The following is a 114,696-nucleotide window of genomic DNA, read 5'->3' as shown; positions in this document are numbered from 1 at the left end:
CCCAGGCGATAAAACTCATCGACTGGTCAACATTATGAAAGTGACCTCTGGCTCCACACCTGAGGTCGCAGACTTTGTGGATCAACTCTACTCCTCTGTCATTGATGCAGGTACTTTTAAGGCCAGCAGTATCCGTGTAGCAGAAGCTGCAAAGGTTATTGAGAACACCCAACGAGACCTTAATATTGCCTTGATTAATGAGCTAGCGATTATCTTTAATCGCTTGGGTATTGATACCGAAGAGGTTCTCAAAGCGGCAGGCACCAAGTGGAATTTCTTACCATTCCGTCCAGGGCTTGTAGGTGGGCACTGTATAGGAGTTGATCCCTATTACCTGACCTATAAAGCTCAATCTGCTGGTTACATACCTGATATTATTCTTGCAGGTCGTCGCATCAATGATGGGATGGGGGCTTTTGTTGCAGACGAGTTGGTTAAGGCGATGCTGAAGCGTCGCATTCATGTTAATGACAGTCGCATTCTCGTTATGGGATTGGCGTTTAAAGAGAACTGCCCAGACCTTCGAAATACTCGAGTGCTCGATATTGTCTCGGTTCTAGAAACCTACGGTGTCACTGTTGATATTCATGATCCTTGGGTCGATGCTGAAGAGGCTAAACAGGAGTATGGTGTCGAGTTGGTGTCACAACCCCATCCAGATCAATATGACGCCATCATCATCGCTGTCGCGCATAATCAGTTCAAAGAGTATGGATTAGATACCCTTAGATCTTGGGGACGTGATACGCATGTTCTTTACGATCTAAAGTACCTCTTTGAGCAGTCAGAAACGGACCTTCGTCTCTAGATGAAAGTCGTTCAAGTCTTACCTGCTCTGAATGGTGGCGGGGTAGAAAAAGGCACTTTGGAAGTTGCTAAGTACCTTGTCGATCACGGGCATGAATCAATCGTAGTTTCGGCTGGTGGCGGCATGGTTCAGCAGTTAGAAGATGAGGGCAGTCGACACATTCAGTGGGATTTAGGTAAAAAGTCTCTACTGACCTTTCGACATATCTGGGCATTTCGAAAATTCTTGAAAGATGAGCAGCCCGACATTCTACATCTTCGATCTCGGATGCCTGCTTGGGTCGCATGGTTTGCGTGGAACGGTCTACCAAAAACGACTAGACCTAAATTAGTGACTACAGTTCACGGACTTTATTCGGTTAGTAAGTATTCACAAATCATGTGTCGAGGAGAGGCGGTAATAGCCGTTTCTGAGACCGTTCGCGATTACATATTAAAGAATTACCCAGAGACACCTGAGAGTAATATTCATCTCATTTATCGCGGTGTTGAGCCCGCAGAGTGGCCTTATGGCTATCAAGCTAGCCCCGAGTGGAAGCAGGCTTTTTTTACTGAGTTTCCACAATTAGAAGGAAAGCGCCTGCTCTGCCTGCCCGGGCGACTAACCCGTTTGAAAGGGCATAATGATTTCTTAGATCTAATCAGCTCTCTTGCCTCAGATTATGAAGATATTCATGCGATCATCGTCGGCGGTGAGGACCCAAAAAGAAAAGAGTACGCCCAAGAGCTTTACCAGAGGGTGAAAGACCTTGGTCTAGAGCAGCGAGTTACCTTCACGGGAGCGAGAAGAGATATTCGCGAAATTTTTTCGATCAGCGAAATTGTCTACTCACTCTCAACGAAACCGGAATCCTTTGGTAGAACCGTCCTAGAAGCTCTCTCCCTGGGTAGGCCGGTATTTGGTTATGATCATGGTGGAGTGGGTGAGATTTTGGCAGCCACCTTTAATGCTGGGCGAGTGACTGTTTCTGAAAGCTCGGATCTCATAACCAAAACACGAACTCAGTTAAAAGATCGAGTTAATGCAGTGAAAGAACAAGCGGGTTTCACTAAACAGGCCATGCTTGAAGCTACTCACGCTCTCTATAAATCCCTCATAGAGTGAAGCAACTGCTTAAATACTTTAGGTCCGCTAAGCTCTTTATCGAACCGACACTTTGCGTTTGTTCCAAGTTTCTCTAACAGATCATTTGAGTAAAGGGCTTCTTCTAAAGCAGTTTGAATCGCGCATATACTACTACCATCTACACACCAGCCAGTTTGACCATCCAAAACGGCTTCAGGTGCTCCTCCAATGTTGCCAGCGATTGACGCTAAACCCGCTTTGGCAGCCTCGATATAACTAATTCCGAAGCCTTCAAGGGATCGACCAAGCTGATAAGAGGGCATAATAAAGAGGCTGGCTTTATTAAGCAGAGACTCTTTTGTTTGATCGTCTACCTTGCCATGAAAAGTCACTTTTTCAGATAGATTTAATTCAGAAATCAGTTCCCTGAGCTCCTGCTCAATTGGCCCTGAGCCGGCAACATTCCAGTGAAATTCTATTCCTTTATAGCTCAGGTTTGCCAAAGCATGTGCAGATTCAATGAGCCCTTTGCGTCGATCCAAGCGGCAGAGCGATAAAAGATTGGCATGCACTTTTTGTGACGGTGTTTCAATTGATTCTGCCAGCATGTATGTCGGATATACTGTAATGACTGGCTTTGTGGTTAATGCTTTTGCAAGGTTAGCCGTCATATTTGAACTGGCTACGACTAGATCGGCTCTATTTAAGAATTTGCTAATTTTTGTTTTTTTGCTGTCGCTATCAAATAGCAACTCTTGCCCATGCGCTAACACAACGAGTTTGCCGTGATTTTTAGGTATTGCTGCAACACTTTTCCAGCTATCACACAGGGTAAAGTCCGGTGAGAAGGCGCTTAAGTTTAAATAACACTTTTTTAACCAGGGCCTAAAAAACCTAGGGACATTGAATGATCTATGCTTAAAAGCGGTTGGGGAGTTATAGGGTTTATCGGCAGCTACCAGGGTTTCATAACCTTCGTCCGAAAAATGATTTGCTAGTGATAACATCACTGCTTCCATCCCCCCCATCCTAGGTGGAAAGGTTTGAGTTACAATTAAAATAGACAATCTATTTGCTCTTTTTGCTATTAGCCTCAAATAGTTTTATTGATCGTAAAAACCTGCTGTAAGCAAAATTAATTGAATATATGTATCCGAATAAGCCATCTCGCCAATACCCTCTAATTACGTAGCATTTAATAAAACTAATGATCGGCTCAAAAACTATTCTAGCATTCGATAAGCGTCTTCCTTTAGAAATCATATCTTTAACCTGATCGTCAGAGTAATCGTTCATCTTCTCAACTCTTTTTCGAAATGATCTAAAAGATTTATGAGCAATACAGTTTTTTAAGCTCATTATTTTAGCGTGCCTAGGCATGATAACACGGTCATGAACGATACTATTCCGATAACGACCAACCATTTTGTTGTACAACCTTACTGGCCTGTAAGGAGTATATGAACTAAGTTTGTCACTACCAATGAATTGGTCCTTTATTGAAATTTTGAAACCATCTGCATTCATTGATGATTTGAATATTTTTCGTATTTCATCACAGAGTTCGGGAGTTACAACTTCATCAGCGTCTATGTTTAGAATCCAATCATTTGTTGCTTGGCATTCTGCAAATCTTTTTTGAGGGCCATAGCCAGGCCATTCACGCTGTATAACCTTGGCTCCCATGTTTTTCGCTATAATTTCCGTTCCATCATCACTATATGAGTCAACTAAAACTACTTCATCAACCCAATCAATTACTGAGCTTAAGGACTCAGAGATTATGTCAGATTCATTTTTGGTAATTATGATGACGCTAATAGGTAGTTTTATTTGATTTTCCATAAGTTATTGATAAAGCTTATTTTTAATTAAGTTTGGTTGGGTCTTAAATCGTCTGTGTACCCACATATACTGTGTAGGTTCATAGCGAATGCCTTTTTCGATCTCTTGGTTTATACGAGTTGCAGAGGCAACGTCATCATCCAATGGGAAGGGCTCTACTGGCGGATGCACTCTTAAGATGTATTGCCCATCAATTGAGCGGTGGTGTGACAGCATGATCACAGGAGATTTGCTCATTTTTGCCAATCTAGCGGTTGCTGGGACTGTGGCTGCAGGCACACCAAAAAAGGGTGCAAAGACAGAGTTGGTCGGGCCGAAATCTTGATCGGGTGCATACCAAACAATCTCATTTCTTTTTAGCGCTTTCAATACTGATCTAAAGTCAGATCGATCGATCATGGAGTCAATTGACCTTAAACGCCCCTTTGTAATGACCTGGTCCATGAGTAAGTTGTTGTGTGGACGGTACATTGTATGTAGTGGAAAAAACAGTGAGAAAAGTAGCCCGCCTAAATCCAAGGTGGAAAAGTGTGCGCCCAATAAGATGACGCCTTTGCCTTTTGACAGAGCCTCTTCTAAGTGCTCTTTACCTTCAATAGTAACTCGGCGACGAAAGTCTTCACGAGGGCTCCACCATGCCATTGCTGTCTCAATAATGCCAATGCCATTTTCAATGAAAACCTGTTTTACCATCTTCTTGAGCTGGGTCTCATCGAGTTCTTGAAAGCATAGCTTGAGATTTATATAGACGACATGCCTTCTCTTAGGTGCTAGATAAAAAAGAGCTAGGCCAAGCCATTTCCCTACACCAAGCTGAGTCTGAAAGGGTAAGGTATTAACGAGACGTAATAGCCCTAGACCTAACCATGTCGGCCAGTAAGCTGGAGAGAAGATTGAGTGGACTGTTTTATTAGGCATAAACTGTTAGTTATTGCTGTATTACGAGTTTAATGCTGCACTGACACTCAATCAACACAGGATGCTGTTTGCTGAGGTATACTTAGCTCAAAATAGGTTCGATTAGAGCATTAAAGGATTTTTGTGAGTCAAACTCAGTCAAGTTGGCATCTTTATCATCGCTTACTAGGGTATGTAAAACCTTATTGGCATGGCTTTCTCTTTAGTTTCATTGGCTATGCGATTTATGGGGCCTCTCAGGCAGCTTCTGCAAAGTGGTTAGAGATGGTCGTTAATTCTGTTGAGTCTGGCAGCTTTGATCAGCGCTATCTACTTGCGGTTATGGTCGTTGCTATTTTTGCTGGCCGAGGTCTGGGGACCTTTGTCGGCTCTTACTGTATTGCCTACATTGCCAGGCAGACGATTCATGGTTTGAGAGTCGACCTGTTCAATACCTTGCAAAAACTGCCCACTGCATTCTACTCTGCGAGCTCCAGTGGCCAGATCTTGGCCAAGATGACCTATAACGTTGAGCAGGTGACCGAAGCTGTGACTGACGCTGTTAAGGTAGGACTTCGAGAAGGCATGACCGTTATTGGCTTGTTTGGCTACATGCTTTACCTAAACTGGAAGCTCACCCTAATTTTTGTCGCCGCTGCTCCTCTAATCGGAGTGGTTGTGATGATTGCTTCAAAGCGTATGAGAAGACAGTCACGCAAAATTCAGGAGTCGGTGGCTGACATCACTGATGCCGCATCTGAAGCCGTTAAAGGTTACCAGGTCGTTAGGGTATTTGGCGGCTCAGAATTTGAAAAACAGAGGTTTTTTCAGGCAAGTGATTTGAATCGACGCCAGTTTATGAAATTGGTGGTTACTCAATCTATTAATACCCCGATCGTTCAAGTGCTTGTTGCGATCGCTTTGGCGGCACTGATGTTCATTGCGATGCATCCAGATGTCATGTCAGGAATGAGTACAGGTGGTTTTGTAGCCTTTCTTACTGCTGCAGGTTTAATTACTAAGCCTCTTCGATTGCTCACCGATGTGAATACTAAGATTCAACGCGGTATTGCCGCCTCAGAGGGTGTCTTTGCGGTAATGGATGAGCCGGTTGAAGTCGACACCGGATCGATTGAGCTTGGTCGAGCGGTTGGTGATCTTAAATTCTCAGATTTAAGCTTTGCTTATCCTGGGACTCAGGATGATGCGCTGAAGCATATTAATTTGGATATTCCTGCAGGAACGACCGTTGCGTTGGTAGGTAAGTCAGGCTCGGGTAAATCGACGCTGGTCAGCCTTTTACCTCGCTTTAATGATGGTTGGCGTGGTGAGTTGTTATTGGATGGCCAAGCGATTGAGTCCTGTACGCTAGAGTCGCTACGTGAACAAATTGCGTTAGTTAACCAGCAAGTTGTGCTTTTTAACGGCACGATCGCTGACAATATTGCATATGGTGCGCTTGCATCATCGAATCCAGAACAGATTAAAGTGGCAGCAGAGGCTGCGCATGTCATGGAGTTTGTTGAGCGACTGCCCAAAGGTCTTGAAACTGAGATTGGCGAGGGTGGCGTGCTTCTCTCAGGTGGTCAGCGTCAGCGTATTGCGATCGCTCGCGCTATTTTGAAAAATGCACCTATCCTGATTCTTGATGAGGCAACCTCTGCACTGGATACAGAGTCGGAACGACACATCCAGGAAGCACTCGATGAGGTCGTTAAGGGGCGTACAACGCTTATCATTGCACATCGCCTCTCCACCATTGAAAAAGCTGATCTGATCGTCGTAATGGATCAGGGTCAAATAGTGGAGCGCGGTACTCATGCAGAGCTACTGGCTTTGGATGGGGCGTATGCTCAACTTCATCGCATGCAATTTAGTGAGCAGCTAGATGGCTAGGCTGCTCTACTCCGCGCTTTATACTCTTCTGCTGCCTCTGTTCGTTTTTCGCCTGTTAGTTCGTAGCTTTAAAGCCACCGCTTATCGACAGCGTTTGATTGAACGTTTTGGTATTCAGCAGAAAACACTAGGCAGACCGATCTGGATTCACGCGGTTTCTGTTGGTGAAACCATTGCGATTAGCCCGCTTGTTGAGAGGCTTTTAGATCAGGGTGAGTCGGTCCTTTTCACAACGACCACACCAACGGGAGCGGCACAGGTAAAACAGCGTTTTGGGGGGCGAGTCGAGCACCGTTACCTGCCATGGGATCTACCGATCTTCTTTACACTGTTTTTCGGAGCTCACTCTCCAAAATTACTGCTCATTGTTGAGACAGAGATTTGGCCGAATCTCTTGACAGCTACATCAAGTCGGAAGATTCCCATCGTTCTGGCAAATGCTCGTCTATCTGAGAAGTCATTCAAGGGATATAAGCGCTTTTCAGGGTTGACCAAGGATACGTTAAATTCAATTTCGCTTTTGCTAGCCCAGCATGAGTCGGATGCAGAAAGGTTTAAGAGCTTGGGTATGCCAGAGGATCGACTGCTGGTTTCTGGTAGTATCAAATTCGATATCGATCTTCCTGAAGATCAGATTCAAATAGGTAAAGCGTGGAAAGCTGCTTTTGCCCGCAAAGTGCTAGTGGCTGCCAGTACCCATCAGGGTGAGGATAAGATTTTGTTGGATGCTTGGCGTGTCATTCCACAAGATCAGCGTCCGGTACTCATTCTCGTACCCCGCCATCCAGAGCGTTTTGACTCTGTTTATCAGTTGGCTAAAGACTATTCCGATCATGTAAGTAAGCGATCACTATCTACGGCCGATAGCAATATAGATATATGGATAGGCGACTCGTTGGGTGAAATGTTCTCTTACTACGCTGCTGCGGATCTAACCTTCGTCGGTGGAAGCTTCTCTGGTACGGGAGGGCACAATCCGCTTGAGCCGGCCGCACTTGGTTTGCCAATTGTCATGGGGCCAAGTGATTATAACTTCCACTCGATTATCTCGACGCTGAAAAGTGAAGGTGCATTGGTGCAGGTGCAAGGCGAACAAGAATTGGCTGAGCAGATTAGGGTTTTGCTCGGCAATGATAACTACGTAATGTCTAAAGCGGGCATCAGGGTGGTAGAAAAAAATAGAGGCGCTATGGAGCGCCTCTATCAACAGGTTCAAAGTTTAATCACTAATTAACCGTAGTAGGACTTAAACCAGGCTATAAACTTCTCTACACCCTCTTCAATCGGTGTGTTGGGCTGGTATCCAGTGTCGCACATCAGAGCGGCTACATCTGCATAGGTATGCTCAACATCGCCAGGTTGTAGAGGCAGTAACTCCTTCTCGGTTGTTTTTCCTAACGCCTTCTCAATGCACTCAATGTAGTAGAGTAGCTCTACAGGCTGGCTATTGCCGATGTTGTAGATGCGCCAAGGCGCTTTTGATGTTGCTGGATCAGGATCTAAGCCAGACCACTCCGGATTGGGTTGAGCTACATTATCCAGTGTGCGCACTACGCCTTGTACGATGTCATCGATGTAGGTGAAGTCGCGGCGGTGCTTACCGTAGTTAAACACCTTCAGTGGTTTGTCTTCCGTAATCGCTTTTGCGAAAAGAATTGGCGACATATCTGGACGACCCCAAGGACCGTAGACAGTAAAGAAGCGCAGGCCAGTAGTCGGTAAGTTGTAGAGTTGACTGTAACTATGAGCCATCGCTTCGTTAGCCTTTTTGGAGGCGGCATACAGCGAAACTGGGTGGTCGACATTATTATTTTCGCTGAACGGAATGGTCTCGTTTGCACCGTATACTGAGCTTGATGATGCGTAAACCAAGTGCTCCACTTGATTGTGGCGACAACCTTCAAGAATATTTAGAAATCCAACAAGGTTGGAATCTGCATAAGCATGCGGGTTCTCAATGGAGTAACGAACACCCGCTTGCGCCGCTAAATGAACAACACGATCAAACTTCTCTTCTGCAAATAAATTAGCCAGTCCATCACGATCTGCGATGTCGAGTTTTATAAAGCGGAAGTTCGATAGGGGTTCCAATTGAGAGAGACGCGCCTCTTTCAAACTCACTTCGTAATAGTCATTAAGATTATCGATACCAATAACCTCATCACCGCGATTGCATAGCCACTGACTGACGTGAAAACCAATAAAACCGGCCGCACCTGTAACAAGTATTTTCATTAATTAGATCTCAGATAGGTCGAGCTGCTCGTCGGTTTGATCGACGAATGCAGCCATTAGATGAGTTCGTAGCAACGAGCCGTCCGAGTCTAAAACCCAAGCCTGTTGAGCTTCATCGTAGTCAAAATGCAGACCTTGTGTGCGGGTTGCTAGCCAAAGCTGCTTTACTGGAGGCTGGCGCGTTAGGATAATTTGGCTTCGGTCAGGGCACTTAATCGTCATCATCGCGCCGTTATTGTCATAGTCCAAATCGGACTCCGCATGGTCTAACAGCTCTTCGAGTGCGTTGAGGGTCTCTTCAACACGCTCTAAATAGATCGCATCACTCATTGTCTAACCTCCTGTAAACATTGATTTCATTATACTGATTTCCGCAGCTTTGTCCGTGCTAAATAGGCCTTTCGTGGTCGCCTACAAGCCTATTATCAGGGTATACTCTGGCTTTAATTTTATTGATCAAAACCCGACACATTAAGGGTTGGTCGTAATTGGAGTGGATTATGCGAATGTTCTTTGCACTGGTGTTCTGTTGTGCACTCGTTGGATGCGGTCAGAAGGGCCCATTGTCGATGCCGGGTGCTGAAACTTCGCAGCAATCAAACTCTTAAGAGAGAAAAAATGGAAAGTTTTGAATACCGCGACGGTCAACTGTTTGCGGAAGACGTCTCTGTTGCAGAGATCGCAAATGCGGTTGGCACGCCCGCTTATGTTTACTCGCGTGATGCCCTTGAGCGAGGCTATTTGGCTTATGCTGACGCGTTAGCAGGGCGCGATGCATTGGTCTGCTTTGCGGTTAAATCTAACTCCAACCTAGCTGTGTTAAATGTATTGGCTAAGTTGGGAGCAGGCTTTGATATTGTCTCTCAGGGTGAATTAGAACGCGTACTTTTGGCAGGTGCGGATCCTTCCAAAGTGGTCTTTTCTGGTGTTGGCAAGCAAGCTGCAGAGATCGCTCGTGCGCTAGAGGTTGGCATCCACTGTTTCAATATCGAGTCTGAATCGGAGCTGGAACGTGTTAATGCGGTCGCTGCTGAGTTAGGCAAGGTGGCCGATGTTTCATTCCGTGTGAATCCAGATGTCGATGCGGGCACGCACCCTTACATCTCAACGGGTCTTAAAGAGAACAAGTTTGGCATTGCTATTGATTCTGCGCTTGAGGTTTATCAGCGAGCGGCTCAGCTTTCAAACGTTAAAGTGGTTGGCGTTGATTGCCACATCGGTTCGCAGTTGACTGAAATCGATCCCTTCCTCGATGCGCTCGATCGCCTATTAGCATTGATCGATCGATTGGCGGAAGCGGGTATCCTGATCGAACACCTCGACCTTGGCGGTGGCTTAGGGGTTTGTTACACCGACGAGACACCACCAGAGCCCAAAGATTACATCGATGCCATCATTGATCGTTTGGGTGATCGTCAGCTTAAGTTAGTGTTTGAGCCGGGCCGTTCGATCTCTGCGAACGCGGGAATTCTACTCACCAAGGTTGAGTTCCTTAAGCGTAATGAAGAGAAGAACTTTGCCATTATCGATGCGGCAATGAACGATCTGATTCGCCCGTCGCTATACAGCGCTTACCAAGAGATTATTCCAGCTCAGCTAGAGTCATCCGCGGAAGAGGCCGTTTGGGATCTTGTCGGCCCGATTTGTGAAACCGGCGACTTCCTTGGCAAAGATCGTAAGTTGGCACTGACTCCAGGTGATCTATTAGCAGTCTGCTCGGCAGGCGCATACGGCTTTGTCATGGCTTCTAACTACAACACCCGTGGCCGTGCCGCTGAGGTGATGGTGGATGATGCGCGCTTCCAAGTGGTTCGTGAGCGTGAGCAGTTTGCTGATCTTGTGCGCGGTGAATCATTGCTGTCAGAGGAAGGCTGATGCTACTGCGATTCACTAAGATGCATGGCTTGGGCAATGACTTTATGGTCATTGACGCCATCTCACAACGCGTCCGTGTCAACGCGGACCTTGTGCGTCAACTTTCGGATCGTAATTTTGGTGTCGGTTTTGATCAGATGTTGTTGGTCGAACCGCCATCCGATCCGGATATGGATTTTCGTTACCGTATCTTTAATGCTGATGGCAGTGAAGTCGAGCACTGTGGCAACGGCGCTCGCTGCTTTGCGCGATTTGTTCGCGATAAAGGGTTGGTGTTGCGAGATACCATTAAGGTGCAAACAGCACGTGGTCGTGCGGTGTTGAACATTGTGGGTCGCGATCTGGTTGAAGTTGATATGGGTGCTCCAGAGTTGGATCCGGTCGAAGTGCCTACCACCTTCACAGAGAAGAGCACGACTTACTCTACCCAACTGGCTTCAGGTCAAACTGTTGAGTTTGGTGCTGTCTCCATGGGTAATCCTCATGCTGTCTTGGTCGTTGATTCCATTGACAGCGCGCCGGTTGAGAGCTGGGGGCCAGAGCTGGAATCTCATGCTGTCTTCCCTAGTCGTGCCAATATCGGATTTATGGAAGTCATCTCCAAAAATGAGGTGAATCTTCGTGTCTATGAGCGCGGTGCAGGTGAAACTCAAGCGTGTGGTACTGGGGCTTGTGCTGCCGTCGTGTCAGGTCGTTTGCGTGGCCTTCTCGATAGCAAAGTTACCGTTCACTTACCTGGTGGTGATCTTGAGATTGAGTGGTTAGGTGAAGGGCACTCCGTCAATATGACTGGTCCCGTATGTTCGGTTTACGAAGGGCAGATCTACTTATGAGCCAACCGCTAGATGAAAACCAAGTCGCAGAGTGGCTTGCACAGAATCCCAGTTTTTTTGAGAACCATACCTGGTTACTTGAAAAGCTGACGGTACCTCATCAGAGAGGTTCGGCGGTCTCCTTGGTTGAACGTCAAACCAGCATGCTGCGAGAAAAAGCCAATACACTCGAAATCCACCTGTCGGATATGATCGAAGCAGCGCGTCATAACGACGGGCAGTTCGGTAAGACCAAGCGGATGGTTCTGTCACTGCTAGAGGCAGACAGCTTTGATGAAGTCAGTATTGCACTTGAAGAGAGCTTGTGTGGCGACTTCAGTGGCGATGAGGTGGAGCTAATCCTCTTCTCGGATACGGAGCTCGACGTTAACTCACTAAGAGTGTTGCCGCGCAGTCAAACGTCAATTGTTCAGCCGTTGATCGACTCATCAAGCCCGGTCTGCGGACAGTTGTCGGATCAGATGACCCGATTCTTATTCCGAAACCCTCAAAAGCCCGTTGGATCTTGCGCTGTGGTACCGCTAGTGAAGGGCGAATCTTTAGGTCTTCTGGTGATTGGCTCATACGACGCCAACTACTTCCAGTCTACGCAAGGAACGCTATTTTTGGCGTATATCGGCGAAGTTCTAAGCAGAATCCTTGCGCGTTTGATGAATATTCGAGGCTAACATGGGTTGCTCGGACAGCGACTTAGAATTTCGCTTTACCGAGCATCTGCGTGTCGAGCGTCAGCTATCCGATAAAACAGTCTTCAACTATCAGCGCGATCTTCAACGCTTTCGAGAGACGCTACAACTGATTGAATTCACCAGTTGGCTCGAGCTCTCTGAGCGCCCTCTGCGTTACGCGGTGGCCGAGCTGCACTCTGAGGGTCTGTCGGGCCGATCGTTGCAACGAATGCTGTCTGCGCTTCGTAGCTTTTATCGATATCTGAATCAGCAATCGATCTGCGAACATAATCCCGCTCTGGCCATTAAAGCGCCGAAAGCCCCTCGCCGTCTTCCACAAACACTGAGTTCTGAGACCTTGAATGAGGTGTTAGACACGCCCCAAGATGATCCCTTAAAGATTCGTGATCTAGCCATGATGGAGCTGCTCTATTCCAGTGGGCTGCGCGTATCGGAACTGGTTGGTATTAATCTAAGCGATATCGATTTAGGTTCAGGCTCCGTCATCGTTGAGGGTAAGGGGCGCAAAATGCGCCAAGTTCCGGTGGGCGGTGCGGCTCTGCAGGCCATTCAGCTTTGGCTCAAGGAGCGCTTGGCATTAGCAGACTACAATGAAGAGGCTCTGTTTGTCGGGAAACTGGGCAAGCGTCTCTCATCCCGCAGCGTCGAGAAACGTTTGAAAGAGCTTGGTGAACAGTCGGGTGTCGCAGGCAATTTATACCCACACCGGCTGCGTCATAGTTTCGCGACTGAAATGCTCGCCGGCTCTGGTGACCTTCGTGCCGTGCAAGAGCTATTAGGTCACGCCGATATCAGTACGACTCAGATATATACGCACCTAGACTTCAAGCAACTTAAATCGATCTATCAAAATTCACACCCAAGGGCTAAACGACGTGAAAAAAATTAAGTGTGTCACCTTTGATCTCGACGATACCTTATGGGCCGTCCACCCGGTTGTGATTAAAGCGAACGATTTGCTATGGGAGTGGCTAGAGCGCGAGGTCCCAGCTTACACAGAGCGATATTCATTGAGTGATCTTGCCGAAGGATCAGCACTGCGTCGCTCTCTATTAGAGCGTTATCCAGAAATTGCACACAGCATGACAGAAACACGTATACGTCTGCTTGAAGAGGGGATGGTCTCAGTGGGGCTTACCCAACAAGAGGCGGAATCCAAAGCGGCCGCAGCTTTTGATTTGTTTTTACATCATCGCCACGCGGTCACGCCCTACGACCAGGTGATCGACATGTTACAGCAACTTAAAGATCAAGGGTTGCTGATTGGTGCACTGAGTAACGGTAATGCTGAGGTGGCTAAAACACCCTTAGCTCAGTGGTTCGACTTTCAATTTAATGCCGACGGGGTGGGTACTGCGAAGCCCCATCCTTTGATGTTTGAAAAGGCTTTGGAATTTGCCTCGGTCAAGGCTGATGAGGTGGTCCATGTGGGTGATCACCCGATTAATGATATTCGGGCGGCAAAAGAGATGGGAATGCATACCATTTGGGTCAACCCCGAAGGTCTGGAGTGGGCCATTGAGGTGGAGGCTGACTGGCACGCTGAGACGATCAGTGAGATACCTAAGATCGTCGCCAACCTCAATCGATAAACATCTCCAACAGATCATTCAGAAACAGCTGCCCCTCTTGGGTTGGAGCAATCCGGGCAGGGTCTTCAATTAGCATTCCACGTTGACGAGCTTTTGATAGCAGAGGTTCTATACGTTCAATCGAACATCCAGTGCTCTGCTCAAAAAGCTCTGTGGCAACGCCCGATTTCAGGCGCAAGGCATTGAGCATAAACTCAAAGGGCAGAGCCTCGGATTCTATGATCTCTCTACCTGCAACTGGGTCGATGGCATTTATGTAAGCCTTGGGTTGGCGCTGTTTATGAATACGTTCAATCAGCAGCTGACCTTGCTCCCAGCGGGAAATCTTAGCGTGTGCGCCGGCTCCAATACCTAAGTAGTCGCCGAACTGCCAGTAGTTGAGGTTGTGTTTTGATTCACCGCCTGGTCGTGCGAAGGCCGAAATCTCATATTGCTCATAGCCATGACGTTTTAGCAGTTCACTGCCCTGCTCCTGAATAGTCCATAAGGACTCCTCGATCGGTAGAGAGGGCGGTTTGGCTGCAAACTCTGTGTTAGGTTCAATCGTCAGTTGATACCAAGAGATTTGATCGGGTTCGAATGCGATAGCCTGCTCAAGATCATTCAACGCAGCGTCCGGGGTTTGACCGGGTAGTCCGTGCATCAGATCGATATTAGTCCGTTGAAACAGTTTTGTTGCTGATTGAATGGCTTTAATGGCTTCGCCGCCTGTATGAATTCGGCCAAGAGCTCTCAGTCGATCATCATCAAAGCTCTGCACGCCAATCGACAACCGATTGATGCCCGCATCTGCAAACCCTTCAAACTTCTCTTGTTCAAAAGTCCCAGGGTTTGCTTCCATAGTAATTTCAGCGTCTGGTTCTAGGCTGTAGTTTGATTTAACAGCCTCAAGTAATCTGGCGTAGCTTTCCGGTTTTAGAAGGCTAGGTGTCCCGCCACCGATGAAGATCGAATGTATGGGTCGACCAGACGTTAGGTGTTGCTCGTTTTTAAGTTCTGAAATGAGTCGGTCCAAGTAGAGTGATTCAGGAATCTCATCTCTGACTTGGTGCGAATTGAAGTCACAATATGGACACTTTCGAATGCACCAAGGCACGTGCACATAGAGTGACAGCGGTGGTAGCTTGGCATCCATTTAGGCGAGGAAAGCAGCCAGCTGTTCTGTCAGCTGTGCAACGGCTTTGCCGCGATGGCTGACGGCTTTTTTCTGCTCTGGGGTGAGTTGTGCTGCTGCGCAGTCATACTCAGGTGACCAGAATATAGGATCGTAACCAAAGCCATTCTCCCCTTCAGGTGCACCAAGAATCTTACCTTCCCAGCTGCCCACAGCGATCAGTGGAGTAGGATCATTCTGGTGGCGCATACAGACCAGAACACAGCGAAATCGTGCAGAGCGCTGCTCCGCTTCAAGCTCACCAAGCTCTTGAAGAAGCTTATCTATATTCTGTTGGTCCGAGGCTCCTGGGCCTGCAAAACGAGCAGAGTAGATGCCAGGGGCTCCAGAGAGAGCATCCACCTCAAGGCCTGAGTCATCAGCAATGGCAGGTAAGCCGGTTGCAGCGCAAGCGTTGCGGGCTTTGATGATCGCGTTCTCGACAAAACTTAAACCGGTCTCTTCAGCATCTTCAACACCCAAGTCTCCCTGGGAGACGATCTCAAAATCCAAAGGGGCCAGTATCTTTGAGAACTCCTTGAGTTTGCCCTGGTTACCGCTGGCTAAAACAATCCGCTGGCTCATGCCTACTCCGTGTAGAAGGTTTGGTTGAAGCTAACCTTGATCGGAGCTTGGTTAGGGTCCGGTGTGACCTCGAGCTCGATCGTCATGCGTTCCTCTTCGCTGAAGCGGAACCCGCCAATGTAGTAGATTGCATCGCCTTCAATGATCGGTTTGAATTCGATGGTCTGAATCTGTTGAAGCAAATTACTCGCCTCGCCTTTTATATTGGCACGTACAGCCGTTTTGTAACCGTTCTGCTCAAGTTTGAAAACAGCCACATTGACCAGAGCTCTCACTTTACTGCGCAGGATGCCATTTGCAGCGGCGACTTCAGGGGTAACGAAACTCGAGTTGAAGGCGTTATAGTGCACTTCATAACCACGCTCAATCTGTTTCTGTTCCGCATGACCGGACAGAGCAAATAGCGAAGTGAGTAATAGAACCATTAAAGAACGCATCATTAATCTCAACCTCTAACGTGTGATTCGGTAGATCGCGATTTCACCCATCATGTTGGGCCAGAGCTTATGCCACCAACGCTGGCGGTGCTCATTATCGACTACGGTGCGTTCAATGATTCGGATGTTTCTCTCGATGCAGAGCGCTTCAAAATCTTTAAAGGTACAGAAGTGAATGTTTGGCGTGTCATACCAACTGTAAGAGAGAAACTTGGAGACCGGCATCTTACCGCGAAATGCCAAGTAGAATCGCGCACGCCAGTGGGCAAAGTTAGGGAAGGTGACGATCCCCTCATTACCAATACGCAACATCTCCTCTACGATCAAGTCGGGACGGTGCATGACCTGCAACGCTTGCGTCATAACGACGCTGTCAAAGCTTGAGTCGTCTATGCTGGCAAGACCTTCATCTAAGTTTTTTTCAATGACGTTTACACCGCGAGCAATACAGTGAGTGATATTGTCATGATCGATCTCTAAACCTAAGCCATCAACCTGCTTTTGCTGGGAGAGAAAATCGAGCAGTTCACCGTCACCACAACCCATATCAAGGACGCGCGCCTCGGGTTGAATCCAGTCTGCAATGATCTCTAAATCAGCTCTCATGGGTGACTCCTAGATTGAGTTCATTGGCTACACGGTTCATGTAGGCTCTAAAAACAGCCATGTAACGAGGGCTATCGATTAAGAAGGCGTCGTGTCCGTGATCAGAGTCGATTTCTGCGTAGCTAACATCTTTATTGGCTGCGACCAGTGCATCGGTAATCTCACGCGAGCGCTCGGGAGAGAAGCGCCAGTCTGTTGTAAACGAGACGACGAGAAATTTACAGCTAGCCTGGCTTAATGCTTTTGAAAGATCATCGCCATACTCTGATGCGGGATCAAAGTAATCCAGCGCTTTTGTCATTAACAGGTAGGTATTTGCATCGAACGCCGTCGAAAACTTCTCACCTTGGTATCGAAGGTAACTTTCGACTTGGAATTGAGTATTTAAGTCGAAACTCAGCTCACCCGTGCGCATCTCACGACCAAACTTCTCGGCCATGCCATCATCAGATAGATAGGTGATGTGGCCAATCATTCGAGCCAGTGAGAGCCCTGTTTTGGGAAGGGTTTCGTGATCGTAATAGCGTCCCTCGTGGAACTGAGGGTCTTTCGAAATAGCCTGTCTAGCCACCTCATTGAACGCGATATTCTGTGCCGTTAACTTTGGTGAAGAGGCGATGATTAACGCGTGACCCAGTCTTTCAGGGAAGTCGATTGACCACTGCATAGCCTGCATACCGCCCAAGCTGCCACCCACAATCGCTGCCCAACGTTGGATACCGAAGTGGTCTGCAAGTCGAACCTGACTGTTAACCCAGTCTCGAACGGTTACAAAAGGAAAGTCTGGTCCGTAAGGTTTTCCGGTGTTTGGATCGATGGAAGTCGGGCCTGTCGAGCCGTGACAGCCACCAAGGTTATTCAAGGACACAACAAAAAAGCGATTCGTGTCGATCGGCTTCCCAGGACCAATAGCACTGTCCCACCAGCCAGGGTATTTATCACTCTCTGAATGATATCCCGCCGCATGGTGGTGACCCGATAGTGCATGGCAGATCAAAACCGCATTTGAGCAATCCGCATTAAGTTGCCCGTAGGTCTCAACCATAAGATCGTATTCAGGCAGCACTCGGCCGGAAGCCAAAGAGAGAGGCTCGGCAAAGTGAATCAATTCTGGTGTAACGATACCGACGGAGTCCGTTGGCAAGCTAGCCGGCATTAGGCTATCTCCTGTGCAATGCTGTACGTGAAACAGTATTTAATTCTAGCAAACCACGGGTTCAGTTACATGACCAGACGAGTGATTTGAGATTGTAGAATTTGAATCACTAAAAAGATCAAAATCGGTGATAGATCCAGACCGCCGATAGGTGGAATAACCTTGCGCGCCAAAGAGAACACGGGCTCTGTGATCTGCATAATGAGCTGTGGGCCAGGGTGGTAGCTGTTTGGAGCTACCCAGGAGAGGATCACGGACCCAATAACAGCCCAAAAGTAGATGGTTAGAATGCCATCAAGCACCCCGAATAGGCCAAACAGTGCCGCACCCAGCATGTTGGGGGTGTTGCCCTGAGTAAAGAAGATAATCGCGACAACAACAGCCACTTTAACTGCGAAGGCTAATACCAACGGGGAGATGTCTAAACGCCCAATTCTTGGAACCAGTTTCTGCAGTGGAGCCAAAGGAACTTGGGTAAAGCGAACCACCGATTGAGAGATCGGATTGTAGTAGTCAGCGCCACTAGCCTGCAGCAAAAATCGCAGAAGCAGAATAAATGCAAAAACTTCACCAATCGTTCGAATGATTAATGTCAGTGTATCGCCAGCCATGTTCAATCCTATAGTTCGCTTAATGATGACAAGTGTTTAAGAGTAGCTGTTTTACAGCCATTAGTCTTTACCGAGTTGCTCACTCATCTCTGCTGCACGGTTCTTGCAGGCGGTCATTGCTCGTAACACAACCTCGCCCAGTTGATCCTGTTCGAAGCTGTTAATCGCTTGCTCAGTGGTGCCGCCTGGGGAGGTGACATTTTTTCGCAACTGGGCCGGTTCAATCCCAGTTTGAGCGGCCATCTCTGCAGCCCCTTTGGCGGTTTGAATGGTTAGTTGACGCGCCGCCTCAGGACTCATGCCGAGCGCTTGTGCCGCTTCAATCATCTTCTCCATCATTAGGAAGAAGTAAGCAGGGCCTGACCCCGAAACGGCAGTTACCTGATCAATGCCCTCTTCAGTGTCACACCAGGTAGCAATGCCGACCGCTTCTGCAATCGCAGAGGCTTGAGCTTTCTGCTCATCGCTCACCCTAGGGTTGGCAAACAGACCGCTGGCGCCTAATTTGAGTAGAGATGGCGTGTTCGGCATTGAACGAATCACGGCCAGTTCACCGCCGGCCCAACGCTCCAAAGAGTCGCAGCTAATGCCTGCTGCCACAGAGATTAACAGCGGTTTACGCTGTTTCAGTGTGGGTGCTAACTCAGTCAGTGTATCGCGCATCATCTGCGGCTTAACGGAGATTACAACAATTTCCGAAGCGTTAATCGCGAGATGGTTATCGGTCGTTGTGTGAACGCCACGCTCAGCAAAGCTTGCTAACTTATCGAGCTGGCGACGTGTGGCCCATAGCTTGTCGACGGGGTATCCCGTTGCAATTAAGCCCTCAAGGATTGCACCGGCCATGTTGCCTGTACCAATAAATGCGATAGATGGCTGTGCCACACTCTTCTCCTAAAAATTATTTGTTGTAGTTGCGTGGGCCGAATAGAGCCGTACCAATACGAACGATGGTTGCGCCCTCTTCAATGGCGGCATCCAGATCACCCGACATGCCCATTGATAGGGTATCCAGACTGGGTATCGTTTGTTTGATCTCTTCAAACAGAGTTCTCACCTGACAAAAACGCTCTTTTTGTAGTTCAACATCCTCAGTCGCTTCTGGTATAGCCATTAAACCACGCAAGTTTATTTTGGGGAGTTCGGCAATCTGTTTGGCGAGCTCGAGCGCTTCATCTGGAAAGCAGCCAGATTTGCTCTCTTCACAGCTAATATTAACCTGCAAGCAGATGTTTAAGTCCTCGGCATAGTGAGGACGTTGTGCTGACAGGCGCTGTGCGATTTTGAGTCTATCGACGCTATGGACCCAGGCAAACTGCTCTGCGATTGACTTAGTTTTGTTGGATTGAATGGGGCCAATAAAGTGCCATTCGAGATTAAGGGGCTCAAGAGCGGATATTTTATCCAGCGCCTCTTGCAGATAATTTTCACCGAAAGCACGTTGCCCTAAGCGAGCCAGTTCGACGACCTCATCCACACTACGGGTCTTACTGACGGCTAGTAGGCATACCTCTTTTTCAGAACGGTTTGACTCAGCGCAGGCTTTTTCTATCTCGGATCTCACCTTTTTCAGGCTCTCTGCTATGCTAGTCATATGTGTCACTACTCATGAGGTTGATGCGGTCGTTTCCGCTAGGGTGAACTCAATTATGGATATTACCGAACTTTTAGCCTTTGCTGTACAGCAAGGAGCATCCGATCTGCACATTACGGCGGGTATGCCGCCGTTGATCCGTGTCGACGGTGTTGTGCGTCGCATCAAACTGCCATCGATGGATCATAAACAGGTCCATGGGTTGCTGTATGACATTATGAATGACAAGCAGCGTAAAGAGTACGAAGAGAAGTTAGAAGTCGATTTCTCCTTTGAAGTACCTCAGCTGGCGCGTTTTCGTGTTAATGGTTTTGTTCAAAACCGCGGAGCGGCAGCGGTATTTCGTACCATCCCCAGTAAAGTGCTGACTATGGATGATCTTGGCATGGGTAAGGTCTTCCAGCAGCTCTCCGACCAGCCAAAAGGGCTGGTTCTAGTGACAGGACCAACCGGTTCCGGTAAGTCGACCACGCTGGCAGCGATGATCGATTACATCAATGACTCTCGATCTGAGCATATATTGACGATTGAGGATCCCATCGAATTTGTACACGAGAGTAAAAAGTGTCTGATTAACCAGCGTGAGGTGCATCGAGATACCCTTGGATTTGATGCGGCACTGCGTTCGGCGCTGCGTGAAGACCCCGATGTCATCCTAGTGGGTGAGATGCGTGACCTAGAGACCATTCGTCTTGCGTTGACTGCAGCAGAGACTGGACACTTAGTTTTCGGCACTCTGCATACCACCTCGGCAGCGAAAACCATTGACCGTATCATCGATGTCTTTCCAGCCGCAGAGAAAGATATGGTCCGTTCAATGCTCTCTGAATCGCTGCAGGGCGTTATCTCTCAATCCCTTTTGAAGAAGACAGGCGGCGGTCGAGTCGCAGCTCACGAGATAATGATCGGGACATCTGCCATACGTAACCTGATTCGGGAAGATAAAGTGGCTCAGATGTATTCAGCCATTCAGACGGGTTCCCAGGTGGGTATGAAGACCTTGGATCAGGCTCTTTTAGAGCTGGTTCAAAAAGGCTTTATCACGCCAGAGCAAGCGGCTGCTCGCGCTAAAGACCCTTCGATATTTTAGGTGAGGTAACCCGTGGATTTTACACAGCTATTAAAAGTAATGACCGAGCGCGGTGGTTCAGATCTGTTCATCACTGCAGGTGCACCCCCTTCTATCAAGGTGGACGGCACGATCAAGCCACTAACACGTGAATCGCTCAACTCCTCACAATCACGTGCACTGGTCTACAGCACCATGAGTGATAAGCAGCTGGCTGAATTTGAAGCGACCAATGAGTGTAACTTTGCACTGAGTGTGAACGGTATCGGTCGTTTTCGTGTTAGCGCCTATGTGCAACGAAACACGCCGGGAATGGTGCTGCGTTCTATAGCTAACCACATACCGACTATGGAGGAGCTCAAACTTCCTGAGGTGCTTAAAGATCTCTCGATGACTAAGCGTGGTTTGATCCTATTTGTCGGTGGTACCTCTACCGGTAAATCGACCTCTCTGGCATCAATGATTGATTACCGTAATGAGCATGCTGCGGGGCATATCATTACGGTTGAAGACCCCATTGAGTACATTCACCATCATAAAAAGTCGATCGTGACTCAACGTGAAGTGGGGCTTGATACTGAGTCGTTTGAAGTAGCACTGAAAAACACCTTACGTCAGGCACCAGATGTCATCTTGATGGGTGAAATCCGCTCGGCAGAAACCATGGCGTACGCTCTGGCATTCGCTGAGACCGGCCACCTCTGTTTGGCAACGCTTCATGCTAACAATGCGAATCAAGCCCTTGACCGTATCATCTCGTTCTTTGGCCCTGAGCATCATAATCAGATCTGGATGGATCTATCACTTAACTTGAAAGCGATTGTCGCGCAGCAACTGCTGCCCACTGCGGATGGTAAGGGGCGAAGAGCGGCCATTGAAGTACTAATCAACACGCCGCTGATTCAGGATCTGATTCGCAAAGGTGAGGTGCACGAGATTAAAAATGTCATCAAGAAATCGAGCAATCTTGGCATGCAGACCTTCGATCAGGCACTGTTTGCGCTCTACAAAGAGGGTGTCATCACTTACGAAGTGGCACTGTCCTTTGCTGACTCGTCAAATGATCTGCGTTTGATGATCAAACTCAGTGATGAGGGGGGTAAGCAAGAAGGTGAGGATCTACCGTCATTCACCCTTCAAGATTCAGACGATACTCTGAATCACTGATTGGTCCATAAATAGGCAAAAAAAGACCCAGCATCGGCTGGGTCTTTTCGTTTTCAGACTATTAACTTAAGCGATGTACTGGCTGACCATTGAGTAGAGTCAGTGTCACACGGCCTTTCAGTTCAGTGTTGATGAACGGGGTATTCTTACCACGAGATTTGAGCGTTTCACTGTTGACCGTCCAGGTCGCTTCTGGATCAAAGACACACACATCTGCATCAGCCCCGACTTCGAGAGAGCCGGCTTCGATGCCTAGCACTTTCGCAGGACCCGCTGTCAATTTTTCAATCAGCTGAGGCAGGGCGATCAACTGCTGCTCTACCAACATTAGGCTCAGCGGTAATAGTGTTTCAAGTCCACTAATGCCTGGTTCAGTCGCCGCGAAAGGTGCTTCTTTTGAAATAGCATCCTGAGGCTGATGATCGGAACAGATGGCATCCAGTGTGTCGGTGACTAAGCCTTGACGCAGTCCCGCACGATCCAGCTGCGAACGCAGCGGTGGGATGACATGGAATAGGCTGTTAAAACCATTAACCTCCTCATCTGTCAGAAGCAGGTTGTGAATCGCCACATCAGCGGTCACATTGAGACCTCGTTCACGGGCACTCTGAATTAATAGAACTGACTGAGCACAGGAAAGCTGGCCGAAGTGAGCCCTTACACCGGTCTCTTCAATCAGAATCAAGCAGCGTGATACCTCTATGGTTTCAGCAGCGGAAGGAATGCCGTTCAAGCCAAGACGAGTGGCGGTGGTGCCTTCGTGCATACAACCCTCGGCAGCCAGTGCTCGATCTTCCGCTTGAAACACTACCAACAGGTCATGTGTGGCCGCGTATTCAAGCGCTCTTAGCATTACACGCGAGCTATCGATCGGGTGACGACCGTTAGTGAAACCGATACAGCCTGAGCTCGCCAGTGCATGCAGTGGCGCAAGCTGCTCGCCTTGCATTGACTGTGTCAGCGCTCCTAGCGGTAGCACTCGTGCCATACCGGCATCGGTTGCACGATCTTGTACCAGTTCAGCAACCGCTGTGCTGTCTACGACCGGTTTGGTGTTAGGTGAGGCTACCAGTGTGGTAATGCCGCCAGCAGCGGCAGCGGCAGTCTCGGATGCGATAGTCCCTTTTTGCGTTAAACCTGGTTCACGCAGATGGGTACATAGATCGATGAGACCGGGGCAGACGATCTGTCCTTCAGCATCAAACTCTTCGTCAGCAGAGAAGCCCTCTGGCGCCTCTCCTATGGCGGCGATGCGTCCTTTGACAATGTAGAGGTCATCAATTCGATCTATATTTTGTGCAGGGTCGATAATGCGCCCGCCGGCAATTTTAATCTGCACTGTTTACTCTCCTGCCTCTAATTTTTTTGCTCTCTCCGCAACCTGGCCACTCATCGCCATCGACATAACGGCCATCCTAACGGCAATGCCGTTGGTGACCTGATTCAGTATCACCGATTTAGGTCCGTCAGCTACGGAGGACGCGATTTCAACGCCTCGGTTAATCGGCCCTGGGTGCATAACGATCGCCTCAGGGTGTGCAAAGGCGAGCTTCTCCTCTGATAGGCCATAGAGTTTGAAGAACTCAGACTCGCTCGGTAACAGAGCGGAGGTCATACGCTCTTTTTGCAGACGAAGCATGATGACGACATCGGCATCACGAAGACCCTGTGCCATGTCGGTAAAAACTTTGACCCCAAGCATCTCGACATTACGCGGTAGCAGTGTACGAGGTGCGATCAGACGAATCTCGGGTACACCGAGAATCCTTAAGGCATGAATCTGTGAGCGAGCTACACGCGAATGAAGTATATCGCCGACGATCGCGACTTTTAGATGCTTAAAGCCACCTTTATGGCGACGAATAGTCATCATATCCAGCATCGCTTGGGTCGGGTGTGCGTGACGACCGTCACCGGCATTGATGATGGCGACGTTGGGTGTGACCTGGCTGGCAATGAAGTGAGCCGCACCGCTATCCGAGTGGCGAACGACAAACATATCCGAATGCATCGCTTCCAAGGTCATCAAGGTGTCTTTTAGCGTCTCCCCTTTTTTTGTGGAGCTGGTGCTGATGTTTAAATTCAGAACGTCAGCCGATAGGCGCTTAGCGGCTAGCTCAAAGGTCGACAATGTACGTGTACTGTTCTCAAAAAAGAGGTTGGCCACGGTTTTACCCCGAAGAAGCGGCACCTTTTTAACCTGCTGCTCACTCATATCCACAAAAGAGTCAGCCGTATCTAGCAGCTCTAATAGCAGTGACTCTGGCAGCCCCTCGATATCTAAAAAGTGCTTTAGCTGGCCATCTTCGGTTAGCTGCGCTTGAGTTGGGTCAGGAAAGTTAAACATGTTCGCTTCCTATTATTTGCTACGCTGACTGATGGTCAGTTCAAGGGGAGATGGGCCTGTTAGCTTTACCTGTTGATCGCTTGATAACGTCAGGGTTCCACCGATGACATCAGCTTGAATCGGCAGTTCGCGGCGTTGTAGGTCAATCAGGGTGACCAGTGTCACAGAGGCTGGACGACCAAAATCGAACAGTTCATTGAGCGCGGCTCTAGCTGTGCGACCACTCATTAACACGTCGTCAACCAAGATAATGTTGCGATCTTCGGTTGCGCTTGGCAGCTTTGAAACCCCTACTTTAGGGTTCAATCCAACGCGAGTGAAATCGTCACGATAGAAGGAGATGTCCAGCACCCCCATCTCATCCTGAATCCCCAGGTGTTGGTGAAGACGTTCAGCCAACCAAACACCGCCACTATGAATGCCAATGATGTACGGGTTATCTAAGCCGCGTGTCTCGATTAACTGCTGTGTGCTGTCACACATTCTTGTTAGGAGCTGTTCAGCGTCCAAAGTTTTACTGGTCATAATAGTCCTCAAGCCTTGCATGGCTTGGTATGCGCTGTTCTTGAAGAAACCAACCTTCTAACATCAATTGAGCGGCGATACCGTCGACAGATTCTGCACCGAAATCGGCTGATCCGCCATTCTCAAGATGAATCGATTTAGCCTCTTGAGATGTTAATCGTTCATCAAAAAGAAAGCAGGGTATTTTAGATCGTTCATGCAGGCGGTTGGCGAATTTTCTCGCTCGTCGCGCCATATCACTGATAGTGCCATCCATGTTCAATGGCAGTCCCACAACGATCGTCTTTGGCTGCCATTCAGCAATAATTTTATCGACTAAACTCCAATCGGGGATGCCATCTTTTGCAGCAATTGGATTTAGAGGTTGGGCGGTGGCTGTTAATGACTGACCAAAGGCAACACCAATTCTGCGTAAGCCAAAATCGAATCCCAGTGCGCTCTCAGTTAACTCAGTCATTGGACCTTAATTATGCGTGCCCCGCCTGTGCGGAGATTAGGTTTAGGTCGACACCCAGAGTAGACGCTGCGGATGAGAGTCTAAATTCGGGTTCAACATCGAACAGTATATCTAAATTTGCGGGTGAGCTTAACCATAGGTTCTGACACATCTCTTCATCGAGCTGCCCCGGTCCCCAGCCCGCATAACCTAAAGCGAACAGATAGTCTTCAGGCCCCTCGCCACGCGAAATGGCCTCTAGAACATCAAGGGATGTGGTTAACGTCAGTTGCTCGGGTAGGTGTAGTGAGGATTTCCAAGCTTGCTCGCCCTGTCTGTGCAGAATAAACCCATGCTCTTCAGAGACCGGTCCGCCTTGGTAAACAGGCTGATAGTTCAAGGGAGAGTTTTCAGGGAGATCGAGCTGATCAAGGATCTCATCCATAGGAATCTCATGCGGCTTATTGACCACAATCCCCATGGCACCCTCTTCATTGTGCTCACAAAGATAGATGAGGCTGTTGCTAAAGTAGTCACTCTCCAGACTGGGCATAGACATCAAGAAGTGGTGCTTGAGTAGGTTGGCATTACTCATCTCTTTCTCCTTTAACAACGTCGAATCTTTTTACACCCTCAGTGTAAGCTGAAAATGTTTCGATATCAGTACACTTGGGTATTTTTCTCAAATTTCCAAGTGCGAATGATCTCCAGTCGGTCCAGCCGCTGGCGCATCTCATTAGGGAAGGGCTCGAAGGGTGAAGCGCTCCTAACTGTCCGAACGGCGGCATCATCCAGTATTGAGTAGCCAGAACTTTTGAGGATCTCTAACTGCTTGACGCTCCCATCAGCGGCTAAAGTGACTAGCATCTGCAGACTGCCTTCAATGCCCTTGCGTCGCGCTTCGATAGGGTAGTTGAGATTACCTATCGTTTCGATTTTCTGACGCCAGCGCTCTAGATAGAGTGCATCAGCTTTGGCCAAGGTCGAAAGCGAAGTGACACGCCCCGTGCGTGAGCGACTCTCTAATTTTCGCTGCTCATCTTTTAAGCGCGCTTCCAAAGAGGCGATCTCCTCTGACGCTTTAAACAGAGCCGTTGAGTCGCCTGCTAAGGGATTCGAGGCGGTGGTCTGAATGGAATCAGTCTGTTGATTGGCTTTAAGCAGCGCTTGGGTGTTGGCTGCTAACAGCTCATTCGTCCCCGATTTCGCCTGTAGAGTACTATCGTTGACGCCCTCATCATTCGAAGGAGCTAAGCCCGTTCCGGATTGTGCACTGATCTGTGCCGAGAGTTGGTTGATCTTGTCAGACCTGAACAGCGCAGGCTCAACAACACTCGCCTCTTGGTTCGTTTGTGAATCGCCCTGACCTAATTGATGATGCTGGGCTAAATAGGCTGGATCGATAGGGGCCTGTGGATCCTGATTTATCGCAAAGGTGATCTCAAGTGTTTTAGATGATTGCTCTGTTTTCAGTGCATCAAATCCGACCAAAAGTATGATCAGTGCGTGCAGAGCCAGTGCCAATACCAGCATAAAGCGCAGACGCTCATCGGCATCTGCACACCATGCAGCTGATCGATTGACCGGTTTTGGCGAGGCAGCTAAGTTCATTGCTGAGCGAGTTGCTCCTCTATGCAATCCATTAACTGCATGCCGATGTCCAAACCGAACTGATCATTGAGTTCACGAATACAGGTCGGGCTGGTGACATTGATCTCTGTTAGGTAGTCACCAATCACATCCAAGCCGACAAATAGAAGCCCTGCTTCGCGCAGTTTTGGCCCCACCTGTGCAGCAATCCAACGATCACGTTCGCTCAGTGGGCGGCCTTCGCCTCGCCCCCCTGCGGCTAGATTACCGCGAGTCTCTCCCTGACTGGGAATGCGTGCCAGTGCATAGTCGATAGGCTCGCCATTGATCATCAATATGCGTTTATCACCCTCGACAATCTCAGGGATGTAGCGCTGCGCCATAATGGTCTCTTGGCCAAATTTTGTCAGCGTCTCTATCACCACCCCTAGGTTCAAACCATCCTCTTTGATGCGGTAGATAGAGCTGCCACCCATACCATCTAAAGGTTTAAAGATGACGTCCTTATGCTCAGCATGAAAGGCTTTTAATCGCTCCTCTGAACGACTGACCAGTACCGGCGGGCAGCATTGCGGGAAGTGCGTAGCAAATAGCTTTTCGTTGAAATCGCGCAGGCTCTGAGTGCGGTTTACGATAAGTACACCGGCAGCTTCAGCAACCGCCAAAAGATGGGTGGTGTAGATGAATTCGTTGTCGAAAGGTGGGTCTTTTCGCATCAATATGACATCGAGCTCTGTTAGCGATAGATCTTGGTAGGCTTCACGTTCGAACCACTTGTTCGGGTTCATATCGACGCTAATCGGTGCCATACGAGCACGAACATCCCCATCTCTTGAGTAGAGATCGGACTGCTCCATATAGAACAGCTCCCACCCTTTCTGCTGCGCTGCCCAAAGCATCGCCAAAGAGCTGTCTTTTTTGTAGTTGATGTCGTCAATAGGGTCCATGACGATGCCCAGTTTAATGCTCATCTCTCGTTCCTTTTATGAGAAGTCGCCCCAGAGGTAATTTAGTACCGATGCCGCTGCGACGGGGGCGGTCTCTGTGCGTAATATTCGACTGCCCAGTAACCAGGGCTTAAATCCTTTTTGCAGTGCCAACTCGACTTCGCTCTCTTCTAAACCACCTTCCGGTCCAATCAGCAGTGCCACGCTGGAGGGTCTTGGCTCACTGTTCAGCGATGTGAGCTCAAGGTGTGGGTGAAGAATCAGTTTTAATTCGGCATCACACTGTTCGATCCACTCTGTCAGTGACATTGGAGCGCTAACGCTCATCGGCTTAGCCCGAAAACTCTGTTCGCTGGCGCTGATCGCGATCTGCTGCCAGTGAGCGGATCGCTTCTCTTGGCGATCGGCTGTTAGTTTGACCTCGGAACGATCCGTGAAAAGGGGGGTCAGGCTTTGTACTCCCAACTCAGTCGCTTTTTGCACGGCATAGTCCATGCGTTCACCGCGCGAAAGTCCCTGCCCAATATGAATGTCGATCGGGGATTCGCGATCATTCGGGTCGGCCGCAATGATCCGCACACTGGATTCACGCTTTGCCACGCTCGATAGCTCGGCCTGATAGTCAAAACCATCACCATTGAATAGTACGAGTTTGAACCCTTGCTTCATACGCAACACTTTCACTAGGTGATTGTGAGCGGCTTCTGGCAGTTCAATTTCTGTTCCGGTGCTCAGTGGTAGGTCTAGGTAGACACGGGGTATTCGCATACTGATTCTCTGGTTACTCTGCCACTGATTATGCCATGACAATTAGGGTGCGTCAGGCTGGATTTAGACACAAAAAAGGGCAGGCTTTCGCCTACCCTTAGCCACTGTTAGTTGGCGATTAGACGCCAGCAGCTGATTTTAACGCGTCTGCTTTATCGGTCTTCTCCCATGGGAAGGCCGTGAAGGTGTCATCACCAACGGTCATCTCAAATGGATCACGACCAAAGTGACCGTATGCCGCTGTCTGGCGGTACATAGGGTGCAGTAGATCTAGCATGTTTGTGATTGCGTATGGGCGCAGATCAAAGGTCTCGCGAACCAACTCGATGATCTTCTCATCCGAGATCTTGCCAGTGCCGAAGGTGTTGATTGAAACTGAGGTGGGTTCTGCAACACCAATCGCGTAAGAGACCTGAATCTCACAACGATCTGCAAGGCCTGCAGCGACGATATTCTTAGCCACATAGCGACCTGCATACGCTGCTGAACGGTCCACTTTTGATGGATCTTTGCCCGAGAACGCACCACCACCGTGACGTGCCATGCCGCCGTAGGTATCAACAATGATCTTACGACCCGTCAGACCACAGTCACCGACGGGACCGCCGATAACAAATTTACCGGTTGGGTTGATGTGCAGCTTAGTGCCAGCATGCAGTAGATCAGCTGGCAGAACATGCTTAATGATCAGCTCTTGAACCGCTTCCTGAAGATCTTTCTGGGTGACATCTGGATTGTGTTGCGTCGAAAGAACAACCGCATCAATCGCGACCGGCTTACCGTTTTCGTAACGACAAGTCACCTGAGATTTCGCGTCTGGACGCAACCAAGGCAGCAAGCCTGATTTGCGGGCTTCTGCTTGGCGCTCTACAAGACGATGGGCAAAGGTAATTGGAGCAGGCATTAGAACATCGGTTTCGTTCGACGCGTAGCCGAACATCAAACCCTGGTCACCGGCGCCTTGATCTTCAGGTTTCGCACGATCAACGCCCTGAGCGATATCCACAGACTGTTTACCGATGATGTTGATCACACCACAGGTATCACCATCGTAACCTACATCTGAAGAGGTGTAGCCGATGTCATTAATCACGTCACGAACAAGATCTTCAAGATCAATCCAAGAGGTGGTGCTGATCTCACCAGAGACAATCGCAACCCCGGTTTTCACCATGGTCTCACACGCCACTCGTGCGTACTTGTCCTCTTTTAAAATCGCGTCTAAAACTGCATCAGAGATCTGATCGGCAATCTTATCTGGGTGCCCTTCTGAAACTGATTCAGAGGTGAAAATCGAATATTCGCTCATGAGTAAATCCTATGGGTTAGGTCGAGCCGCACATGCACAGCTCTCAAAATGTGGCAGCCATTGTAACCGGTTAAGAGTCGAGTTCTAAGTAAAAAGAGCTCTACTTCGATGAAACCTTTGATCATTACCCATGAAATTGAGTCATTTTAGCTAATGTCATTTGAATCTAAGCCCCGTCTGCGAGAGAATTTACCCCTCAATTTTTAATACCCCCCGCAGGAGTAGATTAATGTCATCTCGCCGTGAGTTAGCCAATGCGATCCGCGCATTGAGCATGGATGCTGTTCAAAAAGCCAAATCTGGTCACCCAGGTGCCCCAATGGGTATGGCGGATATTGCCGAAGTACTCTGGAATGAGTTCATGAAGCATAACCCAAGCAACCCTCACTGGTTTGATCGCGACCGTTTCGTACTGTCAAACGGCCACGGTTCGATGCTGATCTATTCCTTGTTGCACCTAACCGGTTACGACGTCAGTGCAGAAGATCTGGCTAACTTCCGCCAACTGCATGCTAAGACGGCGGGTCACCCAGAGTATGGTTACTGCCCAGGCGTAGAGACGACGACCGGGCCTTTGGGGCAAGGTATCACTAACGCCGTTGGTATGGCTGTCGCTGAGAAGACACTAGCGGCTCAATTCAACCGCCCGGGTCATGAGATCATCGATCACCACACCTACGTGTTCATGGGTGATGGCTGCCTGATGGAAGGTATCTCACACGAAGCTTGTTCACTCGCGGGTACTCTGGGTCTTGGCAAACTGATCGCATTTTGGGATGACAACGGCATCTCGATTGACGGTGAGGTTGAAGGTTGGTTCAGCGATGACACCCCTGCACGTTTTGAAGCTTACGGCTGGCAGGTGATTCGTGGCGTTGATGGTCACGATGCGGAACAGATCATTGCTGCTGTTGAAGCAGCTCAAGCAAACGAAGATCAGCCAACGTTGATCTGCTGTAAAACAATCATCGGCTTTGGTTCGCCAAACAAGCAGGGCAAAGAGGATTGTCATGGCGCACCTTTAGGTGATGACGAGATCGCTTTGGCTCGCCAAGAGTTGAACTGGCCACACGCCCCATTTGAGATCCCAGAAGAGATCGCAGAGGGTTGGGATGCACGTGAAGCGGGAAGCGTTCTTGAAAACGAGTGGAACGAACGCCTTGCAGAGTACTCTGAAGCCTTCCCAGAGCTTGCTGCTGAGTTGATGCGTCGCCTATCGGGTGAATTGCCTGCCGATTTCTCTGAAAAAGCGGATGCTTGGATTGCAGAAGTGGCAGAAAAGGGTGAGACCATCGCGTCTCGTAAGGCTTCTCAAAACGCTCTAAATTCACTGGGACCTATTCTGCCAGAGTTCTTGGGTGGTTCTGCCGACCTAGCGGGCTCTAACCTGACACTGTGGTCTGGCTCTAAAGCAATTAGCGCTGATGATGCGAGCGGTAACTACCTACACTACGGTGTGCGTGAGTTTGGTATGAGTGCGATCATGAACGGCATCGCACTGCACGGTGGTTTCATCCCATACGGTGCGACCTTCCTAATCTTTATGGAGTACGCTCGTAACGCGGTTCGTATGGCGGCTCTGATGAAGCAGCGCGCTATCTTTGTTTACACTCACGACTCTATCGGTCTGGGTGAAGATGGTCCTACTCACCAACCGGTTGAGCAGGTAGCTAGCCTGCGTATGACGCCTAACATGGAGACATGGCGCCCTTGTGACGCGGTTGAATCCGCTGTGGCTTGGCGTAACGCGGTTGAGCGTGCCGATGGTCCAAGTTCATTGATCTTCTCGCGTCAGAATTTGCCGCACCAATCTCGCAGTGGTGATCAGATCGCAGCGATCTCTAAAGGTGGCTACATCTTGCAAGATTGTGCCGGCACACCGGATCTAATCCTAATCGCGACAGGTTCTGAAGTTGAGTTGGCTATGGCATCAGCCGAAGCACTGACAGCAGAAGGCAAAGCGGTTCGCGTAGTCTCTATGCCATCAACTGATCGTTTTGATGCTCAGACTGCTGAGTACAAAGAGTCTGTTCTACCGGCTGCGGTTACAGCTCGTGTAGCGATTGAGGCGGGTATTGCAGACTTCTGGTACAAGTACGTTGGCTTTGGTGGCGCGATTGTTGGTATGGAATCCTTTGGTGAATCTGCACCGGCTGGCGAGCTCTTCAAGCACTTCGGCTTCACGGTAGAGAATGTTAAACAGAAGGCGCTAGCCCTCGTTTAAGTTGATCACGCCGGTTTTTAACCGGCGTTTTACTCTCTGAGAGGTGAGATGAGCTACCGAATAGCGATTAACGGTTATGGTCGAATTGGGCAGTGTCTGCTCAGGGCTCTGTTTGAGCGTGGCTTAGAGACTAAGCTTCAACCCATTGCGATTAATGAGTTGGCTGAGCCTGAGACGGTCTCCTATTTGACGCGTTATGACACGACGCATGGCCGCTTCCCGGCACAGGTGTCTCTTAAAGATGATCAGCTAGTTATTCGTGACCACGCCATCCAAATCTTAAATACTCCCAAGCCCGACCAACTCCCTTGGCGTGAAATGGGTATTGATCTGCTGATGGAGTGTTCTGGCTCGTTCAGTGACCGTCAAACAGCTGAGTTGCATCTGAAGCAGGGGGCCAAGCGCCTACTCTTTTCACAGCCCGCTACGGCTGAGGTAGACGCTACCGTTGTGTTTGGCTTAAACCAAGATTCAATAAACGTGAATCATAAAGTGGTCTCAGCCGCCTCCTGTACGACCAATTGTGTGATACCTATATTAGATCAGCTCGATAGGCATTTTGGCATTGAGCAGGGTGTGACCACGACGATTCACTCGGCGATGAATGATCAGCCAGTGATCGATGCTTACCATCACACCGATTTGCGACTAACCCGCAGTGCTCTGCAGTCGATTATTCCGGTGGATACAGGGTTGGCAAAAGGGATCGATCGCCTACTGCCGTCGCTGGAAGGGAAATTTAAGTGCCTCCATTTACGTGTGCCAACCCTTAATGTCTCACTGATGGATATGTCGATCAGCTTAGAGCGTGACACCACTGAAGAGGAGATCAACCAACTCTTTAAATCGCTCTCTGAAGGTCCGTTAAAAGGGTTGTTGGGATACACAGAGGAGCCGCATGCATCGACCGACTTTAACCACGACAGTCGCTCAGTCGTTGTTGATGGCACCCAGACTCGATTGTCCGGCAAGCGTTTACTGAAGCTGGTCTGCTGGTTTGATAATGAGTGGGGCTTTGCCAACCGAATGTTGGATATTGCTGAGCATTGGCTCGCACTGAAACAGAATTAATTAAATGATTGGAGAATAACAATGAACGTAAAACTGATGAAAGATTTGGATCTTGCAGGCAAACGCGTATTGATTCGTGAAGATCTGAACGTTCCTGTTAAAGATGGCAAAGTGACTTCCGATGCTCGTATTCGTGCGTCACTACCGACTATTCAGCTAGCGCTAGAAAAGGGTGCGACAGTGATGTTGATGTCACACCTTGGTCGTCCAACCGAAGGCGAATATGAAGAGCAGTATTCACTAGCCCCTGTAGCGGCCCACTTGGCGGGTCTGTTGGGTCGTGATGTTCCACTGATTAAGGATTGGGTTGATGGTGGTTTTTCAGTAGAGCCGGGTCAGGTCGTTCTTCTAGAGAACGTTCGTTTCAACGCGGGCGAGAAGAAGGATAACGAAGAGCTATCTAAGAAGATGGCCGCGCTCTGTGATGTCTATGTCATGGATGCTTTTGGTACTGCGCACCGCGCACAAGCATCAACTCACGGCGTGGCACGTTTTGCGCCAATCGCCTGTGCAGGCCCACTGCTAGCGAATGAGCTTGAAGCTTTGGGTAAAGCACTGGATAACCCAGCGCGCCCATTGGTAGCGATTGTGGGTGGTTCAAAAGTGTCTACTAAGCTTGAAGTACTTAACTCACTCTCTGAGAAGTGTGATCAGCTCATCGTTGGTGGCGGTATCGCCAACACCTTCTTGGCTGCAGCGGGCAAGCCCGTTGGTACGTCACTGCATGAAGCCGATCTTATTGATACTGCGAAAGCGTTAATGGCTCGCTGTGAAATTCCAATTCCATCGGATGTCGTGACAGCGACTGAGTTTGCAGAGAGTGCGGAAGCGATTACGAAGTCAGCGGACGACGTCGCCGACAATGAAATGATCTTGGATATTGGTCCAGAGACTGCGGGTCAGTTGGCACAAGTATTGCAGAATGCCGGTACCATCATCTGGAACGGTCCAGTAGGCGTGTTTGAATTTGATCAGTTTGGTAACGGTACGGAAGCGTTATCAAGAGCGATTGCTCAAAGTAACGGCTTCTCGATTGCAGGTGGCGGTGATACTTTAGCGGCAGTAGATAAATATTCTATTGCAGATGATGTATCCTACATCTCAACAGGCGGTGGTGCTTTCCTAGAGTTTGTTGAAGGTAAGGTACTGCCGGCAGTCGCTGTGCTTGAAGCACGCGCTAACGGTTAACAGCAAACGATTAATAGCAAATAGGTAAAAAATGGCTCTTATTTCAATGCGACAGCTGCTCGATCATGCAGCAGAGTATGGCTACGGCATTCCAGCGTTCAACGTGAATAACCTGGAGCAGATGCGCGCCATTATGGAAGCAGCTGATCGTGCCGATGCCCCTGTCATCGTGCAAGCCTCTGCCGGTGCGCGCAAGTACGCGGGCTCTAACTTCCTTCGCCACATGATCTTGGCAGCGATTGAGGAGTTTCCACACATTCCTGTCTGTATGCACCAAGATCACGGCACAAGCCCAGCAGTCTGTCAGCGCTCCATTCAACTAGGCTTCTCATCGGTCATGATGGACGGTTCACTGGGTGAAGACGGTAAGACACCGACCGACTACGACTACAACGTTGAGGTGACTCGTCGTACCGTTGAGATGGCTCACGCATGTGGTGTCTCTGTCGAGGGCGAGCTTGGCTGTCTGGGCTCACTAGAAACGGGTGAGGCTGGTGAAGAGGACGGTATCGGTGCAGTCGGTAAGCTTAGCCACGATCAGATGCTGACTGACCCTGAAGAGGCTGCGCAGTTTGTGAAAGCGACTCAGGTCGATGCGCTTGCCATTGCAGTGGGTACTTCACACGGTGCTTACAAGTTTACTCGCCCACCAACGGGAGACATTCTTGCCGTTGATCGTATTCGTGCGATTCACGAACGTATTCCTGGTACTCACCTTGTTATGCACGGTTCATCTTCCGTGCCACAAGAGTGGCTAGAGGTGATCAACCAGTTTGGTGGTGAGATTCCTGAAACTTACGGTGTTCCGGTTGAGCAGTTGGTTGATGGTATCAAGCACGGCGTGCGCAAGGTCAACATCGACACCGATCTTCGTCTAGCGTCGACCGGTGCTGTGCGTAAGTTCTTGGCTGAAAATACCGCTGAATTTGACCCACGTAAGTATCTAGCGAAAACGATTACAGCGATGTCTGATATCGCTTACGCGCGTTACGATGCTTTTGGTGCGGCGGGCAATGCTAGCAAGATCAAAGCGATCAACCTTGAAGATATGACAGAGCGTTACCTCTCAGGTGAACTGGACGCAAAAGTGAATTAATCCAAGTTCACTGGATATCAAGGAGGCTTAGGCCTCCTTTTTTGTCTCTAGTGTATGGATTCTGTATGCAACTTACTCCAGGGCTCGGTGATGTCGTACCAGATGACCGCACTGAAATACTCCATCTGTCCCGCTTCTAGCTGCTCATAGTTCACTTCAAAACTGTGTAGCGTTTGTAGGCCCTGTTGGTGGGTATGATGATCGACGATCTGAAGGGATTGCCACTCTCGCTGCAGTCCCATCTTGCGCAGGTGTTCACCCAGTAACTCCAGTAGATCAGAGTTGCCATTGATCGTTGAAGAGTAGACGACGAAAGGGGTCTCTGGCCAGCCTGTCCCCTCGGTTATGTTGAGCTGATAATCGGTTGTTCTGCGCATGATCTGATCCTTAATTGAATATAGTTACGTTTCATCACGCTGAATCGATTGGCGCAATGATAGAATACCGTCATAACCGAACGATGGAGCCATAAGATGGACAGCAAAACCCCCTTCTACTCAATGACGCCTGATCGTGTCATCGATGCGGTTGAGTCTCAGGGGTGGCTGAGTGATTTCCGTATCCTTGAGTTAAACAGTTACGAAAACCGCGTCTATCAAGTTGGCATCGATCAAGCTGAACCCCTGATTACTAAGTTCTACCGCCCGAACCGATGGAGTGATGCGCAAATCCAAGAGGAGCATGATTTCTGTTTTGAGCTGGCTGATGCCGATATCTCTGTCGTAGCACCCATTAAAAACAGCGAAGGGGAGAGCCTGCTCAACTTTGATCAGTTTCGTTTCACCCTCTTTCCACGACGAGGAGGAAGGGCACCTGAACTGGATGATCCTGAACACCTTTATCAGCTGGGTGTGGCCCTCGGCCAAATACACGCTGTTGGCGCAGCTAAGCCGTTTGTAGATAGACCCTCTTTAGATGTCGATAGCTACGGTTGGCAGAGTCGAGAGTTGTTACTGTCTGAACATATTCCACAGAGTCTTCGTGCAGCCTATGAGTCGATCTCACAAGAGGTGCTCGATAGGGTAGAGCAGCGTTTTTCAGACTATTCAGACCTAAAAGCCATACGCGTGCACGGCGATTGTCACAGTGGCAATGTACTTTGGCGTGATGATCGACCGCACTTCGTGGATTTCGATGACGCGCGTATGGCTTCCGCTATTCAGGATATCTGGATGCTTTTGACGGGCGAGCGCCATCAGATGGAGATGCAACTGAGTGAAGTGATTGCCGGCTATGAAGAGTTCTTTGAGTTCAATCCTCGCGAGCTCAACCTTGTAGAGCCACTTAGAACACTCAGAATGATGAACCACGCTGCTTGGATCGCAAAACGTTGGGATGACCCCGCTTTCCCCAAAGCCTTCCCATGGTTTAACACAGAGCGCTACTGGGGAGAGCATCTGCTCGATCTTAAAGTACAGCTTTCAGCACTCGATGAACCGGTACTGAAACTGCTTTAGATCTTACGAGCTCGTGCTGGCTTACCTTTAAGAGGACGCTGGCGCAGGATCTCAACAGCGCGATCAGCCAGTGTTCTTGGCACGGCTACGTAGCTATTAAAGTCTTGAACGGTAATGTTGCCGATCTGATCGCCTTTGATCTCTTTTGTTGCGGTGAGTGCACCGACAATGTCTCCGGGGCGAATCTTGTTCTTGCGGCCCATTGAGATTGAAATGGTGCGCAGGTTCGATTGCAGCTTAATCACATTGTTAATCTGTGGGCGGGGCATCGGTTTCGCTTCCAGTGACAAACCAACTGCTGTATTGATCTTCTCTAAACGGAACCCATCTTTAGCGCCGACCAGAGAGATAGCTTGGCCCTTACGACCAGCACGGCCCGTTCGGCCACAGCGGTGTGTGTAGACAGCCGAATCACCGGGCAGGCTGGCATTGAGTACCAGATCAACCGAGTCGATATCCAAACCACGTGCGGCAACATCCGTGGCGATCAAAAATCTTAACGTGCCGTTACTGAAGCGAATCAGTACCTGATCACGATCACGTTGTTCCATGTCACCATGTAACACGCCCGCTTTTAGACCGTAAGAGCGTAGCTCTTGCCCTAACTGGTTACAGCTCTCTTTGGTATTACAGAAGATGATGGCGGATTCCGGCATTACGGACGTCAATACCGCCAAAGTGCCTTGCCCCATTTGAGTTCGATCGCACTGGTAGGCACGATGCTTAATCGTGCTGATATCGGGATCTTTGGCAGCGATGCGCACCTCTTTAGGGTTGCGCTGATACTCTTTACTCAGTGCTTGGATGTTCTCAGGGTAGGTAGCCGAAAACAGAAGTGTCTGGCGATCTTTCGGCATTTGGCCAAGGATACGATCTAGGTCATCTTGGAAACCCATATCGAGCATACGATCCGCTTCATCAAACACCAGTGTTGAGACTTGTGATAGATCGAGAGTACGTTTGCGCAGGTGATCAACGATTCGCCCCGGTGTACCGACGATGATGTGTGCTCCGTGCTCTAGTGAACCAATTTGCGGGCCGATAGGTTGGCCACCACAGAGTGATAAGATCTTGATATTACCGGGGTGGCGCGCGAGTTTACGAAGCTCATCGGCGACCTGGCCGGCCAATTCGCGTGTTGGGCATAGCACTAACGCCTGAATGCAGAAACGTTTGGGCTCTAGGCGCTCCACCAGTGGCAGACCAAAGGCCAATGTTTTACCACTTCCCGTGGCTGCTTGTGCAAGCAGATCAGTACCCTCAAGGCTGTAAGGAAGACTTTCAGCTTGGATCTCGGTCATCGACTCGTAGCCGATCGAAGCCAAATTGTTTAACTGGCCTTCAGAAAGGGGGAGGGATTTGAACGATTTAGATTTGCTCACGGGTATGCCTTCAACTTGATAGTGCGCGAAGTATACCAGAGCTGATATCAACTAGCGCCAATCTATTCCAAGCAGATTAGCGACCTCTTCAAGGGTGTGATTAATCTCAGCATCGATTTTGAGGTCTAGCATCTCATCGGCACGAGTCACTCCTTGCGTCAGCGCCGCTTGTGGAATCTGTTGTTGCCGTGCATGGCGGTTAAAGCGAAATCCGGAGAACACCTGTAGTGAAGTGCCAATACAGAGCAGCGCATCTGACCCCTCCAAAGCATCAATCGCACTGAAGACAGTCTCCTTGGGAACGTTATCGCCAAAATAGACCACTCGTGCCTTCATGACGCCACCACAATCAGGGCAGTTCGGCACATTGAAGTGACTAAAATCGGCTTCAAGGTCAGCATCCCCATCGGGTCTTGGCGACGAGAGCGGGACGTTAAACTCTGGATTTTCACGACGACACCACTGGTGCATCTCGTCTCGGGTAATCTCATGATCACACTCAATGCACGCCACAATATCAGCACGGCCATGCAGATCGACCACCTTCTGGCTACCCGCTTTTTGATGCAGACGATCGACGTTCTGGGTCACCAGCAGTTCAACGCGGTTCTGCTTTTCAAGTGCGGCCAATATTTTGTGTGCGTTACTCGGCTGAGCATCACGCATCGTATGCCAACCGGCTAAGCTTCTTCCCCAGTAGCGTTGACGTACCGCTAACTGACTGATGAATTGACCATGCTGCACCGGTGGAGGCGATTGCCAGTTACCCTCCGCATCGCGATAAGCCGGAATGCCTGAGCCAGTACTGATGCCCGCTCCCGTTAGTATGAACAGTTTTGGGTATCGCTCTATAAAGTCGGCCAGCTGTTGGCTCTGAGGGTTAAATTTTGTCATCAATTGCTTTCTAAATGCTTGCTTATTCTCTGATTTAGGCATGAAATGCAGATCTTATCTTTTTGAGTTCATCCCTATGTCACCTGCTCAACCCCTAACTGAATTACAAACCTATGCAGATGAAGAGGTTCTATTTGAACAGATCGCCAATAACCTGCAAAGCCAAGGCTATGCCATCTGCCCAGCGTCACTGCCGATTGAGCTGGGGCAGGAGATCTGTGAACAGTTATACGGGCTAGATGAAACTGAGTTCACTGCCGCGGGTATCGGTCGTCAAGATCAGCACATGCACAATGAATTTGTGCGAACGGATCGTATCTGTTGGTTTACAGGCGAGACTCCGACAGGCGCTCGCTGGTTAGCTTGGGCAAATCGGTTACAAGGCTATTTGAACCGTCGTCTATTCCTAGGCTTGTTCTCATTTGAAAGCCATTTGGCTCACTACAGTGCTGGTGACTTCTATAAGCGTCACTATGATGCGTTCCGAGATCAGCGTAACCGGGTGCTGTCGATGGTCGTATACCTCAACCCTAATTGGGGTCCGGATGATGGCGGTGAGCTGGTGCTTTACCAAAATGATGCAGATACCGAAGGACTTAAAGTCACCCCATTAATGGGCACGGTTGTTCTGTTTTTGAGTGAAGAGTTTCCTCACGAAGTGTTACCCGCACAACGAGATCGCTACTCCATTGCGGGCTGGTACCGCGTCAACGGTACAACCCCAGATCGAGTCGATCCACCTAGATAAAAAAACGGGCCCTAGAGGCCCGTTTTTGATCGTGCGGAGTTATCTATTAACGAGCCGCTTTTAGCTCTAGACGACGTGCGTGTAGTGCTGGTTCTGTGTAGCCGTTTGGCTGTTTGCAGCCATCGATGACCAAGTCACACGCCGCTTTGAACGCGATGTTGTTATCGATGTCGTCGCACAGTGGCGTGTAAGTTGGGTCGTTCGCATTCTGGCGATCAACAACAGCCGCCATGCGTTTTAGAGTCTCCATTGCCTGCTCTTCTGAACAGATGCCGTGACGAATCCAGTTCGCGATGTGCTGACTAGAGATACGCAGTGTTGCGCGGTCTTCCATTAGGCCCACATCATTGATGTCTGGCACTTTAGAACAACCGATACCCGAATCAACCCAACGAACAACGTAGCCAAGGATACCCTGTGCGTTGTTGTCCAGTTCCGCTTGGATCTCTTCTGCACTCCACTGTGGGTTTCGCTCGACAGGGATGGTTAGGATATCGTCTAGTGAAGCGCGTTCGCGCTTAGCCAACTCTTCCTGACGACCGAAGACGTCAACCTTGTGATAGTGAAGAGCGTGCAGGGTTGCACCAGTGGGTGATGGAACCCATGCGGTGTTTGCACCCGACATTGGGTGGCCAATCTTCTGATCGAGCATGTTCGCCATCTGATCAGGCATCGCCCACATACCCTTACCGATCTGCGCTTTACCGCTTAGGCCACAAGCAAGACCGATATCTACGTTCCAGTTTTCGTAAGCAGCAATCCAAGAGGCTGCTTTCATATCACCTTTGCGAATCATTGGACCCGCTTCCATCGAGGTGTGGATCTCGTCGCCGGTGCGATCTAGGAAGCCAGTGTTGATGAAGACAACGCGCGAGCTTGCGGCACGGATACACTCTTTCAAGTTGATCGTTGTACGACGCTCTTCGTCCATGATGCCAACTTTAATGGTGTTCTCTGCTAGGCCTAGTGCCTGTTCAACGCGACCCATAAGCTCGTTGGTGAAGGCCACCTCTTCAGGGCCGTGCATCTTCGGCTTAACGATGTAGATAGAGCCTGTGACGGTGTTGTTGAATTTGCCATTGTGCTTCACGTCGTGGATAGAGATCGTTGACGTGATCATGCCATCCATGATGCCTTCAGGTACTTCGTTACCCTCTTTGTCGATGATCGCGTTGTTGGTCATTAGGTGGCCAACGTTACGAACGAACATCAAAGAGCGGCCCTTCAGTGCCATAGGCTGACCATCTTTACCGGTGTATTCACGATCACCGTTGATGGTACGAGTGAATGATTTGCCACCTTTTTCGATGGTCTCGCTGAGTGTGCCTTTGATCAGACCCAACCAGTTGCGGTAAACCAGCGTCTTATCTTCAGCATCAACCGCAGCAACAGAGTCTTCACAGTCCATGATGGTTGTTAGCGCCGACTCCATCACAATGTCTTTAACGCCGGCTTTGTCTTCAGAACCGATCTGGCTTGATGCGTCGATCTGGATTTCAAAGTGCAGACCGTTGTTGATCAATAGAACCGATTCTGGAGCTGCAGCATCGCCTTTGTAGCCAACGAACTGCTCAGGGTTAGCCAGAGCAACGGCTTGGCCACCAATGGTAGCTACCAGTGAACCCTCTGCAATGGTGTAGGCTGTTACATCAGCGTGTGAACCTGAGGCAAGTGGTGCGGATTCGTTAAGGAAGTCGCGGCCGAATGCGATTACCTTAGCACCACGGGCTGGGTTGTACTCTTTAGTGATCTCGGCACCGCCATCGGTAGAGATCGCATCGGTACCGTACAGCGCATCATATAGGCTGCCCCAACGAGCGTTAGCCGCGTTAAGTGCAAAGCGTGCATTCATTACCGGTACTACCAGCTGTGGACCAGCCATGGTCGCCATCTCAGGATCGACATTCGAGGTCGTGATCTTAAAGTCAGGACCTTCCTCAACCAGGTAGCCAATCTCTTTTAGGAAGGCTTTGTACTCAGCAAAGTCGTAACCATCCTGATGCGCGCGGTACCACTCATCCATCTGCTCTTGGATCTGATCACGTTTAGCCAGCAGTTCGCGGTTGCGAGGCGCTAGATCGTGAATAATTGATGCGAATGAGCTCCAAAATGCATCGGTGCTGACGCCTGTGCCTGGAAGTACTTCGTCGTTAACGAAAGTGTAGAGTTCTGTAGCGACCTGTAGGCCATTAACTTCGGTACGTTGAATCATAATTACTCCTGAGTTTCGCGTAGGCCGGCATCTTTTCGCCGATGGGGTCGCGGTTTCAATTTGTGCTATGCAACATTAAACGACTGCTGCTTATATGTAACCCACCTTTAGTCTCAAGTGTGAAATGTTCTATTTCATACTGTGGAAAATGGGTCTTTTTTTCGTAGTGTGAAATTAGAAATGAAAAAGCCCAGCATCGCTGGGCTTTGGTCACTCTTTAAAGTCGACTTAGAAGAGTCGGCGGCAGCGAATCGTGCCATCAATTTCAGACAGTTTTTCAACCGCAATTTTTGAGCTGTCAGCGTCGACATCGATCACAACATAGCCCACTTTTTCATTGGTCTGCAGGTACTGACCGACGATGTTGATGTCATTTTCCGAGAAGATGTTGTTGATCTTAGAAAGGACACCCGGCACGTTTTTGTGAACGTGAAGAAGGCGGTGTGCATTGTTGTGGCCAGGAAGAGCCACCTCTGGGAAGTTAACCGAGGTGATCGACGAACCGTTGTCAGAGTACTTAACCAGCTTCTCTGCCACTTCGTAGCCGATGTTCATCTGCGCTTCCATTGTAGAACCGCCCACGTGTGGAGTTAGGATGACGTTATCGAACTTGCGTAGAGGGCTAATGAACTCGTCGTCGTTTGAGCGTGGCTCAACTGGGAATACGTCGATCGCAGCGCCCAGTAGTTTGCCGCTCTCTAGCGTTTCACAGAGTGCATCGATATCAACCACGGTTCCGCGAGCTGCGTTGATTAGGATTGAGCCCTGTTTCATCGCTTCAAACTGAATTGGCCCCATCATGTTCTGTGTTGCAGCAGTCTCTGGAACGTGAAGCGAGACAACATCACACATGCCTAGAAGCTCGTGCAGAGTGCCGACCTGTTTCGCATTGCCCAGTGGCAGCTTAGTGATGACGTCGTAGAAGTAGACCTCCATACCCAGGCCTTCAGCCATAACACTTAGCTGAGAACCGATGCTACCGTAACCGATAATACCGAGCTTCTTACCACGCACTTCGAAGCTATTCTTAGCCGTTTTCTGCCAACCACCACGGTGTGCAACCGCATTTTTCTCTGGTACACCGCGCATCAGCATGATGGTCTCAGCAAGAACCAGTTCAGCCACAGAGCGAGTGTTTGAGTAAGGTGCGTTGAAGACCGCTACACCGCGTTCAGTCGCTGCTTGCAGATCAACCTGGTTGGTGCCGATACAGAAACAGCCAACTGCGACCAGTTTTTCGGCCGCATCAAATACTTTTTCAGTCAGCTGAGTGCGCGAGCGAATGCCAACGAAATGAGCATCAGCGATGCGCTCTAGTAGCTCCTCTTCTGGAAGCGAGCCGGTGTGGAACTCAATGTTGGTGTAGCCTTGCGCGTTCAATGTATCAACGGCTGACTGGTGCACACCTTCCAATAGAAGAATTTTAATTTTGCCTTTTTCTAGAGACGTCTCTTTGCTCATTTTTGCCACTCGATTCTGAGGTTTAACCACTAGGGCTTAAAAATTTAGGGGCGCGATTATAGCACAAACGGGCGATTGGTCGGCTTTTATACAATCGTAGTGGGCGAAATATTCTCAGGTTAAGCTGAAGAATTTTGATTTAACAGGCGCCATTTTGTTCTGAACGAATCTTTAGACATAAAAAAGCCCTCTTTAAGAAGAGGGCCTTTTAAAAATGCCGGTTAGCTGTAGTAGCAGAGGTAAGCAGTTGCTGTTGCTACTTTGACATCGAATGAGCTGTTAGCGGGAACATTGAACTGGCTGCCAGCTGGAAAGCTTTGGAATTCAGTGGCTTCAGGGAGGCGAACAACCAGTTCACCGTGTACCACCTTCATTACTTCGTTCTGGCTAGTGCCAAACGTATATTCACCCGGTGCCATAACACCAGAGGTCACAGGACCGTCGGCTGACTCGAAGCCGATCGATTTTACATTGTCATCAAAGTAAGAGTTAACTGACAGCATGGGTGTCTCCTAAAAAATTGAACGCAAATAGTATTCAGAGTTGTTGGGTTTGTCACTACCGATCTAAAGGAGTAGGCTTCGCCCATTCATTGCACGGATTGCAGATTAACCATGATTGAAGCGAACAGCCGCGAATATTGGCGTGCCACCTTGGCCCTCTGTTTAGGGTCGTTCATGATTTTTGCCAATGTCTACATCACTCAACCTCTCCTACCGACCCTAGCCGAAGAGTTTCAGGTCTCAGCGCTAGAGGCCAGTTGGACCTTCACCATCACTACGCTGACCTTGGGTCTATCCTTGTTGTTCTACGGTGCACTGTCAGACTCTTTAGGGCGTCGAGGCATCATGATTCTGACGCTGGCGGGTGTGATGGGCTGTGGATTTGCGTTGAGTCAGGTTGAAGGCTATCACCAACTTCTAATACTACGGGCCGCTCAAGGGCTTTTATTAGGTGGGTTGCCTGCCATTGCTATCGCTTACATGAACGATGAATTTACTCCACGCGCACTCTCTTTGGCGGTGGGTCTGTACATTGGCGGTAACACCCTTGGGGGAATTGGCGGTCGCTTAATTGGTGGCTTTGTGGGTGAGTCATTGGGGTGGCAAGGCGCCTTTCTAGTGATGGCGCTGATCAGCCTAGCCTGCGTGGCGACCTTTGTTTATCTGCTACCTAGATCGAAACGCTTTGAATCCAGACCGTTAAGAGTAGGCCCCATGCTACGATCAATGGGCGATCACCTCTCCAATCCGATGTTGCTGAGCGCGTATCTCATTGGCGGCCTCAACTTCTTTATCTTCATTAATCAGTACAGCTACATTACCTTCGTTTTGGCGGATGATCCCTACAACTTGCCTGCCAGTCTGCTGGGTATGTTGTTTTTGACCTATCTGACCGGCACTTTTGGCTCAGCCATTTCGGGCAAAGTGTCAGACTATCTTTCTCAGCCGAGAGCGATGGCGTTGGGTATTGCCATTTTAGCGGTGGGCAGTTGTGTCACTCTGTTTGATTCGCTCATTATGATCATCATCGGCTTCTTAATTAATAGCTTTGGCTTCTTCTTTAGCCACTCTACTGCCAGCAGTTGGGTCAGCAAGCAAGCAACGCATGCCAAAGCGAGCGCCTCTTCACTCTATCTACTCTTCTACTACCTCGGCGCTAGTCTGGGTGGTTTCTATCTGCAGCCCTTCTGGTCGATCTGGCACTGGCCAGGTGTGATTTTAGGCTCTTTGATCGTGTTAGTTCTGACCTTCAGCTACTCAATCCGCTTAGAGAGAAAACGTCAGGCCCTTGCGGGTTAGAGAACCTGACAGCAGTTTGCATCCAGAACGCTGTTTAACGCGTATCTTTTAATTTTGGACGCACCATGGCCGATCTTTTAATCATAGGCAGTGGCGGAATTGGTCAGGCGTTTGCTGAACAGTCCACCATTCGCAGCCCTGACACTCGAGTGCTCACAACTACAAGATCCTCATCGGGTGACGAGCCGATAGTCCTTGATCTAACCGATACTAATACTTTTAAGCCCTGTATCGATCAGTTGAAAGAGCTTGAATTTGATCCCGTTAGAATCATTTTTTCTCAAGGTTTGCTGCACAACGAGACTCAACGTCCAGAGAAGTCTCTGCGCGAAATAGATCTTGATTGGATGACACAAGTAATGCAGGTCAATGCCCTCGGCCCAATGGCGTTTCTGGCCCAGTTGATGCGTCTTATTCCGCGTCAGTCAGAGCTGCAGATCGCTTTTCTATCGGCACGTGTTGGCAGTATTTCCGATAACCAACTAGGCGGTTGGTACGGCTATCGAGCATCTAAAGCGGCTCTGAATATGCTGATTAAAACCCTCAGTATCGAACTTGCAAGAACTCACCCTAAGGTTCAACTGTTGGCGCTGCACCCAGGTACAACCGATACAGAACTATCTAAACCCTTTCAGGCCAGAGTACCGGAAGGTAAACTCTTTACTACGACCTTTGCCGCCAGTGCGCTACTGGATGTTATGGAGAGTGCTCGCGGGGGGCAGAGTGGTCAATTTTTAGCTTGGGATGGCTCTTCAATACCCTGGTAAGCCTTTAAGGAGTTTGTATGCTTTGGATTAAGATGTTTCACATTCTGGCGATGACGAGCTGGATGGCCGGTATTTTCTATCTACCTCGTATATTCGTGCACTATGTAGAGGGTAAGGCTGCAGGGCAAGATGTTGCGCGCTTGTCGATTATGGCGTCAAAACTCTACGGTTTTATGACCATTATGGCGATTTTCACACTGGGCTTAGGGCTCTGGTTATGGCTAGGATATGGCTTTAGCGGTGGCTGGATGCACGCTAAATTGCTGTTTGTTGGTTTTTTGATCGGTTTCCATTTCTGGTGTCGATCTTACTTACAGAGACTAAAGCGCGATGAGCTTACTCAGAGTGGCCGTTACTTTCGACTCTTTAATGAGTTACCACTACTCATCTTCGTGCCGATACTTATCTTTGTTGTTGTGAAGCCTTTCTAAGCGCCTTTTAACAACCTCTCTAAACGGCGCTCGATCAACTCAGCTCTCTGCTTCAGTTGTCGAGTGTCGTCAATAAACCCTTCAAACTCAACGCGCGTTGGCAGCAAGTTGATCTCCTCTTGGAGGTACTCTTTGGCGGTCGTTGTCAGAGTCTGACGACTGCTGTTTGCCCACTCGATCGACTGATTGATCGGCTTCATAACTATAGCGGCAGGAAGATCACCGATTTGATCTGCTAACCAAGTTTCCCAGTCTAGGCTTGGGTTATCAAATGCGTGAGAGAGGCGTTGTAGCAGCGCGGAATCGCCTTTTACCTCGACGCCTTGGCCGAACATGACGCTATTGGGGTCATTCAGCAGTTTAAGCAGATCTGAGGCTGCTCCCGTTAAATGAGTGGTAGGTTCGCCATCGAATTCACGCATGACGGCGACTTGGTCATCGCTAAAAATCAGTGTGATTCTCAGCTCTTGTGGTAGCAGGGTGATTCCTAAACTCTGACCGGCGAGCTTGCTGAGCGTGTTACGAGCGCTAGGACGCGTAGCGAGATAAGCGTTTATCGCTGATTCAATGGAGCCTGTTAGAGTCGCATCGATCAGATTCATAAACCTCTCCTCTCAACCGACTCTGTTAGGGTTTAATCCCAGTGTGAAGTGCGACAATGCCTTGGGTCAGGTTGCGGTAACGCGTCTGAACAAAGCCGGCACTGTCCATCATCCCTTTCAGAGTCTCTTGATCAGGATGCATGCGAATCGATTCTGCCAAGTAGCGGTAGCTTTCGGCATCGTTAGCAATCAACTGCCCCATTTTCGGCAGTAGATTAAAGGAGTAGAAGTCGTAGGCTTTTGTCAGTAGTGGGTTCTCAGTTTTAGAGAACTCCAACACCATCAATTTACCGCCTGGCTTCAGTACCCGATTCATAGAGCGCAGTGCAGCGTCTTTGTCGGTCACGTTGCGGAGGCCAAAGGCGATGGTGATGATATCGAAGGTGTTGTCTTCAAAAGGGAGGCATTCGGCATTGGCTTGAACGTACTCAACGTTGCCCGCAACGCCTTTATCGATCAGTTTGTCGCGACCCACTTTTAGCATGGAGTCGTTGATATCCGCCAACACCACCTTGCCTGATTGGCCAACGATCTGTGCAAAGCGGCGTGTTAAATCACCTGTTCCGCCAGCGATATCGAGAATTTTATGTCCAGGACGAGCACCGGAACTTTCGATCGTAATGCGCTTCCAAATACGGTGAATACCGCCCGACATCAGATCATTCATCACGTCATACTTAGCGGCTACCGAGTGAAATACGTCGGCAACACGGTTAACTTTTTCATCAACCGGTACCTCTTGGTAGCCAAAGTGCGTGGTGTTTTTCTGATTGTCTGACATGGGGTTGGATCCACTTAACTGTTCAATGGGGCTATTGTAACGACTGAGTGGGAGCTTGTCGTTAACCTATCGCAATCATTCCGTTGTCTCGGCTAGCACCGGCTGCATCAAGTCGAGCGAGATAATCACTCCAATACTGCTGTTGATTGTGCGCTAGGTCGTGGAGGTAGGCCCAGGTATAGAGCCCAGAGTCGTGCCCATCATCAAAGATCAGCTTCAGAGCATAGTTGCCGCTTGCTTCGACACCTTTAAGTCCAACCAAGCGCTTGCCAGTCTGAAGGACCTCTTGACCAATGCCATGCCCACGAACCTCTGCAGAGGGGCTATGAACACGCAAAAACTCTGCGGTCAGCTCATAGTTGCCATCTTCATAAACCAACTCAAGAGTCTTAGAGCGCTTGTGAAGATGGATCTGTTTAGGCATGGGCACAGAACTCATGGGGTAACCTCGTATTACAGAATGTAGTGACTCAAGTCCTCGTCGGCGCTCAGTTCACCAAGGTATTGGTCTACAAAGTTACGATCAATTTCGACGGTTTGACCACTCTTATCCGCAGCGCTGAAAGAGAGCTCCTCAAGTAGGCGCTCCATCATCGTGTGCAGACGTCGTGCTCCAATGTTTTCGGTCTTCTCGTTCACCGACCAGGCGAGCTCGGCGATGCGCTGAATCCCCTCTTGAGTAAACTCAATCGAAACGCCTTCAGTAGCCATCAGGGCTTTATATTGCTCTGTAAGAGCGGCTTTGGGCTCGGTCAAAATACGAGAGAAGTCTTCTGGTGTCAGTGCTTCCAGTTCTACACGAATCGGTAAGCGACCTTGGAGTTCTGGAATCAGATCTGATGGGCGAGCCAAGTGGAAGGCGCCTGACGCAATGAACAGTATATGATCGGTTTTGATCATGCCGTGCTTCGTGCTGACCGTACACCCTTCGATTAGTGGTAGAAGATCTCTCTGTACCCCTTCACGTGATACGTCAGCGTTACCAGACTCGGCGCGTTTACACACCTTGTCGATCTCATCTAAGAAGACAATGCCATTCTGCTCTACCGCTTCTAGCGCTTGCTGTTTGAGGTCGTCCTCTTTAATCAGCTTAGCGGCTTCCTCTTCGGTTAGAAGCTTGAAGGCTTCTGATACTTTAAGACGGCGCGACTGCTTCTTATCCTGCCCCATGTTGGCGAAGAGGCTCTGCAACTGATTCGTCATCTCCTCCATGCCTGGTGGTGTCATGATCTCAACACCAACTTTGGGTTGAGCAATTTCAATATCGATCTCTTTATCGTCGATCTGACCTTCACGCAGCTTTTTGCGGAAGATTTGGCGGGTTGCTGAGTCTGTTTTGTCTAGCTCTTCACTACCGATAGGGCGTGCTTCAGGTAGCAGTGCGTCCAGAATGCGCTCTTCTGCAGCCTCTTCAGCACGGAACTTGTTCTTCTCGATCGCCTGTTCACGCAGCATTTTGATCGATTGGTCGACCAGATCGCGGATGATGGTCTCAACATCACGACCCACATAGCCGACTTCGGTGAATTTTGTCGCTTCAACCTTAATGAATGGAGCGTTGGCAAGCTTCGCCAAACGACGTGCAATCTCAGTCTTACCCACACCGGTTGGACCAATCATAAGAATGTTCTTTGGGGTAACTTCTCCGCGCATCTCTTCATTCAGTTGCATGCGGCGCCAACGATTACGCAAGGCAATTGCAACAGAGCGCTTAGCGGAATCCTGACCAATAATGTGACGATCGAGTTCTGATACGATCTCGCGAGGGGTCATAGCTGACATAAAAGGCTCCTTAAGCGACAGACTCGAGTTGTTCGATGGTTAGGTTGGCGTTAGTGAAGACACAGATATCTGCTGCGATCTGAAGGCTCTTCTCAACGATGTCACGTGCGTTTAGTTCACTGTTATCGACCAGCGCGCGAGCTGCAGCAAGGGCATAGTTACCCCCTGAACCGATCGCAATAACACCGTCTTCAGGTTCGATCACATCGCCGCTGCCGGAGATAAGAAAGGTCTTCTCAGAGTTGGCCACCAGCATCAAGGCCTCTAAACGACGCAACACTCGATCCGAGCGCCACTCGCGAGCAAGGTGGATAACCGCGTTCACAATGTTGCCTTGGTGTTTATCAAGCTGTTGCTCAAATAGATCGCGAAGAGTAATCGCATCGGCAGTACTACCAGCAAAGCCTGTGATGACTTTGTGTTTATCGATGACATTAACTTTACGGGCGCTACCTTTCATTACGGTATTACCCAGAGAGACTTGGCCGTCGCCGCCTACAACGACTTGATCACCGCGGCGAACAGAAACAATAGTGGTCATTAGAGATTTTCCCAATCATAAGCTTATCTGCATTTATTGGGATGAATCGCCCGTTTTCAAGGCTAGTTTACTTTGCGCTTAACTGGGTGGATGTTCAGCTTTTCGAGTTTGGCTGTGGCGCTTTTTAACTCGTTATAGGTCGAGAAGTTTCCAGTCGATACTCGGTACCAAACGCCGTTGCTCCCCTCTGTACGGGACATGGTCACGTTTGGCAGGCCAGAAAGTGCCAGTCGTGCACGCTGAGCTTCAGCATCGCGTGCATTGCGGAATGAGCCTGTCTGCAGTCGGTAAACGGCATCCAGTGAAGCCGTTTTGGGGGTCGAAACATAGGCTGACTCTTCAGGTGTTTGGACTTCGCTCTCTTCTAATAGCTTGTAGAAACCAAACCGCTCATCCTGTGACTCTAGGTCGATGTTATCTAAAGGCAGAGATTCCCCAGGTTGTCGGGGTTCGACTTTAGCGGGAATCACGGGCTCCAGTGTTGGAACCTGCTGAACCGCTTTGCTATTGCTCGTTGGTGCCGGTTGTTTAATCAAAAAGAAGATCAGACCAGCAAGCAGACCCAAAGCCACGACAACAGCAAGCACTAAACCTGCAGATACTCCTGAAGGTTGAGGAGCAGCCGGTGTTTTGCGAGCGCTCGAAGTGGTACGAGTGGCACCAGCTCGAGGCCTATTTGACTTGGGTTTGGATGCAAAGTCTCGATTCGACATGGTTACATCTGTTCAGGTGCTGACACACCCAAAATGGTGAGACCGTTTGCGATGACTTGGCGCACCGCCATGGAAAGCGTGATGCGTGCATTACGCAGTGCTTCATCCTCAATCAGCATCTTATGGCCGTTATAGTAGGCGTGGTAATCCGACGCGAGGTCACGCAGGTAGTTAGCCAGTTGGTGGGGCTCGAAGTTGGCTGCAGCCTGTTTAACCGTCTCTGGGTATTTGCTCAGTGCGGTCACAAGGTCACGCTCCGCTTCGCTATCCAAACGCTCCAGTGATGCTAAGCCCATCGCTTGGTCCCAAGCCATCCCTTCACTCTCTAATTTGCGCAGTACCGAGCAGATGCGAGCGTGAGCGTACTGGATGTAGTAGACCGGGTTATCCTTAGACTCTGACTTGGCAAGGTCTAGGTCAAAGTCCATGTGCTGATCGGCTTTACGAGTAACATAGAAGAATCGACAAGCGTCATTGCCCACCTCGTCGCGAAGCTCACGCAGTGTGACGAATGAACCTGAACGAGTCGACATCTGAACGCGCTCGCTACCACGGTAAAGTATGGCGAACTGAACCAGTTTCACGACCAGACGCTCTGGATCGTATCCAAGTGCCTGAATGGCCGCTTTGACACGAGTGATGTAGCCGTGGTGATCGGCACCCCAGACGTTAATGACCGTTTGGAAGCCGCGCTCAAACTTGTTCATGTGGTAGGCGATGTCAGAGGCAAAGTAGGTGGTTTGGCCGTTGGCACGTTTAACCACACGATCTTTATCATCTCCGAAATCGGTCGATTTGAACCAGATATTGCCACCCTCTTCGTAGAGGTAGCCCTTATCATCAAGGCGTTTCAGTGCCTCATCAACATCACCGCTGGAAGTCAGTGAGCGCTCACTAAACCAGCACTGATAGTTCACGCCGAACTCACCCAAGTCTTCGCGAATATCGCCTAGGATAGAGTCCAGGCCGGCATCGAATAGGGTTCTGTACTGTGCGCCAAGGATGTTTTGAGCGCGATCGATAAGCCCATCGATGTGAAGCTCTTTATCGCCGCCTGCCGGTTCATCAGCAGGGACATCGAGATAGAGATCATCGAGTGAACACTGCAGTGCATCACCCTGAGTGGCTTTTAAGCTAGCAGCGATGTCACGAATGTACTCACCCTGGTAGCCGTTGGCTGGGAAGGTGATGGTATCGCCAAGCAACTCGAGGTAGCGAAGAAAGACGCTGACCGCCAGAATGTTCATTTGGCGACCCGCATCGTTGACGTAGTACTCACGCTCAACGTTCATACCACCGGCTTCCAGTAGGTCGGCCAGTGTTGCACCGTAAGCGGCACCGCGGCCATGACCTACGTGCAATGGTCCTGTTGGGTTAGCAGAGACAAACTCTACCTGTACACGATCATCGCTGGTTGGTTTACTGCGGCCAAACTGGTCAGTCTGCTCCAGTACATCGGCAACTACTGAGTAGATTGCAGCATCGTTGACAAAGAAGTTGATGAAGCCAGGACCAGCGATCTCAGCTTTATCAACGACCGTTGAAGCTGGAAGAGCTTGCAAAATCATCTCTGCAATAGCGCGTGGGTTTTGGCGAGCCGGTTTGGCCAGTGTCATCGCAAGGTTGGTCGCAAGATCACCGTGCGCCTTGTCACGTGTGTTTTCAACTTGGATGTTTGGCTCAAGATCAGCAGGGAGTTTGCCCTCTGCTTTCAGTGCTTCAATGGCGCCGTTTAACAGGAGCGCTATCTGTTCTTTCATGTCTTTACTCAGTGAAATAGATCGATGGTGTAGTCTGTCACTACAAAGTTGGCTGCATTATATCGTTTTGCAGCCCTTAAAAGCTATCGACAGGGTCAATGTCTATGTTCCAGCGAACGCGACTCGACTCTTTGTCTTGCTCCAACCAATTTTGTGCCGCTTTCAGAGTGCCTTGGATCGACGTGCGAGAGTCTCCAGTGAACATCAATTGTGCTCTAAACATGCCAGCGCGCTTCTCCATGAAGGAGGGGAAGGGGCCGCTGATCATCGGAAGCTGCTCTCTTGGGTAGGTAGCCTCTAGGGATCTCCTTAAACGCATAAGGTGTGCTTCGGCCCAGCCCTGTTTTTTCGCTTCAGCACGGATAATCGCTTGGAAAGCAAAAGGGGGGAGTTGAGCCTGTTTGCGACTCATCAACTCCTGTTCTGCAAAGGTGAGATAGCCAGAGGTTACCAAGGTGTTTAGTAGAGGGTGATCAACCTGGTGGGTTTGTAACACCACTTCGCCCGGACGTTCCGCTCGCCCCGCTCGGCCGGCAACCTGCATAATAAGTTGCGCGGTACGCTCCATGCCACGAACATCGGCACTGAATAGGCCTGCGTCGGTATTGACGATGACGACCAGTGTGACGTTCGGAAAGTGATGGCCTTTGGCCAGCATTTGAGTACCGACCAAGATGCATGGATCGCCACTGTTAACTTCGTTCATCAAGGACTCAAAGGCTTGGCGAGAGTGGGTTGAATCACGATCCACACGTTTGATGCTGGTATGGGTGAATAGCTCTGACAATCTCTGTTCGATTCTCTCCGTACCGCTACCGGCCGGTCTTAGTTGATCACTGCCACAGTGCTGACAGTGGCGCGGGATAGGGGTTTGTCGATCACAGTGATGGCAGTGCAGCTTTGGTGGTTTGCGGTGCAGCGTCATGCGTGCATCACAGCGTGTACAGTCAACGGTTGATCCGCAATCCTGACAGGTCAGTGTTGGTGCAAAGCCGCGACGGTTGATAAATACCAGGACTTGGTTGCCAAGGGTAATGTGATCGTTAATGCGACTGATAATCTCTGGAGCGAGGCCAGTATCTAACTCAACACCTTTCGTATCAAACAGCTCAAAGGTTGGCGCCGCTGCTCGACCCGCACGCTGTGTTAGTTGCAACTCTTTATAGCGGCCCTGTTGAACGTTAAGTAGCGATTCCAGTGCCGGTGTCGCACTGCCCATGATGACCGGTATATCAAGCTGTTTTGCACGCACCAGAGCAAGGTCTCGTGCGTGATAGCGGAAGCCCTCTTGCTGTTTAAACGACGGATCGTGTTCTTCATCAATGACGATCATCCCAAGATTAGCAAAAGGAATGAAGATCGCTGAGCGTGTGCCAATAACAATGCGTGTCTCCCCGGACTGGATCGACTGCCAAGCATCAAAGCGCATTCGATCCGTAAGGCCAGAGTGCAGCGAAGCAATGTTCGTGTTGAAGCGAGCAGTAAAGCGCTCAACCAGTTGTGGGGTTAAGCCAATCTCGGGCACCAAAATTAGCACTTGCCTGCCGTCGGCCAGCGCTTGCTCGATTGATTGTAGATAGACTTCGGTTTTTCCCGAGCCGGTCACGCCGACTAATAGGATGGGGCTAAAACCCTCGCTCTGTTTGATCTGATCAACCGCTCGTTGTTGCTCAGCATTCAGTGCCAAGCCCGCAACGCTAGGTAGGACAGTATTGACCTGCTGTGCACCGATTAAAGGCGCTTCACAGGGTTCGATCTGCTCCGATTCAATCAGTGCCTTTTGCACTTGTGACGTGAATTCAGCCTCTCTAATTGCGGATGTGCTGATTGGCTGTCGGTTTTTAATGAGCGTAAACAGGGCGCGCTGTCTGACGGCCCGTTTGGGCAGCGATTCAATATCGGCGTGCTCGGTTAAACGCCAGTAATCGGGGGCTGAGAAGGGGTGCTGCTCTTTGCGTGCTAAGTTGGGTAGAAGGTGAATTAAGGCATCGCCCAGTGGGTACTTATAATAGCTTGCCGCCCACTCACCGAGTTGTATCTGCTCATCATCGACAAGGGGCTCCTGATCGAGTAACGCTTCGAAAGGTTTCAGCTTATTTAGTGGCACCTCGGTCTGCTCGCTAAGACTATGAATCATCCCTATCAAGCTGCGCTGCCCGAATTTGACCAGCACACGAGCTCCGATAGCGGGCACAGCCACTCCTTGCGGAATGGCGTAGTCAAACAGACGGTTTAGGGGTACCGGTAGTGCAACACGTACGATCATGGCCAAAATTTCTAATAAGCGAAGGGCAAGTCTAGCACCCATCGGGCAGTTGGAAATAGCGGCTTCAAGGTATTGGGTGATCAGTGGTTGTTATTCGTACAGTGCCTGCGTATAATTGCGCGCCTTGACATTTCCCGGCGAATTTTTCGTCAGTCGTGCGGTGCTTAAGTAGCATAATATATGCATCAAGCGTTAAGTGGCGGCACATAAAACATAGAGGTTTAATACTATGAAAGCTGGTATCCACCCAGAGTACAACGAAGTTACCTTCAACTGTTCTTGCGGTAACGTAATGACAACTCGCTCTACTATGAAAGAGAGCACAATGGCTGTCGACGTTTGCAGTCAGTGTCACCCTTTCTACACTGGTAAGCAGAAAGAAGCTCAGACCGGTGGTCGAGTGGATCGCTTCAACAAGCGCTTCGGCGCTCGCAGCCTCAAGAAGTAACTTGGGTCTCTGCATGCAGAACATTAAAAAGGCACTCATCGCGAGTGCCTTTTTTATTGCCTGTCAGTCAGCTCAGGCGAGTAGTTGTACCCCACAAGGTGCATCTGAATCGGTACGGGTAGCCAAAGTAGTGGATGGTGATACTGTTCATCTAACCGATGGGCGAAAGGTACGCTTGATTGGCGTTAATACCCCCGAGCTCTACTCAAAGCCAAGGGCTGAAGAGGGGGCCCTGCAGGCTAAACGCCAATTGCAATCTTGGGTAAACGAGTCAGACTCTCTGCAGCTCTATTTCGGACGTGAGCCTAAAGATCGTTACGGTCGTGTGTTGGGCTACCTGTTCGATGGATCGAAAACGCTCTCGCAACGTTTGATCCGCGAGGGTTTGGGCTGGGCGATCAGTGTTCCCCCTAATGATCGACTAGCGGATTGTCTCTTCTCATCTGAAAACAGACCAAGAACTCTAGGAAAAGGAGTCTGGTCAAAACCTATTGCTGCCGCTAAAGAGATTGATCAAGGTGGTTTCAATCTGGTCTCCGGACGGATTACCAAGATTGATCAGGCTAAAAAGTACCTCTACGTCGAACTGGATGATCGATTGGCGGTTCGCATACCGAAAGAGTGGAGCAGGAGTCTCACCTTTACATTGGGCGACTCACTGGAGGTGCGAGGCTGGATTTTGGATCGCCGTGACTCTTTAAAGCCAGGCTCGCGATTTAAACCCTTTTTGCTGCCGGTTTTAGATAAACGGCATATCAAAATGTGAAACGGTTATAAGCCCAATTGCTTAGACAGTTTCCAAGAATAGACCTTTCTACCGAGAGGTTATTTTTATATCATCCCACAACGACCTTTAACTAGAACATAACTTAGCCTATCTGCATTATGCCTATGGGCCTATAACCATTCAGGATTCTACAATGTCTCAAGACTTTAAACAGGCAGCACTGGATTACCATGAGTTTCCAATGCCAGGTAAAATCAGCGTAGAACTATCTACACCTGCTGAAACTTCACGCGACCTATCTCTTGCATACTCTCCAGGTGTTGCTGAGCCAGTGCGTGAGATCGCTAAAGATCCTGAAAATGCTTACCGTTACACAGCCAAAGGCAACCTGGTTGCCGTTATCTCAAACGGCTCTGCTATTTTGGGTCTTGGCGACCTAGGTCCATTGGCTTCTAAGCCAGTCATGGAAGGTAAAGCGCTTCTATTCAAACGTTTTGCAAACATCGACTCTATCGACATCGAAGTGGATGCTGAGAGCCCACAGGCGTTTATCGATACTGTCGCTCGCATCGCTGATACCTTCGGTGGTATCAACCTAGAAGACATCAAAGCACCAGAGTGTTTTGAAATCGAACGCACGTTGATCGAGCGTTGTAACATCCCAGTCTTCCACGATGACCAGCACGGTACTGCGATTGTTACCGCTGCCGGTATGATCAACGCACTTGAGCTTGCTGGTAAGAAGCTAGAAGAGGCATCGATTGTATGTCTTGGTGCTGGCGCTGCAGCAAGTGCTTGTATGAAGCTGTTGATCAACATGGGTGCTCGCAACGAGAATATCTACATGATCGACCGTAAGGGTGTTATCCACTCGGGTCGTGATGATCTAACTCCCGAGAAAGCGATCTTCGCAACTGAAACGGATAAACGTTCACTTGAAGATGCTATCGATGGCGCTGACGTATTCCTTGGTCTATCAGGTCCTGATCTGCTTTCAGCAGAGAACCTAGCTAAGATGGCAACTAATCCTGTTGTCTTCGCTTGTGCAAACCCTGATCCAGAGATCAAGCCAGAACTTGCTCGCGCGACTCGTGAAGATGTCATCATGGCAACAGGTCGTTCAGACTACCCTAACCAGGTAAACAACGTGCTAGGTTTCCCATTCATCTTCCGTGGCGCTCTAGATGTTCGTGCAACAGCGATCAACGAAGAGATGAAAGCCGCAGCCGTTATCGCACTAGCAGAACTTGCTAAGCAACCTGTTACACAAGAAGTACTGGATGCTTACGGCCTAGAGAGCCTAGAGTTCGGTCGTGAATACATTCTGCCGAAAGCGACAGATTCACGTCTTTTGGGCGCGGTATCTTACGCAGTGGCTAAAGCAGCGATCGATTCAGGTGTTGCCGTTAAAGGCATGCCAGAGAACTACCCACTGAGCTAATCACTCTGAGGTAAATAAGAAGGGAAGCCACTGGCTTCCCTTTTTTTGTGTTAAACACATTACAGAACTTAACGGATTATCGGAACAGCTCTTCAGAAGTAGGAGGAGCTACTTCACTGCCCGGTTTAGGAGCGACCTCAGTCGGTACCTGCTCCTCTTTGAAAATCTCGTTGTAAGCGTTTTTCTGTCCTTCGTAAGCTAGTAGTCCTGTCGCAGGATCAATCAGAGCCGTCGCAATACCTGCCGGTTCAGGCAGGTAACTTTCAGGGATGTTACGAAGAGCATCTCCCATGAAGTCGATCCACATAGGCAGTGCAGCCGTGCTACCCCATTCGCGCTTACCTAGATGAGACGGTTGGTCAAAGCCGACCCAAGCCGTTGCGCTCAATTTAGGGGTAAAACCGCTGAACCAAGAGTCTTTTTGATCATTGGTTGTTCCCGTTTTGCCAGCTAGGTCACCACGTTTCAGAGCCAGTGCTCGACGACCAGTACCCTTTTTAATGACGTCGCGCATCATGTCGTGAATGATGTAAGCGGTGCGTTCATCTAGCAGACGTTCAGCGAGAGGTTGTCCCGTTAACGTCACTAGTTGCGGGTCACTCTCGGTGCTGGCTTGCGCCTCAGAAGCTGTATCATTGGAAGCCATGTCGGCGAGCTCTTGAGCGATTAACTCTGCTTGCTGGCGTTCAGGACAACTACCGCAGGCAATACTCGGATTGGCAGCAAACAGAGGTAGTCCTTCACGGTCTAGCACCGACTCAATGATGTAAGGATTGATTTTGAATCCACCATTGGCAATCGAGGCATATCCTGTTGCAACCTGAAGCGGTGTGGCATCAGCACTGCCTAGCGAGAGTGATAAGTTTTTAGGAAGCTTATCCTCTTCAAAACCAAAACCGAGTATGAAGTTTCGCGTCTCTTCGATACCTAAAGCTCGCATCAGACGAATGGATATTAGGTTACGTGACCGGTATAGCGCCTCACGAAGTCGAGTCGGACCGCCAAACTTGCCATTATCGTTCTCAGGCCGCCAGTTACCCTCTAGGCTGACGTCATGGAAAACAACGGGAGCGTCATTGATTACTGACCCCGGAGTGTAGCCATTGCTCAGAGCGGCACTGTATAGAAAAGGTTTAATATTAGAACCCGGCTGACGGTACGCTTGAGTGGCTCGGTTGAACTTGTTTAGATAGAAACTAAATCCGCCGGTTAGGGATTGAATTGCGCCATTCTCAGGATTGATGGCAATGAACGCACCTTGCACTTCGGGCAGTTGCGAGAGACGCCAGCCTTCAGCGGTTTGGCGAATTCGAATCATATCGCCAACAGCCAGCACTTCGGATGCTTTTTTCGGTTCAGAGCCGGTTGAGTTAACCCCTTTATATGCTCGAGCCCAGCTGATACCTGACCAGCGCAGCGTCGTTTCGCTGCCATCACCAAGTAGTAGCGTCGCTTCAGAATCATCCACCGCTTTCACCAGAGCCGCCTCAAGTCCGCCATAGGCTGGTGTCGCTTTAAGTTTTTTCTGCAGTGCAGAGGGTTCAATCTCTGTTAGATCAAAATGCTGCTCTGGACCACGGTAGCCGTGGCGTTCCGTGTAAGCCAGCAGCGCCGTTCTGAGCGCTTGATTGGCGCTGCGCTGCATGGTGCTGTCAATGGTCGTGTAGGCTTTCATACCCTCGGTGTAGATCCTTTCACCGTAGGTTTCATAGAGCTCCGCACGAACCATCTCTGCAACGTAAGGCGCAGGGATTTCAATATCAGCACCGTGGTAGCTAGCCGTAACCGGTTGATTGACCGCGTCGGAGTAGTCAGTCGTAGTAATGAAGCCTAGCTCCTGCATTCGACCAAGAATCCAGTTACGACGTTCGAGGGCTCGTTGCGGGTTAGTAATGGGGTTATAGGCTGATGGCGCTTTAGGTAAACCTGCGATCATTGCCAGTTGAGCGATGTTGAGCTGATCAATGGTTTTGCCATAGTAGACCTGTGCGGCGGCTTGTATGCCATACGATCGGTGGCCTAGATAGATTTTGTTGATGTAGAGCTCAAGGATCTCTTGTTTAGAGAGTGATTGTTCAATGCTGAGTGCTAACAGAATCTCAACAAATTTACGCTCAAAGGTACGCTCGCGCGTTAGGAAGAAGTTCTTAGCCACCTGCATGGTGATGGTCGAGCCGCCACTCTGAATTTTGCCAGAAGTTGCTAGCTGAAAGGCTGCACGAAAAAGCCCGCGAAGATCGATCCCTTGGTGTTCAAAAAATCGTGCATCCTCTGCGGCTTGAAGAGCATGGATAAAGTGTTGCGGGATATCGGCATAGCTGATTGGCGTTCGGCGCATTTCTCCAAACTCAGCAATCAACTTTTCATCTGCACTGTATACGCGCAGAGGGGTTTGAAACTCAACCTCACGCAGGGTCTCAGCGTCAGGCAATTGTGGGCTAAAGTAGTAGTAGATTCCGCCGGCTGCCAAAACGGCTCCCAGCAATCCAATTGCAGCCAGTGCCATCAACCATTTAATAATTTTTTTAATTATGCGCATTAATCTGCAAATTTCTTAAATTGAGCTAGGATTATAACGAGAACTTGATTTAGGTCCATAATGTCACTTGTAACTTTTGTGACCTAGTCTAGAGTGAAGTTAGATAATATCCACTAATTATTAGGTATTTTTGTGTTCAAACTCTTTGGTGGTAACAAACAAAGTGTTTTGGGAGTTGATATCGGGAACTCCTCTCTTAAGCTTGTTGCTTTAAGCTTTCGTGGAAAGACGCCTGTGCTGGACGGCTTTGGCGTCATCTCTCTGCCAGAAAAATCCTTTGTAGATGGCAGTATTGAGAAACCTGAAGAGGTTGCCGATGCCATTGTCAAAGCACAACGTCTGGCGGGTGTGAAAGCCACGCGAGCCATCACATCCGTAGCCGCCTCTGACGTGATCACAAAAGAGATTCAAATTTCTGAACTGTTCTACGGCTTTGACCTTGAAGAGCAAGTTAAAATTGAAGCCGATCAATTTATCCCCTATCCAATAGAGGATGTTGCACTGGATTTCGAGGTGCTAGGGCCTGTGCAAGGTAATCCGGCATTTAATCGAATTGGGATTGTCGCTTGTCGTCGCGACGGCGTCTCTGCTCGAGAGGATTGCCTAGATTTGGCTGGGCTCCAATGCGATGTGGTTGATGTAGATACCTATGTCTATGAACGCGCACTCCCACCAGAAGAGCTGGTGCCTGGAAGAGCCTGTGCGATTGTCGATTTTGGCGCTCATAATCTTACCTTTTACGCTTTTAAGGATGGCTTGATTAGCTACCATCGTGAGCATACCTTTGGGGGCGAGGAACTACTGCAGCAACTGTAACTCTACACAGAGCTGCCGCATGATGAATTGGCTGCACAGCTGCGACACGGTGAACTAGATCCCTCGCTTATCAGTCTCATGGAGAGCTTTGCTGATTCAGCGGTTCAGCAGGTCTCTAGAGCTTTGCAGTTCTATTCAGCTTCGGGGTCCCAAGAGCAGTTATCGACACTGTATATTACGGGCGGTCTAGCCTCTCTACCTGGTATTAAAGATAAATTGAGTAGTGAGTTAGGTATCAGGGTTCATGGTTTAGATCCGTTTGAGAGGGTAGAGATTGCATCCCAGATTAATATGGATCGATTAAATGCCGAGAAGAACGCTTTGACTAAAGCACTCTCTTTAGCCTTGCGTGGTGTCGGGGGGCAATATGAGAACCATTAACCTGAGACCTTGGCGTGAAGAGCGAAATGCTTTCCTGCAAAAACGTTTCTACACACAACTTATCGTCACTGCTCTGTTGGCCGCTTCGATTGTCGGAGCGAGTTACTACTACCTAACAGTTATGTTGAATAGGCAGCAGGATCGAAATGCCTATTTAACCAGCGAAATTTCGCGCCTAGATGTCAAACTGAAAGAGATACAAGAGCTTAAAAATAAGCGTGAACGCCTGCTAGAACGACTGACTGCAATTCAAGAGCTGCAGGGTACACGTCCTATTATTGTTCGCACCTTTGATGAGTTGGTAGAGGTTATGCCTGATGGCATTCACTACCAGTCACTGAACCGCTCTGGCCAAGAGATGTCGATCAATGGCCTTGCGGTTGCTAATGAAGATGTCTCGTCGTTGATGCGCACATTAAATGACTCCATCTGGTTTGGTGAGCCCTCGTTGTCGAAAGTCGCGACACAGAATGGTTTGAAGAGTTTTAATTTGCGAGTGCCGCTTGAGCGCCCCAATGTTGAGGAGGCTGCACAATGACCTCAGTTTCCCTAAAACAGAAGTTTGAACGCGCGTTTCGCGGTTTTGACATCAATAACTTAGATCTGTCCGAAGCTTGGAGCTGGCCTTATGGCGTAAAAGCGATCGCGTTTGCTCTTTTGTTCATCGTTATTAATGGTGTCGGCTTTAACTTCTTAGTGATGGATCAAAAAGAGTCGCTCGACAGAGAGATTGGTAAAGAGCAGACACTCAAAACTCAGTTTGAAGCGAAGTCCTACCAAGTGGCCTCACTGGATGCACTGAGACGTCAAATGGCGGACGTTGAGTTGCGCTTTGCTGAGATGCTGGCGCAACTGCCAACAGAGAAAGAGGTACCGGGTCTGCTCGAGGATATCAGTGCGACAGGTCGAAACGCGGGACTTGAAATAGACTCCATCGCGCTGCAGCCAGAACGCAAAGCCTCATTCTATGTCGAGCTACCGATCGCCATTCAGGTTAAAGGTACCTACCATCAGATGGGTCAGTTCGTGTCGGGTGTTGCCAGCGTTAAGCGCATCGTAACCCTACATGATTTCAACCTTAGCCCAGCCAATGGTGATCTTTTGACCATGAGCATCAGCGCTAAAACTTACCGCTATGATGATGAGGAGTGATGTGATGAATAGAACAATCAAACATCTCTCTCTCATCGCGCTATTGGCATCTCTTTTGCAGGGTTGTATCTGGGTAGATGATTCGTCGGACCTTAAACTCTTTGTTCGTGAGAAGCTGGCGGCGCCTGGAGGTGGCATTGAACCGCTGCCTGAGCTGATCGCCTACGAAGCCTTTGTTTATGAAGGACCTTGGCAGCGTGATCCCTTTGTACCGCTATTGCCACAACAGTTTCTCGATGACGATGAGGTCGTGGTTGCACCAACAATCATGCCTGATTTCAATCGTATTAAAGAGTACTTGGAAGAGTTTCCGGTTGAGCAGTTGCAGATGGTAGGAACAATTACCTCGCCAATGGATGGTCAATTGATCGCCCTAGTCAGAGACAGTAACTCTGAAGTGCATCAGATTAAAATGGGTGCTCGCATGGGCATCGATTATGGTGTTGTAGTGAATATTGATGAACGCGGTATTGAGTTGAAAGAGATTGTATCGAACGGCCGCGGCGGCTGGATGAGCAGACCCAGAGTCGTCAAACTGCCGGGATTGGAGTAAGCCATGAATATGAAGAGATGGAAATTAAATATGTCGGTTCAGCGTTTAGTTACTCTGGTCACTTTGATGCTTATGTCGACGATGGCTTCGGCGCAAACGTTAAATGCTGTGGTTGCGACTGCGCTGCCGGGCAATCAGACAGAGTTGAGGTTTGACTTCACGGATCAACCGGCCGAACCAAAAATTTACGCAGTGGATACACCTGCGAGGTTGGTGGTTGATTTGTGGGGTGTTGATAAATCTGAGCAGTTGGATCGTTCAATCAGTGTTGGCTCTGGTCCCGTATCAAAACTGCTTTTTGCAGAAACCAACGATCGCCTTCGTGTCGTTGTCGAGCTGACGGAATCGGTTGGCTACCAAACCTCAGTGCAGGGTAATCAATTGATCCTCTCAATGGGTAACTCAACTCAAGCTTCAGCCGCTACTGCAGCAACGGCATCTAAAGCAGCTCCTGCTCAAAAAACCACTGTAGATGACACAACACGAGTAGTGGGTGTCGATTTTGAGCGTCTAGAAGGCAATCAAGGTCGGGTGACGATCTCTCTGAGTGACGATCGTGCTGGATTGGATATTATCGAAGAGGGTAACGGCGTCATTGTTAATCTGGTCGGGGCAACCTTGGCACCCGGGCTGTCTCAAAAGCTTGATGTCAAAGCCTTTGCGACACCGATTAACTTTATCGACTCGATGAATGCTGATGGCAGTGCGGCAATTTTGATTCTGCCCTCTAGCGACCCTTACGATTACCTCGCGTACCAATCCAACAACCAACTAGTGCTAGATTTCAAACCGATCTCGTTGAGTGCTCAAGCGGATCTTCAGAAAGATCTGTTCCCGTTTACCGGTGAAGAGATCGATCTAAACTTCCAAAATGTAGAGGTGCGCTCTGTACTCCAAATCATTGCAGAAGTGGCAGAGAAGAACCTAGTGGTAGGCGATGAAGTGAGCGGTAATACCACGCTTCGTCTGAAGAATGTCCCTTGGGATCAGGCGCTGGATATTATTTTGAAGACCAACGGGCTGGATAAGCGTGTCGTGGGTAACGTCATGCTAGTGGGCGATGCAACACAAATCGCCGATCGTGAACGTCAAGAGCTTGAAAACCAGCAACAGGTTAAAGAGCTGGCGCCGCTGGTAACCGAATACATCCAGATCGACTACCGCCGTGCCTCTGAGATGAAAGAGTATCTTTCGGCGGCCAATCTGATCAGTGAGCGTGGTTTTGTATTGGCTGATGACCAAACCAACGTCCTAATGGTGCGTGAGACTAACGCAGCCATCGAAGATATCCGCCGTACTCTGAAGCGCTTTGATGTTGAAGTCGCTCAGATCATGGTGGAGGCGCGCGTAGTCACGGCTTCGGCGAACTTCTCAGAAAGTCTTGGTGTTAAATGGGGTTTTGCTAATGGCCCAACCACCGTATTGGGTGATGGTCAGCTCTCTTTTGGTTCAGGCATTACGGCTCCAGGTGTGGCGGGCGTCACTCAGTCTGGTTTGAATGTGGACTTCGGTGTGGCAGGACCCTCTCTAGCGGTCGGCTTTATCAAAAACTCGCTACTACTCTCGGCTGAACTTTCTGCGCTTGAGAGCACAGGTAATGGTGAGGTGATTTCACAACCTAAGGTGATTACAACCAATGGTAAGGCGGCGAATATCACCTCTGGGCAACAGATTCCGTACCAAACTGTTGAAGACGGTACAACGACAACCGCATTCAAAGATGTCGCGCTCTCGCTTAACGTTACACCCCAGCTAAACCCAGGTGACCGAATCGCTATGGATCTGGCAATTAATCAGGACAGTGTGGGCTCAACCCTGGCTAATGGTGAAATTTCTATCAATACAAACCAATTAACTACTTCGGTTGTGGTTAACGATGGTGATACCATAGTGCTTGGTGGGGTATTCCGTACTGAAGCATCCGATGGTGTTCAGAAGGTTCCAGGTCTAGGTGACCTGCCTGTTATTGGTGCTGCGTTTAGAAATCGACAGACCACAGAACAGAAGAACGAGTTGTTGATCTTCATTACCCCGAAACTGATTCGTGAGTCACTGAACGTGCGGTAGTGTAAGGCTGTTTTTTGAAAATATTTTTAATTGGCCCTATGGGATCTGGAAAGAGCACCATAGGGCGTTTGCTTTCTAACGAGCTGAAATTGGAGTTTATTGACTCCGATAAAGTGATTGTTGACCGTGCTGGCGCCGATATTCCTTGGATCTTCGATGTTGAGGGTGAAGAGGGCTTTCGCGATCGCGAGCAGACGGTTATCGATCTAATCACTCAGCAAGATGACATCGTCTTAGCGACGGGCGGTGGTGCTGTGATGCGCCCAGCCAACCGAGAATTCCTCCGCAGCCGTGGTTTCGTTATCTACCTAGAAACCAGTATTGATCAGCAGATTGAGCGCACCGCGCGTGATCGCAACCGTCCTCTGCTGCAAACCCAAGATCCTCGCAAGACACTAGAGACCCTTTTAGAAAAACGAGATCCACTCTACCGCGACACCGCCGATATGATACTGCGCACTGATCGCAGACATCCGCGTATGGTCATCAGTGAGATCGTCAAAGCCCTTAAAAAACATCGCGTTCTGAAAAGCGCGTAGTCAGGATTCATCGCATGCAAGAGTTAAAAGTCGACTTAGGTGACCGTAGCTACCCTATCTACGTAGGCGACCATCTTTTTCAGAAAGTAGATATTGCGGGTGCGGTTCGGGGTAAGCAGGTAATGATCGTCACCAATGAGACGATTGCTCCACTCTACTTGAGCGCGCTGCGTGACCAGCTTCCTGGCCTTCAAGTGGACGAAGTGATTCTGCCAGACGGTGAGTCATTCAAAACTTTAGATACTCTTAACCTTATTTTCGATGCCTTGTTGCAGATGCGCCACAACCGCACGACCACACTGATCGCTCTAGGTGGTGGAGTTATCGGAGATATGACTGGTTTCGCAGCGGCCTCCTATCAGCGTGGTGTCGATTTCATTCAGATACCGACAACCTTGCTCTCTCAGGTAGACTCATCGGTGGGGGGGAAAACGGGCGTTAACCATCCGCTGGGTAAGAATATGATCGGTGCCTTTTATCAGCCCAAAGCGGTATTGGCCGATACCGATGTCTTGAAGACACTCCCAGAGCGTGAGTTGGCCGCGGGTCTTGCTGAAGTGATCAAGTACGGTTTGATCTACGATGTTGAATTTCTTGCTTGGCTGGAGAAGAACATCGATGGACTTAACGACTGTGATCCTGAGTTGATGGCATATGCCATTAAACGTTCTTGTGAAATCAAAGCAGAGGTCGTTGCACAAGATGAGCGTGAAGGCGGTATTCGTGCCATTTTGAATCTTGGTCACACCTTTGGCCATGCCATTGAGACTGATCAGGGCTACGGAAATTGGCTGCATGGTGAAGCGGTGGGAGCAGGTATGTGGATGGCTGCAGATCTTTCGATGCGTCTCGGTTGGTTAGAGCCTGCTGATTTAGCACGTGTTGAAACACTCTTGCGTCGAGCGAAGTTGCCGATAGCACCTCCAGCAGATATGACGCCGGATCGGTTTATTGAGTTGATGTCGGTTGATAAGAAGGTTTTAGACGGTCAGATTCGACTCGTCTTGCTGCAACAGCTAGGTCAGGCAGTCGTTACCAGCGAGGTCGACCCCGAAGCCCTAAAATCGACACTAAAGCAGCACTACAGCGGCGAATAAAAAAATTCCGACTTACAAAACGCGCCAACTTGGCGCGTTTTTTGTTTTTTCTTGGTCGATTTGTAGCCAGAGCCGTAGAAGTGTAGAATTACGGTCCCATTTTGCCTCTGTGTCATTTCTCTAGAGGTGTATTCAGGTTTTAAGTGCCTGATTTTATTTAAGTTTTTAGGTAGGAATAGCGTATGAGCAACGGTCTGTATCGCGCGGATGAATTTAAAGATAACTGCGGTTTTGGTCTAATGGCCCACATGCAGGGCGAAGCAAGTCATAAGGTACTTGATAACGCCATTGAAGCATTGGCCTGCATGACTCACCGTGGTGGTATTGCAGCGGATGGTAAGACGGGTGATGGCTGTGGTCTGTTGATGCAGATGCCACGCGATTTCATGCGTGCAGCCGCTAAGAATGAGTTGAATGTCGACCTAACTGACACCTTTGCTGTTGGCATGGTATTCCTATCTAAGGATGCCGCGGCGGCTGACAATGCTCGTACTGTCATGAATCGCGAACTTGAAGCGCAGGGCCTTACCGTTGCTGGCTGGCGTGTAGTTCCGACGGATGACAGCTGCCTTGGTCCTATCGCGAAAGAGACGCTTCCACAGATCGAACAAGTTCTGATCAATGTGTCAGACATGGATGCAAAAGCGCTTGAAGTTGCGCTGTTTGTGGCTCGCCGTAAAGTTGAGATCGCTCTGTCTGATGATGCAGATTTCTACATCTGTACCCTATCTGAGCGCGTGATCAGCTACAAAGGCTTGATGATGCCGGTCGATCTTCCTGTGTTCTATAAAGACCTTGCAGATCCTGAGTTGAAGACAGCGGTGTGTACCTACCACCAGCGCTTCTCAACGAACACAGCACCGCGCTGGCCTCTTGCACAGCCATTCCGTTTCCTTGCCCACAATGGCGAGATCAACACGGTTGAAGGTAACCGCAACTGGGCACGTGCTCGCGCCTCTAAATTTGCTACTCCATTGATTCCAAATCTTGATGAGCTACAGCCAATCGTTAACACCACCGGCTCTGACTCGTCATCAATGGATAACATGATCGAATTCCTACTGGTTGGTGGTATCGATATCTACCGCGCGGTTCGTATGATCATTCCACCTGCGTGGCAGAACGTTGACACCATGGACACTGAGCTACGTGCATTCTACGAGTACAACTCGATGCACATGGAAGCTTGGGATGGTCCTGCTGGTATGGTTATGACTGACGGTCGTTACGCGGTCTGTCTTCTAGACCGTAACGGTCTTCGTCCATCTCGTTGGGTGATGACCAAAGATGGCATGATCTGTACCGCTTCTGAGATCGGTGTATTCAGCTACGAGCCAAGCGATATTGTTGCTCAAGGTCGTGTTGGACCGGGTCAGATTCTAGCAATCGATACAGAGACAGGTGATGTACTGCACACTGATGATGTCGATAATCGTCTTAAGAAGGCACAGCCTTACAAGCAGTGGTTGAAAGAGAACACACTGCGTCTAGAGAACACGATGAATCTTTCCGTTGAAGCGGAAGCGCTCAGTGATATGTCCCCAGAAGAGACTAAGACTTACATGAAGATGTTCAATGTAAGTTTTGAAGAGCGTGACCAGGTGCTTCGTCCGTTGGGCGAAAGTGGCATGGAAGCGGTTGGCTCAATGGGTGATGACAAGCCGATGGCCGTGTTATCAGAGAAGATTCGTTCGCCATACGATTACTTCCGTCAGCAGTTTGCTCAGGTGACCAACCCACCAATCGACCCACTACGTGAAGCGATCGTGATGTCACTAGAGACCTGCCTAGGTCGTGAGCAAAACGTATTTGAAGAGACTGCGGATCACGCTCGTCGTGTTGTATTGACGATGCCAGTACTCTCTGCAAGCAAGTTCTACCGTATTCGTGACAACGATGAAAAAGGGTTTGAAGTTGCTGTTATCGATCTTAACTACAACCCAGAAGAGTTATCGCTTGATAAAGCGATCGTTGCTGTCTGTGATAAGGCGGAAGCTGAGGTTCGTGCTGGAAAATCGATCATCATCCTATCGGATGCCAACATCGAGAAGGGTAAGTTACCTATCCATGCAGCAATGGCGACGGGTGCTGTTCACCACCGTCTAATCGATACTGGTATCCGTACTGATGCCAACATCATTGTAGAGACGGGTACAGCTCGTGACCCACACCACTTCGCAGTGCTATTCGGTTTTGGTGCAACCGCGGTCTACCCATACTTGGCTTACCGTGTGCTGACTGATCTTTGTCGCACTGGTGAGATGCTACAAGATGCTCTACAAAGCCATGAGAACTACCGTAAAGGTATTGATAAAGGCCTGTTCAAGATCTTGTCTAAGATGGGTATCTCGACCATCGCGTCGTACCGTGGTGCTCAGTTGTTTGAAGCGATCGGTCTTAGTGATGAAGTGGTTGATCTCTGTTTCAAAGGGGTTACTAGCCGTATTCAGGGCTCTAAATTTGCTCACTTTGAAGAGGACCAAGCGGCGTTGGCTAAAACAGCCTTCATCGCACGTAAGCCAATCACTGATGGCGGCCTACTGAAGTACAAGTTTGGTGGCGAGTACCATGCTTACAACCCAGACGTGGTTCAAGCAATCCACGAAGCGGTTAAGTCGGGTGATCAGAAGCACTACGACCGTTACGCTAAACTGGTTAACGAACGTGGCATCGCGACGATTCGTGACATGCTTAAGCTTAAAGATGTCACTCCGATTAGTATTGATGAAGTAGAACCCGCTGAAGCGATTTACCCACGTTTTGATACAGCGGCAATGTCGCTCGGTGCACTCTCTCCAGAGGCGCATGAAGCTCTAGCTGTTGCTATGAACGAACTGGGCGGTCGCTCTAACTCAGGTGAGGGTGGTGAAGACCCTGTCCGTCACGGCACCATTAAGCGCTCTAAGATCAAGCAGATCGCATCGGGCCGTTTTGGTGTGACACCGGAATACCTGGTGAATGCTGATGTTATGCAGATTAAAGTGGCTCAGGGCGCGAAACCAGGTGAAGGTGGTCAGCTACCAGGTGGTAAGGTTAACAGCCTAATCGCGCGCCTACGTTACTCGGTGCCAGGTGTGACATTGATCTCGCCTCCACCGCATCACGATATCTACTCGATCGAGGATTTGGCGCAGCTTATTTTCGACCTTAAACAGGTGAATCCTGAAGGTCTGGTCTCTGTGAAGCTCGTCTCTCGTCCAGGTGTCGGTACCATTGCCTGTGGTGTTGCTAAAGCCTATGCAGATTTGATCACAATTTCTGGTTACGACGGTGGTACTGCGGCATCACCTCTAACATCGATTCACTACGCAGGTTCACCTTGGGAACTTGGTCTAGCCGATACTCACCAGTCACTGCGCGGTAACCATCTGCGTGGTGCGATTCGTCTGCAGACAGACGGTGGTTTGAAAACGGGTCTAGACGTTGTTAAAGGCGCGCTACTGGGTGCAGAGAGCTTCGGTTTCGGTACCATGCCAATGGTTGCATTGGGTTGTAAGTACCTACGTATCTGTCACTTGAACAACTGTGCGACCGGTGTTGCGACGCAGAATGATCGTCTACGTAGCGATCACTTCCGCGGTACTGTAGAGATGGTTAAGAACTACTTCCGCTTTGTGGCAGAAGAGGTTCGTCAGATCATGGCTCAGCTGGGTCTGCGCACTGTCGAAGAGATGGTTGGCCGTGTTGATCTACTAGAGATCATCGAAGGCAAAACTGATCGTCAGAAATCACTGGATCTTTCGCCGCTCATCAGTGATGCCGGTGTGCCAGCAGATCGTCCACAGACGGTTCAGCAAGAGCGCAACGTTCCGTTTGATGAAGGCCGTCTAAACACTGACATGTTAGCGATGGCGCAAGCTGCAATCGATTCAGCAGCCGGCGGTGAGTTTGAACTGACAATCACTAACTGTGACCGTTCAGTGGGCGCACGCACCTCGGGTGCTATCGCTAAGAAACACGGCAACTTGGGCATGGAAAACAACCCAATTACCTTTAAGTTCCGTGGCCACGCAGGTCAATCATTCGGTGTCTGGAACGCCGGTGGTCAGAACCTTCTTCTAGAGGGTGATGCGAACGACTACGTTGGTAAAGGCATGGCGGGCGGTAAGATCGTCATCAAACCATTCTCTGAAGTGACTTACGCCTCACAAGAGACTGCGATTATCGGTAACACCTGTCTATACGGTGCAACGGGCGGTAAGTTGTTCGCAGCGGGCTGTGCAGGTGAACGTTTCGGTGTTCGTAACTCAGGTGTACATGCCGTGGTTGAAGGCGCCGGTGATCACTGTTGTGAGTACATGACGGGCGGTTTGGTAACGGTTCTGGGTGATACAGGTTACAACTTCGGTGCAGGTATGACGGGCGGCTTCGCTTATGTACTGGATAAAGATCGTAGTTTCGTGGATAAGTACAACCACGAATTGGTTGATATCCACCGTATCCACACCGAACACATGGAGCAGTACAAAAACCACCTGCGCTCAGTGATCATCGAATTCGTTCGTGAAACGGGCAGTGCTTGGGGTCAGGAAATTCTGGATAACTACGAAGATTTCCTTGGCAGCTTCTGGCTGGTTAAGCCAAAGGCGGCGAGCCTAGATGTTCTGCTTAACAGCATGACACACGCTCCAGAGTAAGATTTAGGTTTATTAGATTATCGCCCAGATGCGTCTGGGCTTAGACAAGAGGTGGGACTATGACTACCCGTCTTCACAACAATTTTCAGTTTGTTGAAGTAGGCCGTAAGGGCCCAGAAAAGATCGAAGCAGAAGTACGCCGTGGCGAGTTTGCTGAGATCTATCAGCCGTTTGAGCAAGAGGACGTTAACGCACAGGCACATCGTTGTCTTGAGTGTGGTAACCCATACTGTTCATGGAAATGCCCAGTACACAACCACATCCCTAACTGGTTGAAGTTGGTTTCAGAGGGTAACTTGTTTGAAGCGGCTACTCTGTCGCACCAGACAAACTCACTGCCCGAAGTGTGTGGCCGTGTCTGCCCACAAGATCGCCTCTGTGAAGGCGCTTGTACACTCAACGAAGAGTTTGGTGCGGTGACCATCGGTTCGGTAGAGAAGTACATCACGGATACCGCTTTTGCGATGGGCTGGCGTCCAGACATGTCCAATGTGACGTGGACTGACAAGAAGGTTGCTGTTATCGGAGCAGGCCCTGCAGGTCTTGGTTGTGCCGACATCCTTGCGCGTAACGGCGTTAAGCCAGTGGTATTCGATCGTAACCCAGAGATCGGCGGTCTACTGACCTTCGGTATTCCTGAGTTTAAGCTTGAGAAAGATGTCATGGTTCAGCGTCGTGAGATCTTCGAAGCGATGGGTGTTGAGTTCAAACTGAACACTGAAGTGGGTAAAGACATCACGATGCAGGAACTGGTTGATCAGTTCGATGCAGTCTTCCTTGGCATGGGTACTTACACCTACATGAAGGGTGGTTTCCCAGGTGAAGATCTTGACGGTGTCTACGATGCACTGCCTTTCTTGATCTCTAACGTAAACCACTGCCGTGGCTACGAGAAAGATGCTTCTGAATACATCAGCATGGAAGGTAAGAGAGTTGTTGTGCTTGGTGGTGGTGACACTGCGATGGACTGTAACCGTACCTCGATCCGTCAAAAAGCGGCGAGCGTAACCTGTGCTTACCGCCGTGACGAAGAGAATATGCCAGGCTCTAAGCGCGAAGTCGAAAACGCGCGTGAAGAGGGCGTCAACTTCATGTTTAACCGTCAGCCCGTTGAAGTGGTTGGTGAGAACGGCAAAGTAACCGGTATCAAAGTGGTTACGACTCAGATGGGTGAGCCCGATGAGAACGGTCGTCGTCGCGCAGAAGTGGTCGAAGGTTCAGAAGAGATCCTACCTGCTGATGCGGTATTGGTTGCATTCGGTTTCCGTCCTAGCCCAGCGCCTTGGATGGCTGATTTCGGTATCAACCTTCACCAAGACGGTCGTGTCGATGCTGCACTAGAGGGTGATCGCCTGCCGTTCCAGACGTCAAACCCTAAAGTGTTTGCCGGTGGTGATATGGTGCGTGGCTCTGACCTGGTCGTAACCGCGATTTACGAAGGCCGTAACGCAGCTGAAGGTATTCTTGATTACCTAGAGGTTTAATCCTCGCTGATCTACATCAAAAGCCGCTGACCCCAGCGGCTTTTTATTAACTGCTTAACAGGCTCAAAGCAGGTACAATCTGCGCAGTTATTTTTAGGAATTTGCGAACATGTCTGAATTGAAAAATGATCGTTTTCTTCGTGCTCTATTGAAAGAGCCAGTCGATTACACGCCAGTATGGATGATGCGCCAGGCGGGTCGTTACCTTCCTGAGTACAAAGCAACACGCGCCCAGGCGGGTGACTTCATGTCACTCTGCATGAACAAAGATCTAGCCTGTGAGGTGACCATTCAACCTCTAGAGCGTTTCGATCTGGATGCGGCGATTCTATTCTCTGACATTCTGACTATTCCAGATGCGATGGGTCTAGGTCTCTACTTTGAAGCGGGTGAAGGCCCACGCTTTAAGAAAGAGGTACGCACAGAGGCAGACGTTGACGCGATTCCGGTTCCAGACCCAGTCAAAAATCTTGGCTACGTGATGGATGCGGTGAAGACCATTCGTTCCGAGTTGAACGGCCGTGTTCCTCTAATCGGCTTCTCTGGTAGCCCATGGACACTGGCGACTTATATGATCGAAGGGGGCTCTTCTAAAGACTTCCGTCACATCAAAGCGATGATGTATTCACAACCAGAAGTACTCCACAAATTGATGGATAAGCTTGCTGAGTCGGTCACGCTCTACCTAAATGAGCAGATTCGCAGCGGTGCTCAAGCGGTTCAGATCTTTGATACTTGGGGTGGTGCTCTGAGCGGTCCTATGTACCAAGCCTTCTCACTCGACTACATGAAGAAGATCGCCGATGGTCTGATTCGTGAATACGATGGTCGCAAAGTACCGGTGATCATGTTCACTAAGAACGGCGGTCAGTGGCTTGAGTCGATGGCTGATGCGGGTGCGGATGCACTAGGTCTTGATTGGACAACAGACATTGCAGATGCGCGTCGTCGTGTCGGTGATAAAGTGGCACTGCAAGGCAACATGGATCCATCGGTTCTTTATGCGCCGGCTGATACTATACGCGCTGAAGTGAGCCGCATTCTTGAAGGTTACGGCTCGGGTACCGGTCACGTATTCAACCTTGGCCACGGTATTCACCAGTTTGTGAACCCAGATCACGCCAAAATCTTTGTCGATGCGGTGCATGAGCTGAGTGTCCCTTACCATAAATAAGAAGCGCCACAAATAAGAAGCACCAGGATTAAACTGAGACTGCGGTAGACGAGAGACTATGAAAAAACTGAGCGGGCTGTTTGAAAAAAACCGAGGCTGGTCTGAAAAGATCCACCGGGCTAATCCAGAGTTTTTCGCAACCCTGGCAGCACAGCAAGCACCGGAGTACCTCTGGATAGGCTGTGCTGATAGCCGCGTCCCGGCCAATGAGATCGTGGATCTGATGCCGGGTGAGCTGTTCGTTCACCGCAACGTCTCGAACCTTGTCGTGCACTCAGACATGAACTGTCTGTCGGTTATTCAGTACGCAGTCGATGTATTGAAAGTCAAAGACATCATGGTCGTAGGACACTACGGCTGTGGTGGTGTTGTTGCCTCAATGGAAGATGAGCGTCACGGCCTCATCGATAACTGGCTAAGTCATATTCGTGATGTCTACTACAACCATCGCAAGTTCCTCGGTCAGTGGGAAGCGAAACCTTACCAGGTTGATCGTCTTTGTGAGCTGAACGTCGTCGAGCAGGCGCTCAATGTTTGTAACACCACCACGGTTACCGATGCTTGGGCGCGGGGGCAAGAGCTTAATGTGCACGGTTGGATCTACGGTCTCGGTGATGGCCTATTGCGTGATCTTGGCTTCACAGTCAGCAGTAAAGAGACAATCCGACCTACCTTTATCGATGCGGTCAATCTGATTGAGGCGAAAGGCAAGCAGGTTGAAGGTCACACCTGCAGTACCTTCTGCGATCACGATTAGATCGAGTAAACAGTAAAAAGCCCGCATCAGCGGGCTTTTTGTTGGCTCTTCTTCGTATTAGACGCTTGCTAATGCCTGATCCAGATCGGCAATCAGGTCGTCAACGTGCTCAATACCGATCGATAGGCGCACCATATCCTCAGTAACACCGGCAGAGGCTAACTCTTCGGCATTCAACTGACGGTGAGTCGTTTCGGCGGGGATAGAGGCGAGTGACTTACAGTCACCGATGTTCACTAGGCGCAGGAAGATCTGCAGAGCATCGTAGAATTTACGCGTTGCTTCACGTCCACCTTTGACACCAAAGCTCATGACACCAGACGCATTACCGTCCATGTACTTCTTAGCCAGTGCGTTATCTTGGTGCGAGGCAAGGCCTGCGTATTTCACCCAAGTTACCTGATCGTGATTCTCAAGGAACTCAGCGATTTTCTGTGCGTTTGAGCAGATGCGCTCCATACGCAGTGGCAAGGTCTCAATGCCCTGTAGCAACAAGAAGACGTTCATTGGAGAGATCGCTGCGCCGGTATTACGCAGAGGCACTACGCGACAACGGCCGATGAATGCCGCCGGACCAAAGGCTTCTGTATAGACTACGCCGTGGTAAGAGATGTCAGGCGTATTGAGAAGCGGGAAGCGGTCTGCATGCTCAGCCCAGGGGAAGTTGCCGGAATCGACAATCACACCACCAATGGAGTTGCCGTGGCCGCCGATGTATTTAGTGGCAGCAGTCACGATGATATCGGCACCCTGTTCAATGGGACGCCAAAGCGCAGGGCTTGGAACGGTGTTGTCACAGATCAGCGGGATGCCGTGACGGTGTGCGACCTCTGCCAGTGCTTCGATGTCTGCAACACGGCCCGATGGGTTGCCAACCGATTCACAGTAGAGCGCTTTGGTACGCGCATCAATTTTAGATTCGATGGCGGCTATGTCATTGCTGGCTACAAAGCGTACCTCAATGCCTTGGCGTGGCAGTGTGTGTGCAAATAGGTTGTAGGTACCGCCGTAAAGATCGCTGGCCGAGATGATGTTGTCACCGACTTCGGCAATGGTCTGAATGGCGTAAGTGATCGCTGCCATACCTGAAGCGACGGCAAGACCGGCAATGCCACCTTCTAGCGCTGCGACACGCTGCTCTAAAACGTCAGTCGTTGGGTTCATGATGCGCGTATAGATGTTGCCGACTACTTTAAGGTCGAATAGGTCAGCGCCATGCTGTGCGTCGTCAAAAGCGTAAGAGGTTGTCTGGTAGATAGGTACCGCAACCGACTTGGTGGTTGGATCGATTTGATAGCCCGCGTGTACCGCTTGTGTTTCCAATTTCATTTATCTTTCCTTCTCTTCTTATTGATCTACGCTTAATGCAAAATAGATAGACATTTTGTACGCGTAATCCAAACCTTACGCAACTTCTATGGAGTAATAACCTTATATGGCAAAGGCAAAGTTAGCCTACGTCTGCGACGAGTGCGGAGCTGATTACAGTAAATGGCAAGGGCAATGTACTGCCTGTAAAGCTTGGAACTCATTGAAAGAGGTGCGTCTTGGCTCTGCACCGGCAGGTGGTGCTCAGGCTGCCGTGCGTCGTCAGGGTTATGCCGGTGAAGCGGGTCAGTCGAAAGTGGTGAGCCTCTCAGAGGTGGAGCTGAAAGCGACAGATCGTATCAGCAGTAAGATCGGTGAATTGGACCGAGTCCTAGGGGGCGGCTTAGTACCTGGATCTGCCGTGTTGATCGGTGGGCATCCCGGTGCCGGTAAATCGACCCTGTTGTTACAAACCATGGCCGCACTGGTGGCCGATATGCCAGCACTCTATGTGACCGGTGAGGAGTCACTGCAACAGGTCGCCATGCGTGCTAAACGCTTAGGCCTAGCAGTTGGGGATCTGAAGATGCTCTCTGAGACCTCTGTCGAGACCATCTGTGATGTGGCGGATCAACTCAAGCCTAAGGTGTTAGTCATCGACTCTATTCAGGTGATGCACGTTTCCGATGTCCAGTCTGCACCAGGTTCTGTATCTCAGGTTCGTGAAAGTGCGGCCTATTTAACGCGTTACGCCAAACAGACGGGCACGGTGATCTTTCTGGTAGGCCACGTGACCAAAGATGGCTCATTGGCCGGCCCCAAAGTACTTGAGCATATGATCGACTGTTCACTGCAACTAGAGGGCGAGAGCGACAGCCGATTCCGCACACTGCGCAGCCATAAAAACCGTTTTGGCGCCGTTAATGAGTTGGGTGTGTTTGCCATGCTCGAGACAGGGTTAAAAGAGGTTAAGAACCCCAGCTCTATCTTTCTAAGTCGTGATGATAATGCAAGGCCGGGCAGTGTCGTGATGGTCGTCTGGGAGGGCACCCGTCCGATGCTGGTCGAGCTTCAAGCACTAGTCGACACGTCGCACCACTCCAACCCTAAACGTGTGGCCGTGGGGATGGACCAAAATCGACTGGCGATGCTTTTAGCGGTATTGAACCGTCATGGTGGATTAATGACCGGTGATCAAGATGTGTTTATCAACGTGGTTGGCGGCATACGAGTCATGGAGACCAGCGCGGATTTGGCGCTATTAACGGCGATTGTCTCCAGTTTTCGTGATAAGTCACTGCCAACCGACTTGATCGTCTTTGGTGAAGTTGGCTTGTCCGGTGAGATTCGTCCAGTGCCAAACGGGCAGGAGCGAATTAAAGAGGCGGCTAAACACGGCTTTACTCGTGCGATTGTGCCCAAAGGTAATAAGCCAAAAGAGAACGTTCCGGGTATGAAGATCATCGCCGTTGATCGCCTCTCTGAAGCCTTAGACTCTATCTAATCTGAGTAAGCAGTAATGATTTCACAACAGGTACAACATCTACTCTCATGGTTAACCAATTATCATCAGCTTGGCACACGGGTTGTCATCGCTGTGGTTGGCCCGCCCGGTGCCGGTAAGTCGACGCTCTCTGAGGAGCTGGTCGACACTATCAATGACACTAAAGGGGATGGACAGGCCGCTGTTATCCCAATGGATGGATTTCATCTAACCAATGAGGTCCTGGTCGAACGAGGTCGTTTAGATCGAAAGGGTGCTCCAGACACCTTCGATGTAGAGGGATTGATCAGCCTGGTACGACGTATTAAACAAGCGGATGCTGATGTACGTTACCCAATTTTTGATCGCTCAATTGAGGCGAGTCATATCGATGCGGGTCTTCTGCCTAAAGGGTGTGAAGTGGTCGTAGTAGAGGGTAACTACCTTTTACTAGACGAAGCGCCTTGGTCAGAGTTGGCCCCCTATTTTGATCTGACAGTGTTTACATCACCCACATTTGAAGAGCTGGAACGTCGGCTGATTCAGCGTTGGTTAGATCATGGCTACACACAACAGCAGGCTGAGCAAAAAGCTTGGAACAACGACCTTCCGAACGCTAAAACGGTGGTAGAACGAAGCCGAAAGGCAGATTTGGTTTTTGATCAGGATTGAGAGATAAAAAAAGCCGCTGAGAAGCGGCTTTTTTGATGGTGGCAGGAGCTTAGCTCATGCGGCGATACTTGATGCGCTCTGGCTGGTGATCCTTGCCGAAGCGTTTCTTGTAGTCTTCCGCGTACTCAGTGTAGTTACCTTCAAAGAAGGTCACCTGTGAGTCACCTTCGTAGGCGATCATGTGAGTACAGATACGGTCAAGGAACCAACGGTCGTGGGAAATCACTACCGCAGAACCTGGGAAGGCTAGAATTGCCTCCTCAAGTGCACGTAGCGTTTCGATATCCAGGTCGTTGGTTGGCTCATCGAGAAGCAGTACGTTGCCACCCTCTTTAAGCAATTTCGCCATATGCAGGCGGTTACGCTCACCACCTGACAGATCTTTGACAAACTTCTGCTGATCGGAACCGCGGAAGTTGAAGCGACCACAGTAGGCGCGTGAAGGGGTGGTGTAGTTGCCTACCGTGATCATATCAGAACCGTCAGAGATCTCTTCGAAGACCGTCTTGTTGCCATCTAATTCACGAGACTGGTTGACGTAGGCAAGCTGTACCGTTGAACCAAGCTCTACAGAGCCTGAATCTGGCTGCTCTTCACCGGCAATCATGCGGAACAGAGTCGATTTACCCGCGCCGTTGGCACCAATGATGCCTACAATCGCACCCGGTGGAATCGAGAAGTTGAGGTTTTCGAACAACAGCTTATCGCCGTAGCTCTTAGTCACGTTTTTCAGTTCGATCACCTTGTCACCTAGGCGTGGGCCAGGTGGAATGTAGATCTCTTGAGTTTCGTTACGTGTCTGGAACTCTTTAGAGTTCATCTCTTCGAACTGTTTTAGACGTGCTTTTGATTTCGATTGACGACCTTTAGCGCCTTGGCGCACCCACTCAAGTTCTGCTTTGATCGCTTTCTGGTGAGCCGCTTCTTGTTTAGCTTCCTGCTCTAGACGAGCATCTTTCTGCTCTAGCCATGAGCTGTAATTACCCTCCCATGGAATGCCATGGCCACGGTCCAGTTCCAGAATCCAACCAGCCGCGTTATCAAGGAAGTAGCGGTCGTGGGTAATCGCAACCACGGTACCTGGGTACTCCTGAAGGAAGCGTTCGATCCAAGCGATCGACTCAGCATCCAAGTGGTTGGTCGGCTCGTCGAGTAGCAGCATGTCTGGGTGATCAAGCAGCAAACGACAAAGAGCCACTCGGCGACGCTCACCACCAGATAGGTGTTTTACCTCAGCACCCCAAGGCGGTAGACGCATCGCATCGGCCGCACGCTCTAATGCTGTATCAAGGTTGTGACCATCTTTGGCCGTGATAAGGTTCTCTAGTTCGCCTTGGCGTTTCGCTAGGGCATCAAAATCTGCATCTGGGTCAGCGTATGCTGCGTAGACCTCATCCAGCTCAGCCATAGCGCCTTTGACATCGGCCACCGCCTCTTCGATCACTTCACGAACGGTTTTTGTCTCATCCAGCTCAGGTTCCTGCGGTAGGTAGCCGACGTTAATGCCGGGCATTGGACGCGCTTCACCGATGTAATCCTGATCGACGCCCGCCATGATTTTTAGCAGCGTTGATTTACCCGCACCGTTCAGACCGAGGACACCGATCTTCGCGCCAGGGAAGAAGGATAGGGAGATATCTTTAAGAATTTCGCGTTTAGGTGGGACCACCTTACCAACGCGGTTCATTGAATAGACAAACTGTGCCATGTGTTGATTCCTAGCAAAATATCTGGGCTACAACGCCGTTGCATGACCCATTTAAAAAGGTTGCGCAGAGTATACCAGATAGGGGGCGGTCAAATCACAGGGCGGCACACTTAAACTTGAGAACAATTGCAGGTTGACCTGATCGCTTTTCAAGTGATTTTTCTACCCGTTTTGCCTTATAATGCGCGCCATCAAAATCTTTCGAGCTGACCAGGCTTCTCGATTGCAGCCAAAGTCGTCAGATCGTTGAACCAATACAGGGGATCTCCATGTTTAGTAAGGATATGAACATCGCTAGCTACGATGCAGAACTTTGGGCAGCAATGCAGTCTGAAGAGACGCGTCAAGAAGAGCACATCGAGCTCATTGCGTCAGAGAACTACACCAGTCCACGTGTTATGGAAGCGCAGGGTTCAGTTCTTACTAACAAGTACGCGGAAGGTTACCCAGGCAAACGTTACTACGGCGGTTGTGAGTACGTTGATAAAGCAGAAACGCTTGCGATTGAGCGTGCTAAAGAGCTTTTCGGTGCAACGTTTGCAAACGTTCAGCCACACTCAGGTTCACAAGCTAACGCGGCTGTATTTATGGCGCTTTGTAAAGCCGGCGATACTATTTTGGGTATGAGCCTTGCACACGGTGGTCACTTGACTCACGGTGCTGCAGTCTCTTTCTCAGGCCGTATCTACAATGCCTTCCAGTACGGTCTTGATGAGAACGGTGACCTAGACTACGCGGAAGTTGAGCGTCTTGCTCTAGAAAATAAACCGAAAATGATCATTGCCGGTTTCTCTGCTTACTCGCGTGTCGTTGATTGGGCTAAGTTCCGTGAAATCGCTGACAAAGTGGGTGCATACCTATTTGTCGATATGGCACACATTGCTGGCCTAGTGGCTGCTGGCGTTTACCCAAGCCCACTGCCATACGCTGACGTCGTGACAACAACGACTCACAAAACACTGGGCGGACCACGTGGTGGTTTGATTCTATCTGCGCGCGCTGATGAAGAGCTGCAGAAGAAACTGAACTTTGCGGTATTCCCAGAGTCTCAGGGCGGTCCATTGATGCACGTTATCGCGGCTAAGGCTGTCTGCTTCAAAGAGGCGATGGAGCCAGAGTGGAAAGCGTACCAAGCACAGGTTGTTAAGAATGCACAGGCGATGGCTGAAGTATTCCAGCAGCGTGGCTTTGATGTCGTTTCTGGCGGTACTGATGACCACCTATTCCTACTGAGCCTAATTGGCAAAGAGTACAGCGGTAAAGATGCTGATGCGGCACTAGGTCGTGCTAACATCACTGTGAACAAGAACTCGGTTCCAAACGACCCACGTTCACCGTTCGTCACTTCAGGTCTACGTATCGGTACTCCAGCCGTTACTCGTCGTGGCTTCAAAGAAGCTGAAGTGGCTGAGCTAACTAACTGGATCTGTGACGTGCTTGAGAACATCGACAATGATGATGTGATCAACCGCGTGAAAGAGCAGGTTAAAGCGATCTGCGCGAAGTACCCAGTTTACGCTTAATCGTGGATTTGAGAGTTCGCTCTCAACCGCATAGAATATCGAGGGCAGCATTGAGCTGCCCTTTTTCGCTCTTTTAACAGCACTGAGAGGCCAATATGCATTGTCCCTACTGTGGCGCATCGGACACCAAAGTGAACGACTCAAGACTGATCTCAGAAGGTCAGCAGGTTCGTCGTCGTCGCGAATGCGTGAGCTGTCATGAGCGATTCACCACCTTTGAAGCGGCTGAACTGTTAATGCCGCGTCTGATTAAGAATGATGGCAGTCGCCAGCCGTTCGACGAAGAGAAACTCCGTTCAGGTATTACACGTTCCCTAGAGAAGCGCCCGGTCAGTATTGAACAGATTGAAGCCTGTTTGAACCGTGTAAAGCAGCGTTTGCGTGCACCGGGAGAGCGTGAAATTGAGTCAAAACTGGTCGGCGAAGCGGTCATGGCTGAACTGCGTAAGCTTGATCAGGTCGCTTACGTTCGTTTTGCTTCGGTCTACCGTGACTTCCAAGACATCAATGAGTTTAAACTTGAAATTGAGCGTCTAGCTGAGCCCGAAGTAGTTGAGACTAAAAGTGCCTCGAAATCGGCACTGACGGCTAACGCCCAACCAGAACCTAAATCGAAACCGAGTCGTAAATCTCGTCAGAAAAAACAGGAACCACAGGTTCCAGATAGTCCAGATCTGTTTGGAGACGAGCTACTTTGAGTTTTACGATCGAAGATCGCCAGTACATGGCAAGAGCCATACAGCTGGCGGCTAAAGGCACCTACACCACAGACCCTAACCCCAGAGTCGGCTGTGTATTGGTGCGCGATGGTGTGATTATCGGCGAGGGTTACCACCAGCGCGCCGGTGAGGGCCATGCAGAAGTCAACGCGTTAAAAGCGGCCGGTGATGCAACCGGTGCGACTGCCTATGTCACTCTGGAACCCTGCAGCCACTTTGGTCGGACGCCACCCTGCTCTCAAGGACTCATCGACGCCGGAGTGACGCGTGTCGTTGCGGCCATGGTTGATCCAAACCCTGAAGTCGCCGGAAAAGGCATTGCAATGTTGAAAGCGGCGGGAATCGATGCGGCTGCCGGGTTACTTGAGACTGAAGCGCGGGCACTGAATCCTGGGTTTCTTTCCAGAATGGAGCGCGGCCGTCCTTTTGTTAGATTGAAACTTGCTACCAGTATTGATGGACGAACGGCCATGGCATCGGGTGAGTCGCAGTGGATCACTGGCCCTGAAGCGCGAGCCGATGTGCAACGACTGCGAGCCCGCAGTAGTGCAGTGATTACCGGGGTCGGATCGGTTCTACAAGATGATTCTGCTTTGACGGTTCGGGAAGCTCAGTTGCCGGCATCGGTTGTGCCGCTGACTGAAGGTCGTCAACCCTTGCGCGTGGTACTGGATTCGCAGGGCAGGCTGCCAGCCTCAGCACAGATGCTGGCGCTGCCTGGCAGAACCTTGCAGGTTGTCGCTGCAAACAACTGCAACCCACTTGAGGGTGCTGAGCAGGTTCAACTAGCGAATGAAGCAGGGCGTATCGATTTGCCACAGTTGCTTAGCTATTTGGCCGAAAAAGAGTCCTGTAATGAGGTGTTGGTGGAGTGTGGCGCCCAGTTAGCCGGTGCCATGCTAGCAGCAGGGTTAGTAGATGAGTTGGTTCACTATATGGCACCTAAATTGATGGGGTCTGATGCCCGCCCTCTAGCTGAGCTTCCATTAACTGAGATGTCTGAAGCGATCGAGATGAAACTGAAAGATGTCCGACAGTTTGGTCATGATCTTCGCATGACCTGGACAGTTTAGGAGCAGAAGGTGTTTACCGGAATTATAGAAGCGATCGGTACCGTCGCTGCCAAACAAGAGGTTGGTGGCGACCTTCGATTGACCCTAGCAACGGGTCAATTGGACATGTCCGATGTGGCGTTAGGCGACAGTATTGCCACCAATGGGGTCTGCCTCACCGTGATTGAGTATGATCAACAACATTTTACGGCCGATGTTTCGCAAGAGAGTCTGGCACATACTCGATTGATGGATCTGCGACCCGGTGAAGCGGTCAATCTGGAAAAAGCACTGCTGCCAACAACCCGTTTAGGCGGGCACTTAGTCTCTGGACATGTCGATGCTGTGGGTAGCATCGCTTCCATTGAGCGCGATGCCCGCTCAGTGCGCATAGCCGTCGACATGCCTAGCTCGTTAGCTCGCTATATCGCGCCGAAGGGATCGGTTACAATAGACGGTGTAAGTTTGACGGTGAACAGCGTTGATGAACACAGCTTTTACCTCAACATTGTGCCTCATACGGCAGATACAACGATCATTAGTCAGTATGAAGTGGGGCATGGTGTTCATATCGAAGTAGATATGATCGCTCGCTACTTGGAGCGTTTGCTTCAAACGAAACAGGAATCTGAATCGTCCAGTGAAGGGATTTCATTGGAGATGTTGGCCTCTGCAGGCTTTATGCACAGGCGTTAATTTAGGAGTGGATATGCAATTAAACAGCGTCGAAGAGCTACTCGACGACATTCGCCAAGGTAAGATGGTTATCTTGATGGATGATGAAGATCGTGAGAATGAAGGTGATCTAGTGATTGCGGCCGAAATGGTGCGTCCAGATGACATCAACTTCATGGCAAAGAATGCCCGCGGTCTAATCTGTCTTACCTTGACGCGTGAACACTGTGAACGTCTGAACCTCCCGCTGATGGTGCAGAGCAACGGTGCAGCCTACTCCACCAACTTCACGGTCTCTATTGAAGCGGCTGAAGGTGTGACCACGGGTATATCAGCCGCTGATCGTGCTCATACTGTGCGTACAGCCGTGCGTGGTGATGCTAAACCTGAGGATATCGTTCAGCCAGGTCACATCTTCCCATTGATGGCACAGCCAGGTGGTGTATTAAGCCGTGCAGGTCATACAGAAGCGGGTTGTGATTTGGCTCGTATGGCAGGTATGAGCGCAGCGTCTGTGATCGTCGAAGTGATGAACGAAGATGGCACCATGGCGCGTCGTCCCGACCTTGAGATCTTTGCCAAAGAGCACGGTTTGAAGATCGGTACTATTGCGGATCTAATCCACTACCGTACGACTAATGAGCAGACAGTGACGGTGGCAGACACAGGTTCACTGGAGACAGATTACGGTCAGTTTAATTACACGACCTATAACGATGAGATCCTCGGCTGTACCCACCTTGCACTTCACAAAGGTGATATCAGTGCTGATGAGCCGACTATGGTTCGTGTACACAACCGCTCTGAAGTTCTGCGTGACGTGGTTGGCGTAGCTGAGGAGAGTGAAGCTAAGTGGACACTGCGTCGCGCACTAGAGCGTATCGCTGCAGAAGGTAAGGGTGTTGCCCTGCTTCTGGATAGTGGTAATCGCATCGATCTTGGCGACTCTATCAGCCAGATCACCAGTGGTTCTAAACCGTCTAAAGTGAATGTCAGCGCGTCCGGCGCTTACCTGACAGTCGGTACAGGTTCACAGATTCTACGTGATCTTGGGGTAGGCAAAATGCGCCTGCTCAGTTCACCAATGAAATTTAATGCAATCTCAGGCTTTGATCTTGAGATTGATGAATACATCCCTTTTGCAGAGTAAAAGATCATGAGTGTAAAAGTAGTTGAAGGCGATTTTGTCGCTGCAAATGGTCGCTACACAATCGTTGTTGGCCGTTTCAATTCATTTGTCGTAGAGAGCCTATTAGAAGGTGCTATCGACGTTCTTAAACGCCACGGCGTTTCTGAAGATAATATCCGCATCGTTCGTGTACCGGGTGCGTTTGAGATTCCATTGGCGGTTAAGCGCGTCGCTCAACAGAAACAAGATGATGCAATCATCGCACTGGGTGCGGTAATTCGTGGTGGTACGCCACACTTTGAGTACGTCTCTAACGAAGCGTCTAAAGGTGTAGCCCAGGTATCTCTCGACTTTGATATCCCAGTTGCAAACGGCGTTCTGACAGTGAACTCTATCGAGCAGGCAATCGAGCGCTCTGGCACGAAAGCAGGTAACAAAGGCGCTGAAGCCGCGCTATCAGCTGTTGAGATGGTGAGTCTTCTTCGCCAACTTGAGGTTTAAGATGAGCGAAGAACAGGCTCCTAAGCGCAAAAAAGTCTCTAATACAGAGAAGCGTCGCAACGCTCGCAGCTTTGTGCTGCAGGCACTCTACTCTCAAGAGCTGACAAAAAACCCAACGAATGAGGTAGAGGCTCATTTTCGTGTCGACAACGACATGAGTGAAACCGATGTACCGCTCTTCTCTGAACTGTTGCAAGGCGTGAATGCGCAAAAAGCAGAGCTTGATCAAGCGTTTAACATCTATCTGGATCGTAACGTCGAAGAGTTAGATCCGGTGGAAGTGAGCGTACTTCGTATCGGTGCTTATGAGCTGATCAATCGTATCGAAGTCCCTTATAAAGTCGCTATCAACGAGAGCGTTGAGTTGGCGAAAATTTTTGGGGCAACCGAGAGCCACAAGTACGTTAATGGCGTCCTCGATAAGCTGGCGCAAAAAGTCCGCGCTGTCGAGATCAAAGCCAACCGCGGTAAGTAATGCCAGGCGAATTCGATCTGATTCGCCGCTATTTTGACTCCATCAGTGGCGATCATCCCAGTGTTCAACTCGGCATTGGTGATGATTGCGCTCTGTTAACGTCCAGTCCCCATACCGAACTCGCTATCTCTGTCGATACGCTGGTTGAAGGTGTTCATTTTCTACCGGACATCGATCCAGAAGATTTGGCGTGGCGATTAGTTGCCAGTAGTGTCAGCGACTTGGCGGCAATGGGGGCATTCCCCAAATGGCTGACACTTGCCTGTACACTGAATGGGCCTACGCGAGAGTGGTTAGCAGCCTTCTCAAAAGGTTTAGCAGAGGCCTGTCATCACTACTCACTGATATTGGTCGGCGGGGATACCACCTCAGGGCAACAACAAGTGTTTACGGCTCAGGTGCATGGAGAGGTTCCGTTAGGCATGGCGCTTAAACGTAGCGGTGCTAAAGCTGGCGATGCCATTGTGGTCAGCGGCACTCTAGGCGATTCCCGAGCCGGATTAGCGCTATTAACTGCTGAGTGTGAAAGTGGGTCTGATTACCTACTTGAACGCTACTATCGCCCAACCGCGCGACTTGCGCTGGGTGAGGCGCTGCGTGGAATTGCGAATTCAGCCGTGGATGTGTCGGATGGTCTATTAGCGGATCTTGGGCATCTATTAACCGCTTCGGGTGTTGGGGCAGAGATCCATACTGAGTCACTACCTCTATCAGCCGACATTAAAGATCTTGCCCCAGATTTGGCAGAGAGATGGGCGCTTTCAGGCGGTGAGGATTTTGAACTCTGCTTTACACTTCCACAGGATAGAGTGCCTGAACTTCAACAAATCAGTGAACGTCTAGCACTACCCCTGACTCTAGTAGGCAAGATCACACAACAAACAGGGATCACACTGTTGAAATCGGGCGAACCTGTGCCTCTGCCTGCCTCATTGGGTTTCAACCATTTTGGAAACGAACATGAATAGAGCGCCTGCCAGTATCTGGCGAAACCCCATTCACTTTTTAGCCTTTGGTTTGGGCAGTGGTGCCGCGCCAAAAGCACCCGGCACCGTCGGTACGCTTGCGGCCATTCCTATTTGGTACCTATTCAACGATTGGGCACTGATACCCTATCTTTTATTAATGTTGGTGACCTTTTTATTGGGTTGCTGGTTGTGTGGCAAAACCTCAGACGATCTGGGTGTTCATGATCATGGCGGCATTGTCTGGGATGAGTTTGTTGGCCTATGGATTACCTTTATTGCGCTTCCGACGGGCTGGGAGTGGGTCGTGTTCGGGTTTGTGATGTTCCGTCTATTCGATATCTGGAAGCCCTGGCCGATAGGCTGGGCAGACCGACGCGTCTCGGGTGGCCTAGGCATTATGTTGGATGATCTATTGGCTGGATTGATGGCGCTAGGGGTCGTGCAAGCGGTAAACTACCTTGTATAGCAATCTGCTTTAGTGATCTGGTCGTAATACTTTTCACTAATTCAGAGGTAAAGATGCAAGGATGCATCGAATTGAGGATAAGATTTTGGATATTAAACTGATAGCGGAATGTAAACTGCCAATGCCTATGGGTGTATTCCGTATGGTTGGTTTCGAAGAGGTCGAGAGCGGTAAAGAGCACATCGCGCTGGTATACGGTGATGTTGCAGGTGACGAACCCGTTCTAGCCCGCATGCACTCAGAGTGTCTAACAGGTGATGCCTTGTTCAGCTTGCGCTGTGATTGTGGCTTTCAACTGCAAGAGGCCCTAAAGCGCATTACCGAAGAGGGCAAAGGCGTTCTGCTCTACCTACGCCAAGAGGGCCGTGGTATCGGTCTTTTGAATAAGGTCAAAGCCTACAACCTGCAAGACTCTGGCTGTGACACGGTAGAGGCCAATGAGCGCTTAGGCTTTGCCGCTGATATGCGTAACTACTCAATGTGTCAGCCAATGTTGGATGCGATCGGTGTTAAGAGCGTTAACTTAATGACCAACAACCCGCGTAAAGTCGCTGCACTCGAAGAGTATGGTGTGAATGTCTCGTCGCGTGTGCCACTGCAAGTCGGTAAGAACCGCTACAACGAGCACTACCTAGAGACGAAAATGGGTAAACTCGGTCATATGATGAGCGAAGTGCATTTCAAACCGGATGCTTAATGGCATAGGTTGGTACTGATTTGGTGCATTGATAAACCTCAGCAGCAGTGCTGGGGTTTTTTTAGGTCTGTAGAAAGTGCTCTATCTGCTCTCGAATTGAGTCAGCATCTAAGCCGGCATCTTGTAACTGTTCATCCCGAGTCGCATGCTCAATCCAACGATCGGGAATGCCAAGGTTAAGACAACGTAAGTTCTGGCCATTATGAGTCAGCCACTCATTCACAGCACTGCCCGCTCCGCCCGCAATAGCCCCATCTTCCAGGGTGATAAAGTGAGAGTAAGTATTCACTAGCTCTTCAAGCATAGCTTCATCGAGTGGTTTGACGAAGCGCATATCGATTAAGCCAAGATCCAACTGATCAGCGACCTGCTCGGCTGCTGGTAAAAGAGGGCCAAAGTTGAGTATAACGCCACCTTTACCAACTCTTACCAACCGGCTTTGACCCATGGCTAAGGACGCTAATGGAGTTCTGCTCTTAACGCCTTCGCCTCGAGGGTAGCGGACCACAGCACAGCCATTGTATTGGTAGCCTAGAGTCAGCATCTGCTGCTGCTCATCCAGTGTGGAGGGCGTCATAATGACAACCTCGGGTAGCGAGCGAAGCATTGGGATATCGAAGATACCTGAGTGGGTTGGACCATCTTCCCCAACCAATCCTGCACGATCTACAGCGATCAAACAGTCGAGATTTTGCAGGGCGATATCGTGGATGACCTGATCCAAAGCGCGCTGCAAAAAAGTTGAGTAGATTGCCAGAACCGGTTTCATCCCACCTACCGTAAGGCCGGCTGCAAAGGTGGCTGCGTGCTGTTCTGCAATGGCAACATCAAAGTAACGTGTTGGGTATTGGTCAGCGAATTGCACAAGGCCAGAACCCTCCCTCATGGCCGGGGTAATCGCGACTACTCGAGGGTCACTTGAAGCAGTTTCACAGATCCATTGGCCAAACTGATCGCTGTATTTCAGATTAGGAGCACTGATCTCTGATGGTTTTTCCAGTTTAGTGATGGCGTGATAGCCGACCGGATCCTCTTCAGCTGGCTTAAACCCAAACCCCTTACGAGTTCTAATATGCAGGAATTGAGGCCCTGTTTGGCTCAATGACTGCTTAAGGGCAGGGATTAATTGGCTCAGGTCATTACCATCAATAGGGCCAGAGTATTCAAAGTTCAGTGCTTCAAATAGAGGCATCACAGGGTTAGTGGGTGCTTGCTCACGTAGATTCTTGGCTAGATAGGTGGCCAATCCCCCTTGGTTGGGCGAGATCGACATGTCGTTATCGTTCAGAATGACGAGTAGATTCGCATCAGTATGTGCTGCGTGGTTGAGTGCTTCAAAGGCCTGACCAGCCGTCAGAGCCCCATCACCTATAACAGCCACCGATTTACGATCATTGCCTTGCAGTGTGTCGGCAATCGCCATGCCGAGAACGGCGCTGATAGAGGTGCTGGAGTGCCCAGTGCCAAAGCAGTCGTAAATACTCTCAGCTCGATCGGGAAAGGGAGTAAGCCCCTCTCGTTGCCGTATGTTAAGCATCGCCTCACGACGACCCGTCAGAATTTTGTGCGGATAGGCTTGGTGACCTACATCCCAAACCAGATGATCGTCTGGTGTGTCTAATAGCTGGTGAAGCGCTAGTGTCAGTTCGACAACCCCTAGTCCGCCACCAAGATGTCCCCCAGTCTGACCGACACAGAAGAGCAGATAGAGACGTAACTCATCCGCTAGCTGCTGTAATTGGCCCAGATTCAACCCTTTTAAATCTGAAGGGGTGTCAATCTGGTCCAACAGTGGAGTCGCAGGACGTTGTGTGGGGATATCAGTAATCATTAATGGTTACGGGCAATGACAAAATCAGCAAGGGCTATTAATGACTGGTTACGTTCACCGAAGGTTTCTAGAGCTTCAATCGCCTGTTGGTGCAATTCATTCAACCACTGCTTGCTTTGAGTAAGCCCAATAAGTGCAGGGTAGGTGGCTTTGTCTCTCTCTTCATCAGAACCTTGGGGTTTGCCCAGTTGTTCTGTGGTGCTTTCGATATCTAAGATGTCATCTTGAATCTGAAATGCTAGTCCAATCTTTTGCGCGTAACGATCGAGTGCCTCTAGATCCGTATCGGTAGCATTACCACTGGCTAAAGCGCCTAAACGCAGAGCTGCACGAATGAGTTCGCCCGTTTTAGCTGCGTGCATGCTTTTCAGCTGCTCTAGACTCAGTCTTTTACCCTCTGAGCCTAGGTCAAAGGCTTGGCCATCAACCATACCCAGATCACCACTGCATCTTGCTAGGGTATGAATCATCTGTAACTGAGTGGACGCTGGTAGTGCATCAATAGGCTGGCTGAGCAGTTCAAATGCCCAGGTTAGCAGTGCATCACCGGCTAATATGGCGGTCGCTTCATTGAATTGGATATGGCAGGTTGGTTTGCCGCGGCGCAGCTCATCATTATCCATAGCTGGTAGATCGTCATGCACCAGTGAATAACTATGAACACACTCCAAAGCACACGCGGCGGTATCCGCTTGCTCAATCTGACCACCTAGTAACTCATTGGCCAGGTAGACCAGCGTAGGACGAAGGCGTTTACCACCATTCATTAGGCTGTAGTGCATCGCCTGATGAAGGCTAGGGTCAATCCCGTTACGCTCAGCTAAACGTTGACTGAGCTCAGCTTCAACTCTCTGTCGGTACAGGGCTAACATCGGTTGCGGCATTAGGCTTGTTCAGATTCGTTAAACGGTTGTTCTACCAGCTCGCCGGATTGCTCTGTTAGCATCACGACTTTCTGTTCAGCCGATTGCAGAATGTTTTGGCATTCGCGGGTCAGGCTGATCCCCTCTTCAAAGGATTTTAGTGCCTCTTCGATAGAGAGGTCCCCCTTCTCCATCTCTGAAACCAGAGCTTCTAACCGTTTTAGGGAGCCTTCGAAGTCAGTTGTCTGTTTACTTTCTGCCATGATTACTCAGTCCTTAAATTTAGGAAACCTGCGAACAAGCTTTGTAGTATACCTTGTCCTTAAGCAAAGGTCCGTGCAATACCGATGGTGCTGGTAATGATCAGCACTGTGCCAATAATTTTGAAGAAACGGGCGGAATCGGTCTTGACCAGATAGCGGTGCAGCTTTTGCCCAAGAAGGTGGCCGATGAATGCGCAGGGCAGCAACCAGAGGTGGTGGATTAACTGCAGATCGACGCCTACGACAAAGAAGGATCCCATCTTGATAACCACCAGAATGAACCAGAGAACAAACAGAGTATCGCGCAGTTGCTCTTTAGCGACATGGCTAGCGTAGACGGCCATGACCAGTGGCGCTGCAATCAAAGAAGTACCACTGACATAGCCTCCCAGCATTAAGAAGAGGTTATCGATCCAAGCGGAGTTGCTTTTAAAGGGTTTATTAAGAATGTAACCAATTGAATAGACGATGACGATGACAAAAATTAGCCCAGACATGATCTCGTTGGGCAGTGTTAAGAGCCCGAATACCCCAATCAGCTTCGGGATAATCATCACTTTTAGGGTTTTCTTCAGATAGGGCCAATCGACATTCTCTTTGAGCCCACTGGTTCCCAAACGCTTCGCTTTGAAATGATTCCCCAGCGTAATAGCCCCTGAAAAGATGAGCAGGTGCACGGCGATTATGGGCAGAAAGATGAGGGGATCATCAACGATTAACAGCAGAAACGGTAGGGCGAGTACGGCACCACCAAAGCCAAGGCCGGTTCGAACAAAGCCGCTCCAGACAAAGATGAGTGCAATGAGAAGGTATTGCCACCAGATTAGATCAGACAAGCTGTACCCCGAGAGTTTTTAAGAGCCGCTATTGTATGCCAGAAAACAAAAAACCGGCACTAGGCCGGTTATTTGTAGAGACGTCTAAAACTTATTTAGAGGAATCTAGCATGTGTTGGATAGCGCCCTGAAGTTCAGCATCAGAACAATCCATGCAAGTACCCATTGGAGGCATTGCGTTGATACCCGTCTTAGCAGTCGCTAGAAGCGCATCGATACCTTTAGCGGCACGTGGAGCCCATGCTGCAGCGTCACCCATTTTAGGAGCGCCAGCAACGCCAACCATGTGACAAGCTAGACAGTATGTGTTGTATACAGTTGCGCCATCACGCTCAGCCATTGCAGTTGCAGGAACCATAAGAGCAGCGGCTGTTAGGCCAAGTAGAGTCTTTTTCATTATATCCACCTCAATTCATGAACTTTCGTTTGCTCTTATGGAGCTAAATTTAGCTTAGAGCGCCCGATCGAATAAGTTTATAACCAAAGGTTCGTGTAAGTCCAATTAATCTACGAAGATGAGGGGCTATTGGAGCAATTAGCGTCTAAAGTCGCATCGCAAAGCTGGCTTGCGAGTGTTGAGCTAGACCTCTTTTAGAGGTTTCATGCTCGCGTTCGATCTTTTTCAACGCAGCATCAAGATCGGTGCGGTCAATATTAGGTTGGTTTTTAAGCTCAGAAACGTTAAAGCCACGATGGTGCATTCTTACTAGCGCATCACTATGATTCATTGTGCAGCTACCTTTTTATTGTTTATCAATTTAGTAGCGTGATTAAACGCCTTAAACATGACAGTTTGGTGACGTTTGCGTTAACAATTTATAACGTTGGGCCTATCTCCTTTGTGGATTAATATCGAGATGACAAAATGATAAAACTGATCAACGACTCAGATGTGATGGTTTCTGAACAGGCCCAACACTCTTGTTATAAAGAGACTACAGCGGGTCTGCTTAAAATAGTTTGGTGCGAACAGGGAATTTTAGAGAGCTCCTTCGTCGATGCAGAGGCCATCCCACCCAATGAGGATTACTGTCAATTTAAGCAATTCATCCTCACTAACGGTGGTCAGTTACCTTTGATCGTCTCTGGTACAGATTTTCAAAAGGCGGTCTGGCAGCGGATTGCTGTTAGCAAAGTAGGTGAAGTGTTGACTTATAAACAGCTAGCGGAAGAGGTTGGTAAGCCAGCAGCGGTTCGAGCTGTGGGTAGTGCTCTAGGTAAAAACCGACATGCCTATTTAATACCTTGTCACCGTGCGGTGCGTTCTGACGGGGGATTAGGGGGCTTTCGTTGGGGGGTGGAACGAAAAAGCCACCTGCTTACATTAGAAGCCGGTGGCCTTGATTTGGTTAAGCAGATTCTTGCTTAGGCTTTAAGCGCATCCGCTGCTGCGGTAATACCCAACTTGTAGCTGGTCAAACCAAAGCCTGATATCTGACCAATAACGACCTGTGAGAAGACCGATTTATGTCGGAACTCCTCGCGCGCGTGAACGTTGGACATGTGCACCTCAACGATAGGGCCTTTGTCTTTGAATATCGCCAACGCATCGGTGAGACCGTAGCTGTAGTGAGTCCAAGCACCTGCGTTGATAACGATCGCATCAACATCTTCCAAAAAGGCTTGATGAATTTTGCGTGCCAGCTCACCTTCGATGTCTGTCTGGTAGCACTCAAGCTCACACCCCTGCTCAGCAGCCCAATTAGCTGCGGCCGATTCGATATCTTGCAGCGTAAAGGTGCCGTAATGTTTCGGATCACGCTTGCCGAACATTGCGTGGTTGATGCCGTGAAGCAGAAGTATTTTTGCCATGGTTCTATCCTTAACTGTTTGCCAGAGAACTGGTCATATAGGCCTAGTCTAAGATCCTGCCGCATGAGTGCAACATCTTTTGTACATAGATTGAAAAAGAGCCGTATACTTTGAAGCTCTTTATGTTCAGTGCAGGTTTCCCTAATTGATTGAATTTGGAAGTACAGCCTTTGTCATTGCGTTGATTGCCGCCTGGTTTGTTGGCCTATCAAAAGGTGGATTGCCCATCATTGCTATGTTGTCGGTGCCGATCCTCTCCCTAGTGATGTCACCTATGACGGGTGCCATTCTGTTGCTACCCATCTATATCATCAGTGACATGGTGGCGGTGTGGCTCTATCGAAAACACTTCTCAATGATCAATCTGAAAAATCTTATCCCCGCGGGTCTGCTAGGGGTGTTTATTGGTTGGGCAACGGCATCCATTGTCTCTGATCAGTTTGTCGCCCTGCTGATCGGTATTATGGGCCTCACGTTTGTCTCCTATATCTGGTTTGGAAAGCGCCAAGTAAAAGAGGCGAAAAAACCGACCAAAGTGGGCGGTTGGATCTGGGGCACCATTGCCGGTTTTACCTCGTTTATCTCCCATACTGGTGGCCCACCCTTTCAGGTCTATGTTCTGCCACAAAAACTGGAGAAACTGGTGTTTGCCGGGACAGCAACGCTCTTCTTTGCTGTGATCAACCTCTCAAAACTGCCACCCTACCTAGCGCTTCGTGGCTACTCCACAGAGGATTTAACGCTGGCGCTTTGGATGGTGCCCAGTGCACTGTTGGGTACCTTTATGGGGGCTAAGCTGACTAAGATTTTGAAGGATCGATGGTTCTTTGGCTTAGTAGAAGTCGGACTGTTGCTGGTCTCTATAAAGCTGATCCACGGAGTAGTAATCGACTCATTATGAGTAACATTGGTGACAGGCTTCAGCCTGTCATCCGCATTCTTGTTACGCTCAGAATTAGCAGGTGCTGATAAAGCGGATGACTGGTTAAAACCAGTCACCGGAGCGATGGCAAACTATTTTAATTTAATAAACGTGCTCTGAATGTCAAACTCTTCAATGAAGCGACCCAAAGCTTCATGACCATCGGCTTTGATGCCAGCAAAGGTATCAAAGGCATCAATGCCCTGGTGGAAGAAGAGGTCAAAGCCACTGACGATATCTAAACCCGCTTCGTGTGCAGCAGTCAAAAACTCAGTCTCTAATGGGACATAGACCGCATCAAACGCCCACTCTTGGCCACCAAATAGTTCTGGATCAAGTGGGATACCTGGTGTAGCGTAATGTCCTACGGGCGTACAGTTGACCAAACCGTTTGCGGCTTTAGCTGTTTCGGCTAGCTGCTCTTTAGAGATAACCTCAGCGTTGTACCCTTTAGCCCGTACTGCAGCCGCTAACGCTTCAGCCCCTTCAATGTTCAGGTCAAAGATGTTCAGCTTAGTTGCGCCACAATGGAACAGTCCAAAGGCAACCGCACGTCCGACACCGCCGGCGCCTAGCATCAGTACTTCACCTGCTGGCTTGTCACCACGTTGAGCTTTGTAGCCGTGAATAAAACCGGTGTAATCCGTGTTTGTTGCCTTTACAGCACCATTGGCTAGGTAGAGTGTATTGGTTGCACCTACTTCACGTACCGCTTCATCGGGCTCATCAACGAACTCAACGGCAATGGATTTGAAGGGGAAGGTGACGTTGCAACCGGTAAATCCATCATTACGAAGTGATTGAAGCATGGTTTTAAATGCCTCTTTGTCACTTTGACCCGGATCCTTCAAGTCGTAAGAGACATCAAAGCCATAGATATCGCCCAACATCTTGTGCAGGAAAGGGGCACGCGATTGTGAGATTGAGTTACCGATTAAACCCAGTTTAAGTTGCTTCATAGCTGTCATCCTTTACAGCAAGCCCAGTGCTGTTGGTAATCCAATCACCAAATCTGGAACGAACGTGATAATAATAAGAACTAAAAGCTCCACTAAGAATAGCGGCAAAATCACCTTGCTCAGCTTCGCCATACCGACCTTAGCGATGGAGTCCGCGACAAACAGGCAGAGTCCCATTGGTGGTGTGATCAAGCCAATCATTAGGTTGAAGATAATTATGATGCCAAGGTGAGTTGGGTCGACGCCTAGACTCACAGCAATTGGGTGCAGAATCGGCACCAGTACCAACATTGCCGCGATGCCCTCTAGGAACAGACCGACCACTAAGAAGAGAATGATGACGCCGACTAAGAACATCCACTGAACCGTCATGTACTCCAAGGCGAAGTCAGTGATCATGTTGGGAACGCGGTTGTAGTTCATCAACCAGTTAGCAGCAGCAACCGCACCGATAACGACCATGATGATCGAGCTGTCGCGCATCGCTCGGGCGAAAAGACCGGCCAGTTTAGAGACTTTCAGCTCTTTGAAGACAAAGATTCCGACAAACAGGGCGTAGGCCACGGCAAAGCTGGCCGCTTCCGTTGGCGTCACGACCCCCATCAGTATTGAGCCAACCACGAAGACAGGCATCAATAGAGGAATAATCCCTTGGATCAGGGCGCGAGAGTTGCTCTGCTTTTCGCCAAGTTCGTGCTCTGTGCCCTGCTTCTCGTAGTGGCCTTTGAAGAAGTAGACGTAGACCGAAAGGAAGATCGCAAGCATTACACCGGGAACCACACCGGCCATGAATAGCGCGGGTACCGAGACACCCGTCACAGTCAGGGCATAGATGATGACAGGAATCGATGGTGGAATAATCGGACCAATGACGGAAGAGGCCGCCGTAATGGCAGCAGCAAACTCACGTGGGTAGCCTTTCTTCTCCATCTCTGGAATAAAGACACGACCAATCGCCGATGTATCCGCAACCGCAGAGCCAGAGAGACCGGCAAATATGACCGAAGCCCAGATATTCACCATGGCTAAGCCGGCACGCATTTTGCCGACCAAAACGTTCGCAAATGCGATGATACGACTGGTGATACCCGACTCATTCATCAGCTCGCCGGCAAGAATAAATAGAGGGATCGCCAATAGTGGGTAAGAGGCCATGCCACCAAACATCTGTGTTGCCACGATGCGAAGATGGTATGGGAATTCGCCCACAGCCATGAAGTAGAGCAGTGCAGCGATGATGGCAAAAGCGATGGGTAGGCCAATAAAGATACCGCCTAGAAGAATGGCATAAGTCATTAGAATGCGCCCTCCGCTTCATGTTGATCGGTATTCGCAGCTCGATTTAGCAGGCGCAGTAGTGCTGCTACTGCAAGCATGGCGCCACCCAGCACCATAGCGAAGTAGTAGGGGTACATCTGCCCAAGAACCGCAAGCTGTTCGATACCGAATAGATCTCGAAGTTCACGCGCACTTGAAAGGATGCTGGATGCATCGACTTTGCCGCGCTTCATCATGAAGAGGTAGCCGGAGTAGCTCAACAGCGCACCTATAACGACCATGCAGAGGTCCACAAAGAAATTGATCGGTTTGTGGGCTGCTTTAGGCAGCAGACCCGCGACAAGATCAAAAGAGACATGGCGATCGAGCAGGTAAGCCCAAGCCATGCCAAACATAATTCCGTAGACTGCCAGGTAGACGGGTAACTCCTCGCCCCATGGGATCGACTCTCCGATGGTGTAACGGCGTACTGAGTTTATGAAGATGATCAGGAACACTGAAGCCATAGAGATGGCTGAACCTGCTGCAAAAAAGGTACCGACGAAGCGGGTCACCTTACGCAATAGAGTGTGCATAAGTCATACCGACAGTTATAAGTTTTTTGAGAAATAGGCTCCGACCGGATGGTCGGAGCCGTGCAAACCTGAAGAGGTTTGGAGTATTACTTAGAAGCAGCTTCTACAGCAGCGTCTAGTTTAGCGATCCACTCATCGCTACCTAGCTCTTTAGCAAGCCACTCTTTAACCGCTGGCTGTGCAAGCTTCTTGAACTGAGCCATTTCGTCAGCTGTTGGTGAGTGTACTTTCATACCTTCAGCAACCACTTTCGTTACGCCTTCAGCCGTGTTGAACTGCTGAATTGCGCGACCCATTAGGCCTGCAGTACGAGCGGCTTTAGCAATGATGTCCTGCTCAGCAGCGCTTAGAGACTGGAAGAATTCGTCGTTGATTACGATGAAGTCAGCAGCGTAAACGTGGCCATCAAGAACCATGTACTTCTGTAGCTTGTGAAGGTTGTTGTTGTAGATAGTGCCGACAGGGTTTTCCTGACCGTCAACAACACCAGTTGTAAGTGCGTTTGGAAGTTCAGACCAAGCGATAGGCGTTGGTTCACCGCCAAGACCTTCAACCATCTCTACGTATAGAGGGATTGGCTGAACGCGGAACTTAAGACCTTTCATGTCTGCTGGAGATTTGATCTCACGAACGTTGTTAGTGAAGTTACGGAAACCTGTCTCACCGTATGCAAGTGTGCGTAGGCCAGTCTCTTCTAGACAGTGTGCAGCAAGATCTTGACCAAACTGACCGTCAAGTACGTCCCAGGCGATCGTTGCGTTTGAGAATGTGTAAGGAATGTTTAGAACGTCAGCTTCTTTACAGATTTTAGCCATAGCGCCAGAAACGATCGCCATGTGCGTAGTGCCTTCCTGTGCTTGCTGAACTAGATCGCCTTCGTTACCTAGAGCTTTTGCTGGGAAAAGTTCTACTTTGATATCTGTCTCACCTTCAACAATGTTTTTGAAGATGACACCAGCAGCACCTTTTTTAGATGTCTGCCAGTCAGCGCCGTCAACGTGACCTAGTTTGATAGTGGGTGCTGCAAAAGTTGAAACAGAAGCAGCCGCTACAGCAGTAGCAACAAGAGTTTTTAGCATCGCCTTTTTCATTGGGCTCTCCAATTTATTATCGTTTCACGCCTAGAGATGACGTTTCCAAGATTTTTTGTAGCAAGATGTCTAAAACCACCTACCCCAAGCAAGCTGGTTTTATTGTCTTGCTCTTAGCTTTTGTACTACTTGGTTAAAACTAAGTAGTGCAAATTTGCCATAGCCCTATACAGGCATTCAAGCTTTTTGTACTATTTGGTTAAAACAATTTGTTAGAACCTTTATAACCGTTTTTTAAACGTTTGGTTAAAAGTAAAATGAGTATCCCTTCTACATCGAACCGTTCAGCCGCAAAAAAACGTAATCCTGAAGCAGTTAAAGCCAATATCCTGCGTGTCGCCACCGAAGAGTTTGCCACCTCAGGCTATGCCGGTGCGCGGGTCAATGTGATCGCTGAAAAAACCGATACATCCAAGCGGATGATCTACTACTACTTTGGCGATAAAAAAGAGCTCTACCGTACCGTTCTTGAGGCTGCCTACCGAGATATCCGTTTGGGCGAGCAACAGCTGCATTTGAATGATCTCAATCCCGAGCAGGCGCTTCGCTCACTGGTGGCGTTCACTTTTGAACATCAGCGCAACAATCCGCAGTTTATTCGCCTGGTTATGATTGAGAACATTCACGAGGGACGCAATCTGATCGCAAAAGAGGCGTTTGAGGAGGTTAACAACCCTGCAATCGATCGGCTTGGCGAGATCTACCAACGAGGTGTTGAGGAGGGTGTTTTTCGATCGGGCATCAGTGTCATTGAGCTTCACTGGTTGATCAGTTCAGCCTGTTTCTTCAATAACTCAAACCGCTCAACCTTCAGTGCAGCCTTTGGCAACGATCTATTTACGGAAGAGGGGCAAAGTCATCTTAATCAGCAGGTACAAGAGATGATCCTGCGCTTTGTCGCCAACTGATATTTAAGAACATTTTGGATTGGTAACTTCATTACAGCTTCGCTAGATTGAAGCTCTTTTTAGTGAGTTTTACATGCATCCTAGCCGCCTTCTTTTAATTCTCTGTTTTATCGCGTTCATCTCCTTAGGCCTGCCTGATGCGCTGCTCGGTGTGGCTTGGCCCACTATGGCCGATGAGTTCTCAACCACTCTGGATCGTCTCGGAATCATCATGACCGGCGGAACCGTCGGTTATGCTCTGAGCAGCTTCATGATCGGTGCAATTGTTAATCGTATTGGATTGGCTGGCCTGCTGATTCAAAGTGCTTCACTTACCGTCATCGCATTGGTGCTGTTTATGGTTGTGCCTGACTGGTATTGGATGCCCTTTGTCGCACTGATTGCCGGTCTGGGCGGTGGTGGTATCGATGCGGGCCTCAATGCCTATGTGGAGAAACACTACTCAAGCCGTATCATGCAGTGGTTGCATGCCAGTTTTGGTGTCGGAGTCACTCTAGGTCCTGCCATCATGACCCTATCGCTGGCGATGACAGGTCTGTGGCGGCCTGGCTATCTGTTGGTCGCGTTTTTGATGTTATTGATGCTTTCTGCTTTTATCCACTATCGCGGCTTATGGAGTGACCAGCCTAGTGCTGGTGAACCGGAAGAGCAGGGTAATGCCAGCATGCTCGCCACGCTCAAACTACCGGCGGCATGGCTAAGTATGTTGGCCTTTTTTCTCTACACCTCGGCCGAAATTGGTTTGGGCTTTTGGGCATTTACCCTGTTGACGGAATCGCGGGATGTGGTCCTTGCCACGGCAGGGCTTTGGGTAACGATCTATTGGGGCTCTTTTACCCTTGGTCGAATCCTTGCTGGCCTGCTTGCGCCCAAGTTTGGTGAGATGAACCTGACGCTCTTCGGTCTGTTAATGTCACTGATTGGATTGGTTCTGTTCACCCTTCAATTAGGTGGGCCAGGTGGGGTCTATGGGCTTGCTCTGGTCGGCCTTGGCTTTGCACCAACCTTCCCAGCACTGCTTTCAACCACCTCAAAGCGAGTCCCAAAATCGCATGTGACCAACCTGATCGGCATGCAGATCTCTGCTGCCGGAGTTGGTTTAGTGGTTATGCCACTCTCCTTGGGGCTTATAGTCTCTAGTGTCGGATTGGAAGCGCTGGCGCAGGTTTTCTTGGGCATGACCGCCAGCGTCTTTTTGCTGCTTACCTTGATTGGTAAAAGATAAATTTCCTTTAAGTTATATCTAATCAATTAAATACTATTTATTAATTTAAATGGTATTTGCTAATATGCACTCATAGTTTTGAACCGTTTGGTTCAAAGTAACCCAATGTGAGTCCTCATTATGAAAACATCCATTGCTACCGTTACTCTCTCTGGCAGTTTGCCAAACAAACTTGAAGCCGCTGCGGATGCGGGTTTTGATGCGGTTGAGATTTTTGATAATGACCTGATTCAGTTTGCTGGTTCACCTCGTGAGGTGAAGTCGATTGCCGATGACTTAGGTTTGGATATTCTAGCGCTGCAGCCGTTTCGTGATCTGGAAGGTCTGCCTGCTGAGTTAAAGCGTCAAAAGTTCTATCACATGCAGAGTCGATTCGAGATGATGCATGAGCTGGGCACTCAACGAATTTTGTGCTGCTCTAGTGTCTCTCCTCATGCCAGTGATGATCGTGCACGCTGTGCTGCGGACCTTTACGAAGCGGCTGAGCTGGCAGCAAAAGAAGGTTTTATTATGGGTTACGAGGCGCTCTCTTGGGGGCGCTTCATCGCTGATTATGAGGATGCTTGGGATCTGGTAAAGCGTGCCGATCATCCTGCGCTGGGCATTAACCTTGATACCTTCCACATGTTCTCTCGAGGTAATACGCTCGACTGTCTGCGCGATGAGATTCCTGTTGATAAAATCGCCTTGGTTCAGGTGGCCGATGCGCCTGTGATGCACTTGAGCGATTTGATGAGTTGGAGCCGTCACTACCGCAGCTTCCCGGGTCAGGGTGATCTTCCGGTCGTTGATTTCATGAAAGTCTTGTGTGACAAAGGCTTTGATGACTACGTTTCGCACGAGATCTTCAATGATGAGTTCCGTGCTTCTCCTGCCAAAGAGCGTGCAGTAGATGGTATGCGTTCATTGATCTGGTTGGATAAGCAGTGCAAGGATGAAACGCCTAAAGCTGAGATTACTGACGTTGAGTTCATTGAGTTTGCGATTGCTGGTGAAGAGGGTGAATCGATCGTCTCTATGTTGAATTCATTAGGCTTCCAAGAGACGCACAAACACCTCTCTAAAGATGTCGGTCTGATGCAGATGGGTGATGTAAACCTTGTGCTTAACCGCGAGCCTGCCAGCCAAGCTCACCAGCACTTCCAGCTGCACGGCGCATCAGTTTGTGCTTTGGCACTGACGACGTCGAGTGTCAAAGAGTCGTTGAAACAGGCAGACGAGTATCAAATCAAACGCTTCAATAACACAGCAGGCCCAGGTGAGTTGAATATTCCAGCGCTGCGCGGTGTTGGAGACAGTTTGGTCTATCTGGTTGAGCGTCATAAGAAGTTCCGTTTCTTTGATGTCGATTTTGAATCGGTCGAGGGAGTAGAACTACCCAAAGTGGGCGTTAAGCGCGTCGATCATATGGCACAGTCTGTTACCAATACCGATTTCCTATCGGCGGCGTTCTTCTATAAATCAGTGTTCAACTTTGACATTACACCGGTACAGGATCTGCCTGACATTTATGGCCTAGTGACCAGTCGAGTGGCCTCTAGTCAGAACGGGCAGGTGAAGATTCCAATCAACATGACTGAGGCTCGTCAGGCGTCACCGCAGCGCTTTATTCAGCGAACCCATGGTGCCGGTATGCAGCAGATCGCATTTGAGTGTGAGGATATTTTGGCTTTTGCAGCGCAGGTCAATCCGGAATCGGTGTTGCCGGTACCCAACAACTACTACCGTGAAATAAAGGGTAAGTTTGGTCTCTCTGCTGAGCGAATTGAGACCTTACAGCGCTTTAATATTCTTTACGATGCGAATGATGACGGTGAGTTTTTGCACTTCTACACGCGCGAAGTACAGGGTGCATTCTTCGAAGTTGTGCAGCGTATCCGTGGGTATCAGGCCTACGGTGAAGCGAATGCACATATCCGCTTTGCAGCGCAGGCGGCGTTGCGTGAGTATGAAACGAATTTGGTGCTTTGATCTTCGCTGAGTATTTGTTGGAGCTTTCTCGAAGAGGAAGCGATGCAGGTTTTGCACATCGCGGCCTTTTTAAGACCGCTCCAACGAACGCTCTTTGTTGGAGCCTTATCGAAGATGAGGCGAAAGGTTTGAAAGAGAATCGCGGCCTTTTTAAGACCGCTCCAACAGGGGGCTAGAGGATCGCTCCAACTGCATAGCAACTACTGTGCGGCTTTAAGGAAGGCTTGGTTATCTAAGCCAAAGTTAGAGTAGATCGGCAGGAGTGCACCGCCTAACGCGCGGGCTTCAAATCCAAGGTTGCCTGCGATCACCGGGGGTTTGTTGAGACCTTCCCAGTTCACATCGCTCGAAGCACGGTTGATCGCCAGTACTAAGTACTGTGTCGCGACCGCCGGTAGGCGTCCATCAATGATCACACCATCTGGATCCACAAAGGCAGCACCTGCCGCAATAGTCTGGGCAATGTAGGGTGCTGCGTTGTCAGCCCACTCTGTAAACAGAGCCCAGGCATCCTGTTCTAGGGTTTCCGATAGATTGGCAAAATCCGCCACGATCGATTCTGATTTCAATCGTTTATCAAGCTGGTGCAGTGACGCATAGTGAATCAGTTGCTTGCCATTGGCGCTCGGAACTGAACCCAGTGCACCGGCATTGGCATGGCTGCCTGGAAGAATCTGTCCGTTAAGAACGACACCACCACCGATGAACGTACCCACGTAGAAGTAGAGTAGGTTCTCCCAGCTCTGCGGATTACCGTAGGTTAGCTCGGCTAGGCAAGCTGCTGTTGCATCGTTCAGCATGGCCGCATCTAGGTCGGTGACCTTCTTTAGTTCTTCGAGCAGATCGATTTTCGCCCACTCAGCTAAAGCCTCTTTCGCTTCAATTAGCTCATCGCCCCAACCTTCCAGCGCAAACGGCGCTGCCAGGCCAACACCGGTAACGCGATCGCGTTGCATCTCGTCAAGAGGTTCAAGAAGCGTGTTGATGCTCTGCTCGATCTTGGCATAGACCTCTTTAGGCGTCGGGAAGGGGTATTCGTGCGATATGCGGGTACGAATATTCCCTGTCATATCCATAAACAGCACCTCCAACGAGGCGCGGCCAATTTTGACACCGATACTGTACGCCCCTTCAGGATTGAGTGCGTAGGGGGTAGAAGGCTGTCCCAAACCGCCGCGGCGTTTAGTGCCTGCGATTAACAGGTCCTGTTCCATCAATCGATTAATGATCGTTGATGCGGTTTGTGGAGTAAGGTTGGTTGCTTTGGCAATTTCGGCTTTCGTCAACGCATCATGCTCACGAATTAACGAGAGGATGAGTCGTTCATTGTATTGGCGAACACCGACCTGGTTTGAACCAGAGGCGCGTTGAGAAGCCGAAGCGCTGCGCATAATTAGATGTAACTCGCGTTTTCGTGGACACCCTGATCCGCTGCACCGGTGATCAACGAGACGATCTCGTTGCCGGTCGTTTCAGCCGCTACAACGTTGCCAACGATACGACCTTGGCGGAAGACAATAATGCGATCCACAAGGTTAAAGACTTGGCGAAGGTTGTGACTGATCAAAATTAGGGGAATGCCTTGGTCTTTTAAGCCACGAATAATGTTTTCAACACGCGTGGTCTCTTGGATACCCAAAGCTGCGGTTGGCTCATCCATGATGATCAACTTCTCACCCCAGCCCGCTGCACGGCTGATCGCTACACACTGGCGTTGACCACCCGACATGCCACGTAAGGACTGGCTTAGGTCAGGAATCTTAACGCCGGTCTTTTCAAGCAGTGCTTCTGACTCTTGGCGCATCCCTTTCTTGTCCATCCAGCTGAATGGGCCAAGATTGAATTTGGTCTTTTCACGTCCCAAAAAGATATTGGCTGGCACGTCTAGTTCATCTGCCAGTGCCAAGTTTTGATACACGGTCTCAATACCAGCATCGCGAGCCTCAAGAGGAGAGTCGAAGTTGACCTCTTCACCATAGAATTTGATCGAACCGCGAGTGCGTTGCTCTACACCGGTTAGGTTACGAACGAAGGTCGATTTACCCGCACCGTTATCTCCAACAATCGCTACGTGCTCACCCGGAGCAAGATCAAAGTCCGCATCATTCAGCGCGTGTACACCGCCGTAGTGCTTGGTTAACCCTCTGATCTCTAAGACTTTTTGAGACACTTTAAGACTCCTGAACGAAAATTCTCTTTATTTGAATGTGACTAAATATGACTAACAATTAATAGCGAGTCAATAATTAAATCAATTCAATTTAATTATTGACAGGGCGCTATAAAGTATTAGAAGATCGCTGTTAGGCATCGAAATAGACCGCCGAAAACAAAAACAAACAAATGTGGAGATCTACACATGAAATTGAAAAAAATGCTTAGCGTAATGGCTGCTGGCGCACTTATGTCTGGCTCTGTATACGCAGGTTCTATCGGCTACATCACTAAATCAGCAACAAACTCAGGTTGGATGATGATCAACCAGGGTGCAGCAGACGCAGCTCAAGAAGCGGGCGTTGACCTAGTAACTGTAGGTCCAGCATTCCAAGGCGACCTATCAAGCCAGCTAGAAGTGTTCGAAAACCTAGTAGCACAGGGTGTGGATGCAATCGGTATCGCGCCAGTTGACTCTTCAGGTGTTGCTCCAGCAGTAAACGATGCAATGGATGCAGGTATCCCTGTTGTTGCAATCGATACTGGCGTATCAGGCGCTGCAGTGACGTCATTCGTTGCTACAGACAACTACGCAGTGGCTAAAGTACAGGGTGCTGTTGCAGCAACTCTGATCAACGATGGCGATGCGATCATCTACGTGACGGGTAACCAAGCTCAGTCTACTGGCCAAGAGCGTCGTAACGGCTTCGTTGAAGCGTTCAAAACAGCTCGTCCAAACTCTGAAATCTTAGAAGTACCAACTGAGTGGGACTCTAACCAAGCTCAGGAAGGTGTTGAAGCGATCCTAAACTCACGCAGCGACATCAAAATGGTTGCTAACGCATGGGACGGCGGCACTATGGGTGCTAAAGCAGCGATGGAAAACCTTGGCCTAGGCGCAGGTGACATCAAACTGGTTGGTTTCGACGGCGCAACTGACGCAATCGAAGCGATGGATAAAGGTTGGGTACACGCTGACACAGCTCAGATGCTTTACCAGATGGGTTACCAAGGCATCAAAGCTGCGGTTGCTGCATCACAGGGTAAAGATGTATCACCACGCATCGACACTGGTTTCTTCCTAGTGACTCCATCTACTTCAGGTGCTTACAAAGACCTAGTAGGTATCAAGTAAGTTTTACTTACACTCCGTCGAGATCGGGCATTAGCCCGATCTCTTCTTTAACTGTTTAAAACAAACGGTCCTGAATAATGACTTCTAAAAGCCTTCAAGATAAAGCGATCGGCGTTACGGTTTCTTTCTTCCGTAAAGAGTGGTCTGGCGCACTGCTGGCGATTCTGATTCTTGCTCTAGCCATTGAGCTAGTAACGGATGGTAAACCCTTCTTCCATCCCACTAACTTAATGACCATTCTGAACAACTCAGCCGCTATCGGTATTGTTGCGGGTGGTATGACGTTGGTGATTCTTGCGGCAGGTATCGATCTTTCGGTTGGATCTGTTATGGGCTTAATCGCAGCGGTCACCGGTTACATTGTTAGCTACTGGGGTTTCCCACCTTGGTTAGCGATCATGTCTGGCCTAGCGATGGGTGCATTAGTGGGTATTATTCATGGCACGTTGGTCGCCTATCTCGGGATGCCGGCCTTTATCGTTACCCTGGCGGGTCTTTCGATTTGGCGTGGTACGGCACACCTTTCAACGGATGCGCGTGCAACACCTAAGCTACCTGAAACGTTCGACCTATTTGGTCGCTACAACCCCTTTGCCGAACTTCGTGCTGATTACAAAGCGGGTGAACTGAGCGGCTTTATGGAGTCGATTGGCGCCTTCGTGAACGAGCACTGGATGGACTTCTTCCGTACCTTCCAGATGTCTATGATCATCTTCATCGTCTTCTTCATTCTGTTGGCGGTCGTTGTATCCAACATGCGTTTGGGTCGATACATCTATGCGATTGGTAGTAACGAACAGGGCTCTCGCCAAGCGGGTATCAATACGCGTCTCTACACTCTCTACACCTACGTAATCTGTTCGATGGGCGCTGCATTGGGTGCGATGCTCTTCCTAGGTCGCGCGCCTTATGCAAAATCTGACTACGGCCAGATGTGGGAGCTGGATGCCATTGCTGCGGTTGTTATTGGTGGTACCTCTCTGTTTGGTGGCCGCGGTACGATCATCGGTACCTTCATGGGTGTCATCCTTCTGAAACTGATCAATAACGGTCTGACCCTGGCTCAGCTAGAGACTTTCTGGCAGATGGTGGTACTGGGTCTGATCATTTTGGTTGCCGTTGGATTGGATATTGTTCGCCAATCTAAATCAGCGGTTAAAGTTCAGCGTATGCTGGGTGTTGTGGCTCTGGTTCTTGCTCTGTTTGCCTGCTTAACACCGGGTTCTGCACTGATCAGCTCGGCGATTTCACTGCATGAGCACAACAGCATGGTGGCAATGCAAGCAGCTGGACTTGATCTTGCGGCTAACCAAACGGCTCGCCTACTGGATGCGCCGGCTGTGGCTGAACTACAAGCCATTGTGTCTGGCAACTGGCAATCCTTCGCGTCGCTTCTCGTGCTTGTGTTGGGTGCCGTGGCTGTAGCCGTGACCTTGAAACGTTCACTGGCGCTTATCCTTGCAGCCGTCTACGTGGCAGCAGCGGTTCTGCTAGTATCAATGGGCATGGCAGCTGTTGCGCCTCTATTGATCTTGGGTGCGGTAGTACTGGCTGGTATGACGACGGTGCCTTACATGTTTGAAAGAGCTCGTACGCTAGAAGGCTAATCACCCAATGATTAAAAAACCCCATCGCCTAGGCTATGGGGTTTTTTGTTGAAAGCAAATAGCATCGCGGCCTTTTTAAGACCGCTCCAACAGTACGTGCAGTACCCCTTCAATGCTCTTAGTTGGAGCCTTATCGAAGATGAGGCGAATGGGGATTGAAAGAATCGCGACCTTTGCAAGATCGCTCCAACGGTAATTTGGTGGTGAACTTAGTAAGGCTAGCTCTCGTAAGTGTTTATCGTTAGAGTAAAAAGATAACAATTAGGAAGTTACCCTACATGCCTGTCATTGCACTCGTTGATGATGATCACGAGATACGCTCACTGCTCTCGGATTACTTAGAGAAAAACAGTTTCACGGTACTTGCGTTTGAGTCGGCTGAAGCGCTGCTTGAGGGCGACTACAGTGCTGCCGAGCTGTTGATTCTTGATGTCGGTTTGCCGGGCATGGATGGACTGGCTCTCTGTCGTACTCTGCGTCAGGACTCCAACTTGCCGATCATTATGCTCACCGCTGCCAGTGACGATGTGGATCGTATCCTGGGTCTTGAGTTGGGTGCAGATGATTACATGGGTAAACCCTTTAACCCTCGCGAATTGTTGGCTCGCATTAAAGCGCTGCTGCGTCGATCCGCCCCCGTCGAATCACCAACTGCTAGCTCTAATCTACTGTTAGACAGGGCGAAACGAACCGTGTCAGTCAATGGTGAAGCGCTTAGTTTGACTGGGGCTGAGTTTGATCTGTTGGCGCTACTGCATGGCCATGACGGTGTCATCAGCCGTGATCAGCTCAGCATGGAGCTTAAGGGGCATGCGGCGCTTCCGCAAGATCGTTCGATTGATACCTTAGTCAGTCGACTCCGCACCAAATTGACCCCCTTCAGCGAGGATGAGACGATCAAATCCATTCGCGGCAAAGGGTACCACCTGGTTCTAAAATGATCGGTTTTTGGTCCCGCCTACGCGATCGGCTGATGCCTAAGTCGATCATTGCACGCATGTCTCTGGTGTTGATCATCGGTGTCTTAGTGGCACAGGCGGTCAGTTCTTATGTCTGGACACGCCAGATTCAACAGGCAGAACGCGAACGTCTCGTTGAGATCTCGGAAGTGATGGGCGCGCGCATAGGTCAGACGATTCAGTTCTTCTCTAAACTACCGCGTGAATATCGTCACATCGTGCTCGATCAGCTGCGCGATATGGGCGGTACGCGCTACTTTGTCTCGATTAACAGTCAAAAAATTCATCTAGAGACCTTGCCCAACACTGAGCTACAGCAGCTTGTTGGCGAGCGTGTTAAACAGAATGCAGCCCGCCAGTTAGCCTATAAATCCGAAGACTTTGCGGTTGAGTTCGTTGCGTTTTCGAATCTTCGCATTCTCTCTGATGACAACCTGATGGTGCAGCTGCCACCCAAATGGCAGCGGTTTGCCCTGTTAGATCCCGGTGATGACAGCCCCGTCGTCGTTGTGCAGCTTAAATTAAACCCGGACGAGTGGGTCTATCTGGCCACGGTATTCCCTGGTGGGGATTTCATGGGCAGTACTCTGTTTGAGTCTGAGCGGTTGGTCTCTTTATTAGCAGTGACACTGACCGTGGTTGTTTTGGTGACCCTGCTGGTGGCCGGTATTGTTCGACCCTTGCGAAGGTTAGCTCGTGAGGCGGATGCCCTAGGGCGCGGTAAAACGCCCTCCCTGATTCCGGCCGAGGGTACCCGGGAGATGCAGACAACCATTCGTGCCTTTAACCAGATGGCGCAACGGCTTGAGAAGTTTATCTCCGATCGCGAGAAGCTGTTTGCCGCAATCTCCCATGACCTGAAAACCCCGCTGACACGCGCCCGTTTGCGGGTTGAGATGATTGATGACGATAAACTGCGCGATAACCTGATTGGTGACATCGAGAACGTCGATCTGCTGGTCAAAGCGTCCTTGCAGATGATTAAAGATGGCGCCATTCACGAGAACAGCGAACAGATCGATCTGAAACAGGTGATTGAGTCAGCCCTTGCCAGTGCAGAGATCGAAGGGCTGCCCAGCTCTGCGACACTGCCCGATGAGTTTGTCTTAGAGGGTCGCCGTCTCTCGCTTGAACGCCTGTTTACTAACCTGATCGATAACGCGTTGCACTACGGGCGTGGAGTCGAGATCTTTGGCCATAAAGAGCCGGAAGACAATGAGTTGGTGGTGCAGGTGTGTGACCGAGGCCCGGGTCTCAGTGATGAGTTAAAGCAGCGAGTCTTTGAGCCCTTCTATCGCATCGATAAAGCGCCCTCATCGATTCATGTCGGTCTGGGTATGGGCATTGTTAAGTCGATTGCGCAGCTGCACGGTGCCAGTATTGAGCTGCTTGATCGTGAAGGGGGCGGTTTGATCGTTGAGCTTCGTTTTCCATTGTCACACTTTGTAACAGAACGAAACTCTGCGTAAGACTCAAGTTGTTATATTGATTGAAGAACTGAAGATCTTGATCGCCAGTTCCCAAGGTATTCTTACCTATAAACAACAATAAAGAGGTTTACTCAATGATCAAACGTACTTTAGCTGCATGCGTAGCTGCAGCAACACTATCAACTGCAGCACAAGCTGCTGACGTAGAAGTTCTTCACTACTGGACAAGTGGCGGTGAAGCGAAATCGGTTGCATACCTAAAAGAGAAACTGACTGAAGCGGGTGTGGGCTGGAAAGATTTCGCAGTTGCTGGTGGTGGCGGTGAGAACGCAATGACCGTTCTTAAGTCACGTGCAGTATCGGGTAACCCACCGACTGCAGCACAGATCAAAGGCCCATCGATCCAAGAGTGGGGTGAGCTAGGTTTCCTATCAGACATCGATAGCGTCGCTAAAGCGAACAACTGGGATGCACTTCTACCTGGTGTGGTTTCTGATGTAATGAAACACGACGGCAAATACGTTGCCGCTCCAGTTAACGTACACCGTGTAAACTGGTTGTGGGCTAACCCAGAGATCTTCCAAAAAGCGGGCGCTACCATCCCAACAACTTGGGACGATTTCCTAGTTCAAGCTAAAAAGATCCAAGACGCTGGCTACATTGCCCTAGCGCACGGTGGCCAAGCTTGGCAGGACGCGACTGTATTTGAAGCTGTTGTGCTTGGTGTGGGCGGTCCTGAGTACTACCAGAAAGCATTCGTTGAGCTAGATGCAGACGCTCTTAACAGCGCAACGACTGAAGAGGTGTTCCGCGTATTCGGTGAGATCCGTGGTCTAATCGATGAAAACTCTCCAGGTCGTGACTGGAACGTTGCGACATCAATGGTCATCAACGGTGAAGCTGCAATGCAGATTATGGGTGACTGGGCGAAAGGTGAATTCACTGTTGCTGGTAAGACACCAGGCGTTGATTACGCATGTGTTGCAGCACCAGGCACGTCAGGTTCATTCACGTTCAACGTCGACTCTTTTGCCTTCTTCGCGCAGTCTGATGCTGACGCACAGAAAGCTCAACAAGAGATGGCTAAGCAGATCCTAGGTCAGGACTTCCAGAAAGTCTTCAACCTTAACAAAGGTTCTATCCCAGCACGTCTAGGCATGGCTCGTGACGAGTTCGATAGCTGTGCACACGCGTCAATGGATGCCTTTGTATCTTCTGCACAAACTGGCGGTCTAGTACCAAGCTTCGCGCACGGTATGGCTGTCCCTGAAGCAGTTTCTGGCGCTATCTACGATACCGCTACTAACTTCTTCAACTCAGATCAGTCGGCTGCTGAGGGTAAAGCTCAGCTAATCGCTTCTATCCAAGCAGCGATGTAATCCGACCAAGAGCCCTCAACCCTGAGGGCTCTTATTTACTTTTTTAGGAGATTCACGATGAGTGTGTCAAAGGCTAAAAAGCCAATGACGCTAGAGTCCTTATTGCCAAAAATCGTGCTAGCCCCCACCACTGCGGTGATGTTGGTCTGTATGTATGGCTTTATGATTTGGACCGGAGCGCTATCTTTTACCAAGAGTCGAATGTTGCCTCAGTGGGACTTTGTCGGCTTTGATCAATACGCCAAGCTGTTTGCCAACCCTCGTTGGGATGTGGCTCTGAATAACCTGGTAGTGTTTGGCGTTCTGTTTATCGCGGTCTCGTTACTGCTAGGTCTGTTCCTAGCGATCCTACTGGATCAAAAAATTCGTTTAGAGGGTACGCTGCGTACCATCTATCTCTACCCCATGGCGGTCTCGTTTGTGGTCACGGGTACGGCCTGGAAGTGGATCCTCAACCCAGGTCTAGGTCTTGAGAAACTGGTCCGTGATTTAGGCTTCGAGAACTTCGAGTTCCGCTGGCTGGTTGAGCAGGACATGGCGATCTACACCATCGTGATTGCAGCGGTATGGCAGTCGAGTGGTTTTGTTATGGCGATGTTCCTTGCGGGCCTTCGTGGTGTTGACGACAGCTTGATTAAAGCAGCTGAGATTGACGGCGCGAGCAAGATGAAAGCCTATTGGTATGTGATTCTGCCTATTCTGCGTCCGGTCTTCTTCAGTGCGATTGTCATTCTCTCTCACATTGCGATTAAGAGCTTTGACCTGGTGCAAGCGTTGACTGGCGGTGGTCCGGGTTACGCGTCTGACCTACCGGCTAACTTTATGTACACCTACGCCTTTAACCGAGCGCAGATGGGTGTGGGTGCCTCCAGTGCGATGATTATGTTGATGGGTGTGTTGGCGATTATTGTGCCGTACCTCTACTCAGAACTACGAGGTGGAAAAAATGGTCGCTAATCGTTCATTTAACTTAGGTCGTCTATTTATTTATGGCTGTCTGTTGGCATTCGCGCTGTTCTACCTAGCGCCACTCTATGTGATGCTGACAACCTCGTTTAAAGACATCGAAGAGATTCGTAGCGGTAACCTACTGGCACTGCCACAGGATCCAACCCTTTACGCTTGGATCAAAGCGTGGAGCAGTGCGTGTACCGGTTCCGAGTGTCAGGGTCTAGCACCCTTCTTTATGAACAGCGTGAAGATCGTCGTTCCGGCCGTCATTCTATCGACCGTGATCGGGGCGCTGAATGGCTACGTGCTCTCTAAATGGCGTTTCCGCGGCAGCGACCTAATGTTTGGTATGTTGCTGTTTGGCTGCTTCATTCCGTTTCAGGTGATTTTGCTACCGATGGCGCGTCTACTGGCTGAATTGGGCCTAGCCAACACAGTAACCGGTCTGGTTCTGGTGCATGTGATCTACGGTGTTGCGTTTACGACGCTCTTCTTCCGTAACTTCTATGTCTCTGTACCGACGGAGTTGGTGAAAGCGGCGCAACTGGATGGCGCAAGCTTCTTTCAGATTTTCCGCCACATTTTCCTGCCGGTATCTCTACCTATCTTCACGGTAACGATCATTTGGCAGTTCACTCAGATCTGGAACGACTTCCTATTTGGCGTGGTCTACTCAGGTCCGGGTACGCAACCGATCACGGTGGCACTGAACAACCTAGTCAATACATCAATGGGCGGTAAAGAGTACAACGTCGATATGGCAGCTGCCGTGATTGCAGCGCTTCCCACTCTATTGGTCTACATCTTTGCAGGTAAATATTTTGTACGCGGCCTGACAGCTGGCGCGGTAAAAGGATAACAATTATGGGCTCTCTATTAATCGATAACGTCACTAAATCCTTTGGTGAAACAGACATCCTTAAAGGGATCAACATCGACATTCAGGACGGTGAATTCCTCATTCTGGTGGGTCCATCAGGCTGTGGTAAGTCGACGCTGATGAATATCATCGCGGGTCTTGAAGATGCGACCAGCGGAACACTGGAGTTGGCTGGAAAGGATGTGACCCTAGCATCGCCTAAAGATCGCGACATTGCGATGGTCTTCCAAAGCTACGCGCTCTACCCAACAATGAACGTTGCGCGCAACATCTCCTTTGGCCTTGAGATGCGTAAAGTCCCTAAAGAGGAGCGTGATCGCATCGTCAACGAAGTGGCTAAGCTGCTTCAGATCGATCACCTACTGGATCGTAAGCCGAGCCAGCTTTCAGGTGGTCAGCGTCAACGTGTTGCCATGGGCCGTGCCCTAGCGCGTTCGCCGCGCGTCTTCCTATTCGACGAGCCTCTATCGAACTTGGATGCTAAGTTGCGTGTAGAGATGCGTACTGAAATCAAGAAGCTGCACAAGCGTCTTGGCACGACCATTGTTTACGTGACGCACGATCAGATCGAAGCGATGACTCTGGCTGATCGTATTGCCGTTATGAAAGATGGCATCGTGCAGCAGTTGGGTACTCCGGACGAGATCTACAACAACCCAGCCAATATGTTTGTCGCAGGCTTCATGGGTTCTCCGCCGATGAACTTTATTGAGGTCGACATCAAAGAGGGGCAAGCGGTTGTTGAATCTGCGGGTGAAACTCATCACCTAAAACTACCATGTGCCGAGGCAATTGCTGCAAAAGGCCTTGATCGTGTGGTGTTGGGTATTCGTCCAGAGATGATTACCGAGCCTAAGCCGGCACCTGAAGATCAGGATTGGTTGCACAGCATGAAGCTGGACTTTGATGTTGTGGAGCCTATGGGGGCTGACACCATGGCAATTGGTCAATGGAACGGCATTGATGTTCACTCACGCCTTTCTCCTAAAGCGGGCATGACGGCAGGCGCTGGTACAGAGGTGCAGGTTAATACGGCGAAAGCGGTCGCTTTTGATATTCAAACCGGTGAGCGTATCTGCTAAACCTTGCCAAATATCTGTTGGAGCTTTCTCGAAGAGGAAGCGATGAAAAAGAGTAATCATCGCGACCTTTGCAAGATCGCTCCAACAGCTCGTTCAGTCTCTCGTTAACGCTTTTTGTTGGAGCCTTATCGCAGATGAGGCGATTAGCGTTTAATTAGCCTCTATCTCTTCGAGTGCTGTCTCT

General features: G+C 49.7%; 111 protein-coding genes and 2 pseudogenes (2 of these 113 only partly in view). 60 read left to right on the top strand and 53 right to left on the bottom strand.

Translation table 11 applies throughout. From position 1 onward, the window contains the following. Both tviB and XMD530_RS03235 read left to right on the top strand, forming a co-directional pair. On the top strand, positions 1-808 hold the 3' portion of the coding sequence (gene tviB, locus XMD530_RS03240; RefSeq protein WP_305847197.1) for a Vi polysaccharide biosynthesis UDP-N-acetylglucosamine C-6 dehydrogenase TviB. The gene continues 482 nt to the left of window position 1, outside the view; the window shows 808 of its 1,290 coding nt (coding positions 483-1,290); its start codon lies off the left edge, out of view; the stop codon is at positions 806-808. Beyond that, positions 809-1,912 carry a glycosyltransferase family 4 protein gene (locus XMD530_RS03235; protein WP_173506712.1) on the top strand — a complete coding sequence of 368 codons (1,104 nt, stop codon included), beginning with the start codon at positions 809-811 and terminating at the stop codon, positions 1,910-1,912. Here the strand turns inward: XMD530_RS03235 and XMD530_RS03230 are convergent. Genes XMD530_RS03230 through lpxL form a run of 3 tightly spaced genes read right to left on the bottom strand, consistent with a single transcriptional unit; the run spans position 1,891 to position 4,636 of the window. Then, a complete protein-coding gene (locus tag XMD530_RS03230) occupies positions 1,891-2,892 on the bottom strand; it encodes a glycosyltransferase family 4 protein (RefSeq protein ID WP_173506711.1) in 1,002 nt (333 codons plus the stop codon). The genes XMD530_RS03235 and XMD530_RS03230 overlap by 22 nt on opposite strands. Before the next feature lie 49 nt (positions 2,893-2,941). Beyond that, positions 2,942-3,718, bottom strand: coding sequence for a glycosyltransferase family 2 protein (locus XMD530_RS03225; RefSeq protein ID WP_173506710.1), 777 nt, complete (start codon positions 3,716-3,718; stop codon positions 2,942-2,944). A gap of 3 nt (positions 3,719-3,721) precedes the next feature. Then, complete coding sequence (gene lpxL, locus XMD530_RS03220; protein WP_173506709.1) at positions 3,722-4,636, bottom strand: LpxL/LpxP family Kdo(2)-lipid IV(A) lauroyl/palmitoleoyl acyltransferase; 915 nt, start codon at positions 4,634-4,636, stop codon at positions 3,722-3,724. A gap of 123 nt (positions 4,637-4,759) precedes the next feature. Between lpxL and msbA the strand changes: the two genes are divergently transcribed. Both msbA and waaA read left to right on the top strand, forming a co-directional pair. Then, positions 4,760-6,511: a lipid A export permease/ATP-binding protein MsbA gene (msbA, locus tag XMD530_RS03215; protein ID WP_371731672.1), complete on the top strand. Its 1,752-nt coding sequence runs from the start codon at positions 4,760-4,762 to the stop codon at positions 6,509-6,511. Continuing rightward, the gene (gene waaA / locus XMD530_RS03210) at positions 6,504-7,745 is read left to right on the top strand and encodes a lipid IV(A) 3-deoxy-D-manno-octulosonic acid transferase (RefSeq protein ID WP_173506708.1); all 1,242 of its coding nucleotides are present in this window, start codon (positions 6,504-6,506) and stop codon (positions 7,743-7,745) included. The genes msbA and waaA overlap by 8 nt, the downstream gene beginning before the upstream one ends. Here waaA and XMD530_RS03205 read toward each other — a convergent pair. Further along, a complete protein-coding gene (locus XMD530_RS03205) occupies positions 7,742-8,746 on the bottom strand; it encodes an NAD-dependent epimerase (protein WP_173505838.1) in 1,005 nt (334 codons plus the stop codon). The two genes, waaA and XMD530_RS03205, sit on opposite strands and share 4 nt — an antisense overlap. A 3-nt stretch (positions 8,747-8,749) precedes the next feature. Next, entirely contained in the window at positions 8,750-9,076 is a 327-nt protein-coding gene (gene cyaY, locus XMD530_RS03200; protein WP_173494938.1) for an iron donor protein CyaY, read from the bottom strand. 170 nt (positions 9,077-9,246) lie between these two features. Between cyaY and XMD530_RS03195 the strand changes: the two genes are divergently transcribed. Genes XMD530_RS03195 through XMD530_RS03170 form a run of 6 tightly spaced genes read left to right on the top strand, consistent with a single transcriptional unit; the run spans position 9,247 to position 13,735 of the window. Beyond that, positions 9,247-9,354, top strand: a complete 108-nt coding sequence (locus tag XMD530_RS03195; RefSeq protein WP_217361965.1) for a lipoprotein — start codon at positions 9,247-9,249, stop codon at positions 9,352-9,354. Positions 9,355-9,364: 10 nt separating this feature from the next. Then, a complete protein-coding gene (gene lysA / locus XMD530_RS03190; protein ID WP_173484398.1) occupies positions 9,365-10,621 on the top strand; it encodes a diaminopimelate decarboxylase in 1,257 nt (418 codons plus the stop codon). After that, on the top strand, positions 10,621-11,454 hold the full coding sequence (gene dapF, locus XMD530_RS03185; protein WP_173498740.1) for a diaminopimelate epimerase: 834 nt from the start codon (positions 10,621-10,623) through the stop codon (positions 11,452-11,454). The genes lysA and dapF overlap by 1 nt, the downstream gene beginning before the upstream one ends. Continuing rightward, positions 11,451-12,122 carry a DUF484 family protein gene (locus XMD530_RS03180; protein ID WP_173482796.1) on the top strand — a complete coding sequence of 224 codons (672 nt, stop codon included), beginning with the start codon at positions 11,451-11,453 and terminating at the stop codon, positions 12,120-12,122. The genes dapF and XMD530_RS03180 overlap by 4 nt, the downstream gene beginning before the upstream one ends. Position 12,123: 1 nt before the next feature. Then, positions 12,124-13,032 carry a tyrosine recombinase XerC gene (gene xerC, locus XMD530_RS03175; protein ID WP_173488978.1) on the top strand — a complete coding sequence of 303 codons (909 nt, stop codon included), beginning with the start codon at positions 12,124-12,126 and terminating at the stop codon, positions 13,030-13,032. Beyond that, on the top strand, positions 13,019-13,735 hold the full coding sequence (locus XMD530_RS03170) for an HAD family hydrolase (RefSeq protein ID WP_173488979.1): 717 nt from the start codon (positions 13,019-13,021) through the stop codon (positions 13,733-13,735). The genes xerC and XMD530_RS03170 overlap by 14 nt, the downstream gene beginning before the upstream one ends. Here the strand turns inward: XMD530_RS03170 and hemW are convergent. The 8 genes from hemW to XMD530_RS03130 form a co-directional block, all read right to left on the bottom strand. Then, complete coding sequence (gene hemW / locus XMD530_RS03165; protein WP_173484402.1) at positions 13,725-14,870, bottom strand: radical SAM family heme chaperone HemW; 1,146 nt, start codon at positions 14,868-14,870, stop codon at positions 13,725-13,727. The genes XMD530_RS03170 and hemW overlap by 11 nt on opposite strands. After that, the gene (locus XMD530_RS03160) at positions 14,871-15,473 is read right to left on the bottom strand and encodes an XTP/dITP diphosphatase (RefSeq protein ID WP_173480064.1); all 603 of its coding nucleotides are present in this window, start codon (positions 15,471-15,473) and stop codon (positions 14,871-14,873) included. It lies immediately after the preceding gene. A gap of 2 nt (positions 15,474-15,475) precedes the next feature. Then, the gene (locus XMD530_RS03155) at positions 15,476-15,913 is read right to left on the bottom strand and encodes a DUF4426 domain-containing protein (protein ID WP_173506707.1); all 438 of its coding nucleotides are present in this window, start codon (positions 15,911-15,913) and stop codon (positions 15,476-15,478) included. A gap of 12 nt (positions 15,914-15,925) precedes the next feature. Beyond that, the gene (gene metW, locus XMD530_RS03150; RefSeq protein ID WP_173480066.1) at positions 15,926-16,516 is read right to left on the bottom strand and encodes a methionine biosynthesis protein MetW; all 591 of its coding nucleotides are present in this window, start codon (positions 16,514-16,516) and stop codon (positions 15,926-15,928) included. Next, complete coding sequence (locus tag XMD530_RS03145) at positions 16,506-17,672, bottom strand: homoserine O-acetyltransferase (protein WP_173482793.1); 1,167 nt, start codon at positions 17,670-17,672, stop codon at positions 16,506-16,508. The genes metW and XMD530_RS03145 overlap by 11 nt, the downstream gene beginning before the upstream one ends. Before the next feature lie 65 nt (positions 17,673-17,737). Continuing rightward, entirely contained in the window at positions 17,738-18,283 is a 546-nt protein-coding gene (locus XMD530_RS03140) for a YggT family protein (RefSeq protein ID WP_173506706.1), read from the bottom strand. 60 nt (positions 18,284-18,343) lie between these two features. Then, positions 18,344-19,168 (bottom strand): pyrroline-5-carboxylate reductase, encoded by an 825-nt coding sequence (gene proC / locus XMD530_RS03135; protein ID WP_173495554.1) that lies wholly within the window; start codon positions 19,166-19,168, stop codon positions 18,344-18,346. A 16-nt stretch (positions 19,169-19,184) separates the two neighbouring features. After that, positions 19,185-19,877: a YggS family pyridoxal phosphate-dependent enzyme gene (locus XMD530_RS03130; protein WP_173506705.1), complete on the bottom strand. Its 693-nt coding sequence runs from the start codon at positions 19,875-19,877 to the stop codon at positions 19,185-19,187. Between the two features lie 55 nt (positions 19,878-19,932). Between XMD530_RS03130 and XMD530_RS03125 the strand changes: the two genes are divergently transcribed. Together XMD530_RS03125 and XMD530_RS03120 are read left to right on the top strand one after the other, a co-directional pair. Beyond that, entirely contained in the window at positions 19,933-20,967 is a 1,035-nt protein-coding gene (locus tag XMD530_RS03125; protein WP_173506728.1) for a type IV pilus twitching motility protein PilT, read from the top strand. 12 nt (positions 20,968-20,979) lie between these two features. Then, entirely contained in the window at positions 20,980-22,113 is a 1,134-nt protein-coding gene (locus XMD530_RS03120) for a PilT/PilU family type 4a pilus ATPase (RefSeq protein WP_173506704.1), read from the top strand. Between the two features lie 61 nt (positions 22,114-22,174). On the opposite strand, the gene XMD530_RS03115 is transcribed toward XMD530_RS03120, so the two are convergent. The 9 genes from XMD530_RS03115 to metK form a co-directional block, all read right to left on the bottom strand. After that, complete coding sequence (locus tag XMD530_RS03115) at positions 22,175-23,452, bottom strand: dihydroorotase (RefSeq protein WP_173480072.1); 1,278 nt, start codon at positions 23,450-23,452, stop codon at positions 22,175-22,177. Between the two features lie 3 nt (positions 23,453-23,455). Continuing rightward, positions 23,456-24,460, bottom strand: a complete 1,005-nt coding sequence (locus XMD530_RS03110; RefSeq protein ID WP_173480073.1) for an aspartate carbamoyltransferase catalytic subunit — start codon at positions 24,458-24,460, stop codon at positions 23,456-23,458. 12 nt (positions 24,461-24,472) lie between these two features. Continuing rightward, positions 24,473-24,985 (bottom strand): bifunctional pyr operon transcriptional regulator/uracil phosphoribosyltransferase PyrR, encoded by a 513-nt coding sequence (pyrR, locus tag XMD530_RS03105; protein ID WP_173480074.1) that lies wholly within the window; start codon positions 24,983-24,985, stop codon positions 24,473-24,475. After that, positions 24,975-25,442 (bottom strand): Holliday junction resolvase RuvX, encoded by a 468-nt coding sequence (ruvX, locus tag XMD530_RS03100; protein ID WP_173480075.1) that lies wholly within the window; start codon positions 25,440-25,442, stop codon positions 24,975-24,977. The genes pyrR and ruvX overlap by 11 nt, the downstream gene beginning before the upstream one ends. A 10-nt stretch (positions 25,443-25,452) precedes the next feature. Then, the gene (locus tag XMD530_RS03095; protein WP_173480076.1) at positions 25,453-26,016 is read right to left on the bottom strand and encodes a YqgE/AlgH family protein; all 564 of its coding nucleotides are present in this window, start codon (positions 26,014-26,016) and stop codon (positions 25,453-25,455) included. A 65-nt stretch (positions 26,017-26,081) separates the two neighbouring features. Beyond that, on the bottom strand, positions 26,082-27,032 hold the full coding sequence (locus XMD530_RS03090) for an energy transducer TonB (protein WP_173495553.1): 951 nt from the start codon (positions 27,030-27,032) through the stop codon (positions 26,082-26,084). Next, positions 27,029-27,982: a glutathione synthase gene (gene gshB, locus XMD530_RS03085; protein ID WP_173488987.1), complete on the bottom strand. Its 954-nt coding sequence runs from the start codon at positions 27,980-27,982 to the stop codon at positions 27,029-27,031. The genes XMD530_RS03090 and gshB overlap by 4 nt, the downstream gene beginning before the upstream one ends. A 12-nt stretch (positions 27,983-27,994) precedes the next feature. Further along, positions 27,995-28,726 carry a 16S rRNA (uracil(1498)-N(3))-methyltransferase gene (locus tag XMD530_RS03080; RefSeq protein ID WP_173488988.1) on the bottom strand — a complete coding sequence of 244 codons (732 nt, stop codon included), beginning with the start codon at positions 28,724-28,726 and terminating at the stop codon, positions 27,995-27,997. A 118-nt stretch (positions 28,727-28,844) separates the two neighbouring features. Continuing rightward, complete coding sequence (gene metK / locus XMD530_RS03075; protein WP_173480080.1) at positions 28,845-30,035, bottom strand: methionine adenosyltransferase; 1,191 nt, start codon at positions 30,033-30,035, stop codon at positions 28,845-28,847. Between the two features lie 229 nt (positions 30,036-30,264). Here metK and tkt point away from each other — a divergent pair, with 229 nt between their 5' ends. Genes tkt through fba form a run of 4 tightly spaced genes read left to right on the top strand, consistent with a single transcriptional unit; the run spans position 30,265 to position 35,614 of the window. Next, entirely contained in the window at positions 30,265-32,259 is a 1,995-nt protein-coding gene (tkt, locus tag XMD530_RS03070) for a transketolase (protein ID WP_173505831.1), read from the top strand. Positions 32,260-32,307: 48 nt separating this feature from the next. After that, positions 32,308-33,330, top strand: coding sequence for a type I glyceraldehyde-3-phosphate dehydrogenase (locus tag XMD530_RS03065; protein ID WP_173480082.1), 1,023 nt, complete (start codon positions 32,308-32,310; stop codon positions 33,328-33,330). A gap of 21 nt (positions 33,331-33,351) precedes the next feature. Continuing rightward, on the top strand, positions 33,352-34,518 hold the full coding sequence (locus XMD530_RS03060; protein ID WP_173506703.1) for a phosphoglycerate kinase: 1,167 nt from the start codon (positions 33,352-33,354) through the stop codon (positions 34,516-34,518). 31 nt (positions 34,519-34,549) lie between these two features. Further along, positions 34,550-35,614 (top strand): class II fructose-bisphosphate aldolase, encoded by a 1,065-nt coding sequence (gene fba / locus XMD530_RS03055; RefSeq protein ID WP_173480084.1) that lies wholly within the window; start codon positions 34,550-34,552, stop codon positions 35,612-35,614. Positions 35,615-35,661: 47 nt separating this feature from the next. Here the strand turns inward: fba and XMD530_RS03050 are convergent, their stop codons facing one another. Continuing rightward, positions 35,662-35,991, bottom strand: coding sequence for a hypothetical protein (locus XMD530_RS03050; RefSeq protein ID WP_173480085.1), 330 nt, complete (start codon positions 35,989-35,991; stop codon positions 35,662-35,664). 96 nt (positions 35,992-36,087) lie between these two features. Between XMD530_RS03050 and XMD530_RS03045 the strand changes: the two genes are divergently transcribed. Continuing rightward, the gene (locus tag XMD530_RS03045) at positions 36,088-37,071 is read left to right on the top strand and encodes a serine/threonine protein kinase (protein WP_173506702.1); all 984 of its coding nucleotides are present in this window, start codon (positions 36,088-36,090) and stop codon (positions 37,069-37,071) included. Here the strand turns inward: XMD530_RS03045 and dbpA are convergent. Then, positions 37,068-38,453 (bottom strand): ATP-dependent RNA helicase DbpA, encoded by a 1,386-nt coding sequence (gene dbpA / locus XMD530_RS03040; RefSeq protein ID WP_173506701.1) that lies wholly within the window; start codon positions 38,451-38,453, stop codon positions 37,068-37,070. The genes XMD530_RS03045 and dbpA overlap by 4 nt on opposite strands. Before the next feature lie 51 nt (positions 38,454-38,504). After that, positions 38,505-39,347: an NAD-dependent protein deacetylase gene (locus XMD530_RS03035; protein WP_173505828.1), complete on the bottom strand. Its 843-nt coding sequence runs from the start codon at positions 39,345-39,347 to the stop codon at positions 38,505-38,507. A 40-nt stretch (positions 39,348-39,387) separates the two neighbouring features. Here XMD530_RS03035 and XMD530_RS03030 point away from each other — a divergent pair, with 40 nt between their 5' ends. Continuing rightward, the gene (locus XMD530_RS03030; RefSeq protein WP_254446169.1) at positions 39,388-40,095 is read left to right on the top strand and encodes a 2OG-Fe(II) oxygenase; all 708 of its coding nucleotides are present in this window, start codon (positions 39,388-39,390) and stop codon (positions 40,093-40,095) included. Between the two features lie 46 nt (positions 40,096-40,141). On the opposite strand, the gene XMD530_RS03025 is transcribed toward XMD530_RS03030, so the two are convergent. The 3 genes from XMD530_RS03025 to XMD530_RS03015 all read right to left on the bottom strand — a co-directional run bounded on the left by XMD530_RS03025 (position 40,142) and on the right by XMD530_RS03015 (position 44,271). Beyond that, positions 40,142-42,307, bottom strand: a complete 2,166-nt coding sequence (locus XMD530_RS03025) for a malate synthase G (RefSeq protein WP_173480090.1) — start codon at positions 42,305-42,307, stop codon at positions 40,142-40,144. A gap of 228 nt (positions 42,308-42,535) precedes the next feature. Continuing rightward, positions 42,536-43,768, bottom strand: a complete 1,233-nt coding sequence (serA, locus tag XMD530_RS03020; protein WP_173505825.1) for a phosphoglycerate dehydrogenase — start codon at positions 43,766-43,768, stop codon at positions 42,536-42,538. Positions 43,769-43,989: 221 nt separating this feature from the next. Further along, a complete protein-coding gene (locus XMD530_RS03015; protein WP_173480092.1) occupies positions 43,990-44,271 on the bottom strand; it encodes a pyrimidine/purine nucleoside phosphorylase in 282 nt (93 codons plus the stop codon). A 111-nt stretch (positions 44,272-44,382) separates the two neighbouring features. Between XMD530_RS03015 and XMD530_RS03010 the strand changes: the two genes are divergently transcribed. The 3 genes from XMD530_RS03010 to XMD530_RS03000 all read left to right on the top strand — a co-directional run bounded on the left by XMD530_RS03010 (position 44,383) and on the right by XMD530_RS03000 (position 46,768). Further along, complete coding sequence (locus XMD530_RS03010) at positions 44,383-45,570, top strand: MFS transporter (RefSeq protein ID WP_173480093.1); 1,188 nt, start codon at positions 44,383-44,385, stop codon at positions 45,568-45,570. 65 nt (positions 45,571-45,635) lie between these two features. Beyond that, positions 45,636-46,337 (top strand): SDR family NAD(P)-dependent oxidoreductase, encoded by a 702-nt coding sequence (locus XMD530_RS03005; protein WP_173480094.1) that lies wholly within the window; start codon positions 45,636-45,638, stop codon positions 46,335-46,337. Positions 46,338-46,354: 17 nt separating this feature from the next. After that, positions 46,355-46,768, top strand: a complete 414-nt coding sequence (locus XMD530_RS03000; RefSeq protein WP_173480095.1) for a CopD family protein — start codon at positions 46,355-46,357, stop codon at positions 46,766-46,768. Here the strand turns inward: XMD530_RS03000 and XMD530_RS02995 are convergent. The 8 genes from XMD530_RS02995 to XMD530_RS02960 form a co-directional block, all read right to left on the bottom strand. After that, positions 46,765-47,370 carry an SCP2 domain-containing protein gene (locus XMD530_RS02995; protein ID WP_173506700.1) on the bottom strand — a complete coding sequence of 202 codons (606 nt, stop codon included), beginning with the start codon at positions 47,368-47,370 and terminating at the stop codon, positions 46,765-46,767. The genes XMD530_RS03000 and XMD530_RS02995 overlap by 4 nt on opposite strands. A gap of 25 nt (positions 47,371-47,395) precedes the next feature. Beyond that, positions 47,396-48,151: a bifunctional demethylmenaquinone methyltransferase/2-methoxy-6-polyprenyl-1,4-benzoquinol methylase UbiE gene (ubiE, locus tag XMD530_RS02990; protein WP_173480097.1), complete on the bottom strand. Its 756-nt coding sequence runs from the start codon at positions 48,149-48,151 to the stop codon at positions 47,396-47,398. A 61-nt stretch (positions 48,152-48,212) separates the two neighbouring features. Then, positions 48,213-48,590, bottom strand: coding sequence for a gamma-butyrobetaine hydroxylase-like domain-containing protein (locus XMD530_RS02985; protein WP_173480098.1), 378 nt, complete (start codon positions 48,588-48,590; stop codon positions 48,213-48,215). 14 nt (positions 48,591-48,604) lie between these two features. Further along, positions 48,605-49,933: an HslU--HslV peptidase ATPase subunit gene (gene hslU / locus XMD530_RS02980; RefSeq protein WP_173480099.1), complete on the bottom strand. Its 1,329-nt coding sequence runs from the start codon at positions 49,931-49,933 to the stop codon at positions 48,605-48,607. Positions 49,934-49,943: 10 nt separating this feature from the next. Next, positions 49,944-50,474 (bottom strand): ATP-dependent protease subunit HslV, encoded by a 531-nt coding sequence (hslV, locus tag XMD530_RS02975; RefSeq protein WP_173480100.1) that lies wholly within the window; start codon positions 50,472-50,474, stop codon positions 49,944-49,946. Between the two features lie 62 nt (positions 50,475-50,536). Continuing rightward, on the bottom strand, positions 50,537-51,187 hold the full coding sequence (locus tag XMD530_RS02970) for an SPOR domain-containing protein (protein ID WP_173480101.1): 651 nt from the start codon (positions 51,185-51,187) through the stop codon (positions 50,537-50,539). Between the two features lie 2 nt (positions 51,188-51,189). Beyond that, entirely contained in the window at positions 51,190-52,947 is a 1,758-nt protein-coding gene (gene argS, locus XMD530_RS02965; RefSeq protein WP_173505823.1) for an arginine--tRNA ligase, read from the bottom strand. A gap of 76 nt (positions 52,948-53,023) precedes the next feature. Beyond that, complete coding sequence (locus tag XMD530_RS02960) at positions 53,024-55,213, bottom strand: primosomal protein N' (RefSeq protein ID WP_217364143.1); 2,190 nt, start codon at positions 55,211-55,213, stop codon at positions 53,024-53,026. A 229-nt stretch (positions 55,214-55,442) separates the two neighbouring features. Here XMD530_RS02960 and rpmE point away from each other — a divergent pair, with 229 nt between their 5' ends. The 3 genes from rpmE to XMD530_RS02945 all read left to right on the top strand — a co-directional run bounded on the left by rpmE (position 55,443) and on the right by XMD530_RS02945 (position 57,829). Next, positions 55,443-55,661, top strand: coding sequence for a 50S ribosomal protein L31 (rpmE, locus tag XMD530_RS02955; protein ID WP_173480103.1), 219 nt, complete (start codon positions 55,443-55,445; stop codon positions 55,659-55,661). 13 nt (positions 55,662-55,674) lie between these two features. Further along, the gene (locus XMD530_RS02950; protein ID WP_173506698.1) at positions 55,675-56,427 is read left to right on the top strand and encodes a thermonuclease family protein; all 753 of its coding nucleotides are present in this window, start codon (positions 55,675-55,677) and stop codon (positions 56,425-56,427) included. Positions 56,428-56,581: 154 nt separating this feature from the next. Next, positions 56,582-57,829, top strand: a complete 1,248-nt coding sequence (locus tag XMD530_RS02945; RefSeq protein ID WP_173480105.1) for a malic enzyme-like NAD(P)-binding protein — start codon at positions 56,582-56,584, stop codon at positions 57,827-57,829. Positions 57,830-57,905: 76 nt separating this feature from the next. On the opposite strand, the gene XMD530_RS02940 is transcribed toward XMD530_RS02945, so the two are convergent. Beyond that, positions 57,906-60,368 carry a penicillin-binding protein 1A gene (locus XMD530_RS02940; protein WP_173482765.1) on the bottom strand — a complete coding sequence of 821 codons (2,463 nt, stop codon included), beginning with the start codon at positions 60,366-60,368 and terminating at the stop codon, positions 57,906-57,908. A 132-nt stretch (positions 60,369-60,500) separates the two neighbouring features. Here XMD530_RS02940 and pilM point away from each other — a divergent pair. The 11 genes and pseudogenes from pilM to can all read left to right on the top strand — a co-directional run bounded on the left by pilM (position 60,501) and on the right by can (position 75,025). Next, a pseudogene (gene pilM, locus XMD530_RS11325) lies at positions 60,501-61,565 on the top strand (type IV pilus assembly protein PilM). After that, on the top strand, positions 61,552-62,103 hold the full coding sequence (locus XMD530_RS02925) for a PilN domain-containing protein (RefSeq protein ID WP_173480108.1): 552 nt from the start codon (positions 61,552-61,554) through the stop codon (positions 62,101-62,103). Before pilM ends, XMD530_RS02925 begins: the two are co-directional and overlap by 14 nt. Next, complete coding sequence (locus XMD530_RS02920; protein ID WP_173506695.1) at positions 62,100-62,717, top strand: type 4a pilus biogenesis protein PilO; 618 nt, start codon at positions 62,100-62,102, stop codon at positions 62,715-62,717. The genes XMD530_RS02925 and XMD530_RS02920 overlap by 4 nt, the downstream gene beginning before the upstream one ends. Before the next feature lie 4 nt (positions 62,718-62,721). Then, the gene (locus tag XMD530_RS02915) at positions 62,722-63,270 is read left to right on the top strand and encodes a pilus assembly protein PilP (RefSeq protein WP_173480110.1); all 549 of its coding nucleotides are present in this window, start codon (positions 62,722-62,724) and stop codon (positions 63,268-63,270) included. 3 nt (positions 63,271-63,273) lie between these two features. After that, a complete protein-coding gene (pilQ, locus tag XMD530_RS02910) occupies positions 63,274-65,337 on the top strand; it encodes a type IV pilus secretin PilQ (protein ID WP_254446168.1) in 2,064 nt (687 codons plus the stop codon). A 14-nt stretch (positions 65,338-65,351) separates the two neighbouring features. Next, positions 65,352-65,876: a shikimate kinase AroK gene (gene aroK / locus XMD530_RS02905; protein WP_305792067.1), complete on the top strand. Its 525-nt coding sequence runs from the start codon at positions 65,352-65,354 to the stop codon at positions 65,874-65,876. Positions 65,877-65,890: 14 nt separating this feature from the next. After that, complete coding sequence (aroB, locus tag XMD530_RS02900) at positions 65,891-66,973, top strand: 3-dehydroquinate synthase (RefSeq protein WP_173480111.1); 1,083 nt, start codon at positions 65,891-65,893, stop codon at positions 66,971-66,973. A 182-nt stretch (positions 66,974-67,155) separates the two neighbouring features. Then, positions 67,156-71,610 (top strand): glutamate synthase large subunit, encoded by a 4,455-nt coding sequence (gene gltB, locus XMD530_RS02895; RefSeq protein WP_173480112.1) that lies wholly within the window; start codon positions 67,156-67,158, stop codon positions 71,608-71,610. A 59-nt stretch (positions 71,611-71,669) separates the two neighbouring features. Next, positions 71,670-73,094 (top strand): FAD-dependent oxidoreductase, encoded by a 1,425-nt coding sequence (locus XMD530_RS02890; RefSeq protein WP_173480113.1) that lies wholly within the window; start codon positions 71,670-71,672, stop codon positions 73,092-73,094. A 109-nt stretch (positions 73,095-73,203) separates the two neighbouring features. Continuing rightward, positions 73,204-74,268, top strand: a complete 1,065-nt coding sequence (gene hemE / locus XMD530_RS02885) for a uroporphyrinogen decarboxylase (RefSeq protein ID WP_173489004.1) — start codon at positions 73,204-73,206, stop codon at positions 74,266-74,268. Between the two features lie 58 nt (positions 74,269-74,326). Then, positions 74,327-75,025 (top strand): carbonate dehydratase, encoded by a 699-nt coding sequence (gene can / locus XMD530_RS02880; protein WP_173484443.1) that lies wholly within the window; start codon positions 74,327-74,329, stop codon positions 75,023-75,025. A gap of 57 nt (positions 75,026-75,082) precedes the next feature. Here the strand turns inward: can and XMD530_RS02875 are convergent, their stop codons facing one another. After that, positions 75,083-76,354, bottom strand: a complete 1,272-nt coding sequence (locus XMD530_RS02875) for an O-acetylhomoserine aminocarboxypropyltransferase/cysteine synthase family protein (RefSeq protein ID WP_173482761.1) — start codon at positions 76,352-76,354, stop codon at positions 75,083-75,085. 106 nt (positions 76,355-76,460) lie between these two features. On the opposite strand from XMD530_RS02875, the gene radA reads away from it, so the two are divergent. Continuing rightward, positions 76,461-77,837, top strand: coding sequence for a DNA repair protein RadA (gene radA / locus XMD530_RS02870; protein WP_173489006.1), 1,377 nt, complete (start codon positions 76,461-76,463; stop codon positions 77,835-77,837). 15 nt (positions 77,838-77,852) lie between these two features. Then, positions 77,853-78,488 (top strand): nucleoside triphosphate hydrolase, encoded by a 636-nt coding sequence (locus XMD530_RS02865; protein WP_173480126.1) that lies wholly within the window; start codon positions 77,853-77,855, stop codon positions 78,486-78,488. 49 nt (positions 78,489-78,537) lie between these two features. Here the strand turns inward: XMD530_RS02865 and ettA are convergent, their stop codons facing one another. Next, the gene (gene ettA / locus XMD530_RS02860; RefSeq protein ID WP_173506694.1) at positions 78,538-80,196 is read right to left on the bottom strand and encodes an energy-dependent translational throttle protein EttA; all 1,659 of its coding nucleotides are present in this window, start codon (positions 80,194-80,196) and stop codon (positions 78,538-78,540) included. A gap of 269 nt (positions 80,197-80,465) precedes the next feature. Between ettA and glyA the strand changes: the two genes are divergently transcribed. The 10 genes and pseudogenes from glyA to ribA all read left to right on the top strand — a co-directional run bounded on the left by glyA (position 80,466) and on the right by ribA (position 88,401). Beyond that, the gene (gene glyA, locus XMD530_RS02855) at positions 80,466-81,719 is read left to right on the top strand and encodes a serine hydroxymethyltransferase (RefSeq protein ID WP_173480128.1); all 1,254 of its coding nucleotides are present in this window, start codon (positions 80,466-80,468) and stop codon (positions 81,717-81,719) included. A 95-nt stretch (positions 81,720-81,814) separates the two neighbouring features. Further along, a pseudogene (nrdR, locus tag XMD530_RS02850) lies at positions 81,815-82,276 on the top strand (transcriptional regulator NrdR); the annotation flags it as partial. A gap of 137 nt (positions 82,277-82,413) precedes the next feature. Continuing rightward, positions 82,414-83,511, top strand: coding sequence for a bifunctional diaminohydroxyphosphoribosylaminopyrimidine deaminase/5-amino-6-(5-phosphoribosylamino)uracil reductase RibD (gene ribD, locus XMD530_RS02845; RefSeq protein WP_254446167.1), 1,098 nt, complete (start codon positions 82,414-82,416; stop codon positions 83,509-83,511). A gap of 9 nt (positions 83,512-83,520) precedes the next feature. After that, a complete protein-coding gene (locus XMD530_RS02840; protein ID WP_173484448.1) occupies positions 83,521-84,186 on the top strand; it encodes a riboflavin synthase in 666 nt (221 codons plus the stop codon). Between the two features lie 13 nt (positions 84,187-84,199). Beyond that, a complete protein-coding gene (ribBA, locus tag XMD530_RS02835) occupies positions 84,200-85,315 on the top strand; it encodes a bifunctional 3,4-dihydroxy-2-butanone-4-phosphate synthase/GTP cyclohydrolase II (RefSeq protein ID WP_173480131.1) in 1,116 nt (371 codons plus the stop codon). A gap of 6 nt (positions 85,316-85,321) precedes the next feature. After that, positions 85,322-85,795: a 6,7-dimethyl-8-ribityllumazine synthase gene (ribE, locus tag XMD530_RS02830; protein WP_173480132.1), complete on the top strand. Its 474-nt coding sequence runs from the start codon at positions 85,322-85,324 to the stop codon at positions 85,793-85,795. A gap of 1 nt (position 85,796) precedes the next feature. Next, entirely contained in the window at positions 85,797-86,270 is a 474-nt protein-coding gene (nusB, locus tag XMD530_RS02825) for a transcription antitermination factor NusB (protein WP_173480133.1), read from the top strand. After that, entirely contained in the window at positions 86,270-87,238 is a 969-nt protein-coding gene (gene thiL, locus XMD530_RS02820) for a thiamine-phosphate kinase (protein WP_173480134.1), read from the top strand. The genes nusB and thiL overlap by 1 nt, the downstream gene beginning before the upstream one ends. Beyond that, positions 87,231-87,704 carry a phosphatidylglycerophosphatase A gene (locus XMD530_RS02815; RefSeq protein WP_173506693.1) on the top strand — a complete coding sequence of 158 codons (474 nt, stop codon included), beginning with the start codon at positions 87,231-87,233 and terminating at the stop codon, positions 87,702-87,704. Before thiL ends, XMD530_RS02815 begins: the two co-directional genes overlap by 8 nt. Positions 87,705-87,789: 85 nt before the next feature. Then, positions 87,790-88,401, top strand: a complete 612-nt coding sequence (ribA, locus tag XMD530_RS02810) for a GTP cyclohydrolase II (RefSeq protein WP_173480732.1) — start codon at positions 87,790-87,792, stop codon at positions 88,399-88,401. Between the two features lie 61 nt (positions 88,402-88,462). Here ribA and XMD530_RS02805 read toward each other — a convergent pair whose 3' ends face one another. From XMD530_RS02805 to XMD530_RS02780, 6 genes are all read right to left on the bottom strand, one after another. Further along, a complete protein-coding gene (locus tag XMD530_RS02805; RefSeq protein WP_173506692.1) occupies positions 88,463-90,232 on the bottom strand; it encodes a 1-deoxy-D-xylulose-5-phosphate synthase in 1,770 nt (589 codons plus the stop codon). Further along, positions 90,232-91,116 (bottom strand): polyprenyl synthetase family protein, encoded by an 885-nt coding sequence (locus XMD530_RS02800; protein ID WP_173506691.1) that lies wholly within the window; start codon positions 91,114-91,116, stop codon positions 90,232-90,234. The genes XMD530_RS02805 and XMD530_RS02800 overlap by 1 nt, the downstream gene beginning before the upstream one ends. Continuing rightward, complete coding sequence (locus XMD530_RS02795; RefSeq protein WP_173480138.1) at positions 91,116-91,358, bottom strand: exodeoxyribonuclease VII small subunit; 243 nt, start codon at positions 91,356-91,358, stop codon at positions 91,116-91,118. Before XMD530_RS02795 ends, XMD530_RS02800 begins: the two co-directional genes overlap by 1 nt. Positions 91,359-91,417: 59 nt before the next feature. After that, a complete protein-coding gene (locus XMD530_RS02790) occupies positions 91,418-92,194 on the bottom strand; it encodes a sulfite exporter TauE/SafE family protein (protein ID WP_173480139.1) in 777 nt (258 codons plus the stop codon). Positions 92,195-92,285: 91 nt separating this feature from the next. Beyond that, complete coding sequence (locus tag XMD530_RS02785; protein ID WP_173480140.1) at positions 92,286-92,591, bottom strand: cytochrome c5 family protein; 306 nt, start codon at positions 92,589-92,591, stop codon at positions 92,286-92,288. A gap of 145 nt (positions 92,592-92,736) precedes the next feature. Next, positions 92,737-92,922, bottom strand: a complete 186-nt coding sequence (locus tag XMD530_RS02780; RefSeq protein ID WP_173480141.1) for a hypothetical protein — start codon at positions 92,920-92,922, stop codon at positions 92,737-92,739. Between the two features lie 137 nt (positions 92,923-93,059). Here XMD530_RS02780 and XMD530_RS02775 point away from each other — a divergent pair, with 137 nt between their 5' ends. Next, positions 93,060-93,563, top strand: coding sequence for a methylated-DNA--[protein]-cysteine S-methyltransferase (locus tag XMD530_RS02775; RefSeq protein WP_173480142.1), 504 nt, complete (start codon positions 93,060-93,062; stop codon positions 93,561-93,563). Here the strand turns inward: XMD530_RS02775 and XMD530_RS02770 are convergent. Next, positions 93,560-94,006, bottom strand: coding sequence for a type II 3-dehydroquinate dehydratase (locus tag XMD530_RS02770; RefSeq protein ID WP_173480143.1), 447 nt, complete (start codon positions 94,004-94,006; stop codon positions 93,560-93,562). The two genes, XMD530_RS02775 and XMD530_RS02770, sit on opposite strands and share 4 nt — an antisense overlap. Before the next feature lie 145 nt (positions 94,007-94,151). Here XMD530_RS02770 and XMD530_RS02765 point away from each other — a divergent pair, with 145 nt between their 5' ends. Next, entirely contained in the window at positions 94,152-94,907 is a 756-nt protein-coding gene (locus XMD530_RS02765) for a sulfite exporter TauE/SafE family protein (protein WP_173480144.1), read from the top strand. Between the two features lie 113 nt (positions 94,908-95,020). Here the strand turns inward: XMD530_RS02765 and XMD530_RS02760 are convergent, their stop codons facing one another. The 4 genes from XMD530_RS02760 to dctP all read right to left on the bottom strand — a co-directional run bounded on the left by XMD530_RS02760 (position 95,021) and on the right by dctP (position 98,831). After that, positions 95,021-95,887: a shikimate dehydrogenase gene (locus tag XMD530_RS02760; RefSeq protein WP_173480145.1), complete on the bottom strand. Its 867-nt coding sequence runs from the start codon at positions 95,885-95,887 to the stop codon at positions 95,021-95,023. A 12-nt stretch (positions 95,888-95,899) separates the two neighbouring features. Continuing rightward, complete coding sequence (locus XMD530_RS02755) at positions 95,900-97,183, bottom strand: TRAP transporter large permease (RefSeq protein WP_173480146.1); 1,284 nt, start codon at positions 97,181-97,183, stop codon at positions 95,900-95,902. Next, the gene (locus XMD530_RS02750; protein ID WP_173480147.1) at positions 97,183-97,740 is read right to left on the bottom strand and encodes a TRAP transporter small permease; all 558 of its coding nucleotides are present in this window, start codon (positions 97,738-97,740) and stop codon (positions 97,183-97,185) included. Before XMD530_RS02750 ends, XMD530_RS02755 begins: the two co-directional genes overlap by 1 nt. Before the next feature lie 86 nt (positions 97,741-97,826). Next, positions 97,827-98,831 (bottom strand): DctP family TRAP transporter solute-binding subunit, encoded by a 1,005-nt coding sequence (gene dctP, locus XMD530_RS02745; protein ID WP_173480148.1) that lies wholly within the window; start codon positions 98,829-98,831, stop codon positions 97,827-97,829. A 257-nt stretch (positions 98,832-99,088) separates the two neighbouring features. Between dctP and XMD530_RS02740 the strand changes: the two genes are divergently transcribed. From XMD530_RS02740 to XMD530_RS02730, 3 genes are all read left to right on the top strand, one after another. After that, positions 99,089-99,739, top strand: coding sequence for a TetR family transcriptional regulator (locus XMD530_RS02740; RefSeq protein WP_173480149.1), 651 nt, complete (start codon positions 99,089-99,091; stop codon positions 99,737-99,739). A 73-nt stretch (positions 99,740-99,812) separates the two neighbouring features. After that, a complete protein-coding gene (locus XMD530_RS02735) occupies positions 99,813-100,964 on the top strand; it encodes a sugar MFS transporter (RefSeq protein WP_173506690.1) in 1,152 nt (383 codons plus the stop codon). Positions 100,965-101,084: 120 nt separating this feature from the next. After that, entirely contained in the window at positions 101,085-102,935 is a 1,851-nt protein-coding gene (locus tag XMD530_RS02730) for a bifunctional sugar phosphate isomerase/epimerase/4-hydroxyphenylpyruvate dioxygenase family protein (RefSeq protein WP_173505801.1), read from the top strand. 200 nt (positions 102,936-103,135) lie between these two features. Here XMD530_RS02730 and XMD530_RS02725 read toward each other — a convergent pair whose 3' ends face one another. Together XMD530_RS02725 and XMD530_RS02720 are read right to left on the bottom strand one after the other, a co-directional pair. Beyond that, positions 103,136-104,326, bottom strand: a complete 1,191-nt coding sequence (locus tag XMD530_RS02725; protein ID WP_173480152.1) for an ROK family transcriptional regulator — start codon at positions 104,324-104,326, stop codon at positions 103,136-103,138. 2 nt (positions 104,327-104,328) lie between these two features. Next, complete coding sequence (locus XMD530_RS02720; RefSeq protein WP_173480153.1) at positions 104,329-105,105, bottom strand: ATP-binding cassette domain-containing protein; 777 nt, start codon at positions 105,103-105,105, stop codon at positions 104,329-104,331. Positions 105,106-105,294: 189 nt separating this feature from the next. Between XMD530_RS02720 and XMD530_RS02715 the strand changes: the two genes are divergently transcribed. The 8 genes from XMD530_RS02715 (at position 105,295) to XMD530_RS02680 (ending at position 114,512) form a co-directional block, all read left to right on the top strand. Beyond that, positions 105,295-106,224 carry a sugar ABC transporter substrate-binding protein gene (locus XMD530_RS02715; RefSeq protein ID WP_173480154.1) on the top strand — a complete coding sequence of 310 codons (930 nt, stop codon included), beginning with the start codon at positions 105,295-105,297 and terminating at the stop codon, positions 106,222-106,224. A 77-nt stretch (positions 106,225-106,301) separates the two neighbouring features. Beyond that, positions 106,302-107,831: an ABC transporter permease gene (locus tag XMD530_RS02710; protein WP_173480155.1), complete on the top strand. Its 1,530-nt coding sequence runs from the start codon at positions 106,302-106,304 to the stop codon at positions 107,829-107,831. Between the two features lie 278 nt (positions 107,832-108,109). Continuing rightward, positions 108,110-108,772: a response regulator transcription factor gene (locus XMD530_RS02705; protein WP_173482756.1), complete on the top strand. Its 663-nt coding sequence runs from the start codon at positions 108,110-108,112 to the stop codon at positions 108,770-108,772. Continuing rightward, positions 108,769-110,259, top strand: coding sequence for an ATP-binding protein (locus tag XMD530_RS02700; protein ID WP_217363795.1), 1,491 nt, complete (start codon positions 108,769-108,771; stop codon positions 110,257-110,259). The genes XMD530_RS02705 and XMD530_RS02700 overlap by 4 nt, the downstream gene beginning before the upstream one ends. Before the next feature lie 95 nt (positions 110,260-110,354). Next, positions 110,355-111,599 carry an ABC transporter substrate-binding protein gene (locus tag XMD530_RS02695; protein WP_173480157.1) on the top strand — a complete coding sequence of 415 codons (1,245 nt, stop codon included), beginning with the start codon at positions 110,355-110,357 and terminating at the stop codon, positions 111,597-111,599. 57 nt (positions 111,600-111,656) lie between these two features. Further along, positions 111,657-112,556, top strand: coding sequence for a carbohydrate ABC transporter permease (locus tag XMD530_RS02690; RefSeq protein ID WP_173480158.1), 900 nt, complete (start codon positions 111,657-111,659; stop codon positions 112,554-112,556). Next, positions 112,546-113,409, top strand: a complete 864-nt coding sequence (locus tag XMD530_RS02685; protein WP_173480159.1) for a carbohydrate ABC transporter permease — start codon at positions 112,546-112,548, stop codon at positions 113,407-113,409. The genes XMD530_RS02690 and XMD530_RS02685 overlap by 11 nt, the downstream gene beginning before the upstream one ends. Before the next feature lie 5 nt (positions 113,410-113,414). Continuing rightward, entirely contained in the window at positions 113,415-114,512 is a 1,098-nt protein-coding gene (locus XMD530_RS02680; protein WP_173480160.1) for an ABC transporter ATP-binding protein, read from the top strand. 150 nt (positions 114,513-114,662) lie between these two features. Here XMD530_RS02680 and XMD530_RS02675 read toward each other — a convergent pair whose 3' ends face one another. Next, positions 114,663-114,696 carry the final stretch of a hybrid sensor histidine kinase/response regulator gene (locus XMD530_RS02675; RefSeq protein WP_173506689.1) on the bottom strand. It continues 2,075 nt past the right edge of the window, so the window shows 34 of its 2,109 coding nt (coding positions 2,076-2,109); its start codon lies off the right edge, out of view — the gene reads right to left on this strand; its stop codon occupies positions 114,663-114,665.

This window comes from Marinobacterium sp. xm-d-530 (assembly GCF_013283365.1).
Taxonomy (GTDB): Bacteria; Pseudomonadota; Gammaproteobacteria; order Pseudomonadales; family Balneatricaceae; genus Marinobacterium_E.
The sequence above is the reverse complement of the archived record's forward strand: the minus strand, read 5'-3'. Positions and strand labels throughout refer to the sequence as shown.

Excerpts from the sequence above, each read along its gene's own strand:
- XMD530_RS03160 (WP_173480064.1), bottom strand. The coding sequence starts at position 15,473 with ATGAGCCAGCGGATTGTTTTAGCCAGCGGTAACCAGGGCAAACTCAAG.
- aroB (WP_173480111.1), top strand. The coding sequence starts at position 65,891 with ATGCAAGAGTTAAAAGTCGACTTAGGTGACCGTAGCTACCCTATCTAC.
- XMD530_RS02770 (WP_173480143.1), bottom strand. The coding sequence starts at position 94,006 with ATGGCAAAAATACTTCTGCTTCACGGCATCAACCACGCAATGTTCGGC.
- hemW (WP_173484402.1), bottom strand. The coding sequence starts at position 14,870 with ATGGATGCCAAGCTACCACCGCTGTCACTCTATGTGCACGTGCCTTGG.
- XMD530_RS03235 (WP_173506712.1), top strand. The coding sequence starts at position 809 with ATGAAAGTCGTTCAAGTCTTACCTGCTCTGAATGGTGGCGGGGTAGAA.
- XMD530_RS03010 (WP_173480093.1), top strand. The coding sequence starts at position 44,383 with ATGATTGAAGCGAACAGCCGCGAATATTGGCGTGCCACCTTGGCCCTC.
- XMD530_RS03025 (WP_173480090.1), bottom strand. The coding sequence starts at position 42,307 with ATGATTCAACGTACCGAAGTTAATGGCCTACAGGTCGCTACAGAACTC.
- XMD530_RS03045 (WP_173506702.1), top strand. The coding sequence starts at position 36,088 with ATGGACAGCAAAACCCCCTTCTACTCAATGACGCCTGATCGTGTCATC.
- XMD530_RS03180 (WP_173482796.1), top strand. The coding sequence starts at position 11,451 with ATGAGCCAACCGCTAGATGAAAACCAAGTCGCAGAGTGGCTTGCACAG.
- ettA (WP_173506694.1), bottom strand. The coding sequence starts at position 80,196 with ATGGCACAGTTTGTCTATTCAATGAACCGCGTTGGTAAGGTGGTCCCA.
- XMD530_RS03090 (WP_173495553.1), bottom strand. The coding sequence starts at position 27,032 with ATGAACTTAGCTGCCTCGCCAAAACCGGTCAATCGATCAGCTGCATGG.
- XMD530_RS02730 (WP_173505801.1), top strand. The coding sequence starts at position 101,085 with ATGAAAACATCCATTGCTACCGTTACTCTCTCTGGCAGTTTGCCAAAC.
- hslU (WP_173480099.1), bottom strand. The coding sequence starts at position 49,933 with ATGTCAGCTATGACCCCTCGCGAGATCGTATCAGAACTCGATCGTCAC.
- lpxL (WP_173506709.1), bottom strand. The coding sequence starts at position 4,636 with ATGCCTAATAAAACAGTCCACTCAATCTTCTCTCCAGCTTACTGGCCG.
- XMD530_RS02960 (WP_217364143.1), bottom strand. The coding sequence starts at position 55,213 with ATGATCGTACGTGTTGCACTACCGGTACCCCTAAACCGTCTGTTTGAC.
- gltB (WP_173480112.1), top strand. The coding sequence starts at position 67,156 with ATGAGCAACGGTCTGTATCGCGCGGATGAATTTAAAGATAACTGCGGT.
- XMD530_RS02985 (WP_173480098.1), bottom strand. The coding sequence starts at position 48,590 with ATGAGTTCTGTGCCCATGCCTAAACAGATCCATCTTCACAAGCGCTCT.
- XMD530_RS03110 (WP_173480073.1), bottom strand. The coding sequence starts at position 24,460 with ATGTTTAACTTTCCTGACCCAACTCAAGCGCAGCTAACCGAAGATGGC.
- ribE (WP_173480132.1), top strand. The coding sequence starts at position 85,322 with ATGAGTGTAAAAGTAGTTGAAGGCGATTTTGTCGCTGCAAATGGTCGC.
- ruvX (WP_173480075.1), bottom strand. The coding sequence starts at position 25,442 with ATGACTGAGTTAACTGAGAGCGCACTGGGATTCGATTTTGGCTTACGC.
- can (WP_173484443.1), top strand. The coding sequence starts at position 74,327 with ATGAAAAAACTGAGCGGGCTGTTTGAAAAAAACCGAGGCTGGTCTGAA.
- XMD530_RS02695 (WP_173480157.1), top strand. The coding sequence starts at position 110,355 with ATGATCAAACGTACTTTAGCTGCATGCGTAGCTGCAGCAACACTATCA.
- XMD530_RS02945 (WP_173480105.1), top strand. The coding sequence starts at position 56,582 with ATGTCTCAAGACTTTAAACAGGCAGCACTGGATTACCATGAGTTTCCA.
- XMD530_RS03155 (WP_173506707.1), bottom strand. The coding sequence starts at position 15,913 with ATGATGCGTTCTTTAATGGTTCTATTACTCACTTCGCTATTTGCTCTG.
- ribBA (WP_173480131.1), top strand. The coding sequence starts at position 84,200 with ATGCAATTAAACAGCGTCGAAGAGCTACTCGACGACATTCGCCAAGGT.
- gshB (WP_173488987.1), bottom strand. The coding sequence starts at position 27,982 with ATGAGCATTAAACTGGGCATCGTCATGGACCCTATTGACGACATCAAC.
- XMD530_RS03000 (WP_173480095.1), top strand. The coding sequence starts at position 46,355 with ATGCTTTGGATTAAGATGTTTCACATTCTGGCGATGACGAGCTGGATG.
- cyaY (WP_173494938.1), bottom strand. The coding sequence starts at position 9,076 with ATGAGTGATGCGATCTATTTAGAGCGTGTTGAAGAGACCCTCAACGCA.
- metW (WP_173480066.1), bottom strand. The coding sequence starts at position 16,516 with ATGAGAGCTGATTTAGAGATCATTGCAGACTGGATTCAACCCGAGGCG.
- XMD530_RS03195 (WP_217361965.1), top strand. The coding sequence starts at position 9,247 with ATGCGAATGTTCTTTGCACTGGTGTTCTGTTGTGCACTCGTTGGATGC.
- XMD530_RS02795 (WP_173480138.1), bottom strand. The coding sequence starts at position 91,358 with ATGGCAGAAAGTAAACAGACAACTGACTTCGAAGGCTCCCTAAAACGG.
- hslV (WP_173480100.1), bottom strand. The coding sequence starts at position 50,474 with ATGACCACTATTGTTTCTGTTCGCCGCGGTGATCAAGTCGTTGTAGGC.
- pyrR (WP_173480074.1), bottom strand. The coding sequence starts at position 24,985 with ATGACCAGTAAAACTTTGGACGCTGAACAGCTCCTAACAAGAATGTGT.
- XMD530_RS03005 (WP_173480094.1), top strand. The coding sequence starts at position 45,636 with ATGGCCGATCTTTTAATCATAGGCAGTGGCGGAATTGGTCAGGCGTTT.
- XMD530_RS02760 (WP_173480145.1), bottom strand. The coding sequence starts at position 95,887 with ATGAAGCAACTTAAACTGGGTTTAATCGGTAACTCAATCTCACAATCG.
- XMD530_RS02725 (WP_173480152.1), bottom strand. The coding sequence starts at position 104,326 with ATGCGCAGCGCTTCGGCTTCTCAACGCGCCTCTGGTTCAAACCAGGTC.
- XMD530_RS03140 (WP_173506706.1), bottom strand. The coding sequence starts at position 18,283 with ATGGCTGGCGATACACTGACATTAATCATTCGAACGATTGGTGAAGTT.
- XMD530_RS02750 (WP_173480147.1), bottom strand. The coding sequence starts at position 97,740 with ATGCACACTCTATTGCGTAAGGTGACCCGCTTCGTCGGTACCTTTTTT.
- XMD530_RS03145 (WP_173482793.1), bottom strand. The coding sequence starts at position 17,672 with ATGCCGGCTAGCTTGCCAACGGACTCCGTCGGTATCGTTACACCAGAA.
- fba (WP_173480084.1), top strand. The coding sequence starts at position 34,550 with ATGGCTCTTATTTCAATGCGACAGCTGCTCGATCATGCAGCAGAGTAT.
- XMD530_RS02890 (WP_173480113.1), top strand. The coding sequence starts at position 71,670 with ATGACTACCCGTCTTCACAACAATTTTCAGTTTGTTGAAGTAGGCCGT.
- dapF (WP_173498740.1), top strand. The coding sequence starts at position 10,621 with ATGCTACTGCGATTCACTAAGATGCATGGCTTGGGCAATGACTTTATG.
- XMD530_RS02805 (WP_173506692.1), bottom strand. The coding sequence starts at position 90,232 with ATGATTACTGATATCCCCACACAACGTCCTGCGACTCCACTGTTGGAC.
- XMD530_RS02800 (WP_173506691.1), bottom strand. The coding sequence starts at position 91,116 with ATGCCGCAACCGATGTTAGCCCTGTACCGACAGAGAGTTGAAGCTGAG.
- waaA (WP_173506708.1), top strand. The coding sequence starts at position 6,504 with ATGGCTAGGCTGCTCTACTCCGCGCTTTATACTCTTCTGCTGCCTCTG.
- XMD530_RS02700 (WP_217363795.1), top strand. The coding sequence starts at position 108,769 with ATGATCGGTTTTTGGTCCCGCCTACGCGATCGGCTGATGCCTAAGTCG.
- XMD530_RS03130 (WP_173506705.1), bottom strand. The coding sequence starts at position 19,877 with ATGACTAGCATAGCAGAGAGCCTGAAAAAGGTGAGATCCGAGATAGAA.
- XMD530_RS02940 (WP_173482765.1), bottom strand. The coding sequence starts at position 60,368 with ATGCGCATAATTAAAAAAATTATTAAATGGTTGATGGCACTGGCTGCA.
- XMD530_RS02925 (WP_173480108.1), top strand. The coding sequence starts at position 61,552 with ATGAGAACCATTAACCTGAGACCTTGGCGTGAAGAGCGAAATGCTTTC.
- ubiE (WP_173480097.1), bottom strand. The coding sequence starts at position 48,151 with ATGTCAGACAATCAGAAAAACACCACGCACTTTGGCTACCAAGAGGTA.
- XMD530_RS03050 (WP_173480085.1), bottom strand. The coding sequence starts at position 35,991 with ATGCGCAGAACAACCGATTATCAGCTCAACATAACCGAGGGGACAGGC.
- dctP (WP_173480148.1), bottom strand. The coding sequence starts at position 98,831 with ATGAAAAAGGCGATGCTAAAAACTCTTGTTGCTACTGCTGTAGCGGCT.
- XMD530_RS02915 (WP_173480110.1), top strand. The coding sequence starts at position 62,722 with ATGAATAGAACAATCAAACATCTCTCTCTCATCGCGCTATTGGCATCT.
- radA (WP_173489006.1), top strand. The coding sequence starts at position 76,461 with ATGGCAAAGGCAAAGTTAGCCTACGTCTGCGACGAGTGCGGAGCTGAT.
- pilQ (WP_254446168.1), top strand. The coding sequence starts at position 63,274 with ATGAATATGAAGAGATGGAAATTAAATATGTCGGTTCAGCGTTTAGTT.
- XMD530_RS02680 (WP_173480160.1), top strand. The coding sequence starts at position 113,415 with ATGGGCTCTCTATTAATCGATAACGTCACTAAATCCTTTGGTGAAACA.
- XMD530_RS02950 (WP_173506698.1), top strand. The coding sequence starts at position 55,675 with ATGCAGAACATTAAAAAGGCACTCATCGCGAGTGCCTTTTTTATTGCC.
- XMD530_RS02775 (WP_173480142.1), top strand. The coding sequence starts at position 93,060 with ATGATAAAACTGATCAACGACTCAGATGTGATGGTTTCTGAACAGGCC.
- XMD530_RS03225 (WP_173506710.1), bottom strand. The coding sequence starts at position 3,718 with ATGGAAAATCAAATAAAACTACCTATTAGCGTCATCATAATTACCAAA.
- thiL (WP_173480134.1), top strand. The coding sequence starts at position 86,270 with ATGCCAGGCGAATTCGATCTGATTCGCCGCTATTTTGACTCCATCAGT.
- XMD530_RS03205 (WP_173505838.1), bottom strand. The coding sequence starts at position 8,746 with ATGAAAATACTTGTTACAGGTGCGGCCGGTTTTATTGGTTTTCACGTC.
- XMD530_RS03125 (WP_173506728.1), top strand. The coding sequence starts at position 19,933 with ATGGATATTACCGAACTTTTAGCCTTTGCTGTACAGCAAGGAGCATCC.
- XMD530_RS03095 (WP_173480076.1), bottom strand. The coding sequence starts at position 26,016 with ATGAGTAATGCCAACCTACTCAAGCACCACTTCTTGATGTCTATGCCC.
- XMD530_RS03230 (WP_173506711.1), bottom strand. The coding sequence starts at position 2,892 with ATGGAAGCAGTGATGTTATCACTAGCAAATCATTTTTCGGACGAAGGT.
- glyA (WP_173480128.1), top strand. The coding sequence starts at position 80,466 with ATGTTTAGTAAGGATATGAACATCGCTAGCTACGATGCAGAACTTTGG.
- argS (WP_173505823.1), bottom strand. The coding sequence starts at position 52,947 with ATGAAAGAACAGATAGCGCTCCTGTTAAACGGCGCCATTGAAGCACTG.
- XMD530_RS02785 (WP_173480140.1), bottom strand. The coding sequence starts at position 92,591 with ATGAAAAAGACTCTACTTGGCCTAACAGCCGCTGCTCTTATGGTTCCT.
- tkt (WP_173505831.1), top strand. The coding sequence starts at position 30,265 with ATGTCATCTCGCCGTGAGTTAGCCAATGCGATCCGCGCATTGAGCATG.
- nusB (WP_173480133.1), top strand. The coding sequence starts at position 85,797 with ATGAGCGAAGAACAGGCTCCTAAGCGCAAAAAAGTCTCTAATACAGAG.
- XMD530_RS03065 (WP_173480082.1), top strand. The coding sequence starts at position 32,308 with ATGAGCTACCGAATAGCGATTAACGGTTATGGTCGAATTGGGCAGTGT.
- metK (WP_173480080.1), bottom strand. The coding sequence starts at position 30,035 with ATGAGCGAATATTCGATTTTCACCTCTGAATCAGTTTCAGAAGGGCAC.
- XMD530_RS02705 (WP_173482756.1), top strand. The coding sequence starts at position 108,110 with ATGCCTGTCATTGCACTCGTTGATGATGATCACGAGATACGCTCACTG.
- serA (WP_173505825.1), bottom strand. The coding sequence starts at position 43,768 with ATGAGCAAAGAGACGTCTCTAGAAAAAGGCAAAATTAAAATTCTTCTA.
- XMD530_RS02865 (WP_173480126.1), top strand. The coding sequence starts at position 77,853 with ATGATTTCACAACAGGTACAACATCTACTCTCATGGTTAACCAATTAT.
- XMD530_RS03080 (WP_173488988.1), bottom strand. The coding sequence starts at position 28,726 with ATGCGAATACCCCGTGTCTACCTAGACCTACCACTGAGCACCGGAACA.
- rpmE (WP_173480103.1), top strand. The coding sequence starts at position 55,443 with ATGAAAGCTGGTATCCACCCAGAGTACAACGAAGTTACCTTCAACTGT.
- XMD530_RS02685 (WP_173480159.1), top strand. The coding sequence starts at position 112,546 with ATGGTCGCTAATCGTTCATTTAACTTAGGTCGTCTATTTATTTATGGC.
- XMD530_RS02755 (WP_173480146.1), bottom strand. The coding sequence starts at position 97,183 with ATGACTTATGCCATTCTTCTAGGCGGTATCTTTATTGGCCTACCCATC.
- XMD530_RS03030 (WP_254446169.1), top strand. The coding sequence starts at position 39,388 with ATGAAATGCAGATCTTATCTTTTTGAGTTCATCCCTATGTCACCTGCT.
- XMD530_RS02690 (WP_173480158.1), top strand. The coding sequence starts at position 111,657 with ATGAGTGTGTCAAAGGCTAAAAAGCCAATGACGCTAGAGTCCTTATTG.
- XMD530_RS02780 (WP_173480141.1), bottom strand. The coding sequence starts at position 92,922 with ATGAATCATAGTGATGCGCTAGTAAGAATGCACCATCGTGGCTTTAAC.
- XMD530_RS03015 (WP_173480092.1), bottom strand. The coding sequence starts at position 44,271 with ATGCTGTCAGTTAACTCTTACTTTGATGACAATGTAAAATCGATCGGC.
- XMD530_RS02740 (WP_173480149.1), top strand. The coding sequence starts at position 99,089 with ATGAGTATCCCTTCTACATCGAACCGTTCAGCCGCAAAAAAACGTAAT.
- XMD530_RS02920 (WP_173506695.1), top strand. The coding sequence starts at position 62,100 with ATGACCTCAGTTTCCCTAAAACAGAAGTTTGAACGCGCGTTTCGCGGT.
- XMD530_RS03035 (WP_173505828.1), bottom strand. The coding sequence starts at position 39,347 with ATGACAAAATTTAACCCTCAGAGCCAACAGCTGGCCGACTTTATAGAG.
- XMD530_RS02970 (WP_173480101.1), bottom strand. The coding sequence starts at position 51,187 with ATGTCGAATCGAGACTTTGCATCCAAACCCAAGTCAAATAGGCCTCGA.
- XMD530_RS02995 (WP_173506700.1), bottom strand. The coding sequence starts at position 47,370 with ATGAATCTGATCGATGCGACTCTAACAGGCTCCATTGAATCAGCGATA.
- XMD530_RS02875 (WP_173482761.1), bottom strand. The coding sequence starts at position 76,354 with ATGAAATTGGAAACACAAGCGGTACACGCGGGCTATCAAATCGATCCA.
- XMD530_RS02815 (WP_173506693.1), top strand. The coding sequence starts at position 87,231 with ATGAATAGAGCGCCTGCCAGTATCTGGCGAAACCCCATTCACTTTTTA.
- XMD530_RS02710 (WP_173480155.1), top strand. The coding sequence starts at position 106,302 with ATGACTTCTAAAAGCCTTCAAGATAAAGCGATCGGCGTTACGGTTTCT.
- XMD530_RS03060 (WP_173506703.1), top strand. The coding sequence starts at position 33,352 with ATGAACGTAAAACTGATGAAAGATTTGGATCTTGCAGGCAAACGCGTA.
- xerC (WP_173488978.1), top strand. The coding sequence starts at position 12,124 with ATGGGTTGCTCGGACAGCGACTTAGAATTTCGCTTTACCGAGCATCTG.
- XMD530_RS02715 (WP_173480154.1), top strand. The coding sequence starts at position 105,295 with ATGAAATTGAAAAAAATGCTTAGCGTAATGGCTGCTGGCGCACTTATG.
- lysA (WP_173484398.1), top strand. The coding sequence starts at position 9,365 with ATGGAAAGTTTTGAATACCGCGACGGTCAACTGTTTGCGGAAGACGTC.
- hemE (WP_173489004.1), top strand. The coding sequence starts at position 73,204 with ATGTCTGAATTGAAAAATGATCGTTTTCTTCGTGCTCTATTGAAAGAG.
- XMD530_RS02735 (WP_173506690.1), top strand. The coding sequence starts at position 99,813 with ATGCATCCTAGCCGCCTTCTTTTAATTCTCTGTTTTATCGCGTTCATC.